Genomic DNA, 107,900 nt, shown 5'->3' on the forward strand with positions numbered 1-107,900 from the left:
GCGGCAACCCGGAGGACCTGGCAGGCTCGCTCGACGCCATCGGCGCCGACACCGTCGTCATCGCAGGCAACGACGTCACCTCGACGCAGTGGCTTCGCGAAGTCGGCTGGGACCTCGACCCGGACCGCCACTTCCTCATCGTCGCGCCAGGCCTGCTCGACGTGGGTGGCCCGCGCATCGTCACGCGCCCGGTCGCCGGCCTGCCGCTGCTGCACGTCGACTCCCCGAAGTTCACGCGCATGGGGCTCCTGCTCAAGCGCGCCTTCGATATCCTCGTCTCCGGCCTCCTCATCCTCGTCCTCTCGCCCCTCCTGGTCGGAACGGCGATCGCCGTGGCCGTCACCTCGCCTGGCGGCGTGTTCTTCAAGCAGGAGCGCGTTGGCTACAGCGGCGGCCGATTCACGATGTGGAAGTTCCGCAGCATGCGAGCCGACGCCGAAGAGGTGCTGAAGAAGCTGCAGAGCGAGCGCCGCGACGCGGGCAACGACATCCTCTTCAAGATGAAGGACGACCCTCGCATCACGAAGGTCGGCAAGTTCATCCGTCGCTACTCGATCGACGAGCTCCCGCAGCTGTTCAACGTCTTCGGCGGCTCCATGTCGCTGGTCGGCCCCCGTCCGCCGCTGGACCGAGAGGTCAAGCAGTACGAAGACCACGTGCACCGTCGCTTCATGGTGAAGCCCGGCATCACGGGCCTCTGGCAGGTGAGCGGACGCTCCAACCTGACCTGGGAGGAGACGGTGCGCCTCGACCTCTACTACGTCGAGAACTGGTCCATGGCCGGCGACTTCGTCATCCTCTTCCGCACGGCTCGTGCAGTCGTCGCCAGCGAGGGCGCCTACTAGGGCGAATCACGCACAGTGAGCAGCGGCGACCCACCAGGTGGGTCGCCGCTGCTTCTTTGTGTGCGCCGGTCTGTTGCACGCAGTGGATCTCAGCCGAACAGTAGGCTGGCAGGATGGATCAGGCGATAGGCGATCAGCGTCGTGAGAGCGGGCAGCTCTTCGAGGCCGTGATCACCCCGGCGCCTGCTCTGGCCCTCGTCCGCGACGATGAGAGCGGAGACCTGACCGTCCTGTCGCTCGTCGACACGAGCTGCAAGCCGCTGGTGCTCAGCGGGACGGCGGCCGTCATCTGGGACGAGCTCGACGGCGTCCGCTCGCTGAAGCTCATCGTGCGCGAGCTCTCGGCCGACTATGGGCTCGACGAGCAGGTCATCGGTGAGCAGGTGCTCGGCTTCGTGACGCAGCTGCTGGACGCCCACCTGCTGCAGATCCTCGACTCGCACACCTCCGCGTAGCAGTCGCGACGTACGCCGTCAGCATCGGGGTGGCCGACGCCGCTAGCGCTTGTCGAACGCCTTGAGATCGCGCCTGGCCTGCACAAGACCGTGCAGCCCTCGGCTCGCTCGCTTCCACCAGGCCCTGACGACGCTGATCGTGCCGTTGCGCAGCTCGGGGTCGATGGCCGCGAGATCCGCGCGAGAGGGGAAGAACGCGCGGGCCGCGATGCCCGGCTTCTCGAGGAGGGGAGCCCGCTGCAGCTTGAGCATCCAGCCCGTCATCGCGTGCTCAGCCTTGGCGTTGAGACGCCACAGGCGCAGCGCCTCGCTGGCGTTCGAGTTCGGGACGAGCGGGACATCGTGTCCGAGGTCCGTGAGGAAGCGTCGCGCGGTCTGCGTCGAGTCCGTTCCGACCGCGTCCTGCAGGATCTGCTCCGTGAGGGACGCGGTCGAGCGCGCGTCCGAGACGAACTGCGTGTCGGAGCCATCCATCTTCTTCAGCGCGCTGACGAGCTCGCTGTACTCGGTCATCTGGCGGGAGTCCGCTGAGACCTGGCCCTCCTCGCGGAGGGAGTGCAGCGCGAGGACGAGGGCGCTGCCCGCCCGATCGGGAGTGTCGATGGGGTGGCCGGCCACGGTGACCTGGATGTGGTGCGCCCACAGACGATCGAATGCCTCCTGCGGCCTGCCGAGGAAACCAGGCCAGTAGTGATGCACGTCGATGTCGTTCGGCCAGGACTCGTGGATGAGGGTGCGCGAGTGCTGCTCGAGCAGCTTCGGGAAGTCGGGCCAAGGGCGAGGGCGCCACCCGTACGCCTGGAGCGCTTCGATGAGGTCCTTCGCGCGGTCGGGCTCGACGATGATGTCGACGTCGGTGGAGTACCGGCGAGTGCGCAGTCCGAGATCGGCGGAGATCGGCCCCTTGATGACGAGCATGCGGATGCCCTGCTCGCGGGCGACATGCTGCGTGAGCGCCGTCGACAGCGCGACTCCATCGTTCACCGAGAACGCGATGGTCGCGGCGTCCGGGGACGCGGCTGCTGCGGTCACTGGGGTCCTTAGATCTGCGTCGCGAGCCGAGAGAACTCGCAAGAGCGAGCATATCGAGGTCTGCGAGTGTGTGGGCGTGCACTTCCGAGGCGTCGGACGGCACGTTCGGACCGCCTCGAAGGTGTGCTCGAAGCCTCCCTTTCGGGCGACAGCTCGAGGCGCGGGAATGGGGAGTGCTCCCCTGAGCCGTCCCAGGCCGCGCCTGCTTGGTACAGTTGCCAGCATGACGAGAACACTGCGCCTGAATCCACTTGGCGTAGACGTAGAACTTCGCCTCGATGAGAGCATCTCGGCGGAGTTCGAGGCGGATCTGCGGGAGTCCTGGGCCGACGTGACTGGCCAGCCCGGGGAAGGTGAGCCTGACGAATCACATCGTCTTGCGCTCGCTCCCTTGAGCGAACCCGAGGCGACCGACGTGGTGAGCGGTTCGGCAGCCGATCTGGCCTCGCAGATCTCGACCACGGTGACGCTCGACGCGATCGAGCACAACGGCGGTCGCCTCGTGATGCTCCACGCGGCGGGTGTCGCGCTCGAAGACGGTCGGGTCATCGCGTTCGTCGGTCCTTCTGGGCGCGGCAAGACGACCCTCGCGAAGACCCTCGGCCGCGAATTCGGCTATGTCACCGATGAGACCCTCGCCGTCGACTTCGACGGCACCGTCCTGCCGTACCGCAAGCCGCTCTCGGTCATCGTCGACTCGGCTCGGCCCAAGGCGCAGCTCTCACCCGCGAAGCTCGGGCTGCGCCCCCTCCCGCAGGCGCCGCTCAAGATCGCCGCGATCGTGCTCCTGCACCGTGTCGACGAGCACGAGCTCGTCGACGGCCCGCAGCTCTCGCCAGTGGCGACCGGCAGTGCGATCGGCTCGATGGTCCCGGAGCTGAGCTACCTGCCCGCCCTGCCGGATCCGCTGGTGCAGCTTGCGGAGCTCATCGACGCCACCGACGGCGTGCGACGGGTCACGTATTCAGAGGCCTCGCAGGTCGTTGCGCTGGTCCCCGAGATCCTCGCCGCTCAGGGCGACCTCCAGCCGTGGACATCGGGTCACAGCGTGGCAGACACGAGGACACCCTCGGCCACCGTCCGAGAGGACTCCTACCGACGCGCCTCTGGCGTCCACTGGCTGCTGTTCGAGAACGAGGCGGTCACGCTCGAATCGCGCATCGTCAGGCAACTGGCCGGCATCGCGCCTGGTCTGTGGGAGCTTCTCGGCGACTGGACGACCCTCACGAGCCTCACAGCTGCGCTCATCGAGCAGTACGGTGAGGTCCCGGACGCGCGTCACCTGGTGCAGGTGGCCCTCGAAGGTCTCGTGGAGGCGAATCTCGTCGAACGCGTGCAAGCCGCGGTCGTCGGCAATACGGCGGGTCAGTGAGCGACGGCGACCTCGCGGACGCCCCTGGCAGACGGGCGCCGCGATCGCGGTTGCGACGTGTGACGTCGCATCCGCTCTTCCATCTCGTCGCCGCGTTCGCGGTCCTCGCGCTCGTGCAGGCGTTCTTCGTGAAGGTGTACGCCATCCCGTCCGCCTCCATGGACGACACGCTCGCCGTCGGCGACCGCATCCTGGTCAATCGCCTCGCGTACCTGGGTGACGCCGAACCGATCACGGGTGACATCGTCGTGTTCGCGGCCTCTGACACGTGGGACGAGGCGCCGCCCGAGGCTCCCAGCGATCCGCTGCGATTCGCCGCACGCGTGGTGGGGGAGGTCTTCGGCATCGGCCAGGGCTTCTCGCACATCCTCGTGAAGCGCGTCATCGCGACCGGAGGTCAGACGATGGCGGTCGACCCGGCGACAGGTGGCATCGTCGTGGACGGAACCGCGCTCGACGAGAGCTCCTACGTCGACCTCGACTTCGAGTTCGTGCCAGGCACGCTCGACTGCTCCACGTCTCCGGCCTCGTTGCGCTGCTTCGACGAGTTCACCGTGCCGGAAGGCCAGATCGTGGTCCTCGGAGACAACCGCACCAACTCCTCCGATTCGCTCGCCGCGTGCCGCGGCGGAGGAGTGGACGCCTCCTGCCTGCGCACGGTCCGCGACGACGACGTCGTGGGCGAGGTCTTCTCCATCGTGTGGCCGCTTCCGCGGTTCGGCGCCGTCTGACCCGTCAGCGGCCCGGCGCGGTGGGCGCGGCATCTGCTGCCGTTTCGTGCCCCACTTGCGCCAGAATCTCCCTTTCGCGTGAGCGGTATCCGCGTTCGCAGCACAATGGACGTGCTGTCGCGATGCTGGCGCCTGGGGGCACCGGCCGCCGCTTCGCGGCGCAGGTCGGGTCTCGTGTCTGGGGAGACGCGTCCCGGCCCAGACGCTTCCAGCTCGGCCCCCTGCGCTGGAAGCACAGCGCCCGACCCGCCTCGTGCGGGTCGGGCGCTTCGTCGTCTCGTGCGCTGCCGGACGCTGCCGGGTCGGCGACCTAGCTGACGCGCTGCTGGATGGGGAAGAGCGCCCCTTCGACCTCCGGGCCCGCTGCCGCCTGACGGACGAGCCAGTCAGAGTGTCGCTGCGAGTAGATGCCGAGGCCGATGCCGATGGCGATGAAGGTCGGGAGGGTGATGAACACCTCTCCGAGGCGGAACGAGCAGAGCAGGATGACGATCGTCGCGGCCTCGACGATGCGGGCTTCAGGCGTCTGCTTGCCCTTCCCCAGGAACTGGAATCCAGCGAACGCGAGGAGCGCGAGGATGGCGAGCAGGAAGGCGTAGCCGCCCTCCGTGATGAGGCCCCAGTAGGAGTTGTGGAAGAACCAGACATCCCCGGCGACCTCGGTGGTCGCCTCTCCGAGTCCGTGGCCGTACCAGGGCGCAGCCAGTGTCTTCTCGAGCGATGCGGCATCGATTCGGTCGCGCAGCTCGTCCGATCCGGAACGTGCGGCGTAGGCGCCGACCTGCGAGAGGTTGTTCTCTGCATAGAAGAACCCGCCGAGCAGCACTCCGGCGAGGACGACGCGGAAGAACGGGCCGAGGAAGCGCGCGAGGACCAGCCAGATGATGGCTGCGGCAAGTGCGGCCATCGAGGTCCGAGAGTCGGTCAGCACCACTGCCCCCAGGCCGAGGCCGGTGAGGGCGATTCGGGTCCAGAGGCGCCTGTAGATCAGGAAGAGGAGCACGGTCATGATCGCGTACGTGAATCCGGCGACGTTCTTGTCGTTGAGGAAGCCGGTGAGGAGCCCGCCGTAGGTGTCCGGGGCGAGCCCTGCGTAGAAGAGCGGGATGTTGGCGAGCAGCCCGACCGAGAATCCCTTGAGGCCCGAGACGATGTCGATGCGTCCGCTGGCGATGAAGCCGGCCAGGAAGAACAGGATGAGGATTCGGCCGAGGCGGGTGATGTCTGCCTGACTCGGGCCCGTCGCGATCGCCACGATGACGAGGAACGTGACGAGGAGGACGCTGATCGCCGCGAACCAGGTCGTGCCGCTCAACTGCCTGGTGGGCCGACGGAAGGCGGCGACGGCGACGAGGAGCAGTCCGGCGACGTCGTTCACGGGGAGCCCGATGCCGGGTGTCGCGATGCGGACGACGAAGAACATCATCAGCACGGCATCGATGATGCGAGTGCTGCCGACGGCAAAGATGGAATCTCGAACGAAGTCCGGAGTTTTGCTGATGGCCCCTGCCAACGGAGAATGCTCTGTCACGTTCCGATGCTACGGTGTTTGCCGGTGCTGTCCAACAGCGCCGCTGCAGAGCGGTTCCGGGGGGAAGCGATTCTGCGGGATCGTTGCTCCTCGGCCACAGGGCTGAGCCGGCCTGCATAGAATGTGGGGAGTCGGGTTTCTGGAATTCCAGGATCCGCATTCGGGGAATCTGCATTTCACCTCCCATTGGTGGCCCATGAACGAAAACCGAGGTGGTGGAATGCGCGCGACTGGCTCTCCGCGTCCCCGCGTCGCGATCGCCCACGACTACATCACGCAGCGCGGAGGCGCCGAACGTGTTGTGCTCTCCCTCAGCCGAGCGTTCCCCGAGGCGCAGGTCTTCACGACGCTCTACGAGCCGGAGACGACGTTCCCCGAGTTCCGCGACATCGACATCGTCACGTCCCCGCTGAACAAGGTCGGGCCGCTCCGGAGAGACCACCGCAAGGCGCTGCCGCTCCTGGCGGCCGCGAGTTCCGGCATGCACATCGACGCCGACGTCGTCATCGCATCGACAACCGGGTGGGCGCACGGCTTTCGAACCACCGGAAGAACGATCGCGTACTGCCATTCGCCCGCCCGCTATCTCTACCTGAGCGACCAGTACCTCGGCGGCGCTGGCCGTCTCTCCCCTGCGCGAATGGGCCTGCGCATGCTCACGCCGTTCCTCAAGCGCTGGGACCAGAAGGCGGCAGCCAGCGTCGATACCTACCTCACGAACTCGTCCATCGTGCAGCAGCGAGTCTCCGATGTGTACGGGCGTTCGTCAGAGCTGCTCTTCCCACCGCACAGCGTCGACATCAGCGGGCCGAGAACCGCAATGCCAGAACTCGCTGACTTCGTCGGCGGCGGTGGGCACCTCCTGCTCGTGTCGCGCCTGCTTCCCTACAAGAACGTGGACGCCGCGATCCGAGCCGTGGCGGGCCTGCCGAACGAGCGCCTCGTCATCGTCGGCGACGGTCCCCAGCGGGCTGAGCTGTCGGCGATGCTGCCGGACAACGTCCGCCTCGTCTCCGGCATCAGCGACGAGCACCTTCGCTGGCTGTACGCCAGGAGCCGCGCGCTGATCGCGCCATCGCATGAAGACTTCGGACTGACCGTGATCGAGGCGGCGGCGTGGGGCAAGCCCAGCATCGCCCTCCGGGCCGGCGGGTACCTCGACACCGTGCGCGAAGGGGCCACTGGACGCTTCTTCGACGTGCCGACCGCCGCCGCGATCGCGGACGCCGTCGCGGCCTCGCGCTTCCAGGTCTGGGACGTCGCGGCCATCAAGGCCCACGCCCACGGATTCTCCGAACAGGCGTTCGCGCGGCGGCTGCACGAACTCGTCGACGAAGCGGCCACGCGCCGTGGGGAGAAGTGACATGCGCGTGTCGCGCGATGCCGCATCCCTGGACCGCATGAACGGCCAGCGGATGGCGTTCGGTGCGTCCAGTTGTTACTGTGAGTTGTCCTCGCGCACGGGTCTCATGCCCGTGCGCGGAATGTTGTGTCTAGGAGAGGCGTACGCGCTGTGACGGTACTCGATTTCTTGCGTCTCACCGGCAAGAGCTGGAAGATCCTCGCTATCGGGGTCATCGTCGGGCTGCTGGCCGCGTTCGGCTACACGCAGATCCAGCCGAAGGTCTACGAAGCCGACTCCGCAGGATTCGTCATCGCCGGCAGCTCCGGAGAGTTCTCGTCCATCGACGGCTCGGAGCAGGCGATCACCAAGGCGAACTCGTACCTTCCCCTCATCACGAGCCAGCCCGTGTACGCCAAGATCGCCGAGAACCCCAACTCCGGACTCGCCGCGGGCGAGACGCTGACCGGTCGCCTCTCCGCGACGGTCGCACCCAACAGCAACCTCATCCAGGTCAGCGCCAGTGCCAGCACGCCTTCATCGGCGGTCGCGCTGGCCAACGGGGCGCTGCAGGCGATGGCCGACGTCATCACGGAGATCGAGACGCAGGTCGGGGGCGGAACCTCCGGAGTCACCGTCGTTCCCCTCCAGAACGCCGTCGAGCCAACGTCGCCGGTCAGCCCCAACCTCCGCAACAATCTCATCATCGGTGGTGCCATCGGCCTCGTGCTCGCCTACGCCTTCGCGCTCCTGCGTCGCTCGCTCGACGTCAAGGTCCGCGACTCGAAGGACCTCGCAACGGCCTCCGGCGCCGGAACGCTCGGTCGCATCCCGAAGTCGCCGCAGCTCATGGGCAAGAACCGGGGCACGAACGACGCCGACGCCATCGCCGCCGAGTCCTTCCGGCGACTGCGCACGAATCTCCGCTTCGCGAGCGTCGACGAGGAGATCCGCTCCATCGTCGTGACCAGCGCCAACGCGGGTGAGGGCAAGTCGACCGTCGCGACCTCGCTCGCGCAGGTCCTGGCGCAGTCGAACACGCCGACGATCCTCATCGACGCGGACCTCCGTCGTCCGACCGTCGCGACCGTCCTCGGCATCGACGGCAAGATCGGTCTGAGCGAGGTGCTCAGCGGCCAGGTGTCGCTCGAGGATGCGCTCGTCGGCTCGAAGATCCCCGGGCTCTACGTACTTCCGTCCGGGCGCATCCCCCCGAACCCGTCGGAGATGCTCGGCTCGGAGGCGATGAAGTCCATCGTGAGCCTGCTCTCCAAGGACTACATCGTCGTCATCGACGCGCCCCCGCTGCTGCCCGTCACCGACGCCGCCGTGCTGTCCACGCGCGTCGACGGCGTCGTGCTCGTCGCCTCCGCGGGTCGTACCCGCCGGGAGGACGTGATGGCCGCGCGCGACATGCTCAAGCAGGTGCACAGCCGCATGCTCGGAACGGTGCTCAACATGGTGCCCCCGCGCGACAGCGCAGACGGCTACGAGTACCGCCGCAACCGCAGCTACTACGTCACCGCAGACAAGAAGGGCATGCCGAAGTTCAAGGCGGTCAAGGGGCACACCGACCCCTCGGAGCACTTCGGTGCCCAGCCTGACGTGGCCGCACCGCAGCGGGAGTCGCTGTCGCCCTCCCGCCCGGCCCAGCCGGCCGCCGAGCAGGCTGCTCCTGTGCAGCCGCAGGCGGGCCCCGTTCCGTCCTCGGCTCCGACTGCCGTCGCAACCGAGCAGCCACAGAGCCGTCGATCGCGCAGAGGCGCTTAGTGCCGAGCCTGCTCTTCGTCTGCCACGCGAACATCGCGCGCTCGGCCGCGGCCGAGTTCCTCGCGCGTGCGCAGCTCGGGCCTGAGAGCGACTGGCAGGTGTCGAGCGCTGGCGTCCGTGCTCTCGTCGGCGAGGACATCGACCCGACGATCTCGGCGGCCGTCCGTGAGCTGGGCGTCGAGCCGACGCCCCACGCGGCGCGGCAGGTCGACGTCTCCATGCTGAAGGAGGCAGACCTGGTGCTCGCGTTCGAGGGTGCGCACCGATCGTGGATGCTCAGCGAGTCGCCCAAGGCCGTCCGAAACACCTTCACGATCCGCAGCGCGGCACGGCTGCTCGAGACCATTCCCCGGCGCGCGGCGCCGCTGCCATTCCTCGCGCATGTCAAGACCCCGCCGGGCGGCGACCTCGACTTCGCGGATCCGTACGGCCGCGGCCCCGCGGTGGCCAAGCAGGCAGTCGCCGAGATCGACGCCCTCCTGGCGACCATCCTCCCGGGCATCGACGCGATCGCACGGACTCCCCGTCTGCAAACGACCTGACCTCGAGGGAATGAACGTGGACATGTCACGCTGGCGCCGCGCGAGTGCGGGTTGCGCGGGAGCTGGCGCATGCTGAAGCGCCTGCTCATCGTGAGTCCCGACTTCCACGGGTACTGGAAGGCGGTTGCCTCGGCGTTCGAGTCGATCGGCTATTCGGTGAGGGTGCACCGCTACGACAGTCACGCGACGTTCGCCGATCGGTTCCAGAACAAGCTGCTCCATGACCTCCCGGAGTCGATGCGGTCTCGTGCCGCGGCGGAGAAGGCCACCTCGCGCGCAGTAGAGCAGTTGCGCGCAGAGACCTTCGAGGCGGTCCTCGTCATCAAGGGCGACCAGCTCGGCGACGCCTGGTGGGAGGCCCTGAGCGCACAGTCGGTACCGTCCGTCGTCTGGCTGTACGACGAGATCCGCAGGACCAGGTACACGCCGGAGTTCCTGGCGTCGACCGGTCGCGTCGCGAGCTACAGCCACGACGACGTGCGCCTCCTTCGAGAACACGGCGCGGATGCCGTCTTCGTTCCCCTCGGCTTCGACTCGAGCCAGTCGTTCGCGCGCGTCGAGGTGCCGGCGGTGACGCTGGTCGGTGCCCGCTACCCGAATCGCGAGCAGCTGGTGCGCGGCATCCAGGGCTCTGGAGTTCCCGTGCGCGCGTACGGCCGCGACTGGTCACGGAAGCTCTCCGACGTCGTGAGGACGCGACGCTTCCGGTCGGCAGGCGTGCCTGCCAGCGGAGACCTGACGCGGGGCGCCGCGTACGGCGTGATGGCGGGAAGCCTCGCGACGTTGAACGTGCACGCGAATCAGGACGGCTTCACCATGCGCACCTTCGAGGCCGCAGGCGTCGGCGGGCTCGAGCTCGTGGACAGGCCCGATGTGAGCGAGTTCTACGACGTCGGCAAGGAGGTGCTGGTGTTCGAGAGCGTCGAGGAGATCGTGGAGTCGGCGCGTCGCGCGCAGCGCGAGCCCGCGTGGGCCGCCCAGGTGCGCGAGGCAGCTCGCAGACGGACGTTGGCCGAGCACACCCTCGAGCACCGCGCTCGAGCATTGGAGGCGCTGTGGGACTGAACATTCCGGAGGACCTCGAGGCGTGGCAGCGCTGGCAGAATTCGAGGTCCCTCAAACGCCAGATCATGACCCGTGTGCGGCGTCCCTCTGGGGAGCCGGAGTTCACGCTCATGGTCAACGGGCCCGAACCGCGTCTGCTTGTCCTCATCGATGTGCCCACCCCCAGTGCGGTCGCGGCCTACGCGGAGCCCTTGCGGTTCCTCGAAGGCGAACAGGTCGCCGTTCTCGCGCCGAAAGACCTCAGCGGGATGCTCGACGGCAGCTGGACGAGCCGTCGGCTCAAGGGGCTGGACCTCCCGGGGGAGCTCCGCGGCGTTCGTGCCGTCTTCGCAGCAGGTCACTTCCTTCCCGCTGGGGCCGTCGGCTACCGCTGGAGCAGGCAGCTCGGGGCACGGTTCGTCGTGGCCCAGCATGGCTTGACGACGCCGTTCGCGCCGCCGTTGGCTCGCGGCAGTCACCTGCTCGCGTTCTCCCAGGACGACGCCGAGTTCTGGAAGTCGGGACGAGGTGATGTCACGCATGAGGTCGTGGGTGCGCAGCTGCTCTGGCATGCCTCGCGTCGCAACCGCGGGCGTCCCGAAGGTCCCGGAGACGCGACTCCCGTCTTCCTCGGCCAGCTGCACGGTGCTGAGCTGTCTCGGTGGACGTCGGCGAGGACCGCCCGGACGTTCTGCACGACGACCGGTGCCGAGTATCGTCCGCACCCAGCGGAGACTGACCGCCTGTCGCGTCTGCAGCACCGCGCCTGGCAGCGGCGCGGAGTGCGTTTCGAGAGCTCGGGCCAGTCGCTCGCGACCCTCGACCGGCCGGTCGTCTCCGTCTTCTCCACGGGGGTCCTCGAGGCCGCCGCCGCCGGCCAGGATGCCTGGGTGACGTGCGTCGACCCGCCCGAGTGGGTGCGCGACTTCTGGACACGGTATGGTCTTTCGCAGTGGGGCAGCGATTCGACTCCTGCCCCTCCTGTTCCCCAGACAGAGCCAGCACAGTTGATAGCCGCGAGCATCTCGCGGATTCTGGAGGAAACAGTATGAGGATCTTGTGCGTCATCCCCGTGCGGGGAGGCTCCAAAGGCATCCCGGGCAAGAACAGGCGCCGAGTCGCCGGCAAGCCACTGGTCGCCTGGACCATCGAGCAGGCCCTCGCGGCGCGTCCCCAGATGGATGTCCTCGTCTCCACCGACGACGAGGCCCTCGCCGCCATCGCACGGGAAGCCGGCGCGCAGGTGCCGTGGCTGCGCCCCGCGCACCTCGCTGAAGACACGACGGCGACCGAGCCGGTGGTCGAGCACGCCATCGCCGAGTACACGGCCGCCGGGCGACGACCGGATGCCGTCATGCTCCTGCAGGCGACCTCGCCCGTGCGGCTTCCGGGCACCCTCGACCGTGCGATCTCGCAGTTCGCGGCGACGGGCGTCGATTCGATGGTGGGTGCCGTGCCCCAGACGCCGTTCCTCTGGCAGTACGGAGCGGCAGAGGGGGACCAGCCGAAGGCGCACTTCACGATCGGCGCGAGGCCCCGCCGCCAGGAGCTGCAGCGCACGCAGATGTTCTACCGCGAGACGGGCTCGCTCTACCTCACGAAGACCGAGATCTACGAGCGGGAGCACAACCGGCTCGGTGGCACGATCGGCATCTTCGAGATGGATGACCTCGAGGGCGTCGACATTGACACCGAGCTCGATCTCTCCATCGCAGACCACCAGCTCTCCCAGCTTCATCCTGACGCGGCCGCCGCTCCGTCAGCGCACACCGCAGCATCGACAGACAAGGACTCCGCTCAGTGATCTTCGAGCGCAACCTCACCCCGTACATCGTCTTCGCGGAGGACCCGATCGTCGTCGGTCTGCAGAAGATCAGCGCGAACCAGCAGCGCATCGTCTTCTGCGTCGACGAGCACGGTCGTCTGCGCGGCTCGCTCTCCGACGGTGACTTCCGTCGCTGGATCGTCGCGAACCCGACGGCCTCGCTCGACGTCACGTGCGTCGAAGTCGCCAACACGAGCACCCGCACCGCGCCGGCAACGTCGACGCCGTCCGAGCTGGCTCCGCTGCTCGGGCACGGCGGCATCACGCACCTGCCGCTCGTCGACGAGACGGGCCACCTGATCGCCGTCGCCATCGACCGCAATGATGTGCTGCGCATCGGTCGGCACGAGATCGGCGCCGGCCACCCCGCGTTTGTCATCGCGGAGATCGGCAACAACCACAACGGTGATGTCGACCTCGCGAAGCGACTTGTCGACCTCGCCGCCGACGCGGGCGCCGACGCCGTGAAGTTCCAGCTGCGGGACATGGACGCGCTGTACCGCCAGAGCGGCGGGTCGACGGCAGGCGAAGACCTCGGAGCGCAGTACACGCTGGATCTCCTCTCGCGCGTCTCGCTCCCCGCGGAGAAGCTGTTCACGGTCTTCGACCATGCGCGCGACCGCGGTGTCGACCTCATGTGCACGCCGTGGGACGGACCGAGCGTCCAGGCGCTCGTCGACTACGGCATCGAGGGGCTCAAGATCGCCTCCGCCGACCTCACCAACCACGAGCTGCTCCGCGATGCGGGCTCGCGTGGGCTCCCGCTCATCCTGTCGACCGGAATGTCCCGGGAGTCGGAGATCCTCGAGACCGTCGGGCTCATGCGCTCCCTGGGTTCCAGCTTCGCGCTGCTCCACTGCCAGTCGACATATCCGGCACCGTTCAAGGACATCAACCTCGCCTACCTCGACCGGCTCGCGGAGATCGGCGACAGCATCGTCGGCTACTCGGGCCACGAGCGCGGCTGGCACGTGCCCGTCGCTGCGGTCGCACGCGGGGCGCGCATCATCGAGAAGCACTTCACCGTCGATCGCGGCATGGAGGGCAATGACCACACGGTCTCGCTGCTCCCGGACGAGTTCGCGCAGATGGTCGAGCAGATCCGAGACATCGAGCTTTCGTTGGGGGACGCGGCACCGCGAGAGGTGTCCACGGGCGAGCTCATGAACCGGACGACGCTCGCGAAGTCGCTGGTCGCGGCGCGAGAGCTGCGCGAGGGCGAGGTGCTGCGAGCTGAGGACATCGCCGTGAAGAGCCCCGGTCGCGGACTGCAGCCGAACCGTCTCGACGAGCTCGTGGGTCGCGCGGTGAACCACGACATGGCGGAAGGCGAGTTCTTCTTCGAGAGCGACCTCACCGACACCGCTTCCGTCGGGCGAGAGTTCGAGTTCCGTCGCCCGTGGGGCCTCCCTGTTCGGTACCACGACTACAAGAAGCTCATCGAGAACTCGACTCCCGACTTCCTGGAGTTCCACTTCTCGTACAAGGACCTCGAGGTCGACATCGACAGCTTCTTCACGGAGCCCCTCGACATGGACTTCACGACGCACCTGCCAGACCTGTTCTCCGGCGACTTCCTCGTCGACCTCGCATCGACGGACGACGAGCACTGGGAACGGTCGATCCGCGAGGTGCAGCGGACCATCGACACGACCCGCAGCCTGAAGAAGTGGTTCACGCGCTCGAGCGAGCCGATCATGGTCGTCACGATGGGCGGCTTCACGAAGGACAAGCACGTCCCCGCTCAGGCGCGCACCGCCATGTACGCGCGGATTGCGGATGCAGTGCAGCGTCTCGACACGGACGGCGTGCGGATCGCGGCGCAGACGCTTCCGCCGTTCCCGTGGCTCATGGGAGGCCAGCAGTTCCACAACCTCTTCCTCGATCCTCATGACACTGCGGAGTTCTCGGCGACGACGGGGACGAAGCTCTGCTTCGACGTGTCTCACTCGAAGCTCGCGGCGAACTTCCTCGGGATGCAGTTCTCCGACTACACGGAGCTCGTCGCGCCGCACAGCATCCACCTGCACCTCGTCGACGCGACGGGGGTCGACGGCGAGGGTGTCCAGGTCGGCGATGGCGAGGTCGACTGGCCGCTGCTGGCGGGCCAGCTCGACGAGTTCGCGCCGGGTGCCCCGTTCATCCCTGAGATCTGGCAGGGTCACATCGACAACGGCCAGGGCTTCTGGACGGCGCTCGATCGGCTCGAGAAGTGGCTCTAGAGGCACGGGCAGCACCTGACGGAGGCCGCTCTTCGCGGCCGATCGCGCTCTGGGTGATTCCTGTTGCCGACCTGGGCGGGGTCGCGCGTCACGTCCTGGACGTGGTCGAGGCGGGCATTCCCGGCTTCGAGCTCGTCGTGCTCTGCCCGGAGGGGCCTCTCGTCGATCGTCTCCGTGCCGTCGGCGCACGCCTCGCCGTGGGCAGGGTCGGGCCAGACGCCGGCCTGAGCCGGTCGATCCGGACCCTCAGGTCGGCGGCGCGCCGCCTCCGGCCTGCTGTCGTGCACTCGCATCTCGCGTACGCGGATGTCGTCGTGGCCGCCACGCCCCTGCCACCTGGCACCGTGCGCGTCACGAGCGAGCACGGTATCGCCGGCGAGGACAGCGTCTATCACGGGTCCTCCTGGAAGTCGCAGCTCATGGCTCGGGTGCACGGAGTGCGGCTCCGTCGGTTCGAGGGCGTCATCGCCGTCTCCGAGGCGACCAAGCAGGCGATGCTCGCGAAGTGGGGCCCGAAGCAGCACGTGCACGTCGTGCACAACGGCGTCGACCGGCTGCCCCCGCACGCGGTGCGCGCCTCCGACTCCCTGCGCGTGCTCGCCCTCGCGCGGCTCTCTCCCGAGAAGCGCATCCCGCAGCTCATCGATGCGTTCGCTCGCGTGCACGCGCAGAGACCGGGCGCCAGGCTGACGATCGCCGGGGTCGGCGAGCTGGGCGCGGAGCTGCGGCGTCGGGTCAGCGACCTCGGCCTCGCCGACGCCGTCGACTTCCCAGGGTTCGTGGACCCCGACGCGGCCATGGCGGAAGCCGACGTGCTGGCGCAGCTGTCGGTCTGGGAGAACTGCTCCTACTCGCTGCTCGACGCGGCCAATCGTGGGATGCGCATCGTGGCCTCCAGAGTCGGCGGAAACCCGGAGATCGTCGCGGAGGCCGGACTCGTCGACGCCGAAGATGTCGCGCAGGTCGCGCGTGCGCTCCTGGACGCCGACGCCGTCACGACGCTCGACGACTGGCCGTCGGTCTCCGACATGACCTCAGCCATCGCCGGTGTCTATGCCGAGGCGGGAGTCACGTCCGACCTGCCGGGCGGCCTCCCGGACCACATCACCATCGCCACGAACAACGGCGACATCGGCGGGGGAGAGGTGATGCTCCTCAACATCGCCGCCGTGCTCGAGGAGCTCGGCGTCGACGTGACCATCGTCGGCCCCTCCGAACCGGGGGAGCTGGTCGCTGCGGCGCGGGGCGCCGGGCATCGCGTGGTGGAACTCGAGGCGGCCGGGCGGGGATCCTGGATGCTCGCGCTCCGCCGCTGGGATGCCGCACAGCGACGTGGAGTCCTCTGGTGCAACGGGCTCGTACCCGCCGCGGCGAGTGCAGGGCACCCTGGTCGAATCGTGCACCTCCACCAACGCCCATTGGGTGCGCTGCGCGTCCTCGAGCCCTTGGCGCGCTTCAAGGCGCTCACGACGCTCGTGCCATCCGCGTCGATGGCGGCCGCCGTCGGCAATGCAGCGGTGCTGCCGAACTGGAGCCAGAGCCCCGGCACACGCAACCGGGTGTCGAGCGGACCGCCGATCGTGCTCGGATTCCTGGGCAGGCCATCCATCGACAAGGGCGTGGACGTGCTGGCCGCCGCCGTGCAGGAGCTGGAGGCGCGCAAACCTGGGCGCTATCGGCTGCTGCTCGCCGGCGAGCCGCGATTCGTCTCGAAACAGGCTCAGCTGGCCGTGGAGAAGGCGTTGCAGCCCGTCGCGCACCTCACCGACCGGCCGGGCTGGGTGGCGCCAGCTGCGTTCTTCGATCGCATCGACCTGCTTGTGGTCCCTTCGGTGTGGCCCGAGCCGTTCGGACTCGTCGTGACCGAAGCGATGGCCGCGGGAGTCCCGGTGCTCGTCAGCGACGCTGGGGCCTTGCCGGAGATCGTTCCGCCGCAGAGCGGCGACGTGTTTCCTGCCGGCGACGCACTCGCACTCGCGGCAGCTATCGAGCGGAAAATCGAGCGTGGGCTTGACGGCAACGTGGACGCGAACGCGCGGCGTTGGCAGGACCACTACTCCCCGAGTGCCGGCGCGGCTTCGGTGAGTGAACTCCTGCGTCTGGTGCTGGTAGGTCAGCCGCTCGGGAAGTCGAGGTCAGCGTGAACGATGGCAATTGGCACTTCTACTGCGAAGATTCAGAGGTAGCAAGCGTTGCCCGGCACTGGAGACCGGACGAGGATCCCGAGAAGTTCGCATCGGGATTCGGGCACAACATCCTCGAGCTCTTCGCGCGTTTCCGTGATCGGGGGTACGACGTCACGCTCGGACCGGATGTGCCGGGCGGCACATCTCTTGTCGTCGCCTTCATCTCGGACTTCGTCAACCTCCGGACGGCGCTGGTGCTGTCGGGATTCCCGTGTCTGATGATCCGCAGTGATTCCGCGTTGCAATTCGACGCACCATTCCGGCCAGACCGTGTGATCGTGCCGAATCGTTCGGCGTACTGGACTCAGCGCTACGGTGCTGACGCCGAGTACCTTCCTGCGCTCCCGCAGAGGGGGCTGATACCCAGGGATCAGACGAGGACGGTCTTCGAGGCGATCACGCTGAAATGCAATCCGGAGCATGTGCCGAAGGTTCTCCTTGAGCCCGACATGGTTGCAGGCATCGTCGCAAGCGGCTTCAGCTTGCACATAGATTCTCCAAGCACGACAAACGGCAGCGATCAGACCTGGCATGACTTCAGCAACGCTGATCTCACCTTGTGCATCCGGGGCAGCATGGTCGACAACGCCGATGTGCGGAAGCCGCCCACGAAGCTCATCAACGCATGGAATGCCCGCACGGTGCCGATTATCAGCGGCGAGGCCTCGTATCTCGAGCTCGCGAGCCCGGGAGAGGACAGCCTGCTGATCAACGACGCTCGAGAGCTTCAAGCGACGCTCGCACGGTTGCGGGCTGAACCCGAGGCGTTCGAGCGCATCCGCCTCGGGGCGGCACGCCGCGCCGATGAGTACTCGCTTGTGAAGCTCGTCGACGAGTGGGCAGCCCTCTGTGGTCGAGTCGAGCGTCAGCGCATCGGCTCGCTGGAGCGGTGGCAGCGTGTGTTGCGCATCCTCTCCGTGAAGATCTCGAATCGACTCCAGCGGCGACGCTCGGCTTCCACGTCGAAGTGAGCTCTGCGTTTCATCGCCGTGCTGGTGAACATCGAATGTCGACACCCATCCTGTCCACCTCCTTCTCCAAGGAATGCCCGTGAGACTCTTCTACCTCAACGACAGCCCGCTTCGTGTGACTGCGGATGGCAAGCTCGGCATATTCGCGAAATCCATGACGGGCTTGGCCGAGTACGCGAAGAGGTGGCCGGGCAAGGTGCTCGTGTCCTCGCTCGAAGCTCCTCTTCTCGCCGAGGAAGACGACCCCCAGATGATGTGGGCCGATCACGATCTCGCCGCTGACCTCGAATTCATCCCGCAAGTTGACGCGCCCGCCCTCTCCCGACTCGGGGCTGACCTGGTCATGCATTCAGTGGTGGGACCGCTGAGTCAGTCGCTTCTCGGCCATCACTTCAAGGTCATCTTCACTGACGACTGGTCGCCCGCCGTTCGCCTTGAGGTTGGTCTCGTCACGGCCCGTGGAGCTGTCGACCGGGCCCGCATCAGAGTCGGCGCGCTTCGGCGCACGAGGCGTCTGGATGCCCTCGCGGCCCGAGCCGATGGTTTTCAGTGCAACGGTCACTCGGCAGCCGAGCACTACAAGGCCGTGAACCCCTCCACGCATATGTACTTCGATCACAGGATGCGTGCAGGTGACATGGCTGCCGCAAGCCGTCGGGAGCACTGGCACGGCGATCGGCCGTTGCGAATCGCGTACTCGGGCCGTCTGACCGAGATCAAGGGAGTGAAGTTGATCGAGCCGTTCATCGCGGAACTCGAACGGAGATCGATCAGCTTCGAGTTCACGATAATCGGATCAGGAAATCTGGAACCGGCGCTCCGCCGGCTCGAGTCGAAGAATGTGCGCTTCGCGGGATTCCTGGACTTCGAGAAGGACTGGAAGCCCTTTGTGCGGAGCGAGGTCGACCTCATGTTCCTGCCGCACGTTCAGGGGGATTCGGCGAGTACGTACTTCGAGGCGATGGGTTCGGGGGTTCCTGTCCTCGGCTTTCACAACAGGACGCTCACGCCGCTGCTGGCCGCTGGCGGTGGTGGCTGGGCCGTAGCAAGACCAGACGTGGTCGCGGCGGCAGCAGTGACTGAACGGCTCGCGACCGGGCCGATGGAGCTCGAGGTTCAGGCCCGCCGTGGACTCTCGTTCATGGAGGCGGTCCCCTTCGAGACCACCTTCGACGAGCGAGTGAACCACTTTCGAGCGATCGCTGGCGCGTCGTAGCTTCGCCTCCGAGGCGAACGGTCGCGAACTCCTAGGCGCGCGGAGCGCGGAGGAACCCTCGAACGCGATCTACTGCCGTTGCTCGAACCCCTGCACGAGCCAAGAGAACGTACACCCGTGCGGTGACCCGGTTCGGAGCTGAACGGAAAGAGGTCTTCAGGTAGTCGACGACTCGTGGCGTCGGTCCTTCGATGCGCCAGAGACGCAGAGCCAGCGTCCAGATGCGATTCTCCATCTCAGCGTCGAGTTCGGGCGTGATCCCGAGTTGTTTCGAGAATATCTGGAGATACGCCATGACGAAGCGGGGATTCGTGGTGTGGAACTGCTGGTGTCCAAGCGACGACCCGAGTTCGCGGAAAGCGACGAGAGGCTCGTCCACGCAGAGAAAGTCCGACTTCAGTGCGAGCCGGATCCACAGGTCGTGGTCTTCGAAGAAGAGATCGGGGTCGTAGCCTCCTGCTTCCTTCACCGATTGAGTCCGGAGCATGACCGAGGGCGCAGGCAACCAGTTGTACTCGCAGAGCTCACTGTAGACAGACCCGCTCAGTCGAGGAGGCCACGCGTACTCAGTCTTGAAGTCGCGCTCGAGCTGCTTTCCGTGCTCATCGACTCGGAGTGCGTTCGAGTAGACGACAGCGACATCTGCGGAGGCGCCGGCCATCGCTTCGAGTTGGCGCTCGAAGCGGGTCGGGAGCATCCAGTCGTCGGCAGAGATGTATGCGTAGAACTCTGTATCGATCGTCGACAGCGCGGAATTCAGGCTCGCGCAGAGCCCTCGATTGACCCGGTTGCGTTGAATGGACACGTGAAGAGGGTTCTCTTCGAGGTACACCTCGGCGGCGTCCGCGGTCTCTCCTGCTGGGTCGTCGTCGATGAGCAGTATCCGGCTGGGCAAGATCGTCTGCTGCTGGAGAGAGAGCAGCAGGTCTCCGACGTAGCGCTCGTGCTTGTAGCCCACGATGACGAGGGTCAGATCGTGCGCGATCATCCGAGAGCGCCTCTGTGCAGAGCGGTCACGGTCGCGGCAGTTTCAGCGAGTGCCTGTGTCCAGGACTCCTCGGTCTTCGGAGCCGCGCCCTCCTGCGCTGTCTCGCGCGTCGCGCGCTCGATGATCGCCTGCGACATCGCGGCCACGGTCGGTTCGACGAGCGTGATCATCTCGGAGTAGCGGTCGAGGTCGATCTTCGTCTCCCAGGAGGTTGTGATGACTGGCGTCCCGAGGCGGGAGAACTCGAGGGTCGGGTAGTTCGGGTGGGGTGCCAGCATCGGGGAGATGGCGAGGTCTGCGGTCAGCGTGAACTGCTGGTAGTCCTCGAACGACATCTTCCCCAGCCGCTGCAACTCGAGTCCGCTCTTGAGCCGCAGCGGGGGGATCGTGTGGGTTCCGCCGAGCCAGACATCCCAGTTGTCACGAAGCTCGGCGCTTTCCTCGAATGCCTGGTCGATGGCGAGCAGGCCGGTGTAGAAGAGGTTCCGATCAGTCTCTGGCCTGGCATAGAAGAAGAGGCGCTTCTTGCCAGGTCGCTCGACGAGCGTCGACTCTCGCTTGGGGACTCGCACCGCTGGCTCGAAGACAAGCGCCTCGGCCGCGACGCGATGGTGCGGAGTCGTCCGGAAGTAGTCGTGCAGGATCGAGCTGTTGAGGACGGGCACGAACTTCACTGACTCGTACGTCGACGAAGCCCAGAGCTGCTGGTCGCCGTTGTTGTAGAAGATCGGCTCGTAGTCCTGGATGAGGTACACATACGGGCGGTCGTGTGCCAGTCGATCCACCGCGAATGCGTCCCACCAGGCGCTGACCACCAGCAGATCGTCGGGGTGCAGGGGGAGCGAGGCGCCGGCGGCCCGGCGGTGAGCTGCGTTCACGAAGTGGATGCGCGAGGGGTCGACATCGATGCCCTGGTTCCTGAGGAAGCCGGCGACGTCCGGGTCACCGTCGAACGAGGTGGTGTGCACCAAGCGCAGGTCGTAGTCGAGGTGGTTGGCGACGGTCGCACTGAAATTGAGCAGGGTCGCGATGCCGCCGAAGAAGCCGCTGCTGTTGAAGAAGCCGAACACCGTGACCGACGGGCGCTGACCGGGCGCTGGCGGGGCTGCGTGGAGTGGGCGGAAGGCGGCGAAGCGACTCGCCAGCAATTCGTCCGGCGTGACGGAGGCTCCCGCACCCGCATCTATACGCCTGCTGAGGTGGGCCTCCACGTCCGCGAGTGCGCCGTGGACCTTGCCGAGCGCACCCTTCGCGAGGTGCGCGGCCTTCCTGGTCCCCAGAAGGGCCACCGTGCGTGGAGTCTTGGCGGTCATGCGTGCTCCGCTCGGATACGGGTCGACGGGTGCGACGGTTGGCTCGCCTGCTGCCTCGCTGTCCGGAGGAGGCCGAGTTCGTATCGCAGCGTCGCGCGCGCGTCGAGGTCACGTCCGGTCAGCTGCCGGGGGGCGTTCACCGCGAAGTTGACGAGGCTCGCCAGCGCCAGGGATGTCGTGAAGGCGACCGAACCGCCCCACTTGTTCACGTAGCGCTGCCGAGCAGTCAGAAGCCACTGCCGCCGCAGAGAAGTGTCCGACGATCCGCCACCGACGTGCGTGACGGTGACGGTATTCGCCACGTAGGAGGGAACGCCCCGTGCGAGGAGACGCCGCTGCAGATCGACTTCCTCGGACGTCATGAAGTACCGCTCGTCGAAACCTCCGACACTCCTGAAATCCCTGACGGGAAGGAGCATCGCGGCACCGATGACCCAGTCGACTCGGTCGCTGCCCCCTGGTGTGAGCGCAGTCACGTGCCCAACGGCACGCTGCAGTGCAGGAAGGTGGCGCCAGCGCGCGAGCGGGGAGAGCCACTCGACCACGTGGTGTCTGATGCGTGGGAATTGGCGAGCGGTCCACTCCGGCTCACCGTTCGACTTCACCACCTGAGGGCTGACGACCGCGGTAGGAAGTGGTCCAGCGGCATCGAGCAGGTCGCGGATGAACGTTGCGCCCACCTCCAGATCGCTGTTCAGGACCAGCATCAGGTCGGTCTCCACCAGTTCTGAGCCGGTGTTCACTGCGGCGCCGAACCCGCCGTTGGCCTCGCGGCGCACGAGTCGTACCCCCGGCTGCTGGGGGAAGGGGACGGGAGACGCGTCATCGGCGACGATGATCTCGGCGAGACCGTCCTGCCCGCGCAGCTGCTCGATGAGGTTGAGCGTGTCCGTCGGCTCCCCGTAGTAGGGAATGACCACCGTCACGGAGTCCCTGTCGATGGCTGCCTGTGGCTCGTCTTGGCCGTAGATTCTCTTCACTGTCTCCCTGAACCGTTCTTCGCCGTAGGTCGCCGAGAGTCTCCCGGCGAGGTCGTCGGCTCGGAGGTCGGCGCCTCGCTGGTCGCGCAGGACCCCGACGACGGCCCCCGCAAACGCTGCGGGGTTGTCCGTCACCGCCTCCAGCTCGTCGCTGTGCGCAATCCCCTCGGCGCCCACGGAGGTCGAGATCGTCGGCACACCGTGCGTCATCGCCTGGATGGTCTTGAACTTCACACCCGAGCCTGAGAGGAGCGGAACGACCACAGCAGCGGCTCGCGCGTAGACCGGCGACAGCTCGTCGACGAATCCCGTCGCGGTCACCTGGACCGCCCGCGAGACGAGAGGAGCCAGAGCCCCATCCGGGTCGAGGCCGACCAGCGTGAGCCGGGCGTGGGGAACCGCGGCGATGACCTCCGGCCAGACCTGATCGATGAACCAGGTCGCCGCATCGACGTTCACCTGCCGCGCGAAGTATCCGACGAACACGACCTCCGGGGAGGCGCTGTCCACGTCACGAGTCGGCAGTGCAACTGGGGAGAGAGGCGGGTCGATGACCTCGACCTCGGTCGCTCCGCGTCGCCTCAGCAGCTCCGCATCCTTCTCGTTCAGAGTCAGGACGCTGTCGAGGTGCCGGAGGGAGCGACGTTCCGCGGCGATGGCCACGGTCTCAGCGCGCCGCCACCGCCCGAGGCCTCCGTCGTCAGCGCGACGCGCGTAGAGCTGCGAGAGCACATCGTGGAAGGTGCCCACGATCCGTGCGCTCGGATTGAGACGTCGGATGTGCGGGGCGAGGCGAATGAACTCGAACCACTGCAGGTCGACGAGGTCGGCGCTCGCGACGGACTCGCGCACCCGCGGATCGAAGTAGAGGCTCACGAGGATGCCGAGTGGGGGAGCTGCAGGATCGACGCGCCTCCAGCCCCTCTCGACGATCCCGACGCCGCGTTGCAGCAGCCGCTGTCGTGAGCTGGAAGACGCCCATCGGCCGACCAGGTGCGCTGCGACGCGCGCGTCCACATGCTCGAGCGCCTTCTGGTTCGCGGTGTGGTCCGGAGCGATCACCTCGACCACACCGTGTTCCGACAACGACCGCGTCAGGTGGTGGACGTACAGGCCGCCCGCGTGGCGAACACCCGGGTACGGGACCGCGCCGCCGAGCATGACGACGCGCGTCTCAAGAGGTTGAGGCCGCGTCACGGAGTCACGGGATCGCTGTCGGTGACCTTCAGCAGGCCCAACTCGACTTGACGAGCGAAATCAGCGTTGCTGGAGCGCACTTCTTCGAAGGTGCCGTATCCGGCGACCTGCCCGTTCTTCATGTAGGCGAGCGCGTCTGCTTCGCGGACCGTGGACAACCGGTGAGCGACGATGACGACGGTCACCTCGCCCTTGAGCCCGTCGATGGTCTCGATGATCTTGTGTTCTGTCTCATTGTCGAGAGCTGAAGTCGCTTCATCCAGCACGAGAAGCGAAGGGCGCCGGTAGAGGGCACGAGCTATGCCCACGCGCTGCCTCTGACCGCCGGAAAGCCGTGAGCCTCGGTCGCCGACAGAGGAGTCGAGGCCTCCCTCCAGAGAATCGACAAGGTCCTGCAGCTGTGCTCGTTGCACGACCTCGGCGAGGAGTTCCTCATCGATCTCATCGGCCGTGGCGTCGAACGCGATGTTCTCCCGCAGGCTGGTGTCGAGGAGGAAGACCTCCTGCGGAACCATCGCGACGTGGTGCTGCCAGGCCTTGACGAGGTCGTCGCGCAGGTCCTGCCCGTCAACGGTGAGCGTGCCTGCGGTGGGGCGATGGAGCCCGAGGATGATGTCGACGAGTGTGCTCTTGCCTGCACCGCTTGATCCGACGAGCGCGAGCGTCGAACCTGCTGGGATGGTCAGGTTGATGTCGCTCAGGACATTCTCCGAGGCGTCTTCGTAGCGGAAGCCGAGATTCTTCGCCTCGAGAGTGTGAGAGAAGTCGAGCGTGCCGTCGTTGGCGGCCGCGAGGTTCGCGCTCGTCTCGTACTCTGTTGCGCGTTCGAGTTCGGTGCAGACCTCGTCGAGCGCGGGGGCTCCGACGCGCAGGTTCGAGATCGAGGCGAGGAGACGAGAGAGCGACGGGAGGAGCCTGAAGCCAGCGGCTCCGACGAGACCGATCGAGGTCACCGCTGCAATGCCTCCACCCGTGTTCAGCAGGAACATGATGAGCCCGCCCAGGCCCAGGATGAACAGCGCCTCCAGCAAGTACTTCGGAACCTCCGCGAGGAAGCCGACGAGGCGGAGAGCCTGCGCGTGCTGGAGCTCGACCTTCTCGTAGACGTTGACGAAGTGCGGCTGAGCGCTGCGGATCTTGATCTCCTTGACGCCGCCAAGGGCGTGCAGGGCCGCGCGATAGCCATGTGTTGCTGCATCCATCTTCATCCGGCCAGCCGCTTCCGCACGCGGACGGATGACTCGGGCGAAGACGAACATGGCAATGCCGAAGTAGACGAAGGCCATCAGCGTGGGCAGGGGCATGACGATGAGCATCGACACAAGAAGCGCCACGATCGTGATGCTGTCGGTAATGGCGTTCAGCGCCGCGATCACGCCGAGCGAATAGAGCTGGCCGACGGAGGTGCCCATCGTCCTCAGGAGATCAGCCGTGCCTCGACCGAGATGGAGGCTGTACGGCGCATGCAGGTAGTAGTTGAGGATTCGAGTGGCCGTTCGGGCCTGTTCGCGGTTGATGAAGCCCAGAATCCACCAGCGGAACGCGATCGAGAAGATGTCCTTCAGCACGAAGCCGACGACCACCCCTCCGAGCAGGTACATGATCAGTACTTCCGGCGTGGGGTTCCCGAAGAGCGTCGCGACGGTGCCCAGCATGCCCTCTGTCGTGGAGCCGCCGGCGAGGATGGCCAAGAGCGGACCGACGAGGAGCACCGACCCAGTCTCAGCGAGTGCGACGATCACCGAGCCGATCAGCCCGATGATCAACTTCCGGCGAGCCCCCTTGGAGAAGATGAGCTGCAGTTTAGATAGCAAGATCGTAGTCACCTCAAGTGGACTTCGGTGTGTGAAGAGCCGACAGCATCAGCTGGCCCCGAACGGAGGATATCACCCGCGAAATCACGTGCAATTTCCAGAAGTCGCGGTTTACATCCGGGCCCCGACTCGGGAGAGGAGCGCCGCGGCGTTCGGCAGATCGTCGCTGAGGCCGGCCTTGGTGCAGCTTGAGGCGCCGGCGAGAACGCGCCAAGGAGCAGGTCGGCCCGAGACTGGCGCCAACGGCCATGGCCAACGTGTTCACATGGCTCACGTCGCGGTCCTTCCTCGTCCGTCAGCCCGGCGCAGCAATGAACGTCGCAAAGCTGGCGTGATGCGGGTTTCGGCGAGCGAGTACAGGCCCCAGGCCAGAACGGTGACCACGAGCATCGCCACGAGCACCGCGAGGTCGCGTCCGATGAGCGGCCAGAGGAGATCGATCGTCGCGTAGCCGACGACGACGTGCACGATGTAGAGCGAGTAGCTGATCTTTCCGAGCCAGAGCAGGGGACTCAGCCGAAGCGGAGGAGTCGACGTGCGCAGCGCGACGAAAGCGAAGAAGACGCTGATGCCGGCAACGATCGCGGCGTAGCTCGGCGAGTGGAGCAGGGAGGCAGACACGACGACGGCGAGGAAGGCCGGGATCGTCAGCCACTCGAACCGCTGGTTCCTGCGGGCCATGAAGAGCAGCATTCCGAGGCAGAACAGCGGCCCGTACTCCGCGAGGGTGACGTTGACCATCGCGCGGACCAGAACTGGAGCGGCCGTGATGTCGATGCCAGGGGCAAGGACTGCCGCCACGACGGCCGAACCGACCGCGATGACGAGCCAGGCCGCCACCAACCATCGCAGGAGCACGTCCGTCAGCCTGCACTTGCTGAGCAAGAGCACGAGGAAGACGATGATGTAGAACTGCATCTCCACCGCCAGCGTCCAGAAGGCGCCGTTGACGTCAGGAACGAGCAGCAGCCGCTGGATCATCGTGAAGTTGAGGAGCGTCTGGAGCGGCGTCAGCTGCGTTCCCGGAACGTTCGCGAGCGCGCCCACGACGACCGAGATGACCACGGCTATCCAGTAGGCCGGGTAGAGACGGGCGAACCGTGAGATTGCGAAGTCGGAAGCGCGCTTGGCCCGATCAGCGGTCATGAGGATGACGAACCCGCTGATGAGGAAGAAGAGCTGAACTCCGAACTGGCCGTGATGCAGCTCGAAGGAGCTGGCCGCCGCCGTCGGGTAGTGAACGGAGAATGTGGTCGTGAAGTGACCTACGACGACCGCAGCAGCCGCAAGGCCGCGCAGCCCATCGAGTTCTCTGAATCGTGTCGATGAAATGGATCCCCCTCAAGAAGTACGCGCGCCTTCAGGGGGGTGGACGCGTTTGCGCACTCAGGCTAGCGCCTGGTGTGCAACAAGATGCGCCCGAGCATACAAGATGGGAGAAAATGGCCGCGGTGTCTCTAGGCTGAGGTTGTGAACAACAACATCACCATCCTGGGCCTCTTCGACCACGACGGGCTGCCCTCGATCCGTTCGGGGACTTCGCCCGGCGATCAGCTGCGAGGGCCCTACTGCGCTGAGCTGCTCGGCCAGTACGCCAACCTGGTCACGGTTCGCATGCCGAGCTCTCGGGTGCACCGAAAGGTCAAGGACGTCGTCGAGCACCGAACGGGTGTCCCCGCCGACCTCGCTATCCGGGGGCTGGCATCGGCGCGGCGGGCGGATGCTGTCCTGGCGATCCTCGAAGACAAGTCTGTGCTTCCGGCCGCGCTCAAGCGCCGGGGCCTGACCGCGTATGCCAAGACGCGACTCGCCGCCGTCTCCTGCTGGTGGGGGGAGGAGCTGAAGACCGGCTCGGCTGCGCGGCGCGAGGAGATCGCGCGAACGGTGGCGGGTGTGGATCGCATCTTCGTCTTCTCACGGAACCAAGTCGAGCTCTTCGCTCAGATCGGCGCCGGTGGGAAGGTCGCTCCCATCAACTTCGGGGTCGAGCACACGAAGTACGTGCCGGACTCCTCGGTCGAGCAGCGATTCCAGGTCTTCAGCGGAGGCCTCGATGCTGGCCGCGACTTCGAGACCCTCGTCGAGGCCGCACGGCTCCTCCCAAACGTCGACTTCCACCTCGTCTCGCACCTCCACCGATTCCAGCAGATGGACCTGCCGAAGAACGTCACGACGAGCGGCCCCACCGACGGGCAGACCCACCGGCAGAATCTCCTCGCGGCCCAGCTCGTCGTCACCCCGACCCATGACCTCGCCTACCCCACTGGCCAGAGCGTGCTGCTCGAGGCCATGTCGTCTGGCAAAGCCTGCGTCGTGACCGAGACGGAGGCGATGCGCGAGTACATCGACGAGGGCGTGAGCAACTTCGGTATGCCCCTCCATGACCCGCAGGGGGTTGCCGCGGTGATCGAGAGGGTTCTGGCCCGGCCAGCCGAGCTGCTCGAGGTGGGCCGCAGGGCGCGAGCTGCCGTCGAGGACCGGTACACCTTCGACCAGATGTGGAAGTCGATCGCCGAGCAGCTCGAGCGCGATCGGGTGGAGAACTCGCTGGGGGCCCGTCGCCGTTCCCCGGGAGCGGGGCGGAATGCGGCGTAGTCGCTTTGACTGGCTATCTGTCAGGACGATGCCCGGCCAGGGCTCGGCGAGGCCCTGAGCGGCTCGCTCCGATCGTCGACCGCGTCTTGGGCGGGTTGGGTTCAGGGGCCGCTCTTGTCCTGCTCCTCGGTGGTGCCCTTGTCGCCTGGGCCGCGCGCACGGCCCGAGAGGTCTAGAAGAGCATCGTGAAGGTCAGGCGCAGCGTCTCCTCCGTGAGGACTGCAGCCGACGAGAGTCCAGCGGATGCGAGCAGCGCACCGGGGTGCGCAAACCCGACGACCACGTGGCGCATCCTCGGGAACTCGGCGAGGAACGTGCTTGGCACACGCGAGCGCTCAGGGGATGGGTGCTCCCGCCATCCGCGGAGCTTGGCGAGGAACCAGGCGCAGCGAAGCAGGAAGACGAGCCAGATCGCCAGCACGACCGGGAGCATGAGGCCTGCGAAGAGCTGGATGCCCGAGTAGGTGATCTCGTCCTCGCGGTTCTCCGCCATGAGCTGCAGCAGCGTCGAGAGGCTCGCGCTCATGACCACCGAGATCGTCCATGCCGCGAACCCCACCACGAGCGTCACGAATCGGACGAAGAAATGACCGAAGACCGAGTCGTGCTCGTCGAGGTGGCTGCGAGGAGTGCGGAGGAGGAGAGCGACCGTCGCCGTCAGCGAGGGCAGCGATCCCACGACGACCACCGCCGCCCACACGGGCATCGGCCAGTCGGCGACCCAGCCCAGGATCGTCGCGGACGCCAGGACCACGAACCACGCCCAGCTCCAGCGCAACGGATGCTCGACGAGCGTGGCAGGAAGCCGCCGCTCGACAGCGCCGAGGAAGCGTCTTGGAGGCGGCTCCGCCGGGACATTCATGGGCCAATGCTATTGCCCTGCGCGATCGACGGAGCCGGTGCCCTGCCCCCGGTTCCCGCGTGACCGCACCTGCCCGGCGGCGACGTTCGGACGGGCGACCTGCTCGAAGCATCCACAGGGGAGTTCTGCCCATACCTGGACCGAGCCAATCCGGGTAGGGTCGGGGATTCGGGAGGTCGGAACTCGACGGGGGTCAGTCGCCGGCCGACCTGGTGCGCGGGAAACGCCCCGCGCACGAGAGCAAGGGGGAACGACGATGTCCACACACGAATCAGCTGCAGAGTCGGAGCGGGGCGCTGAACGGCGCAGCCTACTGGGCGCTGTCGCCTGGGCCACTCCGATCATCGCCATCGCCGTGGCGGCGCCAGCTCAGGCCGCGTCCACCCACGAGGTGCCGGGGTGAGGGTGTGCTCGGACCGCGCGCGGCAGTGAGACGCGGCGCGCGGCGGAGGCGGGTCCCGTCGCTCACGTAGCCTGTGCTGGTGAGCGGAAGCAGAACGGGGATGGCGAGACGGGTGGCGTCCATCGCAGGCGTGGCGCTTGCTCTGCTCGTCGTCGTCATCGCAGCCGGACTTCCCCTCTTCGTCTTCCCCTCCACGGACGAACCCCGAGAGATCGACGCCATCATCGTGCTCGGTCCGCCGCGTGAGGCACGCATCCAGGCCGCCCAGCAGCTGGCCGCCGACGGCTACAGCGACACGGTCGTCATCGCCGTCGACGACTACGGCATCGACTCCGCCATCAACATCCCTGCGTGCGAGGTCGGGGCGGACCACGCGTCCACCGCGCCCGTCACGCGGTGCCTCATCCCAGAACCCTTCACCACGGCAGGCGAAGCGCTCATGGTCAAGCGGTTGGCCGCCGCGGAAGGATGGGAGTCGGTCATGATCGTCACGAGCGTCACCCACATCTCCCGCGCCCGCATGATCTTCACCGACTGCCTTGGCGGGGGAGTGCTCGCCACGGACGACGGCGTCGGCATCGGCGACTCCAACTGGGCCTGGCAGTACCTGTATCAGTCCGGGGCATTCATCAAGGCGCTGGTCGCACCGACCTGCTGACGCGGACGGTGCGGTTCGGCCAATGCCAGGCAGGGCGACCCGACATGTCGGTCGTTCTCGATACGGTAGGCGCATGACGACACGTCGCAACGAGGGGGCAGCATGACCGCGCTTGACCACACCACCGTGCAATGGCGCAGGGTTTCCGCGAAGTACATCTGGTCTGAACTCCTCGGGGCGTTCTTCTGGGCGCTTGTGGCGCTCGCGGGAGTCATCGCTCTCCTCGTGATCCCGGACGTTTCGAACTGGATCGCGTTGGCCCCTGGTGCCATCCTCCTGCTGATCCTCATCTCCATCCCCTTCGAATGGCGACGCGTGCGCGCCATCGGCTACCAGCTGCGCCAGGACGACCTCGTCTTCCGCCGTGGTCTCTTCTGGAGCCGCATGGTCGCGATCCCGTACGGCCGTCTGCAGCTGGTCGACATCCAACGCGGTCCGGTCACCCGCATCTTCGGGCTCTCCTCGCTCAAGGTCGTCACCGCCGCCGCGATCACCAACGTGACCATTCCCGGCCTCGATTGGCGCGACGCCGAGAAGCTCCGGGACGACCTCGTCGCACTCGCCGAGACTCGTCGAGCAGGGCTCTGATGAGTGCCCACCTCCCGCCTCAGTCACCCGGCGCCCAGTTCGGGGGCCCGCCGTCTGGGGCGCCACAGGCGCAGCCTCCAGGGCCGGCGCTCGGCCAGGGCTCCGACCTGATCGACGGTGAGTGGCATCGACTCCACCCGCTCACACCGCTCCTCAAAGTCGGCGTGTTCGTCATCGCGATCGGCGCCTTCCTCATCAACCAGTCCTGGCAGACGATCACGAGCTTCATCTTCCCGCAGCTCGACGAGTACAGCGGCGCCGAGTACGACCCCACGAGAATGGTCTTCCAGAACCAGACCTGGCTGCTCTGGGCCGCGCTCGGGACGCTCCTCGTCATCATCCTCCTGGGACTCTTCAGCTACCTCTCGTGGCGCTTCGCGCAGTTCCGAGTCAGCGACACCACGATCGAGCTGCAGAGCGGCGTGCTGTTCCGGAAGAGCCGTCAGGCGCGACTCGATCGAGTGCAGGACATCAACATTCAGCGCCCGCTCGTCGCGAGAATCGTCGGGGCGTCCAAGATCGAGATCGGCGTCGCCGGCGAGAACGCGAACATCCAGCTCGTCTATGTCCGCACCCGCGACGCCGACGGCATTCGAGCCGGCATCCTGCAACGCGCATCGGGGGCGAAGCGCAACGAGCGCGCAGCCCACGGCCAGTCGTTCGAGGGCCCCGCTCAGCCCGGTTTCGCAGGTGCCAACGGCGGCATGCACATGCCGACGAGCGCAGGCCAGCCGCGCGGTGCCGGGGCAGTGGTGCAGGGAGCGGCCCAGCGCCCGCCGACCGCCGAGCAGCTGCGCACGAGAGCCTCCGAGTTCTTCGCGCAGCGAGTCGAGGAGCTCACAAGCCCCGAGCTTGCCCCCGGAGAGGCGGCGCCACAGTCGGTGGTGCGCCTCCCGCCGTGGCGCCTCGTCGTCGCCAACCTCGTCAACCCGTGGCTCGTCGTCGTCATCCTCACGCTCATCGCGGGGCTCATCATCACCTTCACCTTCGAGTTCTGGTGGCTGCTCTTCTCGATCCTGCCCCTCGGCGCGGTGTTCTTCGCCATCACGGCCGGTCAGATCCTGCCATCCCTCAACTACAGCATTGCCGCGACGCCCGACGGCGTGCGCGTCGGGCGAGGGCTCCTCACCACGAGCAACGACACGGTCCCGCCCGGCCGGATCCACGCCGTCCAGGTCTCCCAGCCCCTCTTCTGGCGCCCCTTCGACTGGTGGATGGTCCGCATCACCCGCGCAGGCACCGAGCAGGTCTCCTCCGACGGCTCGCAGAACCAGGCAGCGCTCACCCGCAACCTCGTGCTCCCTGTCGGCACGCGAGCTGAGACCGAGCGTGTGCTCGCGCTCCTCCTCCCGATGCTCGTCAACGACGAGGTGCGCCGTCTCATCGAGCTCGGCATGTACAGCAAGGGCGACGACGACTACTTCGTCACGGCCCCCAAGCGCGCGGCGTGGATGCGGCCCTTCTCGTGGCGGCGACACGGCTTCCGCCTCGACAGCCGCGCCCTCTACCTGCGCTTCGGCGCCTGGTCACGCAAGCTCACCATCGTGCCCGCTGAGCGGATGCAGTCCATCGGACTCGACCGCGGCCCAGTCGGCTACTTCGCGAACGTCGTCAACCTCCACGCCCACACCGTGCTCGGCATGGGCGTCACGACCCGCATCGGCATGGTCGACGGCGACATCGGCGTCCGACTCTTCGACGACGTCTCCGCCGTCGCCATTCGCGCCGCGAGCCTCGACACGTCCCACCGCTGGCGCGAGGCCGCCACGCTCAGCGCCATCGCAACCGCGCGCATGCGCGTTGCCGACGCGGAAAGCCGCGGGATCGCCGTCGACAGTCAGACGATCGCCGTGCTGCAGGCCGAACGCGAATACCAGCAGGCTCTCGCTCAGAGCGGCGTGGACGGCACCTCCGCACCGCCCGTCGCGGAACCGATCGCCGCCCAGCGGACCACGCCCGCGCCGGATCTCTCGAGGATCCCGGCGCAGTTCGGCTCAGCCAGCTCAGCAGGATCCATGACCTCAGCCGGCGTCGGCCCTTCGGCTCCTCCCGAGAGCGCGGGCCCACCTGCGACTGCTCCAGGTCCTTCAGCGTCTCCGTCTCCGTCTCCGGCTTTGGCTCCGGCGCCCTCGCCCACGTCCATCGGTCCCGTCCCAGGGGCGCCGGCGAACGGCGCCTGGGCCCCCGTCTCCTGGGAACCCGTCGCCGCGCCGCCTGCGTCGGTGGAGTCCGCGATCGACACGACCCCGACTCCCATCCAGTCGCCGGCCACGATCGCCCCCGCGCCGGCGCACCGCCTGCCAGTCGAGCGCGAGGCTGCCCCCACGGCGGCGCCGCAGATCGCGAGCGACCAGGCCCAAGAGTCTGCGGGTGCCGCCGACCAGGCGCAGCCACTGACCCGACGTCAGCTGCGGGAGCAGCGGGAGAACGGCACCGCGCCAGACCAGCAGCCGGGCCACGACAGCAGACAGGCTCCGGAGGGCAACGCATGAGCACACGGGAGGGACGGCTCGGCATAGGACTCGTGGGGGACTCGCCCACAGGCCTCATCGTCGCAACGGCACTCGCCGGAGCCGGGCACGCGCTGGTCGGCGTCGCCACCGAGTCCGTCGAAGCGACCGAGCGCGCATCCGCCATGCTGCCCGGGGCCCCAAACCTCACCCAGCGGCAGGCCATCGAGCGCAGTGAGCTCGTGATCCTCGCCTTCGACGAGGACGAGCTCGAAGCACGTGTCCTCGAGCTCTCCGAGACCAAAGCGTGGGTCGCGGGTCAGCTGGTCCTGCACACCGTCGCCGGGCGCGGGACTGCCGTGCTCGGCACGGCGCTCGACCGAGGCGTGATCCCGCTCGCCGTGCATCCCGCGATCGAGATCACCGGAACGAGCCTCGACCTGCACCGCCTCAAGGAAGCCTGGTGCGCAGTGACCGCGCCGCGGCCGGTGCTGCCCATCGCGCAGGCCCTCGTCGTCGAGATCGGCGCGGAGCCGGTCGTCATCGCCGAGCAGGACCGCCCGACCTACGCGGAAGCACTCCACACTGCGACGGAATTCACTCGCTCCATCGTCAAGCAGGCCACGGAGCTGCTCACCGGAATCGGTGTCGAGAACCCCGGCTTCATGCTCTCCAGCCTCGTGCGCTCGGCCGCAGACAACGCCCTCGCCGACGCCACCCCGCAACGCCTCGACCCGCTCGACGGTACGCTTCCTGAGGCGGACCCGCGCTCGTAGCGGCAGCCGCAGGTTCCGAGGAGGGCTCTTGCCACACGTTCTGACCACGATCGCCGAAGCCAAAGCAGTGCTCCGGGAAGTCGGGAAAACCGACACGATCGCCCTGGTGCCCACGATGGGCGCTCTCCACGAAGGCCATCTTTCGCTTGTCGACATCGCCAAGCGAAGCGCCTCGAAGACCGTGGTGTCCGTCTTCGTGAACCCGATGCAGTTCGCGCCCGGCGAGGACTTCGAGCGCTACCCTCGCACCTTCGAGGACGACCTCGCGAAGCTCGACGCGGCCGGCGTCGACTACGTGTTCGCGCCCGCGGTCAGCGACATGTACCCCAACGGCATCAAGCAGACGCGCCTCGTCGGCGGACCCGCCGCGGGCATCCTCGAGGCGGCACACCGGCTCGCGCACTTCGACGGTGTCCTCACGGTCGTCACGAAGCTCTTCAACATCATCCGCCCGAACGTGGCGGTCTTCGGCGAGAAGGATGCACAGCAGCTCTTCCTCGTGCGGAGCCTCGTCCGCGACCTCGACCTCGATATCGACGTGGTCGGCGCGCCGATCATCCGGGAAGAAGACGGCCTCGCGCGCTCCAGCCGCAACGTCTACCTCTCCGACGACGAGCGCAGCGCGGCCCTCAGCCTCGTGCGCGCGCTCTCGGCCGCCGCCGCCAACGGCGACCGCGGCATCCGCGAGATGATCTCGCAGGCCCAGGGCGCCCTCATGGATGAGAAGCTCGTGAAGATGGACTACGTCTCCATCGTCGATCCCGAGACGTTCGTGCTCGTCAATGAGGCGTACCGCGGGACGGCGCTCGTGCTCGTCGCCGCCCGCGTCGGCACCACACGCCTCATCGACAACATGCCGGCCTACGTCGGCGAGTACCGCTAAGGCGCTCGCGGGCGGCTCCGGCTTCAGCCGGACGCGCGCGAACAGCACGAGTGCCGCGTCCCGCTCGTCTCGTTGCTACGCTGAACGTTCCACGACCCCTGGGGGAACACACGCATGAGCTTTCGCATCCTGACGGTCTGCACGGGCAACATCTGCCGTTCGCCACTCGCCGAGCAGCTGCTTCGAGACGGACTCCGGGATCTGCCCGGCGTCACCGTCGAGAGCGCGGGGACAGGTGCCCTCGTCGGCAGCGGGATGCCGCAGCAGGCCCTCGCGCTCGCAGCCCAGTACGGGGTAACGGATGCGGAAGCGCACATCTCGAGGCAGCTCACGGAAGACATCGCCCGGGGAGCAGGCCTCGTGCTGGCGCTCTCCCGCGACCACCGCCAGCGCATCGTCGAGCTCGCCCCTTCCGTCGTCCGGCGCACGTTCACGCTGCGCGAGTTCGCGCACATCGCGAGCCAGGTAACCGCGGAAGACCTCGAGGAGTCCTACGAGGCGCCGGGCGCGAGCCACGGCTCGCGTCGCTCGCGCCGCGAAGCGCTCGAAGGTGCCACAGACGGCGCCGGCGCTGGTGCCTCAGAGCAGGACATCGTCACCGCCGCGCTCGCCGCGGCCGTTGCCGCCGCCGCCCCGCTGCGCGGCCTCGTCGCTCCGCTCGAGAACGCCGCCGACTACGACGTGGTCGACCCGTTCCGTCGCTCGGACGAGACCTACCAGCGCTCGGGCCGCGAGCTCGTGCCAGCGGCCGAGACGATCATCGCTTACCTCGAGGGCGTCGTCGACTGGGCGAAGGCCCGCACGGCGTAGCCTCCTCGAGGCTCGCCGGTTCGCGTGACGGCGCGAAGTGCACCAAACTGGGGGAGTGCGGTTCCGAGCGCCATTCGTCGCGCCCGGGACACGCATCCACACCCAGCCGCACGAAACGCAAGGAGCCCGAATGGCCGACGCGCCCATCCAAGACGCACTCTCCGAGGCCGAAGCCTCCGAGCAGAAGCAGGTGCGTCTCGAAAAGCGCGCGCGGATGCTGGAGTCGGGCATCGCGCCCTACCCCCTGACGCTCCCCATCACGCACACCATCGCGGAAGTGCGGGCAGCCCACACCGAACTGGAAGACGGCGCGTCGACCGGCGAGCGCGCGGGCGTCGCGGGGCGCATCGTGCACCTTCGCAACACCGGCAAGCTCTGCTTCGCGAGCCTCCAGGCGGGCGATGGGTCGCGCATCCAGATCATGCTGTCGCTCGCCGTCGTCGGCCAGGAGCAGCTCGATCTGTGGAAGGAATACGTCGACCTCGGCGACCACGTCTTCGCTGCCGGTGAGATCATCTCGTCTCGCCGCGGCGAGCTCAGCATCATGGCCGACGAATGGCGGATGGCGTCCAAGGCCGTCCGGCCGCTCCCGAACCTCCACGCCGAACTGAGCGACGAGACGCGCGTCCGCCAGCGCTACCTCGATCTCATCCAGCGACCCGTCGCCCGGGAGGTGGTGGTCGCTCGTGCCAAGACCAACGCCTCGCTGCGCCAGACCTTCGCGAACCACGAGTTCCTCGAAGTCGAGACGCCCATGCTGCAGACCATGCACGGCGGCGCCGCGGCCCGCCCGTTCGTGACGCACTCCAACGCGTTCGACACCGAGCTGTTCCTGCGCATCGCACCCGAGCTGTACCTGAAGCGCGCCGTCGTCGGCGGCCTCGACCGGGTCTTCGAGATCAACCGCAACTTCCGCAACGAAGGTGCTGACTCGACCCACAGCCCCGAGTTCGCGATGCTCGAGGCCTACCAGGCCTACGGCGACTACACCTCGATCGCCGACCTCACCCAGGAGCTTGTGCAGAACGCGGCCCAGGCCGTCGCCGGCTCGCACGTCGTGACCTGGGTGGATGGCACCGAGTTCGATCTCGGCGGTGACTGGGACCGAGTGTCCATGTACCCGTCGCTGTCGGAGGCGGCAGGCGTCGAGATCACGCCGTCGACGTCGCTCGCCGAGCTCGAGGCGCTCGCGGCGAAGGTCGAGGTCGAGGTCGACCACCCCACGCACGGCAAGCTCGTCGAAGAGCTGTGGGAGCACTTCGTGAAGGAGGGCCTCACGCGCCCGACGTTCGTCATGGACTTCCCCGTCGAGACGTCGCCGCTCACCGCATCCCACCGCTCGATCCCCGGGGTCGTCGAGAAGTGGGACCTCTACGTTCGCGGCTTCGAGCTCGCGACCGGATACTCGGAGCTCATCGACCCCGTCGAGCAGCGCGCCCGCTTCGTCGAGCAGGCGGCGCTCGGGGCGCGGGGAGACGCCGAGGCGATGCGCGTCGACGAGGACTTCCTCGCTGCGCTGGAGCACGCCATGCCTCCTTCCGGCGGCATGGGCATGGGCATCGACCGCCTGCTCATGGCCATCACCGGCCTCGGCATCCGCGAGACGGTGCTGTTCCCCCTCGTCAAGTAGGGCCCGCGTGAGGTAGCTCCCCGCCCCCAGTCTTCCCAAAGATGACTTGTGGTCGTCAAACCTCGAGTTTGACGACCACAAGTCATCTTTGGAGCGTGGGATCGCGCCGGGCGGCGCGAGGGCGGGCTGGGGATGGCGCGCGGGATGGCGCGTGGGCAGGGCAGTCTGCAGGCACGTCGGGCGTCGAGAGTGCCGTCTCCACAGGCGGGGAGATGCGCGGGGCGCAGCCGCGCGCATCCATCTACCGTTCCTGCATGCGACCCAAGACGCCGCTCCCACCCGAGTTCGCCGACACGACGTTCCGCTACTCCGATGCTCTCGAGAACGGGATCACGCGGGGTCAGGTCAGAGCGTCGACGACGACCGGCCCGCACCGCGGCATCAGAACCACCCGCGAGATCACGTCACCGCGAGACGCCGACCTCGCCTACGCGAGAGCCTCACCGCGGGACGTCGCGCTGGCCAGCGTCTCCGCCTGCCGGGTCTGGGGAATCCCGCTCCCGCTTGCGATCGAATCGCGCAGACACACGTTCGTCGCCGTGCGGAGTCCACGGCACGTCCCAACGGGAGTCGCGGTCACGGGCATCCGGCTGGCTCCGCACCTGTTCAGCGACCGCGAGTTCGAGGGTGTCCGACTGCTGTCGCCCTGCGTCGCCTGGGCGCAGCTCGCCGCTCAGGTCAGCCCGCGCGAAACCCTCGTGCAGGCGGATGCACTTCTCACACGCGCAGACAACTACCCCGGACGGCGCCACGGCGGCTCGCTGGCCACGCTGGACGAGCTCCGTGCAGTCGCAGACGCCTGGGCGAAGCGTGCTGGAGTCGCCCAGCTCCGTGCTGCCGTCGAACTCGCCAGACCGCAGGTCGAATCGCCCGGAGAATCCCGGCTTCGCCACGCCCTCGTCTCGGCCCGCTTCCCGGAACCCGTCCTGCAGCACCGCGTCTTCGACGGGCGGCGGTTCGTGGCGCGGATCGAACTCGCCTACCCCTCGCTGAAGATCGCGCTCGAATACGACGGCGCATACCATTTCACCGTGGCGAAGGCCGTGGAGGACATCGAACGACGACGTGAGCTCGAGAGCCTCGGCTGGAGGGTCATCCAGATCACCCGACGCGACATCCAGGACCCGACGCGCCTCTTCGCCCGACTCCGCGCGGCGATGCGTCCACGCTGAGGCCCTCGCCCAGAGCTGACTTGTGGTCGTTCTCGCGCGAGGTTGACGACCACAAGTCAGCTCTGCGCGATGGGGGCGAGCGGCGGGGGCGAGGGGCGAGGGCGGGGAGCGGGGCGCGCGGGCGGGGAACTGGGGGTCGCGCCTACGCCGTGGAGGCCGTGGTCTTCTGGCTCTCCACGCGGTACTCGATCTCGGCGACGATCTTCCTGAGCGCGTAGATCGTGACGGAACGGCGTTGCGCTGGCGGATCCCACCCCGTGTGATCCTCGAACTCCAGCCGCTGCAGGTCGTCGAGGGCCGAGGAAGCGGCGGTGAGGCGTGCGTGCAGATCTGCTTCGCTCTGGTCCCAGGCGCGCAGCAGCTGCCCGAGCTGCTCTCCCGAGGCCTGCAGCGCACGCCCGGACTCGGGCTTCGCCTCGCTCCAGGACACTTCGAGGAACGGATCCTGGAGCTCGGCGATGTGTCGAGTGATGCGGCTGAGGCTGTCCAGCTCCGCCTGGACGGAGGAGCTGTCGAACTTCGCGCGAAGACCTCTGGCGTTGCCACGGAGGTTCTCCTGCACCTCGGCGACGAGCGTCTTCGCGTCGGCGAGTTCGCCGTCGAGGCGCAGCAGCGAGCTTCGCCAGTCCTTGAGGTCGTCCTCCGGAGCATCGCCGGCTGGTAGCTCCGTCGCTCGCTGGATGGTGTCGGCGATCGTGGTCTTGAGGGCGCTCATCGCCTCCATGGCCTGCTTCCGGCCGGTGGCGGGAGGCACGATGAGGTTCAGCCCGACGCCGATGGCCGCGCCGACAGCCATCTGCACGACGTAGCCGATGGAGAATCCGTCGGGATTCGCGCCGCCGACCACGAAGACGAAGAGGGCTGAGATGGGAATGTAGTCGCGGCCCGCGCCGAAGACCGGAATCCCTGCGAGCAGGGTGCCGACACCGACCGCGACGGGGACTGCCAGCGCCACGGGGGTGCCGAGGGTCACGAGCGCCCCGGAGGCGAGCACGCCCAGGAGTACACCGACCACGACCTGGACGCTCGATCGCACGGATCCGGCCACGGTCGGGACGCTTGCGACCAGTGCACCGAGGGGAGCGTAGTAGGCGTAGGCGTTCGCCTCTCCCGGGACGAGGTGTCCGGCGTACCAGGCGAGCGTTGCGGCGGCGGCTGTCTTGGCCACGTGGAGGAGTCGGGAAGGCGTGAGCGCGGGGAGGAGGGCGCCGGCGAGTTTCTGCATCCATTCCAGGGTGGGGCTTCGCGGTCAATGCTCGCTGAGGGTTGACATCCGGGGAGAGGGAGGACGGGGCGTGAGGTGCTGGCAGTGAGACAGGCAGGGGCCGGATGCGTGTGCATCCGGCCCCTGCCTGGCTCGAGACCGACCCGCTCGGCGGTCAGCCGTTCTTGGGCTCGTCAGCCTGCGCCACGACCGCGACCTGGCTCGTCTGCGGGCCCGCAACGGGCACGTTCATGACGTTCGCCTTCCGCAGCCACGGGAACATCTTGCCGGGTGCTCGCTCGACGGGCTCGTCCACTTCGAGGCCGTAGAAGTCGCCGATGTGGCCGACCAGGGCGGCGCGGCTGGCCCGGTCGTAGGCACGTTTCTCTCGCGCGAACGCGAGGGCCGTCGCCCAGCAGGACAGGAGCAGGACGATCGAGAAGGGCAGCGCGATGCTGATCGCGGCCGTCTGCAGGGCGTTCAAACCGCCGGCGAGCAGGAGCGCGACCGCGAGCAGCGAGGTGATGATCGCGAAGAACGCGCGCACCCAGTGCTTCGGCTCGGCCTGGCCGCCGGTCGCGAGCATGCCCATGACAAGCGCGCCGGAGTCCGCGGAGGTGATGAAGAAGATCGCGATGAGGATGATCGCGCCGATGGTCAGCACAGCACCGCCGGGGAGCTGGGCCAGCATCTGGAAGAGGGCCCCTTCGACGTCGACCGAGCCGTCGCCCTGGACGAAGTCGGTGATGCCGTTCAGCTGCATGTAGAGGGCCGTGCCGCCGAGGACGGAGAACCAGAGGAAGGTCACGAGCGTCGGCACGAGCATGACGCCCGTCACGAATTCACGGACGGTGCGACCGCGGGAGATGCGGGCGATGAAGACACCCACGAACGGCGCCCACGACATCCACCAGCCCCAGTAGAACGTGGTCCACGCCGACTGCCAGTCGACGCCCGCCTCGCCGGAGAATGCGCTCGTCGAGAAGGTGAGGCTGACGAAGTTCTGCAGGTAGTTGCCGAGCGACTGGACGAAGTCGCGCAGCAGGAACTGCGTCGGTCCGACGATGAGGATGAAGATGAGCAGCGCGCCCGCCAGCATGAGGTTGATGTTCGAGAGCCACTTCATGCCCTTGCCGACGCCGGAGATCACCGAGAAGAGCACGAACGCGGTGATGACGGCGATGATGGCGATGGACGAGGTCGTGGAGGACTCGAGGATGCCTGCGGCTTCCAGGCCCGAGCCGATCTGCAGCACACCGAGGCCGAGCGAGGTCGCGACTCCGAAGATGGTGCCGACCAGCGCGACGACGTCGATGAGGTTGCCCCAGCCTCCGCGAACGCGACGGCCGAGGAGCGGCTCCAGCGCCCAGCGCACGCTGACCGGTCGTCCGCGACGGTGGATGGCGTAGGCGAGCGCGAGGCCGAGCACGATGTAGATGGACCACGCGTGCACGCCCCAGTGCAGGTAGGTCTGCGAGAGGGCCTGCTGGGCGAGCTGGCTCTCGGTGCCGGAGACGCCGGGCTTCGGTTCGATAAAGTGGCTGAGCGGCTCGCTCACCCCGTAGAAGACGAGGCCGATTCCCATGCCGGCGGCGAAGAGCAGCGACAGCCAGCTGAGGTTCGAGAACTCGGGCTTGTCGTCGTCCTTGCCGAGCTTGATGTCGCCGTACTTGCCAAAGCCCATCACGAGGCTGAAGATCACGAAGAACGCCGCGATGAGCACGTAGTACCAGTTGAAGTTGCGCACGATCGACGACTGGACGGCGCCGAATGCGGTGTCAGCCGCGCTCGGGGCGAGGATCGAGAAGCCGGCGAAGCCGATGACGATGATCGCGGCGGGCCAGAAGACCCACCGTTTGATCGTGGGTGGGCCCTTCTTCTTCGGCGTATCGGGAGCGGCTGCTGAGCTGGAGGAGCTGGAAGTCACTGCGCCAATGGTACGCGAGCTGCGGCAGATCGCTAGTTCGCCTAGCAATCAGGGTTGAGCGGGCGGGTCCGACTCAGCTCTCGCCAGCAGGCCGGACGAGTTCGTGCACGCCGGAGATGATCTCGTCGGGGCGGAACGGGTAGCGCTCGATCTCGCGCTGATCGCTGATGCCCGTGAGCACCAGCACGGTGTGCAGTCCCGCTTCCATGCCCGCCACGATGTCGGTGTCCATCCGGTCGCCGATCATGGCCGTGTTGTGGGAGTGCGCGCCGATCTTGTTGAGCGCAGACCGGAACATCATGGGGTTCGGCTTGCCGACCACGTAGGGTTCGCGGCCGGTCGCCTTCGTGATGAGGGCAGCGATGGCACCCGTCGCGGGCATGGGGCCATCGGCGCTCGGGCCGGTCGCGTCGGGGTTCGTGACGATGAAGCGCGCGCCGTTGCCGATGAGGCGGATGGCCTTCGTGATGGCGTCGAACGAGTAGTTGCGGGTCTCGCCGACGACGACGAAGTCGGGGTCGGTCTCCGTCATGATGTAGCCCGCGTCGTGCAGCGCCGTGAGCAGTCCCGCCTCGCCGATGACGAACGCCGACCCGCCTGGCAGCTGCTGGCGCAGGAAGTCCGCCGTCGCGAGCGCCGAGGTCCAGAGCCGATCTTCCGGTACGTTGATGCCGCTCGAGCGCAGGCGGGCCGCGAGATCGCGCGCCGTGAAGATGGAGTTGTTCGTGAGCACGAGGTACGGGGTATCGTCCCGCTGCCACTGCGCGAGCAGCTCGACAGCACCGGGGAGCGCGGCCTGCTCGTGCACGAGCACGCCGTCCATGTCAGTGAGCCAGCATTCGACGTTCGAGCGATCGACCATGTGCACAGCCTAGGCGGATGCGCCGACACCGATTCGGATGTGCACAGACTCGCCGGTGCGCGAACGGCTTCGCGTAGACTCCCTCCATCATGGACTTCTTCCTCAACGCGCTCTGGTCGCTCATCCCGACCGTGATCATCGGGGCTGCGTTCTTCTGGATCCTCACCTCGATCCTCTCCGGCGATCGTCGCGAGCGCGCCATGGCCGACAAGATCGAGCGCGAAGAACGCGCTCGCCTCGGCCTCCCGCAGCTCGACGCGAACAGCTAGCGCGCCACCTCACCTTCCCTGCTCCGTCTCGACCCCCTCACCGAAGAGGGGGTCAGTTCTCGTCGTCTGGAACCGACCCATGTCACTCCTGCTCAACTGGGCGTCCCCGAAGCCGCTCGGCACGCCATTCCGATTCCTCCTCTCCTCGTCACTGTTCTCGAACCTCGCCGACGGCATCCTGATCGCGGCGGGCCCCCTGCTCGTCGCGAGCCTCACCAGGGACCCGCTGCTCGTGTCGCTGGCCCTGGTCGTGCAGCAGCTTCCGTGGCTCGTGTTCGGCCTCTTCGCGGGCGTGGTCGCCGACCGCCTGCCCCGCGTCGCGATCATCGTGACGGGGGCGCTCAGTCGCGTCCTGATGCTGGCGGTCATCGGCGCCCTCGTGCTCACCGACACCATCAACCTGCCGATCCTCTACATCGCGCTGTTCCTCGTGGGGTCGGCGGAGGTCTTCACCGACAACGCCTGGACCTCGATCGTGCCCGACCTCGTCCCGTCGAAAGAGCTCGGCATCGGGAACTCGCGACTCATCGCCAGCCAGACCGTCATGAACCAGCTCGCCGGTCCCGCGATCGGCGGTGCCATCTTCGCGGTCGGGCATGCGATCCCGTACGGCGTGACCGTCGTCTCCCTGCTCTTCGCTGTGGTGCTCGTGTCCCGGATCACGTCACCGCCCGTCTCGACGGCGACGACCGGGCCGATCGAGACGGTGCGCTCGGTGGCCCGCGTGCGTCGGGACATCGCGAGGGGATTCGCCTGGCTCTGGCAGAACCCGCCGGTCCGGACGCTCGCCATCATCCTGTTCGCGTTCAACATCACGTACGGCATGACCTACGGGGTGCTCGTGCTCTATGCGAAGCAGCGTCTCGGACTGGACGATGCCGGCTACGGGCTGCTGCTCGCGGTCTCGGCACTCGGTGGGCTTGTCGGCACAGCGCTCTACGGACGCCTGGAGCGCCGCTTCTCCTACACGAGCCTCATGCGCACCTGTCTCGCGCTCGAGACGGTGCTGCACCTGGTTCTCGCGGCGACTGCGAACGTCATCGTCGCTGGCCTCACGATGTTCGTCTTCGGCATGTACACGGTCATCTGGGCGACGCTCGCGAGCACCATCCGCGGGCGAGCCGTCCCGAGCCGCATGCGCGGACGGGTCTCGAGCGTCTACTTCCTCGGGATGATCGGCGGCATGGCCGTCGGCACCTTCGCAGGGGGTCTCATCGGCCAGGGCTTCGGCATCGTCACCACGATCTGGGTCGCGTTCGGTGCGAGCATCCTCATCCTCGCGCTCGTCTGGCGTTCCCTGGTGCACGTCGGCAGGGCTGGTGAGGTCAGAGCAGACGGCGAAGCAGCCGGTTCTCCGGCGGCGAGTTGAACCTCGGTGGGGCACGGCGGGGCTCGCTCTGGGGGAGTCCTCAGATACCTCCGGGGAGCGACGCGTAACCTGATCGTCGTCGTGCTGGATCGAGGACGCGGAGGAGGGTGCTGACGATGCCGCGTTCTGCCCTGCCCGTCTTCATTGCGGCCGTCATGATGACGATGCTCGCCGGATGCGCTTCCGGGCCGTTCCCGTCCGTGCAGACCGCGCTCGAGTCGTTCAATCAGACCCTCCGATCACTTCCCGGCGTCGAGGCGTCGAGCCTCGACCGCCCGCCGGTGGATGGGGCCGTCAAGGTCGACCTCGTCGTCACGCTGGCCGAGGAGGTGACCGAGGAGGAGCTCGCGGACATCGGCGACTACGCCTCCACCTTCCCGACCGTCCAGCTCGACAAGGGCCAGTGGGCCGGGACGGTCGAGCTCAGGCTTGCGGGGTCCGCATACTCGTACTTCGATCTCACGACTCCGGAGTCGCTCCACGCCCAGCTCGGCTACTGGCGAGAGCTGGCGGCAGTGGGGTTCGAATCGATCTCCACACGGACGTACTCGGCGCCGGTGTCGGCTGGCATGTTCGAGGTGACCGATCAGGCATCCGGTGCAGCAGCGGACGGTCTCACCTCGCAGGAGACCGAAGCACAGCCGTCCGAGACGCAGGCTCCCGGCGACCCGGCGCCCGCGACTGTCTCGCCGACGGAGTCCAGCGCACCCTCTTTGTCTGCGGCGGCTCGTGGGCGACTGATTGTGGTCGAGCTCTCGAGCGAGGAGCGCGGCGATAGCGAGCGCACGACGCAGCTCCTCGAGACCGCCCGCGCGATCCACGACCCAGGCGCTGCCACGGGGGAGTGGGACCTCATGGGTCTCGCTCCGTTCACGACCGGCCAGTTCGTGCAGAGCGAGCTCCCCACCGCCGAGCAGGTCGAGTTCGTCCGGGAGACGAGCGCGGTGTTCGACGAGTCGGAGCAGCTCGCGAGCGTCCACGTGCGCGTGGATGATTCGGCCCTCGGCGGGACCCAGGTCAACGTCACCGCCTTCGACGACACAATGCAGGGAATCAAGGCGGGCGAGGCGGCCAAGGCGTTCCGGGAGACCGTGGAGTGGCAGGAGCTGCGTGACCTCGTCCCGGAGCTGCAGCGCACGAATAGGGACTTCAGCGTCAATTTCGTGGGGAACAACCTCACGGGCCTCGGCGTCTTCGAGTTGAAGTTCGGTGTGCGTGACTGTGAATTCTGGTCGGGGTCGCAGTGGCCGGATCTGACGCGCGAGCTCCAGCTCACCTGGGGCTCGAGCCTTGATGGCGCCGGCGCGCTCACCATGGCCGAGCAAGTTTGCGCTGATCAGCGCTAGATTGCAGGTCGATTCTCCCTCGGGAAGAGCATTCGATGAGTGTCGATTCGCCCGTCCCGCGCCCGCCAGAAAGTGGTAAACCTCTGGTGTGGTATGGCATGATCCCCGGTGAATCCCCGGTCACCCGGATCTCGTCAAAGCTGGATCAGCGAGTTAGAGTCATGACCATCCATTTGGTAGGTGAGTATTCATGGACTTGAGCTGGGGTGAATTCAGTGCACGCAACCACGCGAGAACTACTGGTGAGGCAGCGCCTCCTCCGGGCGCTCGACGATGATTCGACGCGCATCACCCTGCTCCACGCGCCGAGCGGATACGGCAAGACGACGCTCCTGCGGATGTGGGCCGAATCCGGTCGCCACACGGGCCGCCTGCTCTGGGTGACCTTCAGCACCGCCACGACCACCCGCAACAGCGTCTGGGAGCAGATCGCGCGCGCGGCCCTCCGCGAGGGCCTCCTCACCAGCCTCGAATACGACGACCTCGTGACGCTCATCAACAGCGATGACTTCGAGAAGCGCGACCTCGTCGTGGCCATGCGCAGTGAGGTTCCCTTCACGATCATCCTCGACGGCTACGAGCGGCTCGGCGACCTCGTGCCGATTGTCGACCAGGACCTCCTCAGAGGCGCCGAGAGCGTCCCGAACATGCGGGTCATCATCGCCGCGAGGGGCCGCACCACGCTCGACCAGTCGAGGCTCCAGCTGCAGGGCCGAGTTCGTGTCGTGACCAACATCGACCTGGAGTTCACGGAGGCCGAGGTCGCGGCCTTCTTCGAGCTCGTCGTGGGGCAGACCCATATCGCGACGCCAGCGGAGGTGTACGAGGCGACCGGTGGCTACGCCATCGCCGTCCGCGCGGCCATCCTCGAGCTCTCCCGGTCAGGTCCGCGCGCATTCCACTGGCGCGAGAATGCGCTCAACTCGACGAACCTCTCCGGTCAGCTGCCCAACGCCGAGCTCGCCAGGTTCGCGAGGATCACCAGCGTCGTGCCGTACTTCGACGCCTCGCTCGCGCGGATGCTCGTGCCCGACCTGGATCCGGACGCGGCGATCGAGATGCTCGAAGCGGACGGCTTCGGCAGGCACATCTCGTTCACCCGCAGCAGTAAGGCCTTCCAATACGTCACGGCGCTCCGCGAGGCGCTGCACGAGGAGCTGCGGGCCGATTCCCCGGCCGAGTATCGACGCGCAGCCTCTCTCGCCGCGGCGTGGTTGAGCGCAAACGGCGACCCGGAAGGGGCTCTCGAGCTGGCGCTCGAGGTCGACGACTTCGACCTCGCGTCACGCATCTGCGCACGCCTGCTGCTCACGGTCGTCGAGGCCTACACGACGGATCGCTATGTATCGCGGCTGCAGCACCTCCCGCAGGACGTGCTCGTCGCGTACCCCGTGCTCGCGTTCGTGCTCGGCCTCGCCCGTCTCGCCAATCCAGTGCTGCGCAGCGGTGCGAAGCCGCTCCTGCAGATCGCGGCCGGGATGCGCATCCCGAGCGACCTCTCGGTCGCACGTCGCTGCGAGTACCTCTGCTTCAAGGTCTTCGCGCTGCGCACCCTCGGGAGGTACCTCGAGTCGGCTGAGCTCGCGCGGGAAGCGCTCGGTCTCGCCGCTGCCCAGTCCCGGGTGGGGGCGTCGCCTACGCTGTCTCCGGTCTTCACTCGCGGGGCGGCGCTCTCGCTGTTCCTCGTCGGCGACATGACGGGGGCGCACGCCGCACTCGAGGAGACCTTCGTGGTGCCGCAGTCGAACAGCTCCCGCAACCTGTCGTTCTGGGACGCGGCGGGCTACAAGGCCATCGATGGTGACATGCCCGCCTCGGAGGCGATGCTCGCGCAGGTCGAAGATGGTGCGTGGATGACGACAAGCTCGCGCGGACACCTCGGCACCTTCGGGCATATCGCGAAGTCCTACGGGTATCTCGAGCGCGGTGAGTGGATGCAGGCGCAGGCGGCTCTCGAGGATATCGAGCGCTTCACCGTCACGTCCGACCTCTGGCCCTACCTGCAGGAGCCCGTCATGCTTGCTCGGCTGGCGCAGGGCGAGGCGCTCGCGGAGGCCAGGCGGGTCGAGGAGATGCTCGAGGGCCCGCTTGCCGCCTCTGGGGTCGGCGAGAGTCTCGGCCTGTTCCGCGTGAAGTCCCTTCTCGTCGTCCTCTGGCTCGCCGCCGGTCGCCCGGCACGCGCACGCAAGCTGCTGGAGGGGTACGCCGTCGACGACTTCCGGACGCTGCCGGCAAGGTCGCTGCTCGCTCTTGTCGACGGCGACACGGATCAGTCGATGCAGTGGGTCTCGCGGTCGCTGGACTTCGTGACGACGCCGAGGATGCGCATGGCGATGCACCTCATCGGCGCGGCCGGTGCGCTGCGCGATGGCGACCGCGACGTCGCCCGGAGCATGGTCGGCCTCGCTGCCGGGCTCTCGCTCCAATATGGGCTCGTCTCGCCCCTGCTCATGCTGCCCGATCGCGACCGCAACGCGCTGGCTGAGCTCAGCCGAGAATCCGGCGGCGCGGATGACATCGCGATGTTCGACTCGCTCGACGTGGTGACGAACTTCCAGGAAGTGAGCGCCATGCCGCAGTTCACGGAGCGCGAACGAGTCGTGGTTCACGCGCTCGCAAGGCACACCTCGCCGACGCGGATCGCCGAGGAGCTGTTCGTCTCGCCAAACACCGTGAAGACCCAGTTGCGCTCTGCCTACAAGAAGCTCGGTGTCCACACGCGGCCAGAGGCCCTGCGTCGCGCCGAATCTCTGGGCCTGCTCCGGGATCGCAACGGCGAGTAGTTCGTCGCTCTTCTGTTCCGCAAGCCACTCCGGGGTGAAGCCCGGGGTGGTTTCGTCGTTGGTGCCCGGGGAAATTGGTGGGCCGTTTAATTGTAGATACAACTTAGGGTGAAGTCTGGGGTGACTTCACGAGAACGGATTCGAAACCGGGGTGCTATTGAGCCGCTCGGTACCTCCGAACTGGATGCACCGGCGAACCACGCGCCCACCGGCGCGGAAGCAACTTCCCCCGATCTGCTCCGAAGAGGTTCCCCCTTGTCAGAAACCCCCAGCTCCTCATCCGCCCCAGTCACCACCGACGAGAAGGGCGGCACCACTCGCCGCTCCGTGCTGCGCGCCGCCGCGTGGACAACCCCCGTCATCGCCCTCGCAACCGCCGCGCCAGCGCAGGCGGCCTCCCGATGCGTCATCAAGACCAACTACAACGCGCTCAAGACGGGCACCAAGCCCACGAGCATCCCCTTCCCCGGCACCGGCGTCACCGCGACCCTGAGCTACCTCGGCTACGGAGGCTTCACGGGCTCGTCGACCAACGGGACCGTCCAGGACGGACCACAGGGTGGCAACCCGCAGTCGCTCAAGTGGATCAAGATCGAGAACGGGACCGCCCGCTCCGGCAGCGGCGTCGACGTCAAGATCGTCTTCAGCGAACCGGTCACGAAGCTCTCGTTCACGATCTTCGACCTCGACTGGGCGCCGGGCAACCACCGCGACGCCGTCATCGCCACGACCACGCCGACCTCGTCCACGCGAGCATCCGCGCTCGAAGGCAGCGGCACGCTCGCAAGCCCGTGGCGCAAGGCCACCGAAGGCGAGATCCCCAGCACGTCCCTCAACGGCAACGTGCAGCTCTTCTACACGGGTCCCATCAGCGAGGTCACCTTCCGCTACTACCAGGACCTCAAGAAGCTGGACGCCAACCACAACCAGCTCATCGGGCTGAGCGACCTCGCCTTCGAGAAGTGCCTCTAGCGCTCGGAAGCTGAACAAGGGATGCGCCGTCGCGCGGTCGAAGAGACCAGCGGCGGCGCATTCGCGTACCTGGGCGACGCATCCGCACGCCCAGGGCGAACAGGGGAGGGAAACGGAGGTTGACGCCGTTACTCTCTCTGTACACGGCCCCCGACCCTGTAGCCAGGTGTCGAGGTCAGGGAGTCGAAGGAGAAACGGATGTTCGAGAGATTTACCGACCGCGCCCGTCGCGTGATCGTCCTCGCCCAAGAAGAGGCGAAGATGCTCAACCACAACTACATCGGGACCGAGCACATCCTCCTCGGCCTCATCCACGAGGGTGAAGGGGTCGCCGCCAAGGCGCTCGAATCCCTCGACATCTCGCTGCCTGCCGTACGTGAGCAGGTCCAGGAGATCATCGGCCAGGGCCAGCAGCGTCCGACGGGGCACATCCCGTTCACGCCGCGAGCCAAGAAGGTGCTTGAGCTGTCGCTCCGCGAAGCGCTGCAGCTCGGCCACAACTACATCGGCACGGAGCACATCCTCCTCGGCCTCATCCGCGAGGGCGAGGGGGTCGCAGCTCAGGTGCTCGTGAAGCTCGGCGCCGACCTCAACCGGGTGCGCCAGCAGGTCATCCAGCTGCTGAGCGGATTCCAGGGCAAGGAGCAGGTCGTCGCGGGAGCGGACCAGCCGCAGCAGGCAGCCCAGGGCTCCGCCGTGCTCGACCAGTTCGGCCGCAACCTCACGCAGGCCGCTCGCGAAGGCAAGCTCGACCCCGTTATCGGGCGCGAGAAGCAGATCGAGCGCGTCATGCAGATCCTGTCGCGCCGCTCGAAGAACAACCCCGTCCTCATCGGCGAGCCGGGCGTCGGCAAGACCGCCGTCGTCGAGGGCCTCGCCCAGGCGATCGTCACGGGGCAGGTTCCCGAGACGCTCAAGGACAAGCAGCTCTACTCACTCGACCTCGGCTCGCTCATCGCCGGGTCCCGCTACCGCGGTGACTTCGAAGAGCGCCTCAAGAAGGTCACCAAGGAGATCCGCACACGCGGCGACATCATCGTCTTCATCGACGAGATCCACACCCTCGTTGGTGCGGGTGCCGCCGAGGGCGCGATCGACGCCGCGAGCATCCTGAAGCCGCTCCTCGCGCGAGGTGAGCTGCAGACGATCGGCGCCACCACGATCGACGAGTACAAGAAGCACTTCGAGAAGGATGCGGCGCTCGAGCGACGCTTCCAGCCCATCCAGGTCGAGGAGCCGTCGATCGCGCACACGATCAACATCCTCAAGGGGCTCCGCGACAAGTACGAGGCGTTCCACAAGGTGTCCATCACCGACGACGCCATCGTCGCCGCGGCAACCCTCGCCGACCGCTACGTCTCCGACCGGTTCCTGCCGGACAAGGCGATCGACCTCCTCGACGAGGCAGGCGCCCGCCTCCGCCTCTCGGTGCTGTCCTCGCCCCCCGAGCTGCGCGAACTCGACGAGAAGATCGCGATCGTCCGCGCCGACAAGGAGCAGGCCATCGAGCTGCAGGACTTCGAAGGCGCCGCGTCACTGCGCGACGACGAGAAGAACCTCCTCGGCGAGCGCCTCCGCCTCGAGAAGCAGTGGAAGTCGGGCGACGTCAAGTCCACCGGCACCGTCGACGAGGGCCTGATCGCCGAGGTCCTCTCGCAGGCCACCGGCATCCCCGTCTTCAAGCTCACCGAGGAAGAGACCGCGCGTCTCGTGTTCATGGAGGATGCCCTGCACCAGCGGGTCATCGGCCAGAACGAGGCCATCGCAGCCCTGTCCAAGACCATCCGCCGCACCCGCGCCGGACTCAAGGACCCGAACCGTCCGTCCGGTTCGTTCATCTTCGCCGGCCCGACGGGCGTCGGAAAGACGGAGCTCGCCAAGGCGCTTGCGGAGTTCCTCTTCGACGACGAGTCGGCGCTCATCTCGCTCGACATGTCCGAGTTCGGCGAGAAGCACACGGTCTCGCGGCTCTTCGGTGCCCCTCCAGGGTTCGTCGGCTTCGAAGAGGGCGGCCAGCTCACCGAGAAGGTGCGCCGCAAGCCGTTCTCCGTCGTCCTGTTCGACGAGATCGAGAAGGCTCACCCCGACATCTTCAACTCGCTCCTCCAGGTGCTTGAAGAAGGTCGTCTCACCGACGGCCAGGGTCGCGTCGTGGACTTCAAGAACACGGTCATCATCATGACGACCAACCTCGGCACGAAGGGCATCTCCGGCGGCCCCGTCGGCTTCCAGCTCGAAGGCGACGCCTCGGTGTCGTACGACAACATGAAGTCGAAGGTCAACGAAGAGCTCAAGAAGCACTTCAAGCCCGAGTTCCTGAACCGCGTCGACGACACGATCGTGTTCCCGCAGCTCTCCACCAACGAGCTGCTGCAGATCGTGGACCTCTTCATCGGTCGCCTCAGTGAGCGCATGCTCGACCGCGACATGACCGTCGAGATCACCGAGCTCGCGAAGCGCAAGCTCATCAAGGTCGGCTTCGACCCGACACTCGGTGCTCGCCCGCTGCGCCGAGCCGTGCAGCACGAGGTGGAAGACCTTCTCTCCGAGAAGATCCTCCGCGGCGAGCTCAAGGCCGGCGACCACGTCGAGGTCGACTACCCGGTAGACGAGTTCGTGTTCAACGTCTCCAAGCGCCTCGTCCCCGAGACGGTCGCGGCAGGTGGAGTCACCTCGCAGGCTGAGGGCATCATCGCCGACGCCGGTGAGGGTGACGCGCCGACCGCGTAACCTCCGCACGCGCATACGACGAAGCCCCCGCATCTACGTGATGCGGGGGCTTCGTCGTGCGCGCCCCGTCGCCCGCTAGCGGGTTGCCTTGCGGAAACCGTCCCAGATGTCCCAGACGCTGGTGGCGAGGACTCCGAAGGCGATCATCACGGTCACGATGGTGGTCACCGTCGCCGCGCTGTCCGCGCTTGGGATGACCGTGGCGAAGAAGTCCGGATTCAGCAGCAGGCCGCGACCCAGGGTGGTCAGGATCAGCGACATGAACAGGACCGCGAGGACCGCGTTGGCCCAGGCGAGGGGCAGCGTGACGCGACCCGTCCGGTAGAGCGCCACGCTGTAGGCCGCTTCGAGTACGAAGAGGACCAGAAGCGCGAGGGCCCACCACGGCCAGAGGTCGTGGCCGAAGAACGACAGTCCCGGCTGCGTCGGCACGAAGCCGATGAAGCGGTCCCAGACGACGGCGCCGGTCCCGAGTGCGAGGAACACGAGCGAGGCGATGAGCTCGGATCTGCCGGCCCCGGTCTGGCGGATCTCCGGCAGGTCGGCGACGCTCCACTGCTCCGGCTTGGACTGGCCGCCGGAGCGCTCGAGCACCACGAACACCAGGGTCGTCCAGAACGTGACGTGGATGATGACGCTGAAGGTGACTGCCGCGACCTCGCCGATGATCTCGCCGATGGTGCTGCCGATGAGCGTCTGCGCGATCGCGACACCGAAGGCCGCACACACCGGCACGATCCACAGCAGGGTCTTCAGGAGCCGCCACCACATGAGGTAGTAGCGGGGCCCCACGAGGAACAGTCGGCGGTCGGTGTAGCTGGCGGCGAGCAGCTCAGGGTCGCCGAGCTCGGTGAGCACGGCCACCTCGGCGGCATCGCCCGCCTCGCCGGATTCGACTCGCGCATCGACGAGGTCGCGGATGGAGGCGCGCAGCTCTGCTTCGAGGTCGGCGCGCTGGTCGTCTGGCACCGTGCGCATGGCGGCGCTCACGTAGCGCTCGGTCAGGGTGTCGGTGATGGTCGTCATGTCAGGCCCCTTCTGGGAGGTGCTCGATCGCCTGGGCGAGGGAGCGGAAGTCGGTGGTCATCGCGGCGGCGAGTGCGGCACCGGATGGGCTGGCGCGGTAGAACTTGCGAGGTCGCGCCTCGTCGGTGTTCCACTCGCTCGTGAGGTGACCCTGCTTCTCCAGGCGGCGAAGGAGCGGGTAGAGGGTGTTGGCGTCGGTGTCGAAGCCTCGGGATTGCAGTGCCTCGAGGAGTCCGTAGCCGTAGCCCGGCTCGGCGAGGAGGCGAAGGCATGCGAGCACGACGGTGCCCCTGCGGAGCTCCTGCAGGTGGATGTCGTACGTCTCTTCTGGGCCCATGACTCACACCATAGTGTGCGTCACACAGTGTCGTCAATGACACTGCAAGAGCGCGCAGCGAGCGCGCAGCGAGCGTGCAGTGCCGGCGGCCCTGTCCGGCGCGCGACCGGACGGGCTTACGCTGGAACGCGTGCCTGCATCCCCGTCACCCTCGTCACACGGCAAGCCGAAGAAGGAAGCCACGCTCGCGCAGGTGACTCTGCTGGCGCTCCTGCCGTCGTTCGTGTTCGCGATCGGCGAGGGAGCGATCATCCCGATCATCCCGACCGTGGCGGTCTCGCTGGGAGCCGGCATCGAGCTGGCCGGGTTCATCGCCGGGTCGCTCATGATCGGCCAGATGATCGGCGATCTTCCCGCCGGTGCCGTCGTGCAGCGCCTGGGGGAGAAGCGGGCCATGCTCGCGGCCCTCGGGGTGAGCCTCGTCGGCATCCTGCTCTGCGCGTCCGCAGTCGCGCCGTGGATGCTGCTCGTCGGGGTCGTCATCATCGGCATCTCCGCCGCCAACTTCAACCTCGCGAGGCACGCGTTCCTCACGACCTACGTGCCGCTGCGCTACCGGGCGCGAGTGCTCTCGACGCTCGGCGGGGTGTTCCGCGCCGGCTTCTTCGTCGGGCCGTTCATCATCGCGGGAATCCTCGTTCTGTTCGATGCTCCCCAGTACGGGTTCTGGGTCTTCGTCGTGTGCGGCGCGGTGGCCGCGCTCATCCTGCTGTTCGCGCCGGACCCCGAGACGGTCGCACGCCCGTCGCATTCCGCGAAGGTGCCGGTCTCAGCGGGGGATGGGGGTGCGGGGGCTGGCGTGCCCGAACGCCTCGGCGTGTTCGCGACGATCCGCGCCAACGCCGGCGTGCTGGTCCGGCTCGGGACCGGTGCGGGCATCATGGCAGCGCTGCGGGCGGCGCGCAACGTGATGCTGCCGCTGTGGGCGCTGTCGATCGGCATGGACACCGCTTCGGCGGTGCTTGTCATCGGTGTGAGCGCCGGCGTCGACTTCGCGCTCTTCTTCGTGTCCGGCTGGGTCATGGACCGCTTCGGTCGAGTGTGGGGCGCCGTGCCGGCGCTGCTCGGCCTCGGCGCGGGCTTCCTGACACTCGCCTTCACCCACGACCTCGTCGGGGACGCCGCTCAGCAGTGGTTCACGGTGCTCGCGATCTGGCTGGGCTTCGCGAACGGCATCGGCTCCGGCATCCTCATGACGCTCGGCGCCGACCTCGCGCCGCGCCAGGATCCGGCCCCGTTCCTCGGGGCCTGGAGGCTCATCACCGACTCGTCGGCAGCATCCGTGCCCGTCATCGTGGCGGTGGCGACGGCGGTCGTGTCGATCTCGTTCACGTCCGGGATGCTCGGGGTGCTTGGGTTCGTGGGGGCGGCCCTCATGGGGTGGCAGATCCCGAAGCACGTCCCGCGACAGCGGCGGTGACGCCGGGCGCTCAGTGCGGGAGGCGGTCCAGGTAGTCGAGGAGGACCCCCTCGCGCATGGCCCACGGGGACACGTCGAGCTGCTTGATGTCGAAGACGTGCATGACCTCGGAGAGGACGACGCCGCCGGCGACGATCTGCAGGGCCCGGTCGGTGGTGATGCCAGGGAGCGCGGGGCGCGCCTCGGAGTGCAGCTTCGCGAGGCGGGGCACCCAGTCGTCGAGCTGCCACTTCTGCAGGGTGGTCCGCTGCCCCGCGCCGATGCCGTCGATGGACGAGCCGGCGAGGCGGGCGAGGGAGCGGATGGTCTTGGACGAGCCCACGAACTGGTCGGGTCGCGCCCCGCCCTCGAAGGTCTCCGCTGCTTCCTTGATGAGCTTTCGTGCGTACTTGCGCAGCTCCTCGACCTGATCGTCGGTCGGCGGGTCGTTGTGCAGGAAGTTGACGGTGCTGCGACCCGCTCCGAGCGGCACCGAGATGGCGTGCTCGGAGAGCTCGTCGTCGCCGACCGCCAGCTCGAGGGAGCCGCCGCCGATGTCGACGAGCATGATGCGTCCGGCGGCCCAGCCGAACCAGCGGCGGACCGCGAGGAACGTCGTGCGCGCCTCCTCTTCGCCGCTCATGACCTGCAGGTCGATGCCGGTCTCGCGGTGGATGCGCTTCAGCAGCTCCGGCCCGTTCTTGGCTTCGCGGATGGCGCTGGTGGCGAGGGGCATGAAGTGGTCGAGCTTGCTCTTCTTCACCGCATCGGCGGCGCGGTGCATGGCTTCCATGATCTTCGCGACGCCTTCGTCGGAGATGGAGCGGTCGGCCTGCAGGTAGCGCATGAGGCGCAGCACGCTCTTCTGGGACGTCTCGGGGACGGGTTTCGCGCCGGGGTGGGCGTCGACCACGATGAGGTGGACGGTGTTGGATCCGACGTCGAGAACTCCAAGGCGCATGACCGTGATGTTACCCGTGCTGTCGTCCTGAGCGTCCTGCTCTCGTGCCCGCGCGTACGCTGGTCGGATGCAGGAGATCACCATCAGACGGGCCACCACGCACGACATCGTGGGCATTAGCGAGCTCATCCAGCCGCTCGTCGACCGAAACGTGCTCCTGCGAAAGGAGCTCGTGACGCTCTACGAGGCGGTGCAGGAGTTCCGGGTGGCGGTCGATGAGCGTGGGCAGCTGGTCGGCTGCGGCGCCTTGCATGTGCTCTGGCGCGACCTCGGCGAGGTGCGCACCATCGCGACGGCGGACTCGGTTCGCGGCACCGGTGTCGGGCACGTGATCCTCGATCGGCTGATGGCGGACGCCCGTCAGCTGGGCCTCGAGCGCCTCTTCTGCCTCACCTTTGAGACGGGGTTCTTCGAGCGGCACGGCTTCGTCTCGGTCGGCGAGCAGATCGTGGATGCGGAGACCTACGAGATGATGCGCCGCTCGCCGGACGAAGGCGTTGCGGAGTTCCTCGACCTCGCCCACGTCAAGCCCAACACGCTTGGCAACACGCGCATGCTGAAGGTGCTCTAAGAGCCAGTCTCCGCCGCCGCGACGGGCTCTTCGGGCGCGTCGCAGTGGTCGCACGGTGCGCCTCACGGGAGTCCCAAGGACGGGTCCGTACCCTTGGCGAGTGAGTTCGACCCGCAGACCAAGCAAGGCCGTCTACCGCCGTCGGCGGCTGGCGCTCCTCCTCGTCTGCGTGCTTGTCATCGGGGCGCTCATCTGGGGAATCGCGAGCCTCTTCGGGGCGGGTTCCGGCGAACCCGGCGAAGCCTCCGCATCCGGTGCGCCGACGGCGTCGTCCGCCGCGACGGCGTCAAGCGACGGTGGTGGGGCGGCCGAGGCGACACCGACGCCCACTCCGACTCCGACGGGGCCCGCCGAGTGCGCAGCCCCTGAGCTTGTCGTCTCGGCGATGCTCGATGCGACGAGCTACGCGCCCGACGCGCAGCCTCAGCTGTCGCTCTCGATCGCCAACACGGGCGGCGAAGCGTGTGTCATGAACGTCGGCACGGCCGTGCAGGTCTACACGATCTCGAGCGGCGCCGACGTGATCTGGGTGTCGTCGCACTGCCAGACCGACCCAGCTGACGAGATCGTCACGATCGGTGCCGGGCAGTCGGTGACAGCCCCTCCCATCACCTGGGTGCGCGAGCGTTCCTCGCTCGACACGTGCGGGACCGACCGGGCGGATGCGGTGGCCGGGGGTGCCTACTACCAGCTCGTCGTGAGCGTCAACGGCATCGCGTCGCAGCCGGCGACGTTCGTTCTCGACTGACTCGCGCGGGGTGCCCGGGGGCTTTCGCGAAAATCTCCTGAACGTTAACCTTGAAGACAGTGTGAGCTGAGAGCATCCTCACGTTCCGCACGATTCCGTCCGTTCGTCGATCGCCAGGAGACTCATGACGACGCCCACTCGCAAGCGCGCCACCGCTGCCGCTGCCGTTCTCGGCACGGCAGCTCTTGTGTCTGCCTTCGCGGCACCAGCTCAAGCAGCCGTCCTCTCGCCGAGCTTCATCACGCCCACCGACGGCGCGAAGCAGATCAACCTCATCGGCTTCAACGACTTCCACGGTCGGATCCTCAACGGCGAGAAGTTCGCCGCCTCCGTCTTCGAGGCGCAGAAGGAGTTCGGCGAGGACAGCAGCCTCGTCATCTCCAACGGCGATGCTGTCGGCGCGAGCCTCTTCGAGTCCTCGATCCAGCAGGACCAGCCGACGATCGACCTGCTCAACGCGATCGGCGTGGACGCGTGGACGCAGGGCAACCACGAGTTCGACAAGGGCATCGACGACGCCACCGGCCGGCTCGCCTCGGCGACCAACGGCCCCGATCTCGCCGCGAACGTCACGCTCGCGGACGGCAGCCACCCCTTCGACACGCACGCCATCTTCGATGTCGGCGGCGTCAGGGTCGCCGTCATCGGGGCCGTGACGGAGGAGACCTCGGCACTCGTCTCGCCCGACGGCATCACGGGCGTCACCTTCGGCGACCCCGTCGAGGCGGTCAACGAGGTGGCTGCCGAGATCACGGCGGCGAAGTCGGCCGACGTCATCATCGCCTCCTACCACGAGGGCGCGCCGAAGTCCGACGCTCCTCTCGATGAGAACCAGGAGAGCAGCACCTTCCGTTCCATCGCCGAGGACACGGCCCCCGAGGTCGACGCGATCTTCAACGCGCACACGCACCAGACCTACGCCTACGACGCCCCGAACGGTGCATCGACCCGTCCCATCGTGCAGGCCGGGCAGTACGCGGAGAACCTCGCGCAGGTCGTGCTCACGGTCGACGCCGCGGGCAACGTGACCGCCTCGGACAGCTCCATCGTGCCCGTCTACGACTCGATTGACCCGGCGACGCTGAAGCCCGACGCTGCCCCGCCGAAGAACCCGGCGCCCATCGAGTACGTCAACGACAAGCGCATCATCGACATCAAGGCGAAGCTCGACGCAGCCATCGCGACGGCCGACGTGCTTGGGGCTGAGGTCATCGGCACCCAGCAGGGTGACATCTCCAGGGCGAAGACGTTCGTCCCCGACTCCATCGAGATGGCCGAGGATGGCTCCACCACCGGTGTGGTCGCCGAGGGCGGACAGGACAACCGTGCGGAGGAGTCGTCGCTGGGTGGCATCGTCGCGCAGTCGATGCTCGAGTCGATCAGTGACACGGGCCGCTTCGACGTCGACGCGGCGATCATCAACCCGGGTGGTCTCCGTGCTGACCTGCTGGACAACGACGGTCAGATCACGTACAAGGAAGCCGCGACGGTCCTTCCCTTCGCGAACAACCTGTCGGTCGTCAGCATCTCCGGCGCGGAGCTGAAGAACGTGCTCGAGGAGCAGTGGCAGCTCACCGCTGGCGGCGAGGTGCCGTCGCGCGACTACCTGCAGCTCGGGCTGAGCGACAACTTCACGTACGCGTTCGACAGCTCGCGGCCTCGCATGGAGCGCATCGTGTCGCTCTCCATCAACGGTGAGCCCGTCTCGAGCGGCCAGGTCTACAACGTGGCGATGCCGACGTTCCTCGCGGCGGGTGGCGACAACTTCCACTCGCTGAACAACGCCGAGAGCGTCAAGGACACGGGCCTCATCGATCTCGACGCGTTCGTCAACTGGGTTCGCGCGAAGACTGCCGCGGGTTCGACTGGTGTCGTCCCGGATGTTCAGCGCAACGGCTTCGAGGTCGTCGGCCTGCCCACGGACAACAAGTTCCAGGCAGGTGAGAGCTACTCGCTGAAGGTCGCGAAGTTCAACCTGCAGTCGGTGGGATTCATCCAGAGCTCTTCGGTCACGGTGTGGCTCGGCGATGAGCAGATCGGCATCGGGTCTGTCGACGTCGCTGCTGACGCGAACCTCGTCGATGTGAGCTTCACCGTTCCCGTCGACTCGACGGTGGGGGATGGCACGCTGACGTTCCTCGCGGACCTGTCTGCGGCATCCGTCGCCGTGCCGGTCTCGGTTCAGGCGGCCGCTGAGACGCCGACCGCGACGCCGGGACCGACGGTCTCCGTCACCCCGACCGCGACCGTCGAGCCGACGGCAAGCGCCACGGCTGCGCCGGTTCCGACGGCGGACGCCGGAGACGGTGCCCTCGCCACGACCGGAGCTGACGAGAACGCCATGTTCGCGGCTATCGCGGGCGCGCTTGCGCTCCTCGTCGCCGGTGGCGCCGCGATCCTGCTCCGCCGACGCGCGGGCAGCGACGCGTAGCACGCGCACGCAGCACTGAGTCGGCCAGCGGTCGATGAGCAGTAGGCCCGGAGCATCGCTCCGGGCCTACTCGCGTTTCTGGACTCCTCGAGCCTTCGGGTGGCTCGCGTTCCGGGTGAGAGGTCTGCGGTCAGTTGCCGAGCGCGGCTGTGAGGGCGCGGTCGATGCTGCCGATGGAGGGGTCGACGACGTGGGCGAGGCCCATGCGCTTTGCCTCGGCCGCGCGGAGGTTGGCGGATGCGACACGGCGGATCTCTCCGGCGAGGCTCACCTCGCCGAAGACGACGGTGCCGTCGCGCACGGGCCGGTTGCGGATGGAGGAGGCGATGGCGATGGCGATGGCGAGGTCGGCCGCGGGTTCTTGCAGCTTGACCCCGCCGACGGTCGACACGTAGACGTCGTACTCGGAGAGCTTGTGCTTGGTGCGTCGTTCGAGCACGGCGAGCAGCATGGCGACACGGCTCGTGTCGACGCCGTTGGTGACGCGGCGCGGGTTCGGGGCGTTGGTCTTCTGCACGAGCGCCTGGATCTCGACGGGGAGGGCGCGTCGCCCCTCGAGCGCGACGGTCACGCACGTGCCGCTGACCGGCTCGGGGCGTTCGCTGAGGAAGAGTCCTGAGGGGTCTGGCACCTCCGTCATTCCCTCGCCGGTCATCTCGAAGCAGCCGACCTCGTCCGTGGGGCCGAAGCGGTTCTTGATGGTGCGCACGAAGCGAAGCGCCGTGTGGCGGTCGCCCTCGATGTGGGCGACGACGTCGACCAGGTGCTCGAGCAGTCGGGGCCCCGCGATCGTGCCGTCTTTCGTGACGTGGCCGACGATGATGACGGGCACGCCCCTGGTCTTCGCGACTCGGATGAGGGCGGATGCGACCTCGCGCACCTGGCTGGGCTGGCCGGCGAGCGAGTCGACGGTATCGCTCGCGACGGTCTGCACGGAGTCGACGATGATGAGGCCCGGGTCGAGGCGCTCGATCTGGCCGAGGACGGTCGAGAGGTCGGTCTCGCTCGCGAGGTACAGGGTGTCGTGGAGCGCGTTGGTGCGCTGGGCGCGCATCCGCACCTGGTTCACGGACTCCTCTGCCGATGCGTACAGCACGGTCGTGCCCTTCGCGGCGACGCGTGACGCGAGCTCGAGGAGGATCGTGGACTTGCCAACGCCGGGCTCGCCGCTCAGCAGGATGGCGGCGCCCGGCACCAGTCCACCGCCGAGCACGCGGTCGAACTCGCCGATGCCCGTCGGGCGGTGGGCGACGTTGTCGATAGGCGCCTCGGTGATCGGACGTGCGGCGCGTGACTCGCTGATCGTGGCCGCCTGGATGCGGCCAGCGGTCTGCGATTCGAAGCGGTCGACGAGGGTGCCCCAGGCCTGGCACTCGGGGCATTGCCCGAACCACTTCAGCGACGATGCGCCGCATTCGGTGCACTTGAACGCTGGTTGCTGCTTGGTCTTGGGAGGCATGTGCCAAGGCTAGGCGGCACCACCGACACTGGCGCGTCAGCGGGCCCGTGGCGGCGCGATTCTCGGGCGCTGGACTGCGGGGTGAGGTCGCGCGGGGACCGGGTACGTGCAGAATGAGCACGTGCGAGCGCAGAGAGTCCTGTACGTGGTGAACCCGGCGGCTGGGCTGGGCGCATCCGCGCACCTCGGCAGGCGCCTCGCCGGGGGAGCTGCCGCCTCCTCCTCGTCGGATCTCGAGGTCGTGCTCGTGGCGGCCGACTCGTTCGAGGAGCTGCGACGGCAGGCTGCGGCCGAGCTCGGTGGGGAGCGTCGCCCCGATGCGCTCATCGTGCAGGGCGGGGACGGCATGGTGTCGATGGGGGCCGGCCTCGTCGCGGGCACCGAGGTCCCTCTCGGGGTCGTGCCATCTGGCACAGGCAATGACTTCGCTCGAGCCGCCGGGATCGAACGCGGCGTGCCAGCAGTCGGCATCGAGCGGATGCTCACCGCGCTGCGCACCGGCACCGCGAGCACCCGGAGCGTCGACGCGATGCGACTGGTGCTCGACGGCGCCGAGCATGTGGCCATCAACTCGGTCAACGTCGGCTTCGACGCCGTCGTGAATCGGCGCGCCAACGAGCTGCGGCGTCTGCCGGGAACGGCCCGCTACGTCGCCGCCCTGCTGGAGTCCGTGCGGCACTTCGAGCCGCTCGAGTTCGGTGTTCGGATCGATGGCGGCCCTGCCGAGTCGGTCACCGCCGAGATGCTCACGGTGCTGAACGGCTCGTCGATCGGCGGCGGCATCGCAGTCGCGCCGCACGCGGTCATCGACGACGGGCTCCTCGACCTGTTCGTCGTCGGCGGGCTCCCGAGGATCGGCCTGCTCACGCTCTTCCCACTTGCCATGGCTGGCCTGCACACGCGCCTCCCGGCCGTCACCTTCGAGCGCCTGACGGGCATCAGCGTGCTGGTGCCGAAGGGCGTGCTCGTCTACGCCGACGGCGAGGAGCTCCGCGGCCTGGGCCGGGCCGCCTGCACGCTTGATCTCCGCATCGACGCGGGGGCTGTGCGCCTGATCGAGACCGGAACGCGTCGGTAGACCGGTCGAGGCCGCATACGTTTTGTGACGTCGAAATGCAAGGGGCAACGCGAATCCTCTCGCGCGTGCGATTATCCACCTGGCCGAGCCGATTCCCCATCTGCCGACTCGTCCATCCCCCTGCGTGCTTCCCCCTCTCGAACAGGATCCTCGTGTCTGCTGACAGCACTTCCCGTCGTACCCTTCTGGCCGGCGCAGCCTGGTCCGTCCCGGCCGTGGCCATCACGGTCGCGGCGCCGATCGCGGTGGCGTCGACGCCCGTTCCCCTCGCGAACACCTGGTACACGGGTGGGTCCACGAGCGTCGTGAGCGGGAACGTCGCCCGGTTCACGCTCACGGGCGATGACGGAGACGGCAACGACTCCGTGCTCCCCGACAACTCCACCGTGGTCATCACTCCGGATGCCGGCGTCACGATCGTGAACACGGCCATCACGGGTGGTGTCCTCACGGACAACGGAGACGGCAGCTTCACCGCCACCGTCGACTCCGGCGTCACCACACTGGTCGCGAACTTCCGGGTCACCGGACTGTCAGGGGCCAACGTCTCCTACGTGTCGACGGTGGCGCTGCCGCCCTTCACCGAGACGTTCCAGATCCCGATCGTCTAAGAGTCCGCCCCGGCTGGCCTCTCGAGAACACGCCTGGGCGGCTCGATTTGCGGCGCACCCCTGGTCTCGGTATAAGATTCCTCACGGTGACGTGTCCGAGCGGCCGAAGGTGCAACACTCGAAATGTTGTGTAGGGGCGACTCTACCGTGGGTTCAAATCCCACCGTCACCGCCATCTGAAAGGCCCCGACTTCCCTGCAATAGCAAGGGAGTCGGGGCCTTTCTCCTACGTAGTGCGCCGCGGAAAATAACGCAGCAGTAACGAGTTTCGGCGGACTCCCCGACAGATTGATGCACCGGTGCGCACGTGCCTGATCATTGCGAGCATGAACTTCTCCACGCCCCTCCACGCCATCCGGTCGACTTACCCCGACTTGCATGGCTGGCAGGCCAGAGGGCAGCGCATGCCGCCAGATGAGCCGGAGCAAAACAGTGAGCTCGCGCGGGACGACTCCTACTTCCGTTGGCACCGCATCAGCGAAGTCGCTGCCGTGCGCTCCGGCGGCGAGCTCGTTGTCACCAAACTGGACCGGCTCGCGAGATCGACTCGGGACGCCAGTGCGATCGCCGACGAGCTGCTCGCCAAAGGTGTCGCCCTCAACATCGGCGGTTCGATCCATGATCCGAGCGACCCGATGGGCAAGCTCTTGTTCAACGTGCTCGCGATGGATGCGGAGTTCGAAGCAGACCTGATCAGGATGCGCACGCGCGAGGGCGTGAAAGTCGCGAAGGCCAAGGGCAAGCTGCGAGGCAGGAAGCCCAAGCTCTCGCCCACGCAGGAGAAGCACCTCGTGGAGCTCTGTCAGCAAGGCGCGCTCACCACTGCCGAACTCTGCGCGGAGTTCTCCATCGGACGCGCCACGCTCTACCGGGCGATCGATCGCGCCAAGACCGCGCGTCTCGAGGCCCGCGCATGACCTCGATCGCGGCGCTGTTTGCGGCCGGTGACGCGACCCACGTCGGCGCTGTACCGTGGGGTCACGCCTTGCCTGAAGCAATGGCCGTTCCGGGGCTGTACATCGTCGCCACGACAGCTGATGCTCGGGCGGAGCACACCGAGACTTCTGGACCGACAATCAACAGCACGGCGATTGCCGAGCTGCTGCAGCGCCACCCGAGTGCAGCCATCGACGCTCGACCAGCCGACCCGTCAAGCATGGCGCAGCGTCTCGAGCAGATGCGACCTGCTGGCGAGCCAGCGCTCTACATCGGCCGAGCCAACAGCTCGGTGCTCAGGAGGATGGCCCAGTTCTACTCGACCGAGATCGGTGCGCGTCAGCCGCATGGCGGCGGGTGGCCGATCAAGATGCTCGGCGAGGACACGCTCTGGGTTCACTACGGCACGGCCAGTGATCCGAAAACGGCAGAGGTAAAGATGGTCGAGCACTTCATCGACTCATTGCCGGCCGATGCCCGATCAGCGCTCATCGACCCTGCGCTCCCGCTCCCATTCGCGAACCTGGAGTTTCCAAAGGATGCACCGAGTGCCCGGCGCGGACAGGTCAAGAAGCACGGGCTCAGATACGTGAAAGACGGAAAGACAGTCGCTGCATCATCTCGTAACGCGGTGCCTCATTTGCCGGCGGTTCGCGTCGATTCCCCGACGCCTGGACGCGAACCTGGATCGGTCAGCACACAGAACGTCACAGCAGTAGATCTCCGGACTGGACAGCTCCGTTTCGCGCGGGCCGCCAAGCGGCTGTTCCCAAGCGCCAGAGCCGCTGTGACCGTGCGTCTCGGAAATGAGTGCATCACCGCCTCATGGAACCCGCGGTCAGATGAGACGCGAGAACGCTCTGGAGTACTGCGTCTCCGTTCCGAACTCCTCACCCGTCACTGCGCGGCAGGCCGTCCCGTGCGGGTAAGTCTGCTCGAAGACCAGACCTACAGGGTTCACGACCTAGGTGGCAACGGCTAGGCACTGACCGTCAGCTCGTGGAGCCGTCGACGTGTTCTTCATGAAGCGTCAGGCTGTCGAGGATGTCCCTCAGGTGAGGAAGGCGTCCGGCGCAGACGGCGATCATGAATTCACGCACGTAGACGGCCCGCTGATCAAGATAGGCGTCGTAGTCAGGTTGCACGACTTGGCGGAGTTCAGGTCCGGCGGCTTGCACATACGGGCCCGCTTGAGCCAGCGTGGCGTAAGGCACCAGGTGCGATTCGAGTCGCTCTGTGATCTCTCGAGGATCCAGCGCGTTCTCGGCGCGCTTCTTTAAGTAGGTGATGGGATCGAGGCGACCTATGGACCGATTCGTCTTCCACGTGATGAGCACGCAGTTCAGTGCCTTCATCGGATCTAGGTCTGCCTCGTCGAGCAGTTTGTTCGGGAACACATGGTGATACTCGCGGCGTGCCACGTTCTCGGCGGACAGCGCCGTGTCGTCAGCGAAGTCCCGGGCTCCGAAGTAGTTCGTTGCAGCGAGAATCGCGCGGGCAAGTGACCCCTGGCCCTTGGGCCACTTCGCGGTCCTGAGCTCGCTGTCAGTCGGCAGCGGAAAGAGGTCTTCATTGAAGACCGGCACGACCGCGTTCTCGTCACCACTCAGCCGCTGAGCCAGACCCTTGTGGTCTGCGGCTGCTCGTGAGGCCGCCGTCGACTCATACCTGCCGGTGAAGAATGCGCGCCACGCATAGCGGCGCATTATCTGATCGACCTGACCTCGCCGATCGCCAGTCGCCGGTTCATCAGCGAGCAGGGCCGCGATGACGGGTATCGGGATCGCCGTGGGCAGACGCTCACCGTCGTAGATGCGCAGGGACTCGATCGTCTCGACCGCGCGGCGCAACCCCTGCGTCATCCTGGACCAGTTCTCGACGAACACCGTGTAGTCCATATCGAAGTACCCGCGCTGGTTCGGAGCCTTACCCTGAAGCAGGGCCTGCGTCTGCAGGACCGCGTTGTCGAGGGCCAGATAACGCGCCAACCGAGGAATCTCTGCATTGAGTTTGGCTTCCATCTCCTTGAGACGCTCGCCTGTTGCGGCTTCGAGCTCAGCGACCACGATGTCGTACGCGCTCAGGGGCTTCGCGTTGGTGTTCATGTTCACGAACACACTGAGTGCGATCTCCTTGCTTGTCGTCGCAGGAAGTCGGAGAAAGGGGAGGTTGAAGTAGCTAACGATCTCGCGCTTCGCGTTGATCAGCTTCTTGAGATTCTCACGGGATGTGCTGAGTTCCGCCGAGAGGGCCTTGTATTCGGCAATATCAGTGATCTCCTCACCGGGCTCGAGGTGTGCTGTTGCGGCCTCGACCCAGGTCGCCGATTCGTCATTCGCTGGATCGAGGAGGCGCACGGGCACGAGGCCTCGACGGAGGCACTCGGCCGGGGAGTCCACCCACAGCGGATAGGCCACTTCACGGATCTGCCAACGGCGGTACCAGGCGACGCTCTCGTCTTCATCGTCGTTGCGCGGGTCCTCGTCCAGCTCTGGGAAATGAACGAAGTAGGTGATCGACGGGTCGTTGTCACGGAGCGCGCGGTAGAGAGCTGTGAGGCGCTGCTGCCCATCGAGAAGGTGCTCACGAGGGAGCTCGTTGGTATCCGGCGCAGAGACCAGGGGGCGAGAGACGAACTGCTCCTCGTCGCCGACGTTCAAGACAAGAGCAACACCGAGCGGCAGGTCATGAATGATCGTGTTCAGCATCGATGCAACACGCTTGGCGTCCCAGGCGACGCCGCGCTGAAAGCTCGGGAGTCGGAGCTGTCCCCAGTCGATGCTGGTGAGCCAGTCCTTGACGGTCCGGTTCTGTGCTTCGCTGCCTGCGCCCACGGCGACCCCTTGCGTTCGTCTTTGATCGAACCCTGATCCTATTCCCGCTCATCGGCTCGGGTAGACCTGGGTGATCTGGAGACTCATCAGGCCCGACGCGGGCGGACCTTCATTCGGCCGCCGTGCGCACCAAGTCGACAGCTCGCGTGGTCACGGGGCTGCCGAGGCTGATTCATAGCCGCGAACTATGCAGAATCAGAGTCTCCTTGGTTGAAGCCGGCTGTTCCGCCCGCGACGGCAACGACCACTGCGACCGCTACGACAGCCGTACCCAAAATGGCTTTCCCGAACATCGCAACCTTGGCGTTTCTGTTCTCGGCAACCATTCTGACCTCAGCAGACACCGCTTCGGCCATCATCTGGAGAAACCAGCGCTCGTCTTCTCGCGTCAGATCCGGCTGATCCAGTCGCTTGGACAGTGCGCTCACCAACGCTCCGTAGTGGTCGTGAACTGGCTTCGCGTCCCCATCGATCGAGTCCAGGGCTGCCTTATAGGACTTCTCCATCGAGCTGACGGCTTCCGTCGCCAGCTTGCGGAACTCGGGTAACTGCTGAATCAGCTTGATCTGGGCTTCGGCAGACATGTGCTGAACAGTGATGGCGAACCGTCCGAAGTTCTTCGCGGCAAGTTTCTGAAGCGCCTCAATCTTGCGTGGGGAAAGACCGTCTTCGCACGTGGGCTTGGGCATCGCTACTCCGGTCTGCTCAGCACATCCACCCAGGAGGTGGCTAATGGTTCGATCCTATCGTTGGCGCTGCACGGGTCAGCGCCTGGCGCTGGGTGGTCCGAGGTTATCGGCTGCAGCCCATCAGTGGGAAACACACTGAAGAGCAAAGCGACGCTGCGCCAGCAGTTCGACTGCCACGCCTTCGGAAACGCCTTCGCTGGGACTTGGAACCTCGAACGGTTCCGCCAGAACCGCACCAACTCCTGGGACGCTGGCGTTGGTGTACACCACTGCAACTGGAGCCTGAGTCGAGATGCAACGTATGGTCGCAAGATGAAAAACCTCGTAGCTGGCTACGAATGCTCCTTTATAGCGAAATCGCCAGCGGCGCAGCGGCGCTCCTCATAGCGTGCTTGGCTTGGATCTTGTTTGAAGAAATCGAGCATCCCGGCGACGTGCCCAACGCGTGGAATTACGCGTGGAGTGCAGTCGCGCTTGCCGTGCTGTCGGCTGTGCTTCTTGCGGTCTACCTCACTCGGCGCGCTGCACGGCGTGCTCAGTTGAAGCAAGCAAAGGGGCACGATCCACTCTTGTGATCTGACCACCCCGGGATGAGACGAGCGGAAAAAGGCAATGATCCGAGGCGAAACTTGCCTCGGGTCATTGCTCTTTGATCAGCTTCGCGTGAAGCAATGGCAATGGCAATGGCAATTGCAAGGGATTCGGGGCCTTTTCGCGGTCCAGGGCGGAGGCGCTCTGTCTACGCTCAGGTCTTCGACGAGCTGAAATTGGTTGGACCAGAACGGTCGTGCTGACCTCCTACTGCTGTGGGCGCGTCGCGTGAGCATCCTCGCTCCGAGCCTGCTCGATCACGTCCCGGATCTCCGAGAGGTGGATGCGCATGGCGTACTCGGCCGCTTCCGAGTCGCGAGCGGAGAGGGCGGCGAAGATGCGCGAGTGGCCCTCGTGGGAGACCCTGCGTCCTTCCCCCTCGAGGTGCGAGAGCACGCGTGCCTCGACGGTCCAGGACGCCGTCAGCTCGCCGAGCGTCGCGAGCAGGGGGTTCGCGGTGGCCTGGGCGATGGCCGTGTGGAAGGCGATGTCCAGTCTGGCGGAGAGGTCGGCATCCGTCTCGTCGGCCGAGCGCGCGAGCAGCTCTCCGAGCGTCGTCAGCTGCTCCCGGTCGATGCGCTCGGCCGCGAGCCGCGCGATGCGCGGTTCCACGAGGGCGCGGAACTCCGCCGAGTGGTCGTAGTCCGCCTGCACCGCCTGGAGCCTGCCGGCAAGCGTGGCGGTGAGGGGGATAGCGCGGCTGACGCGATTGGCGCTCCCGTGGCGGCGCTCGAGCAGGCCCAGGCCCTCGAGTCGCGTCAGGGCTTCCCTGAGCGCGTTGCGCGAGACACCGAGCTCGAGCGCCAGGGTCCGCTCCGCGGGCAGCGGTGCCCCCGGCTCGAGATCGCCCCCGACGATCAGGCGTTCCAAGTGGAGCACGATGTCGTCCGCGATGAGCGCCCGCGTGCGGGGAAGCGGGCCGAGGGCTCGGTCGGTCGTGTCAGTCACGGGGCCACCTGTTCTCGCGTGAGCGGTGTGGCGACCGTCACCACATCCTCAGTGTGGCACGCACTTGAGGCCCATTCGCGGCGGGAGGCGGCCGCTCCTGTAAAGAGCGTGTTACGGCCTGAGGCGCCACGTGAACAGCGTGTAACGGTCCTACCAATTCGCTGAGATGCGGCTTCTGGCGGCCCTAGCTTGGGTCGCACCGACGCAGCTCTGCGCCGCTCACCGTCAGTCGCCCGGAGGACACCGTGAAGAGAACCCTGAAGAACCCCGCCCTCCAGATCGGGTCCGCTGCCATCCTCGGCATCGTGTTCGGTCTGCTCGTGGGCGAGTGGGCGGCGAACCTCAAGTTCGTCGGCGACCTCTTCATCCGGCTCATCCAGATGGCCATCGTGCCGCTCGTCATGACCTCGGTCATCGTCGCGACCGGGGCCATGAGCGGCTCGGGCATGGGTCGGATGGCCGCCCGCACCTTCACGTGGATGATCGGCTTCTCCGTCGTCGCCGCGATCCTCGCCTGGTGCATCAGCGCCGTGCTCCAGCCCGGAGCCGGCATCGACTTCTCCGCCGCGGTCGACCCAGCGCTGCAGGAGTCCGCGGCCGAGGCCACGGGCTGGCAGGAGACGGTCGTGAACTTCGTCTCCACGAACATCTTCGCGGCCATGTCGACGGCCACGATGGTGCCGATCATCATCTTCTCGCTGCTGTTCGGCGTCGCGCTCAACGCCTTCATCGCCAAGACCGGCAACCGCCTGGTGCTGGACTTCTTCGACCAGATCCAGCAGATCGTCCTCACGATGATCCGCTTCGTCATGCTCATCGCGCCGATCGGCGTCTTCTGTCTCCTCGCGAACCTCGCGGGCACCGTCGGGTTCGCCGTCGTGACGAGCGGACTCAAGTACCTGGGCTCGACGCTCATCGGGGTGCTCGTCCTGCTCGTGCTCTTCGTGGTCGTCGTGTGGCTGCGAACTGGGCTCAACCCCGCGCGGCTTCCCGCCAAGCTCAGCGATCAGACGATGATCGCCATCACGACGACCAGCTCGGCCGTCACCTACCCGACGGTGCTGAAGACGGCGATCGAGAAGGTCGGCGTCAGCCAGCCCGTCGCCAACTTCACGCTCTCCGTCGGCCTCACGATGGGGTCATACGGCGCCGTGCTCAACTACATGATCGTCGTCATGTTCCTCGCGCAGTCGGGCGGCATCACCCTCGACTTCGGGACGATCGTGCTCGGCATGGCCCTCGCCATCCTCCTGAACATGGGCACCATCACCGTGCCGGGCGGCTTCCCCGTCGTCGCCATGTTCCTGGCCACCTCGCTCGGCCTCCCGTTCGAGGCCGTCGGCCTCCTCATCGCCGTCGACTGGTTCGCGGGCATCTTCCGCACCTTCCTCAACGTCAACGGCGACACCTTCGTCGCCATGCTCGTCGCCAACGCCACCAACGAGATCGACCGGGACGTCTACGACGACAAGAAGCAGGTCACCACGGATGCTCTGGACCTCGACGAGCTCAAGGGGAAGTTCGAGAAAGCTGACGCCGTCGACTAGGGAACACGGGCCAGGCCCGTCGTGGCTGGCCCCTCGATCCGCGTCCCGTCCGCCTCGAAGCGTGAAGCGTGCAGGGGGCAGTCCCACGAGCAGGACTCGTCGTTCCACACGACGACGCCTCCCAGGTGCGGGCACACGGCCGAGACGGTGCGCGTGGTCCCGCCGAGGGTGCTCGTCGCGACCGGATGCACTCCGTCCCGACCGACGCGCCCCTCGCCCTCCGCGGGTGGCGCGTCGTCGGTGTGACTCAGCGCCTTGCCCCATTCGCTCGTCAGCCTGGCCGCGGTGTGTGCGCCGCGCTCAGCGAGCCCCAGGGTGCCCTTCGCGCTGGGGGCACGATCGAAGAGGGTCTTCATCCACTCGGCCCGTCCTCCGAGGATGCGTGCAGCGAGGTCGTGGGCGGCCGCGACGCCGTTGGTCATGCCCCACTTCGCGAACCCGGTCACGGCGAGGATGCGGTCGTCGCGCGGGTCGATGGGGCCGGACAGCGGCGTCGCGTCGACGTTCGTGTAGTCCTGGGCCGCCCACCGATGGGTCTCGCTGAGGCCGGGGAAGCGCTCGTGGGCCTGGGCGATGAGGGCGTCGACGAGCGCTCGTGACGAGATGGAAGCCCCGACCTGGTGTCCTGCCCCGCCGACGAGCAGGTAGTCGTCACCGCCGCGACGGAACTGTCGGTACGAGTGGCCGCCCGAGTCCATCGACAGGTACATGCCAGTCGGCACCTCGCGTTCCGATCTGAATGACACGAGGTGCGAGCGGTGGGCGGTGAGGCGCGCGAAGTGCAGGCCGCGGTCGAGCGCGGGGAAGCCGGTGGCGAGGATGAGGTGCGATGCGGAGAACGAGACGAGGTCGGCGTTCGGTGCCTTCGTCGCCTGCACCTCGACGTGCGCCTTGTGCTGGGACGCGGCGGTGACGGTCAGGCCCTCCACGACCTTCGCGCCTGCCCGGCGAGCCCTGGCGACGAGCGCGATCGACAGCTCGTACGGGTCGAGCTGCCCGTTGCCGGGAACCGCGAAGAAGTTCTCGACCGTGAAGGGCAGCCCGTGGTGTCCGCCGGTCTCGACGGGCAGCCCGAGCTCTTCGGCGACTGCACGCTCCTCGTCGACCTTTCTCGCCCCGGACCTCGTCGTGGCGAAGTTCACGGCCGGCCTCGTCTGCCAGCCCACGCCCTCCTCGGCGCAGAACGCTGCCGTCCAGTCGAGTCCGAGCCTGTTTGCCTCGACATAGGCCGCCGCGATCTCGTGGCCGCGCTTCTGTCGCACGCTGGAGAGCTGCGATCCCTGCAACAGCGAGAACTTCGCGGTGGTGTTCCCCGTCGCGAGCGCTGCGATGGTGCGCGCCTCGACGAGGGTGACCTTCAGCCCGGCCTCGCTGAGGAGGACCGCCGCGGTCAGTCCCGCGATGCCGGCGCCCGCGACGATGACGTCGCTTCTGCTCGGCAACTCGTCGGAGGGGTCCGTGATGGGGCGAGCGGTGGTGTCGTGCCAGATCGAAGTCATGTGGGCTCCCGGTGTGTTCCGGTTGAGCGTCGCAGGCGCCCCTGGAGTTTCCAGACCCCTTGACTTCAGCTCGCGATGAGGGTCCGCGCCGTCAGTCGCGAGGCGCACCTGCGGGCAGCCGCGGAACCGCGGGCGGAGTGACTCGTCCGCGGATGAAGATGATCGCCACGAGGCCGAAGAGGATGACCGGGATGTTCCCGAATCCGGCGAACGTCGCAAGAGGTCCGTCCCCCGGGTGCGTGGTCAGCAGGAAGATGCTCGGGTCGGTGCTCGCGTGCAAGAGGATCGGCCAGATGAGGTGCCCCGTGACCCGCAGCGTGAGGTACATGCAGATGCCGAACGCGAACGTGTAGACGACCTGGATGCCCGTCGCCAGGAGGCTCTGCCCGCCGAGCAGGTTCCCCGAGTGCAGTCCCGCGAACAGCGCGGCCGAGACGAGCGCGGTCGCGAGCTCCGAGTGGCCGGCCTTGCGCATGAGATTCACGACGTAGCCGCGTGTCAGCACCTCCTCGGCGAAGCCGATGCAGAGGCCGGCGACCAGCCAGGCAGCTACGACATCGAGCCCGGCCGCCGCGTAGTCGAGCGACGCGAAGCGGAGCACGTTGAAGACCAGGACGACGGCGACGCCGATCCACATCCACCCCCTGCCGTTGATCGGCTGCCGCGCGAACAGCTCTCGCAGCCAGCCCAGCGAGAGCGCGAAGGCGACGAGCAGCGCACCGCCGAACGCGATCGGCAGGATGTAGTCGAAGAGCAGCGCGGAGGCGGAGCCGGGTGCAGGGTCGCCCCTGAAGGGCACGAAGAGGAAGCCCCCGAGCTGGTAGAGCGCGTAGTAGACGACGACGAGCAGCGTCGCCTTCCACCAGCCGCCGCGCTCCCAGAAACGCTTCCAGGGGGAGATCGACGTCGACGTCGAGGGGTCTTCGCTTCGGCCGCTCATGGGCGCGCTCCAAGTCGTCGGGGGAGTCGGGGATCAGGGGAGTCGGGGAGGGGCCGCCTCGGGCGTTGCTCGGCCTGTCACGAGATCCTAGCCAGTCGGTGGGCCCGCGATGGAGGCGAGGGGACTGCGCGCCCGCGCCGTGCGAGGCTCACCAGCCGTGCGTGTTCATCCACTCTCGGCGTCGGTCGGCCTCTTCGCGTGACTCATCGCCGCGCCACGAGTCGTGTGCCGACAGGGCACCGTCGTCGAGCGTGACGAATGCGAAGCAGACGCCGCACAGAGCTCGGCCGTTGGGGTAGCCGTCCGGGAGTCTCGGCGCCGGAACCGCGGCCGACCCACTCGCCGGGCACCGGGGTGCGTCCGCGTCGATATCGCTCCAGAGGATGCTCGACCCCGTCCGGTTGTGGAGGCCGGCGTGGCCCGCTCGACGCGTGCAGAGCTCGCCGCTGCGGCGGCTGAGGCAGAGCATCCGGGCGGCACCTGGCAGCTGGGCGATGGGGCGGTTGCTCACGATGCTCCGATCAGGTTCAGCTGCGTGCCGTCGAAGTGCCTCGAGGGGAGATTGGGAACCGCACGATCACGCATGCACCCAGCCTAGGCAAGCTGCGTCGGTAGACTCGCGGCATGGCAGACCCGCGAGGATCCGAGGACGAAGAGCAGTTCGCGGTCACCTCGCTCGGGCTCGCGGTCCGTGCCGGCCGCAAGCGCCTCGACCTCTCCGTGCACGCGCTCGCGAAGCAGGCGGGGGTGAGCCTCGGGCTCATCAGCCAGCTCGAGCGCGGCATCGGCAATCCGTCGCTCGGCTCGATCCAGCGACTGGCGACCGCGCTCGGCGTGCCCATCACGCAGCTCCTGGAACCGCCGGCACCCGACTTCGCCGTGGTCACCCACGACCGACGGCTGCGATTGCCGACTCCCACCGATGTCCCGGAGGACGAGCGCGCGGTCCGTGAGCTGCTGACGCCCCGCAGCGAGTCGACGCTGCAGCTCATCCGGTCCGTGCTGCCGCCGCGCTTCACGAACGCGGGCCGCCCGTTCCGGCATATCGGAACGGAGAGCGTCACCGTGCTCTCGGGTCGCCTCATGGTGGTGCACGGCGAGGAGCGGGTTGTCCTCGAGGCGGGGGACACCGCGACCTACGCCTGCTCGACCGCCCACTGGTGGTCGAACGAGCACGACGGCGAGACGGTCGTGATCGGAGCCGTGAGCCCCTTCGAGCGCTAGGCCTGCGTCGAGCCCTCGCCCCTGCGGGAGCTCTCCGGCTCGGCGTCGACGGACGAGCTCGAGACCAGCGCCTCATGAAGGTCGTGGATGCGCAGCTCGAGCAGGCGGTCGAGCTCGTCGACCGGGTGGGTGTGGTCGTCGACGCGCAGGTCGACCGCGAGCTCCGGCGGGTGGATGCGACGTTCCTGACTGGTGGCGACGAGGATCGCCGCGCTTTGCCGGCCTCGCGCGTCCCCGCCTGCGCTCTGGCCGGCGTGCAGCGCGACGAGCAGTCGTCTCGCGAACACGGCGATCGCGGTCGTCTGCTCGAGCTCGGGGGACCCGGGTTCCGGGGCGCTGCGCTCAAAGGAGTCGGCGATGGCGTCGAGCACTTCTGGCCCGGTGAGCAGGTTGCCGACGGTCACGTAGCCTGCGCCGTGGCGCTGCCCCGTCCAGGGGCTCGTGAGGTCGCCCACCCACGCGCCCGTGCGTCCGCTCAGGTCGAGTGCCGCCGTCTGTCGGTATTGGGGAGCCTCGTCCCATTCGGCGATGCGGCCGACGACGGCGTCGGGCGATTCGCCGGCCGCCAGGGCGTCGAGCATGCGGCCGCGCAGGGCTCTGTTGGTCCACGCCTGGCTGGCGACGACCCCCACGGTCGGATCGATGGCGAGCACGGCGTTGCCCACCGCGAGGGATCGGCTTGCGGTCACGGCGCCGAGGAGGCCCGCCGTGCGATCGCGTGCCAGCAGTGTGAAGGTCATGCTCGTCCTCGTCTCAGCAGCGCGCCTCGAGGGGGGAACCCCGGGCACTGGAATCGTTTGTGACGATCCTGTTTCGGCCGCCCTGCGGCCTTGTACCTCGCCCAAGCGTGCCACATACTGATGAAACATTCACGAAAATGAACGAAGTGGAGTGCATCATGCAACGACGAAGTGCAGGGATCGGAGCCGCGGCCATCGGCGCGCTCCTCGTCTTGAGCGGATGCTCGGCCGGCGAGAGCGTCGACCTCGGTGGCGGAGACGCCGTCGAAGGCGAAGTGCTCCACGCGGCCATCGGCGGGGAACCCGACCAGCTCGACCCCCACAAGACGTCCTCCTACTTCTCGTTCCAGGTGCTCGAGAACGTCTACGACACCCTCGTCGAACCCGACGAGAACCTCGAGATGCAGCCCGCGCTCGCGGAGTCCTGGGAGACCAGCGACGACCAGCTGACCTGGACCTTCACGCTGCGCGACGGCGTCACCTTCCACGACGGCTCCGACTTCACGAGCGAGGACGTCGTCTACTCGTATAACCGCATCATCGACGACGAGCTCGCCAACGCGTGGAAGTTCGACGCCGTCACGAACGTCGAGGCGCCCGACGACTCGACGGTCGTCATCACCGTCTCGCAGCCGACCCCGAACCTGCTCTCCAACCTCGGCGGGTTCAAGGGCATGGCGATCGTCGAGCAGTCCAACGTCGAATCCGGCGAGATCGCGAACGCGCCCGTCGGCACCGGCCCCTTCTCCCTCGCGAGCTACACGAGCGGCGACCGTATCGAGCTCGCCGCCAACCCCGACTACTGGGACGGTGCCCCGAGCATCGGCGGCGTCGAGTTCCAGTTCATCTCGGAGCCCTCGACGGCGCTCGCCGCACTCAAGAGCGGTGAGATCCAGTGGACCGACGTCGTCCCCGCGCAGCAGGTCGAGGAACTCAGCGGCGACGAGTCCATCGAGCTGGGGCAGAACCCGTCGAGCGACTACTGGTACCTGGCACTCAACGAGGGCAAGGAGCAGTGGCAGGACCCACGCGTCCGCCAGGCCATCGCCTACGCCATCGACCGCGACGCCATCGTGCAGGCGGTCAGCTACGGCACCGCCGAGGCCAACCAGCTCGCCATCCCGCAGGACAGCATCTGGTACACGGAGTACGACAAGTACTCGACCGACATCGAGGAGTCGAAGCGGCTCCTCAGCGAGGCCGGCTTCACCGGCGGAACGCTCGACCTGCTCGCGACGAGCGAGTACCCCGAGACCGTCACGGCCGCGCAGATCATCGCATCCAACCTCGAGCCGCTCGGCATCACCGTCGAGATCAGGCAGCCCGACTTCTCGACCTGGCTCGACGAGCAGAACTCCGGCAACTTCGACATGCTCATGATGGGCTGGCTCGGCAACATCGACCCGGACGACTTCTACTACTCGCAGCACCACAGCGACGGCGGCAGCAACGCCCAGAAGTACTCCAACCCGGAGGTCGACGCGCTGCTCGACTCGGCCCGCACGGAGACCGACCAGGCTGCGCGCAAGGAGCTGTACGCGCAGGCCGCGACGATCATCGCCGACGACGCCAGCTACATCTACCTGTACAACCCGTCGGTGATCCAGGTGTGGAGCCCGACCCTCGGCGACTACGAGGCGCGCGCTGACCGGGCGACGCGGTTCCGCGACGCCACGCTGACCCCGTAGCCCGCCCCGCCCAGCAACCGGGCGAGACGGCAACACAGCAAGACAACAACCCAGGACACAGGGTCCACGAGGGGAAAACCCAATGAGAATGTCGTTCGGCTCCATCGCCGCGTTCCTCGGCTGGCGCCTGCTCTACTCGGCGATCGTGCTGCTCGGAGTGCTCGTCGTCGTCTTCTCCCTCGTGCACTTCGTGCCGGGCGACCCAGTTCGGCTGGCGCTCGGCACGAGGTACACGCAGGAGGCGTACGACGCGCTCCGGGCGGCGTCCGGACTCGACCGGCCCATCCTCGAGCAGTTCTTCTCCTACGTCGGCAACGCGCTCACGGGCAACCTCGGCGTGAGCTTCCGCAACGGCGACGCCGTGACGACGACGCTGCTCGAGCGCCTGCCGGCGACGCTCTCGCTGGCCGGCGTCGGGCTCGTGATCGCGCTCCTCATCTCCGTGCCCGCCGGCATCTGGTCGGCGCTGCGGGAAGGGCGCGTGAGCGACGGCGTCATCCGCGTCACGAGCCAGTTCGGCGTCTCGATTCCGGACTTCTGGATGGGCATGCTGCTCATCGGGCTGTTCTCGTCGACGCTCGGCTGGCTCCCCTCGAGCGGCTACTCGTCGATCGGCGATGACCCTGGCGACTGGGCCAGGCACGTGCTCCTGCCCGGCCTCACCGTCGGCCTCGTCGCTGGCGCCATCATGACCCGCTACATCCGCTCGGCCGTGCTCGAGGTGGCGTCCATGGGGTACGTCCGCACCGCGAAGTCCAAGGGACTCTCGGCGTGGACGGTGACGATGCGCCACATCGTCAGGAACGCGCTCGTGCCCGTCCTCACGATCGCCGGCATCCAGCTCGCGACGATCCTCGGCGGCGTCATCGTCGTCGAGGTCGTCTTCGCCTGGCCAGGGCTCGGACGCCTCGTCTACGACGCCGTCTCCTCCCGCGATTACCCGCTCATCCAGGGCTCCGTGTTGCTCATCGCCGTGATGTTCCTCGCCGTGAACTTCATCGTGGATGTGCTCTACGCGCTCGTCGACCCGAGGATCCGGCTCTCATGACCGCACAGAACCCAGAAGCCACGCGGCAGGCGGAATCCGGCCCGCCCGCACCGGAGGAACGCACCCGCGTCGCCGCCTGGCGCCTCCTCCTCAGCAACCCCGTGACGGTCGTCAGCGCGGTGCTCCTCTTCATCGTCGTGTTCGTCGCCCTGCTCGGTCCCTGGATCGCGCCATACGGCGTCAACGACGTCGACGTCGCGAACCAGCTCCAGCCGCCGAGCGCCGCGCACTGGTTCGGCACCGACGACCTCGGACGGGACGTGCTGAGCCGCGTGATGATCGCGTCGGGCGTCTCCCTGCAGGTGGCGTTCGTGTCCGTCGCATTTGCGTTCGTCGTCGGCGTGCTGGTCGGCGTCATCTCCGGCTACGCGGGTGGACTCCTCGACACCGTGCTCATGCGCCTCGTCGACGTCATGTTCGCGTTCCCCGTGCTCCTGCTCGCGCTCGCCATCGTCGCGATCCTCGCGCCAGGACTCGCGACGACCATGCTCGCGATCGGCATCGTCTACACGCCGATCTTCGCGAGGGTCGCCCGAGCGAGCACGCTCTCCGTCCGTGTCGAGCCGTACGTCCAGGTCTCCCGCACGATGGGCACGCCATGGGCGAGCATCCTCGGCCGCCACGTGCTGCCCAACATCACCGGCCCGATCATCGTGCAGACCTCGCTCTCCCTGGCCTTCGCGATCCTCGCCGAATCGGCCCTCTCCTTCCTCGGCCTCGGCATCCAGCCGCCGGCCCCCTCCTGGGGTGGCATGCTCTTCGCCGCGCAGGGCTTCATCAGCCAGGCCTGGTGGATGAGCCTCTTCCCCGGCGTCGCGATCTTCATCACGGCGCTCTCCTTCAACCTGCTCGGCGACGGGATGCGCGACGTCCTCGACCCCAAGCAGCGCACCCTCATCGAGTCAAGGAGGAAGCGATGACCGCTCCAGCGCTCCGCGTCGCCGACCTGCGGGTCTCCATCGGCCGCAAGGACATCGTCCGCGGGATCGACTTCTCGATCGAGCCGGGCGGAACGCTCGGCATCGTGGGGGAGTCCGGATCGGGGAAGTCGATGACCGTCCTCGCCGCCACCGGACTCCTCGACGCGCCAGGCGCCCGCGTCACGGGCACCAGCACGCTCAACGACCAGAAGCTCGGGCAGGTTGAGCTGATCGGCGCATCCGCTCGAACCCTGCGGAGCGTGCACGGCAACGGGATCGGCTTCGTCTTCCAGGACCCGAGCACCTCGCTCAACCCGCTGCTCACCCTCGGCCGGCAGCTGACCGAGTCGCTCGAGACGCACCGACGCCTCTCGCGCCGCGCCGCGCGCACGAAAGCCATCGAGCTCCTCGAATCCGTCGGCATCCCAGAGCCCGAAGCTCGCTTCGACGCCTACCCGCACGAGCTCTCCGGCGGGCAGCGGCAGCGCGTCATGATCGCCATCGCGCTCTCCTGCGACCCCGGCCTGCTCGTCGCCGACGAGCCGACCACCGCCCTCGATGTGACCACGCAGGCGCAGATCATCGATCTCGTCCGCACGCTCCAGCATGAGCACGGCACCGCCGTCATCTGGATCAGCCACGACATGGGAGTCATCTCGCAGGTCGCGGACGAGGTGCTCGTGATGCGCCACGGCGAGGCCGTCGAACGGCGCAGCGCCATCGACCTCGTCACGGCCCCACGGCATCCGTACACCAGGGAGCTGCTCGCAGCGAGGCCCCGGCTCGGCAAGGCGAAGCCCACCCCAGCGAGGCCGGACGCGACGACGATCCTCCGGGTCTCCGAGCTCGACGTGCGCTTCCCCATCCAGACCCCCAAGGGCCGCAGCCACGTGCACGCCGTCGACGGCGTCTCGTTCGAGCTGCGCCAGGGGACGACGCTCGGCATCGTCGGCGAGTCTGGCTCCGGGAAGTCGACCATCGCGAACGCGCTCACCGGCCTCGTCAAGCCGACGGGCGGCACAGCGACGCTCGAGGGCCTCGATGTGCTCAAGGCCGACAACCAGCTGCGGCGCCGCATCGCGATGGTCTTCCAGGACCCGTTCTCCTCGCTCGACCCCCGCATGTCCGTCGGCCAGTCGGTCGCCGAGCCGTTGCGCGTCCACCGCCTCCCCGCTGGCGGTTCGCGTTCCGTGCGCATCGACGAGCTCTTCGACCTCGTCGAGCTGCCGCGGGACTTCATCGGCCGGTATCCGCACGAGCTCTCCGGCGGGCAGCGGCAGCGGGTCTCGATCGCCAGGGCACTCGCGCTCGAGCCCGACATCGTCATCCTCGACGAGTCGACGGCGTCTCTGGATGTGTCCATCCAGTCCCGCGTCCTCGAGCTGCTGCGCAGGCTGCAGGACGAGCTCTCGCTCAGCTACCTCTTCATCGCGCACGACCTCGCGATCGTCGAGGAGATGAGTCACGATGTGCTCGTCATGCAGCGCGGGCGAATCGTCGAGCATGCCCCTGCCGACGAGATCTTCGGCGCCCCGAAGGAGGAGTACACGAAGCAGCTCCTCGCGGCGATCCCGCCGGAGCTCCCGAGAAGCCTGAACGCGCATCCGTCCTGACCTCCCTGCTCTCGCACACCGCGGGTAAGCTCTGTCTGCCGCGTTCCGCGCTGCACCAGAACACCAAGGAGAACACCGTGCCCGTTGGACTGCTCGCCGTCGTCGACGACATCCTCACCGCTGCGCTGAAGGCCTCGGCGAAGTCGGCGGGAGTCGTCATCGACGACGCCGCCGTCACGCCGCAGTACGTGCAGGGCATCACGCCAGCACGGGAGCTGCCGGTGGTGTGGAACATCGCCAAGGGCAGCCTCTTCAACAAGTTCGTGATCATCATCCCGATCGCGCTGCTGCTGACGGCCTTCGCGCCCTGGGTGCTGCCCTACCTCCTCATCGTCGGCGGCGTGTACCTGTGCTTCGAGGGCGCGGAGAAGGTCACCGAGTGGTTCGGCCACCATCACGCGCTCGACGAGGACCATCCGCGTGACGAGAAGAAGCTCGTCTCGGGAGCGGTGCGCACCGACCTGATCCTCTCGACCGAGATCATGCTCATCTCGCTGTCGAACCTCGACCCCGAGCTGGGGTTCTGGATGCGCTTGGCGGCCCTCGTCGTCATCGCGCTCGCCATGACGGCCCTCGTCTACGGCGCCGTGGCGCTGCTCGTCAAGATCGACGACGTCGGCCTGCACATGGCGACCCGCCGCGACCGCCGCACCCGCCACCTCGGCGTGCGCATCGTGCGCTCCATGCCCGCCGTCTTCCGGGTCATCAGCATCGTCGGAACCGTCGCGATGCTCTGGGTGGGCGGCCACCTCGTCATCATCAACGTCGGCGAGGTCGGCTGGCACGCGCCTGCAGACCTGCTGCACGAGATCGAGCACGCCCTCATGAACGCCGGTGCCGTCGTCGTCTGGCTCGTCGACACGCTCATCTCCGCCATCGTCGGTCTCGTCGTCGGCCTGGTCGTCGTCGGCATCACGCTGCTCGTCGGACGCATCCTGCCGAAGAAGCCCAAGGCGGCCGCGACCGCAGAAGCTCCCGGCGTCGAGAAGCACTAACGACGCATTGCGGGGCCGGATGGTCGGCTCAGTCCGGCACGCCGGGTTCCGTCGCGGCGCCTGCCGCGACGAGCTCCGAGAACGCGGTGCCAAGCGCATCCCTGACGAGACGCACGCTGTCTCGATCGCGGAGCGCCCCACGCGTCGCCGTGAAGATATCCCGGTGGGGCCGCCCCGGGAGGTCCAGGAAGCGCAGCCCGCCGCCAGATGCGGCACCCACGAGCTCGGAGACGAGGCCAACCGCGTGACCCGCGGCGATGAGGCGCAGGTGCGTGTGCAGGTCACTGGCCACGTACCGCACTTCCGGTTCGAATCCCGCCGCCCTGCACTGCTGCTCCGCCCAGTCACGCGCGGCGGTGCCCGGGGGCTCCATCACCCAGGGGCTACCGCGGAAGTCGGCGATCGAGGTGGCTCCAGACGTTCCGGCGGTCGCGAGCGAGATCGCGTCGAACCCGAGGACCTCACGCTCGATGCCCTCCGCGTGGGGCCTGGTGTGGCCTGGATACTCCTCGGCGACCACGAGGTCGTACCGGTGCGCCTCGAGTTCGAAGAGCCCCTCCTCAGGTGAGACGGCGTCCACTTCGACCCGGATGTCCGGACGGGTCTGCTCCAGGAGCGTCAGGGCCCGGGGGAGCAGCGCGCGGACGACGGATTCCAGTGCGGCCACCCGCACCCGCTCGGTGCCCGTGCGCATCGCTGCGAGCTCATCGCGAGCGCGGGTCTCCAGGTCGAGCACACGCGCGGCGTGCTCGGCGAGTGTCACCCCCTGCGGCGTCAGCCGCACGCGCCTGCCATCCTGCACGAGCAGGGGAACGCCCACCTCGCGCTGCAGCTGTGCCAGCTGGTGCGAGACGGTCGACGCGCTGAAGTTGAGCGAGGCCGCGACGGCGGTGATGGTGCCACGCAGCTGCAGCTCACGCAGCAGGCGGAGGCGGCGGAGGTCCCACATCTTGCACCACCTTTCGATTTCATCGATGAGTTCGTTTCGACTATCTTCGCTATTCGTCCGCAATCACGCCAGCAACACTGGAAAGGACGCGTATCCACCGGGGTCGACGCGTCGCTTCCAGAAGGAGTCAATGCCGATGTCCGATCTGACCTTCCAGCTCATCGCCCTCGCGATCTACTTCGCGGCGATGGTGGGCATTGGGCTCTACGCGTTCCGCCAGACCAAGGACCACGAGGATTACATGCTCGGCGGCCGCAACCTCAGCCCGGGCACCGCGGCGCTCAGCGCCGGGGCCTCCGACATGTCCGGCTGGCTCATGATGGGACTCCCCGGAGCCATCTACATCTCCGGACTCATCGAGGCCTGGATCGCCATCGGCCTCACGATCGGCGCCTACCTCAACTGGCGCTTCGTCGCCCCGCGCCTCCGCGCCTACACGGAGGTGGCGAAGAACTCCATCACCATCCCGAGCTTCTTCGAGAACCGCCTGCGCGACCGCTCGCGCCTCCTCCGCATCGTCAGCGGCGTCGTGATCCTCATCTTCTTCACCTTCTACATCTCGTCCGGCATGGTCGCCGGCGGCGTGTTCTTCGAGGGATCATTCGGCGGCGACTACCTGGTCGGGATGCTCCTCGTCACGGGCGTCACGCTGCTCTACACCCTCTTCGGCGGGTTCCTCGGGGCGTCATTCACCGACGTCGTGCAGGGGCTCATGATGATGCTCGCGCTTGTCCTGATCCCCGTCGTCGCCATCTTCACGCTCGGGGGCTTCGGCGGCGTCTCCGAGGCCATCGTCGCGTCCGGCATCGAGCACACGGGGCTCATCCCCGGCGACGGACTCGACTGGGTGACCACGCTCGCCATCGTCTCGGCACTCGCCTGGGGCCTCGGCTACTTCGGCCAGCCGCACATCATCGTCCGGTTCATGGCGATGCGCGACCCGGGCTCGGCGAAGGCGGGACGCCGGATCGGCATGTCCTGGATGACGCTCTCCATGGTCGGAGCCGTCACGGCAGGAATCGTGGGCGTCGCCTACATCCAGCGCAACGGCATCGAGCTGAGCGACCCCGAGGCGGTCACGCTGGTCATGGCGCAGGTCATGTTCCACCCCATCGTGAGCGGCTTCATCCTCGCCGCTGTCCTCGCCGCCATCATGAGCACGATGTCGAGCCAGCTCATCGTGTGCTCGTCGGCGCTCGTCGAGGACCTGTACATGGTCATCGCGAAGAGGCAGCCCTCCGCTCGGAAGCTCGTGATCCTCGGTCGCACGTGCGTGTTCGCCGTCGCGGTCGTCGCGGGCGTCCTGGCCTTCGACCGGACCGGCACCATCCTCAGCCTCGTCGGCTTCGCCTGGGCCGGCTTCGGTGCGGCCTTCGGCCCCGCCGTCATCCTCAGCCTCTACTGGCGCAAGCTCACCAACTGGGGAGCGCTCGCGGGCATGGTCGCGGGCACGATCACCGTGTTCGCCTGGTCCGCCCTCGGGACCGACCTCTACGAGATCGTTCCTGGCGTCGTCGTCAGCCTCATCGCCTCGGTCGTCGTCAGCCTCCTCACGTACAAGCGCGACCCCGAGATCGATGCCGAGTTCGATCAGGCCAAGACGCTGGTCGTGAAGAAGGCCGACGCCGTCGAGGACGAGAAGGTCGAGGCGTAGCGACCGCGAGCCGCGCCCTGCCGCCACCCTGTCGCACGAAGTTGTGGCCCGGTGCGCTTCCCGGATTCGGGAGGCGCACCGGGCCACAACTCTGTCGGGACCGAGGCGCGGCGAGGCGTCAGAGCCGCGGCGTGCGCGGCGGCTCCGTGCGGCGTTCGCCCGTCGCCTCGAAGGCTGCGGCGAGGCGGAGGAGTGCCGTGTCGTCGTAGGCCCTCCCCGCGAAGGTGAGCCCAACGGGCATCCCGATGTCCGCCATCGTGCCCATCGGCACGGTCACGGTGGGGATGCCCAGGTGGCGGATGGCGAGGTTCCCGTTCGCGACCCAGACGCCGTTGCGCCAGCCCAGGTCGGCTGAGGCCACGTCGACGTCCATGTCGGCTGGGCCCACGTCGGCCACCGCCGGGAAGGCGACAGCGTCGAGGCGCTGGGCGAGCATCCACTCCTCGAGGTCGACCCGCCGAGTCTCCTCGAGGCCGCGCACGCCGGCGGCGAGCTCCGGGATGTCGGCGAACGAGGCGACCGGATGCTCGCGCACGTGGTCCGGGTAGGTGGCGATGTCGTCGTCGAAGCCCGTGTAGCGGTCAGGGAGTGCCCCCTCGGGGTGCGGGAAGATGCGCGAGCCGTCGACCTGGGTCAGGGAGTTGAGCTGCGGGTCGGCATTCGCCGCGAGGAAGTCCTCCCATCCCCATGCCGACAGGTCGACGATCTCGCGCTTGAGGTACTCAGGGGAGACGAGCCCGCGCGTGTGGATCTTCGGAGCTCCCGGCCGGTCGCCCTCGTAGTTCGACACGACAGGGAAGTCGACCTCGACGACGGTCGCGCCCGCCGCCTCGAGGTCGGCCCGCGCCGCCTCCCAGAGCTCGACGATGGATCGACGCGTGTCGATCTTCTGGCCGGTCGGACCGCCGATACCCGGCTCGGACGACGTTCCCGCGTCCGGGTCGGCGTTGATGTACATGCGGGGCACGCCGATGCGGGTGCTCGCGAGGCCGGCACGCGCATCCGCCTGGTTCGACGGGAGGAGGGCGACATACGAGGCGGGACGCACCTCCGAGACGGGAGGGATGCGCACCCACGGCTGCGCGCGCCAGAAGTCGCCTCGCGTCTGCGCATCGTCGGCCACCACCACGTCGAGCACCTCGAGGAGGTCGGCCATGGAGCGGGCGTGGGGGACGACGACGTCCATCGTCGGGACGAGCGGCCAGTTGCCGCGCACCGAGATCACGCCCCGTGATGGCGTGTACGCGCAGAGCGCGTTGTTCGAAGCCGGGGCCCGACCGCTCGACCACGTCTCCTCGCCGAGACCGAACGCCGCGAAGCTCGCCGCCGTCGCGGTTCCCGAGCCGTTCGAGGAGCCGGAGCCGAACGCGCTCGTCAGGAACGCGGCGTTGTACGGGCTCTCGGCGCGGCCGTACACGCCGCGCTGCATGCCGCCATTCGCCATCGGCGGCATGTTCGTGAGCCCGAGGCAGATCGCACCCCCAGCGCGGAGGCGCTCGATCGTGAACGCGTCGCGCTGCGCGACGAGGCCCGCGAAGGCGGGGCTCCCGGACGCCGCGGTCAGGCCCTCGACGAGGTAGCTATCCTTCACCGTGTAGGGGATGCCGTCGAGCGGGCCGAGCAGGCGCCCCGCCGCGCGGCGCCGGTCCGAGGCGCGAGCCTCCTCGAGCGCATCCGGGTTCTGGACGACGACCGCGTTGAGCTTCGGACCGCTCGCGTCGTAGGCCGCGATCCTCTCCAGGTAGGCCTCGACCAGGCCGGCGCTCGTCGCGCACCCGTCCTCGAGCGCGGCCCGCAGCTGCGCGATCGGCGCCTCGACCACGTCGAAGCTCACCGTGCACCCCCGAGCGTGGGCTGCTGCTGGGTGATGCAGTGGATGCCGCCCCCGCGCGCGAACAGCTCACGGGCATCCACCGACACGACCGTGCGGCCGGGGTAGACCGACTCGAGCACCTCGCGCGCCCGCGCATCCGCCGCCTCGTCGTCGAAGCCGCACGCGACGACGCCATCGTTCGTGACGAGGTGGTTGACGTAGCTCCAGTCGACGAAGCCCTCCTCATCGCGGAGCGTGCTCGGCGCCGGGATGCCGACGATCTCGAGTTCCCGCCCCGCGGCATCCCGCTGGCCCGCGAGGTGCTCGCGCAGGCCGGCGACCACCTCGTGGTCCGGATGCTCGGGGTCGAGCTGCTCGTGCAGGAGGAGCGTGCCAGGTGCGGTGAGGGTCGCGACGATGTCGACGTGCCCGTTCGTGCCGAACTCGTCGTAGTCGCGGGTGAGCCCCCGCGGCAGCCAGATGGTGTGCGTCGCGCCGAGCGTCCTCGCGAACTCGGCCTCGACGCGCGACTTGTCGGCGAGCGGGTTGCGTCGCGGATCGAGCTGCACGGTCTCCGTCGCGAGCAGCGTGCCCTCGCCGTCGACATGGATGCCGCCGCCCTCGTTGACGAGCAGCGAGCTCACGAGCTCAGCACCGCTAGCCTCTGCGACGAAGCGGCCGATCCCCGCCGACTTCTGCCACTCGGCCCACGCCGGCGCGCCCCAGCCGTTGAAGATCCAGTCGACGGCGCCGAGGACGCCGGGCCGTTCGTCGTCGGTGACGAAGGTCGGGCCGATGTCGCGCATCCAGAACTCGTCGAGGGGTGCCTCGAGGATCTCGATCTCCTCGCCGAGCATCCGGCGGGCGCGATGCAGCTCGCTGGGATCGACGACCATCGTGACGGGTTCGAAGCGCGCGACGGCGTGCGCGACCGCGGTCCAGGCCGCGTAGCCGGCCTCGCGCTGCGCGGCCGTGTCGCCGAGCGTGATCCCCTCGCGGGGGAAGGCCATCCACGTGCGATCGTGCGGTGCCGTCTCGGCGGGCATCTTCCAGGCCATATCCGGTCCTCCAGAACTCGAAGCGAGCATTGTTGATCATGTGATCAACAAGTGCTCGAAGAGTACGTAGACTCGGGACATCGTGTCAAGAGCCATCAGGAAGCCAGCAGCAGAGCGCCGCGCCGACATCACCGCGGCCGCGATCGACCTCGCCCTCGAAGAGGGGCTCGCCGGTATCACCATGCGCGCCGTCGCCACGCGAATCGGCGTCGCCCCAGCCCTCGTCGCACACTACGAGCCCAACATGGACGAGCTCGTCACCTCCACGTTCAGGGCCATCGTGGGAGGTGAGCTCGACGAGCTCGAAGTGCAGCTCGCGCCCGTCTCGTCGGCATCCAAGAAGCTGGACCTGCTCGTGGGCACCCTCCTCGACGGCAGCCGCGATGCCGTGACGCACGTGTGGGTCGACGGATGGTCGCTCGGGCGGCGCAACGAGATCCTCGCCGAGGGGGTGCGTGCCGAGATGGACAGATGGCACGCCGCCATCACGCGCATCCTCGTCGACGGAAGCGCGACGGGGGAGTTCCGGGTGCGCGAGGCGGACGCTGTCGCCTGGCAGATCCTCGGCATGATCGACGGCCTCAACGCCCACGCGCTCGTGCGCTGGGGGCGCGATGCAGACCGCGCTGATCTTCTTCGCTCAGTGCTTGATGCGATACTCAGAAGTGAAACTGCCCAAATTCCTACAGAAACGACTAGTCTAAAGCGTGACTTCTAGCAATTCTTCCGTTCAGACCGAGGCCGAGGCTCCCTCCGAAGAGGCCCAGGCCCTGCCTACATTCGCCGATCTCGGTCTTGACGGGCCCGTACTCAAGGTCCTCAGCGACGTCGGGTACGAGACCCCCTCCGCCATTCAGGCCGCGACCATCCCCACCCTCCTCGAAGGCCGCGACGTCGTCGGCCTCGCGCAGACGGGAACCGGCAAGACGGCCGCGTTCGCGCTGCCCATCCTCTCCCAGCTCGACGTCGACCAGAAGACGCCTCAGGCGCTTGTGCTGGCACCGACCCGCGAACTCGCACTCCAGGTGTGCGAGGCGTTCGAGAAGTACGCGGCCCGCATGCGCGGTGTCCACGTGCTGCCCATCTACGGCGGCCAGGGCTACGGCGTCCAGCTCTCCGCGCTGCGTCGCGGCGTGCACATCGTCGTCGGCACCCCGGGTCGCATCATGGACCACCTCTCGAAGGGCACGCTCGACCTCAGCGAGCTCAAGTTCCTCGTCCTCGACGAGGCCGACGAGATGCTCAAGATGGGCTTCGCGGAAGACGTCGAGACGATCCTCGCCGACACCCCGGACACCAAGCAGGTCGCGCTGTTCTCGGCGACCATGCCGTCGCAGATCCGCCGCATCTCGAAGAAGTACCTCAACGACCCCGCCGAGATCACGGTCAAGACGAAGACCACCACCTCGTCGACGATCACGCAGCGCTACCTCATCGTGAGCTACGCGCAGAAGGTCGACGCGCTCACGCGCATCCTCGAGGTCGAGAACTTCGAAGGCATGATCATCTTCGTTCGCACGAAGAACGAGACGGAGGGCCTCGCCGAGAAGCTCCGCGCACGCGGCTACTCGGCAGCCGCCATCAACGGCGACGTCGCTCAGGTGCAGCGCGAGCGCACCGTCAACCAGCTGAAGTCGGGCAAGCTCGACATCCTCGTCGCGACCGACGTCGCTGCCCGCGGTCTCGACGTGGAGCGCATCAGCCACGTTGTGAACTTCGACATCCCGACCGACACCGAGTCGTACGTGCACCGCATCGGCCGCACGGGCCGTGCCGGTCGCACCGGCGACGCGATCAGCTTCATCACGCCCCGCGAACGCTACCTGCTCGGCCAGATCGAGAAGGCGACCAAGCAGGAGCTCACGCAGATGCAGCTCCCCAGCGTCGACGACGTCAACACGACGCGCCTCACGCGCTTCGACGACGCCATCAGCGAGGCGCTCACGCAGTCCGACCGTGTCGAGAAGTTCCGCGACATCATCGAGCACTACGTGCGCCACCACGACGTGCCGGAAGCCGACGTCGCTGCTGCCCTCGCGATCGTGGCCCAGGGCGAGACGCCTCTGCTCCTCGACGCGGAAGCAGAGCGCAAGGAGCGCTTCGAGCGCAACCAGCGCGAGCAGGCGGAGCGCAAGGAGCGCCGCGACCGCGAAGGCGGCGGCGACAGCCGTGGCTCGCGCGGGGGCGACCGCCGTGAGAGCGGCGGAGAGCGTGCACCCCGCCGCCCGCGCTCGAACGGCAAGCCCATGGCCATGTACCGCCTCGCCGTCGGCAAGCGCCACAAGGTCGAGCCCCGCCAGATCGTTGGCGCGCTCGCGAACGAGGGCGGCCTGAGCCGCGACGACTTCGGTGCGATCGACATCCGCCCCGGCTTCTCGCTCGTCGAGCTGCCCGCCGACCTGTCGAACGACGTGCTCGACAAGCTGACCGGCACGCGCATCTCGGGCAAGCTCATCGAGCTGACCCCAGACCGCGGACCGTCGCGCGACTCGGGCGACCGCCCCTACAAGAAGCGCTACGACAGCTGAGTCGCGACTCCGTGAGATGCCCCTCGCCCATGCGGCGAGGGGCATCTCTGCTTCGTCCACGTTGTCGCTCGCTCGTATCGAGGTGTTTGCTTCCCCTCTGGCGGTCCCTGTCTCTGTGCAGGCGAAAAGGCGGGCCACTCGTGAGAGTGACCCGCCTTTCCTGCTTGGATTCCTCAGCGGAGACTAGTCGCGCGCGGTGCGCCGCCGCTTCAGCAGGAAGAGCGCGCCGCCGGACAGGGTGACGAGGGCCGCAGCCGGAATCAGCCAGGTCGGCATCTCTCCTCCCGTCGTGGCGAGGCTTCCGCCGCTCTGCGGCGTAGGTGGCGCGGACTTGCCCGGCTGCGTCGTCGGCGTGTCTGGGGTCGTCGGCGGCTGGGCAGGAACTGCGGGCTCAGTCGCGGTGGGCGTGGGTGTCGGTGTCGCGGTCGGTTCAGGCGTCGGGGTCGGCGCAGGCGTTCCGGTCGGCGTGGGCTTCGGAGTCGGCGTTGGCGTGGGCGTGGGCGTGGGCGTCGGTGTTGGTGTCGAGGTGGGCCCTGGCGTCGCGGTTGGCGTCGGCGTCGGCGTTGGTTCCGGTGTTGCGGTCGGCTCGGGCGTCGATGTCGGCGTAGCTGTGGGCTCGGGCGTCACGGTTGGCGTTGGCGTCGGTTCTAGTGTTGCGGTCGGCGTAGGCGTAGGCGTAGGCGTAGCGGTCGGCGTCGGTTCCGGCGTTGCGGTCGGCGTCGGCGTCGGTTCCGGTGTTGAGGTCGGCGTTGGCGTGTTCGTGACCGCGATCACTCCGCAGGCGTTCGACTTCGTGAGGTCGACCGAATACGGCCCGGATACAACCGATGTGTAACCGGCGACGGCTTCCTCTTCGATCGTGTACGTGACAGGCTCGCCCGGGGTGAGCTGCGTCGGCAGATTCCGCCACACGTAGTGCTGAGTACCGGGCTCCAGAGTCACCGTCTGGTCCGCTAGGAGAGCACCGTCGAGGCCGACGGCGGGTGCGCCGTTCGCTAGGAGCTTGAATGTCGCGGCAGGCACGTCGAGCGGGCCCGCGGGCGGCGCCGCAGGGCAGGTTCCTGTTCCGGCGCTCACGCCGGCCTCGGACTTGCCCGCCCACTCCTTCTTGAGCATGAGAGAGGTCGTGGGCTGCTCGGCGAACTCGGTCTCGCCCCAACCTGAGGCGTTCACGAACTTGAACCAACCGCCGTCGACGACCTCGCCCTCGATCTCGGTGGAAGTGATGCTCGCGGAGTTCTTGATCTCGGCGTTCATCTTCGGGAGCACCGTGCGGTAGGAGAGCGCATACTGGGCCTTGTCGCTCGGCTTCACACCCTGCGACGCGAGGTAGTCGCTGATGCGCAGCTCGAGTGTCGTCGAACCGTCCGGGTCAGCGGCGAAGGTGAGGAACTCACTGTCGGCAAGGCCGGAGAACGACTGCGTTGTGCCGCCGTCGCGGACGTTGAGCGTGAGGAAGTCCTTCAGGTACGGGCCAGCGAGCAGGCCGTCGAGCTCGGCCGCGGTGAGCGTCCGTCGTCCGTCGTCCGGGTCCTGCTTGATCTCGGGCGCGAAGCCACCGAGGTTCTGCAGCTTGTCTTTCAGGATGATGTTCTGGCCCAGGGCCGTGGGCTCGCCAGACTGCCAGTTGTTCAGCTCCACGAACCACTGCGCGAAGATCTGGCCGCTGTTCGCCGGCTGGATCCACGCGAAGTCGTACGCGAAGGAATCGAGCTTCAGCTTCTGCTGGAGGTTGACCGAGTCGCTGCTGTTCCCCGACCACTTGGTGATCATCATGGGGTTCTCGCCGGGAGCGGCTCCGAACTTGACGACGGGGAAGTACACCGTCTCGCCACCGATGATGACCTGGTTGTCGACGGGGGTGCCCTCATCTGGGATCTTCACGTAGGTGATGACGTACTCGAAGCCACCCGAGAGGCTGGCGGCACCGGCAGCGTCGTCGGTGAAGGTCACCGTGACCTTTCCGGTGCCGTTCGGGACAGCAGTGGCGATCTGGCCGAGCGCCACGCTTTCGGTCGATGCCACGGCGAAGCCGTCTGGCAGCGTCACATCGAACGAATCGCCCGGTTCGACGCCGGTTGGCATGTTGAAGCTGAAGCCCAGTTTGTAGGGCTGGTTCGGCGAAACCGTGTCGACGGCCTCGCCAGCTGCGTTGGTCAACGTGACGCCGCTTGTCGTCGGCTGCACGGTTGCTGCCGCCGCGCTCTGTGCTGCGAACGTCAGGCCCGCGACTGCGAGTGCTCCGACGAGCAGCGTCTTGAGAGCCGCCCCCGCGGTGTCTCGGAATGTGCGTTTCACTTCTCGTCTTTCCCCCGTCTGCTGGCCCCTTGGCGCAGCACGAAGAACCAGACTATAGCCCGGTCCAATCTGCCGACGGATTGAGATCATGTAAACAAGCATTCCCTGCCGCTGACTGCTCGTTCTGTCGATTGCAGACATCTCACCGTCGCTTGGGGGTGGTCTCCTCCGTGAACAGCGGGCAGTGGTGAACGCCACGGCCGCCGTCCACCGCTTCGCTAGAGTTGGCGTGCGCGACGACGCGCGTCCCACTCAGCCAAGGAGTATCGTGCCTGAACCAACCGCGGCATCTTCCCCTCGAGTCTTCTCGGACGATTTCGTCTGGGGCTCTGCGACCGCCTCCTACCAGATCGAAGGCGGTGCGGCAGAAGGCGGGAGGACCCCGTCGATCTGGGACACGTTCTCGCACACGCCTGGCAAGGTCGAGGGCGGCGACACCGGCGACGTGGCCATCGACCACTTCCACCGGTGGCGCGACGACGTCGAGACCATCAGGGAGATGGGACTGGATGCGTACCGCTTCTCGATCTCCTGGTCGCGAGTGCAGCCCGGCGGCTCCGGCGAGTTCAATGAGGAGGGCATCCGCTTCTACTCCGAGCTCCTTGACGCGCTCGTGGCGGCCGGTGTGAAGCCCGTGGCGACCCTCTACCACTGGGACCTGCCGCAGGAGCTCGAAGACGAGGGCGGATGGGCGAACCGCAACACCGCGTACGCCTTCGCGGAGTACGCGGCCCGCATGGCGGCCGAGTTCGGCGACCGCGTGCACACGTGGTCCACCCTCAACGAGCCGTTCTGCACGGCCTACCTCGGCTACGCCTCCGGTGTCCACGCACCTGGGCGCACCGAGCCAGCCGCGGCGCTCGCAGCCTGCCACCACCTCAACCTCGCGCACGGCCTCGCCACACGGGCCATTCGCGCGGCGGTCGGCGAAGACGCCGTGGTCTCGGTCACCCTGAACTTCCACGTCATCCGCCCGGACGACCCCGAGTCCGCCGCCGACCGAGACGCCGTCCGCCAGATCGACGCACTTGCGAACCGAGTGTTCCTCGGCCCCATGCTCTCGGGGCACTACGACGAGGACCTCATCCACGACACGCGCCACGTGACCGACTGGGCGTTCGTGCTGCCGGGCGACACCCAGCTCATCCACCAGCGCATCGACGTGCTCGGCGTGAACTACTACACGACGTTCCGCGTCAAGAAGTACCTGGGCGCGGGGGAGCGCTCGCGCAACGACGGCCACGGAGAGTCCGCGGCGAGCCCCTGGGTGGGGGTCACCGACATCGACTTCGTCGACCAGGGGGCGCCGTACACGTCGATGGGGTGGAGCATCTTCCCTGACGGCCTCACCGAGCTCCTCATGTCGCTCAGCGAGCGCTACCCGGGGCAGGCGCTCATGGTCACCGAGAACGGCGCGGCCTTCCCCGACGTCGTCAGCGAGGACGGGCTCGTGCACGACCCGGAGCGTGTCGCCTACTACCGTGACCACATCGCCGCCATCGCGGACGCCATCGACGCCGGGGCGGACGTCCGCGGCTACTTCGCCTGGTCGCTGTTCGACAACTTCGAGTGGGCGTTCGGCTACAACATGCGCTTCGGCATCCTCCGCGTCGACTACGACACGCTCGAGCGCACCTGGAAGGACTCGGGGCGCTGGTACCAGCAGCTCATCGCCACGCGCACCCTCCCAGGGGCAGGTGCATGAGCCCGGTCGAACTCGTCATCTTCGACTGCGACGGGGTGCTCGTCGACAGTGAGGTGCTCGCGGTGCGGATCGAGCGGGAGATGCTCGCCGAGCTCGGCTGGCAGCTCACACAGGATGAGCACGTCGCCCGATTCCTCGGCACGTCGCAGGCGACCTTCGAGCGGAAGCTGCAGGAAGGGCTGGGGCGCCCCGTGCCGGAGGGGTGGTTCGCGCTGCAGCGCGAGACGCTCTTCCGTGCCTTCGATACCGAGCTGACGGCGGTCGACGGCCTGCCGGAGGCGCTTGCCGTCATCCAGGATGAGCTGGGGCTCGCGAGCTGCGTCGCCTCGAGCGGAGACCACGCGAAGCTCAGCAAGACGCTGGGGCACACCGGGCTTCACCCGCGCTTCGAGGGGCGCATCTACAGCGCCACCGAAGTCGAGAACGGGAAGCCGGCACCCGACCTGTTCCTCCACGCCGCCGACCGCATGGGCGTCGACCCCGCCACGTGCGTCGTCGTCGAGGACAGCGCGTACGGTGTGCAGGCAGCGGTGGCAGCCGGGATGCACGCCTACGGCTTCGCGGGCGGCCTCACGCCGCGAGCGTGGCTCGAAGATGCCGGTGCCCAGACGTTCGAGCGCATGGCCGAGCTCCCGGCGCTCATCCGGGACCGCCAGCAGCGCCCGTGAAGGGTGCTGGCTCCGCTTCGAGCCAGCATCCTGCATATCGCCGAGAACGCAGACGAGCCCACCCCGACAGATCGGGGTGGGCTCGTGTGGTTCGCGGGCTCCGCGAGACCGGAGTGCGGGCTACGCCGTGAGCGAGTCCACGTACTCCTGGTTCTCGGAGATCCACTGCTCGACGATCGGCGCGTAGTCGTCCGTCTCGTTCTCGTTGAACATCAGGTTCTCGAGCGAGTAGAGCTGCTCGGAGTCCATCTTGAAGTTCTGGATCCAAGCAGCCGCGGTCGGGTGCGTCTCCACGATGTCGGCCTTGCCGTACGAGTGGATGCCCTCGGCGTCGCCCAGGAGACCCTTCGGGTCCTCGAGGTCACGCACGGGGAACGCGTCGTAGGCCCAGTGCGGGCGCCACAGCGTGACGACGATGTTCTCGCCGTTGTTCGTCGCCGTCTGCAGCTCGGTGAGCATCGCAGCGGTGGACGAGGTCTGGTAGTTCATCCCCTCGAGGCCGTAGCCGGGAATGACGTCCTCCTGCGTGACGCGCGTGAGGCCAGCACCCGGCTCGATGCCGATGATGGTGTTGCCGAACTGGTCGGCCGAGCCGGCGAGCTCCTCCAGCGAGGTGATCGGGGAGTCCTCGTTGACCGCGATGGTCAGCGACGCCTCGTCGTTCCACGCGCCCAGGTCGACGATGTCGTCGCCGTACTCGGCGACGTAGTCGGAGTGCGTGACCGGCAGCCACGTGTCGAGGGTCAGGTCGTAGTCGCCCGTGGAGAGGCCGGAGTAGACCGGAGCCGGGTCCGCGTACTCGAGCTCGACGTCGTAGCCCTGCTCGGTGAGGATCGCCTTCCACAGCTCGGACGCGGCGATGCCCTCGTCCCAGCCGTTGAACACGGCGATCGTGATGTCCTTCTGGTCGCCGTTCTCGAGCGTCTCAGCGGCGGTGTCGCCGGAGCATGCGGTGAGGGCGAGCGCCGCGGCGGAAGCCGCCGCGATCCCGGTGATGATTCGTTTCTTGGTACGCATGCGCGTCCTTTCGTTTCTGGTTGGGGGAGTTGAGGTCTGTGGGTCAGGCAGTGCCGGCCGCGACCGGCGCCTGAGTCGGGGTGGAGCTCGTGTCGACCTGCTCGAGATCTCCGGCCGCCTCGCGCTTCTGGGTGCGCTTGGAGCGGAGGAACGACGGCACACGACGCTTCTGCCCGGCGAATGCGGCGGTCACCCGGTCGAGGAACATCGCGAGGATGACGACGGAGATGCCCGCCTCGAAGCCGAGGGCCACGTCGATCCGGTTGAGGCTCTGCACGACCTGCGCGCCGAGACCGCCAGCGCCGACCATTCCGGCGATGACGACCATCGACAGGGCGAGCATGATGACCTGGTTGACGCCGGCCATGATGGACGGCATCGCGAGCGGCAGCTGGATCTGACGCAGGATGCGGCCAGGGGTCGCGCCGAACGCGCGGCCGGCCTCGACCACTTCCTTGTCGACTCCGCGGATGCCCAGCTCGGTCATGCGCACGCCGGGTGCCATGGCGAAGATGATCGTCGCCACGATGCCGGGGACGACGCCAACGCGGAACAGGATGAGCGCGGGAATCAGGTACACGAAGGCTGGCATGGTCTGCATGAAGTCGAGCACCGGCTTGATGGCGCTCGATGCAGCATCCGACTTCGCAGCCCAGATGCCGAGCGGGATGCTGAAGAGGATCGCGAGCGCACTTGCGACGAGCACGAGCGCGAGCGTCGCCATGGCGTTCTCCCACTGGTTGACGCCGACGATGACGAGGAAGCCGAGCAGGCTGCCGACAGCGAGCTTCCAGCCCTTCGCGAAGTACGCGATCGCGACGACCAGGATGAGGATCGCCCAGAACGGCGGCGTCTCGAGTACCCAGTAGACGCCCTCGTACATGCCCTGGAAGAGCGAGCGGATGACGGTGAAGACGCCGGAGAGTGCGTTCGTCAGCCAGTCGACGACCGCCTCCGCCCCGTCACCGAGAGGAAGCCGGAACGTGGCCGGCAGGGTCGTGAGTGCGGTGGCCGCGATCATGCGTGGCTCCCTTCGAGAGTCTCTGCGATGTCCGCCGGGCTGACGCTCGTGACGGGGTCGATGATCGGGAGCAGGCCCGTGGTGCTCGGCACGTTGGCGAGCGAGGCGAGGATCGTGACGCGGGGAACCACACCGAGGAGGCGCTGGTTCTCGTCGACGACCGCGATCGGCAGGGTCGAGTCGACCGACAGCTCGAATAGGTCGGAGAGCGGCGTCTCGGGGGAGACCATCGCAATGTCGCGCTTGATGGCGCTCGCGAGGTCGGGCTGGCCGTCCTTCACGAGGCGCATGACGTGGCGGTCGATGACGGCGCCCTCGAGCTTGCGGCCCGTTGACGTGATGAACGCTCCGCCGGTCTGCGTGTCGCGCATGACGCGAAGCGCACCGCGTGGTCCCGCGCTCTGCGGGACGACGGCGCGCGCGGGTTCCATGACGCTGCCAGCCGTGAGCACACGAGCCCGGTCCACATCCTGGACGAACTGCGCGACGTAGTCGTTGGCCGGGTCCGTGAGGATCTCCTCCGGCGTCCCGATCTGCACGATCGCGCCGTCCCGCATGACTGCGATCCGGTCGCCGAGGAACATGGCCTCGTTGAGGTCGTGCGTGATGAAGATGATGGTCTTGCCGAGCTCGGCCTGCAGCTCGACGAGCTCTTCCTGCATTTCGCGACGGATGAGCGGGTCGAGGGCGCTGAACGCCTCGTCCATGAGCAGGATGTCGGTCTCGGCCGTCAGAGCGCGGGCGATGCCGACGCGCTGCTGCATTCCGCCGGACAGCTCGGACGGCAGCGAGTCGGCCCACTGCCCGAGGCTCACGCGCTCGAGCACCTTGCGGGCTCGCTCGTTCCGCTCTGCGCGGGGGACACCCTGGACCTCGAGGCCGAAGGCGGCGTTCTCGAGCACCGTGCGGTGCGGGAAGAGCGCGAAGTGCTGGAACACCATGGAGACGTGGTTCTGTCGCACGCTGCGGACCTCGGCGGCGTCGGCCGTCGCGAGGTCGGTGCCGTGGATCACGATGCTGCCGGCGGTGGGCTCCAGCAGGCCGTTGAGGGTCCGGATGAGGGTGGACTTGCCCGAGCCGGAGAGGCCCATGACGACGAAGATCTCGCCTTGCTTGACGTCGAAGGTGGCGTCGATGACTGCCGCGGTGACTCCAGGGCCGAGTTCAGATCTCGGCGTTCCGGAGCTCAGTCGCTTCGCGGCTTCCTTGGGCTTGCGCCCGAAGACCTTGGTGAGGCCTTTCACAGACACAGCTGTGTCGTTCACGCGTTCTCCCTGCGGTAGATGGATCGGACGCGAAAGCTCGCAGCACTTCTCGACGGTGCCTCGATGGGGGAGGTCGTCGCGGTGGCGGCGGAGTACCAGGCGGATCAGCGCCAGAATGTCGATTGGGCGCGGATGTCGCCCCAGGCGCGCGCTGCCGATCAAAATTGCCTAACTGAGGCAGCGGATAAAGCGCTCTGGGTTGGTCTTTCGCGGGGAATCGCGGCGCCGAACCGGTGTGGCGGCGATTGCTCCGAGAGTCAACGGTAGCAAGGTGGGTTCCCCGGGTATCGCCTGAGAGGCCTGATTTTCCGCCAAAGTCGGTGCATTCGCCGGGTGTCAATCTGGCGTCTCGCCTACGCTCATGCGGATCGCGGCGCGAACCGGGATAGTTACCGGAGCGTTACATCGTTGGGCCCATCTGGGCCAATCATCCGCCCAAGTTGGCCTGCGAGGATGGGTGGATGAGCGAACGAGCGCAGGATCCGCCCGTCACTGGCACCCCCGAACAAGCGCCCCCGCGCACCCGACTCCTGCACCTCGTCGCCGCCCTGCTGGTGGTCTGCAGCGCAACCGTCCTCTTCGCCCTGGAGAACGACCTCGGCTACCTTCCGCTCGCCGCAGGGGTGGCCCTCGGGTTCGTCGCGGACCGGAGCCTCGGGCGCGATCTGCTGCTCGTCGGAATCGGCATGGGCATCATCAGCCTCCACTCGATGAAGGCCGACATCTCGTGGGGCAACATCTTCGTCATGGGCACCGTGCTGTCGCTCGCCGTCGCCGTCCCCTACGCGATCTCGAGGTGGGTCTACAAGGACCACGCTGTGCGGTTCCCGCTGCGTCGAGGGACTCCGTGGTCGCGACCAGAGAAGATCTGGCTCTGCCTCGTGCTGGTCCTGGGCTGGCTCATCCTGCCGTTCTACTTCATCACCTCCGGCGTGTACCAGAACTGGCCAGCCGTCACGACGGCATCCGAGATCGGGCGGCTCTTCGTCGGCGTCGGGTTCGTCGGCATCTGGGACGAGCTCTTCTTCATCTGCACGGTCTTCACGCTCCTGCTCCGCCACTTCCCGTTCTGGGTCGCCAACGCGCTGCAGTCGATCGTGTTCGTGTCGTTCCTGTGGGAGCTCGGCTACCAGTCATGGGGTCCGCTCCTGACGCTGCCGTTCGCGCTCATCCAGGGCTGGATCTTCACGAAGACGAAGTCGCTCACGTACGTCATCTGCGTGCACCTGCTCTTCGACCTCGTCGTGTTCCTCGTGATCGTCCACGCCCATCACCCCGCCTGGCTCCCGATCTTCCTGTACTAGCTCCCGCCCCTCTCGTACATCGCTGCCCGGCGTTTCGCCCTCTGCGGGTGCGCGGTGGACGGCTCCACCGACTCCCGAGGCGGCGGGGTTGTGGAGAGACGCTCGTCCACAGTCGGAGACGCAGCTGACGGTCGGAGCGCCGTGCGCTTCTATCTTCTCGGCATGCCGTTGCCTTGCCCGTTGCCCGATGACCTCACGAGGGATGAGGGGGTCTCCGTATCAGCCGCGATGGCGCTCACTGTGCCGAGGAAACGGCTCGAAGCCAGCGACCTCGTCGCCACGCACCACGGCGTCCGGGTATCGGCTCGGACCCTCGCGCCACGTGACCTCGATCTGAGCTTCGTTCGAGCGTGCCTCGGGCCCGGCCAAGTGCTTGCCGAAGCCTCGGGTGCTCGCTGCTGGGGGCTTCCGCTGCCCTGGAAGCTGATTCGCGGATATCGCCTGGATTCCAAGCGGTTCGTGCTGGCAGGCCCGTCGGGCATCCCGTCCCTCGCGCCCGCGACCCTCCTGGCGCAGCTTGCCCCGCGCCTCACCCTCACGCAGGCGGTGGTGTTCGCGGATACACTCCGCACGTCGTTCGAGCACTACCCGGGTCGAACCCGGCTCTTCGCGATGCACACGCTCGAGGAGCTCACCATGACCGCGCGACAGTGGAAGGGTCGCCTCGGGGCGGCGACTCTCCGTTCCGCGCTCGAGCTTTCGAGGTCAGGATCGGAGTTCCCGAAGGAAACACAGCTCAGGCTGCTCATCATCGGCGGCGGGTTCTCCGAGCCGGTCATGCAGCACAGGCTCGTCGTGCCCGGACATGGGCAAGCTCGCCTCGATCTCGCCGACGTGCGCGAGAAGATCGCCATCGAGTTCGAGGGTGAGGGGCACTTCACGGACGCGGCCTCAGCGCGAATGGATCTGGCGCGCACGGAGGCACTGCAGCGGGCCGGATGGCGCGTCATCAGGGTGACGGAAGCCGACCTGAAGTCGCCTCGACGCCTGCTCGAGAGCATCCGCCTCGCCCTCGCGGAGCGAGGTCTTCGCCCATGATCGCTGCCAGCCGAATCCCCCTCTGGAGGACCCACTGGAGGGCGAAACGCCGGGCGGCGATCGGCGAGGCGCGGGGGCGCGGGCCGCTGAGAGAACGACGACGCCGCCTGCAGGAGCAGACGGCGTCGTCGTTCGTGGATGCGCGGCTCGCGTCAGTCGAGACCGGCGTCGAGCACTGCGTGGTCGACGGAGATCGTCGGGATCGAGGCTGTGATGACGGACCCGTCCTCGCGGATCGAGCCCTCGATGTCGCTCAGCGTCGGGTAGCCGGCGAGCTCCTCAACGGCACCCAGCTTGACGGTCGTCGGTTCACCCGGGGCGACCGCGACGCGGCGTCCGCGCACGGACACCTCGGCGCCCGAGCCGGTCTCCGCCGTGAACGTCATGGAGTCCTGCTCGAGATCGACGCGGATGCGCGAATCCCGCAGGGTGATGCGGAACTCGAGGTGCGGCCAGTCGGCGGGGAGGCGCGGGTCGAAGGTGATCTTGCCCCCGTGGTCGCGCATGCCGCCGAAGCCGTAGACGAGCGCGCTCCAGATGCCGCCCGTTGACGCGATGTGGATGCCGTCGCTCGTGTTGTGGTGCAGGTTCGCGATGTCGACGAACAGCGCCGTCGAGAAGTAGTGCTCGGCGAGGTCCGCGTACCCGACCTCGGCCGCGATGATCGACTGGACGACCGCGGAGAGCGACGAGTCTCCCGTGGTGAGGGCGTCGTAGTACTCGAAGTCCTTGCGCTTCTGCTCCGGCGTGAACTCGTTGCCCTGCAGGAGCAGCGCCAGCACCACGTCGGCCTGCTTGAGGACCTGGAAGCGGTAGATGACGAGCGGGTGGAAGTGCAGCAGCAGCGGGCGCTGCGATGAGGGCGTGTTCTCGAGGTCCCACAGCTCCTTCTCGAGGAACTGCGCGTCCTGCGGGTGGATGCCGAGCTTCTCGTCGAAGGGGAGGAACATCGCCTCGGCGGCGGCAGCCCACTCGACGAGCTCCTCCTCTGCAAGGTGGAGGCGCATCGTGAGGCGCTCGAACGAGGCGGGGTCGGTCTCGCGGAGACGCTCGCACGCGTCGTACGCCGCCCGCAGGTTCGCCTTGGCCATGACGTTCGTGTACAGGTTGTCGTTGACGACGGTCGTGTACTCGTCTGGGCCGGTGACGCCGTGGATGTGGAAGTGGTCGTCGCCTCCCGTGCGCCAGAAGCCGAGGTCGGCCCAGAGACGCGCGGTCTCGACGAGGATGTCGATGGCACCCTGCGCGAGCAGCTCGTCGTCACCGGTTGCCGCCACGTACTGCACGAGCGCGTGGGAGATGTCGGCGTCGATGTGGTACTGCGCCGTGCCTGCGGCGTAGTAGGCGGAGGACTCCTGGCCGTTGATGGTGCGCCACGGGAAGAGGGCGCCCTTCTGGTTCATCTCGTGCGCGCGCTGGCGTGCCGCGTCGAGCATCTGGTGACGGAAGCGGAGCGCGTTGCGGGCGACGTTCGGCGCCGTGTAGCTGAGGAACGGGAGGACGTAGACCTCGGTGTCCCAGAAGTAGTGCCCGCCGTATCCGGAGCCCGAGACGCCCTTCGCTGCGACACCGCCGCCGTCGGTGCGGGCCGTTGCCTGGGCGAGCTGGAACAGGTTCCAGCGCGTCGCCTGCTGGTACACGGGGTGGCCGTGGATGACGATGTCGCTGCGGTCCCAGAAGTCGTCGAGCCATTCGCGCTGCCAGCGGTACACGTCCTCGACGGGCACTTCGCGCATGCGGTCGAGGGTGCGGTCGGCGCGGTCCGCGAGTTCGCGGGTGGGGACGCTCTTGGACGTGTGGTAGGCCACGTGCTTGATGATGCGCACGGGGACACCGGGCTCGGCGCGAACGCGGAAGGCGGTCTCGGCGAAGTCGGCGTCGACGCGCGTGGTGGCGTCCCACTCGTTGTCGGTGATGATGTCGTGGTCGGCCGCGACGGCGATCGTCATGCCCGAATGGGTGGTGCGGTAGGCGAGCATCGAGCGCAGGCCCTCTTCGCGCGCGATGCGGGACTGGAGCACCCGGTCGGTGAACGACTCCGCCTTGCGCGGGTCGAAGGCGACCTCGGTCTCCTTCTTGCCGCGCTGGAACTCGTCGCCGCCGTCCTGGCGGTTGATGATCTGGCTCGAGAGGAGGATGGATGCGCCGCGGTCGACCATCTCGACCTCGTAGTCGAGGAGGACGTAGTGGCGGTCCGTGAAGGAGACGAGGCGGTGCGAGCGGATGCGCACGTGCTTGCCGGAGGGCGTGCGCCAGTCGAGCTCGCGCGTCAGGATGCCGTCCTTGAAGCTGAGGACGCGCGAGTAGGAGAGCAGGTCTGCCTCGCTGATGACGAGGGGCTCGTCGTCGACGAAGAGGCGGATGATCTTCGCGTCCGGCACGTTGACGATCGTCTGGCCGACCTGGGCGAACCCGAACGCGTCCTCCGCGTGGCGGATGGGCCACGTCTCGTGGAAGCCGTTGATGAAGGTCCCGTACATATACCCGTCGCGGCTCTCCTCGAGGTTGCCGCGCATGCCGAGGTAGCCGTTGCCGGTCGCGAAGAGCGTCTCGACGAGGCCCTGCGAGTTGGCGTCGAATTCGTGCTCGACCAGCGCCCACTCGTCGAGCGGGAACCGGTGGCGGTCCAGGGGGTCTTCCGTGGAGAGGTTCATGCGTGATCTTCCTTGAGGTCTGAGTGCGGGAACACCGGCACGAGTTCGGCGAGGTCGTCGACGACGGTGTCCGCGCCTGAGGACATGAGCTCTTCGTGGCTCGCTTCTCGGGAGACGCCGATGACGAGGCCGAAGTCGCCGTCGCGGCCGGCTTGGACGCCGGAGTGGGCGTCTTCGACGACCACGCATTCGGCGGCGGTGAGTCCGAGGAGCTGCGCTGCGTACAGGTAGGTGTCTGGGGCCGGCTTGCCGGCGATGCCGTTCTCGGCGGCGACGAGGCCGTCGACGACGGTCTCGAAGCGGTCGAGCAGCCCGGCCGCGGTGAGCACGGGGACGGCGTTGCGGGAGCTGGAGACGACGGCGACGCGGAGGCCGTGCCGGACGGCGGCGTCGAGGAACTCGAGCGACCCCGGGTAGGCCTGTACGCCGGTCTCTGCGAGCTCCGCGTTGAAGGTGTCGTTCTTGCGGTTTCCGAGGCCGCAGACGGTCTCGAGCTCCGGGGAGTCCTCGGGCGTGCCGTCCTCGAGCGTGATGCCGCGGGAGGCGAGGAACGAGCGGACTCCGTCGTAGCGGGGCTTGCCGTCGACGTAGCGGAGGTAGTCGTCGTCGGTGTATGCGGGACCGGCGCCCTTGGCTGCGAGGTAGTCGGTGAAGAGCCGCGCCCATGCGCGCATGTGCACCTCGGCGGTTGGCGTTATGACGCCGTCGAGGTCGAAGAGTATGGCCTTTGAACTGGTGAGCTGTGTCACGTCTCGGAGACGAGGAGCGATCATTGCATCCAACCTTGCATCGTTGGGTGGCGCCGTGACGCCGTTCTATGGTGCACGGCGGAATTCCCCGGTGCGCTCCGCCCTCGATACGCACCGCAGAGCCCCACCGCGATGTTCAATATCGTAGGGGTTCCCGGGTATTCGGTGCGCCGATATTCGGACGATCCGTTCAGCCGGCTTCGTGGATGTGGCTGCGCTCGGCCTGCCGGCTGAAGAGCGAGAGGATCTCGAGCGTCGTGTCGCCGTCGTTGGTCATGGAGTGGGGGCGCGTCGTGTCGAATTCCGCGGCTTCGCCTGGTTCGAGGATCGTGACGTCGTCGTCGAGCTGCAGGCGCAGTCTTCCGGCGAGGACGTAGCACCATTCGGTGCCTTCGTGCACGCGCAGGGTGACCGGCTTGTCTCGTTCTGAGGGCTTCTGCGGCGCGACGAGCACCTTGAAGGCCTGCATGCCGTCCGTGGCGCGGGAGAGCGCGAGGTAGACGCGATCGCCGCGCTTCACGGGCTTGGGGTGGATGCGCGGGTCGCCGGTCGAGGGTGCGCCCACGAGGTCGTCGAGCGGCACGCGGTAGCAGCGCGCGAGCGGCAGGAGCACGTCGAGGGAGGGGCGTCTGCCGCCTGATTCGAGCCGCGAGAGGGTGCTGACGCTGAGGCTCGTCTCCTCGGCGACTTCGCTGAGCGTCATGCCGCGGGCCTGTCTGATCTCTCGGAGTCGGGGCGCGACGCGGCTGAGCGCCTCGGTGATTCCGGTGGTCGGGTCGTCAAGGCTGTCTGGATCGCTTGTCGCTGCATCCGTCGTTGCTGCATCCGTCATGTTGCGAAACTAGCAAACTCGGTTGCGAAACACGAGAGTCCCGCCGGAGACTCGACCCATGACACAACTGGATGCGCCGCAGCACGCGGCAGAGAACGAGAACCTGCTCTGGGACACGATCGTGATCGGCGCCGGCCCCGCCGGTCTGAGCACTGCGCTCATGCTCACGCGGGGGCGCAGGCGGGTGCTCGTGCTGGACCACGGAGTTCCCCGCAATCGATTCACCGACCACATGCACGGCGTCCTCGGCCACGAGGGTCTCGCGCCCGGTGAGCTGCGGCGGTTGGGTCGCGCCGAGGTCGAAGCCCACGAGGGTGTCTTCGCCGAGGCTGAAGTGGCGAGCGTCACCTCTGTCGGGGGCGAGGATGGCGCACGCGTGCAGGTGATGATCAAGGATGGACGGGGCTTCCGGGCACGAGCGGTCGTCGTGGCGACGGGCCTCCGTGACGAGCTGCCCAACGTGCCGGGACTCCGCGCCCTCTGGGGGCGAGGCGTCTACGCCTGCCCCTTCTGTGACGGCTACGAGCACCGCGATCGACCCATCGCCGTTCTTGCCAACGGCGAGCACTCGGATCTGAAGGCGCACATGCTTCGGCAGTGGAGCGGCGACCTCGTGCTCCTCGTGAACGGCTCCTTCGCGCTCGGTGAGGCGGAGGCGCGCTCACTCGTCGCCCGCGGAGTGAGGATCGAGCGCTCCGGGGTCGACGAGGTGCTCGCAGGTGTCGACGGACGGCTTCGCGGAGTCCGTCTCGCTGACGGCAGAGAGCTCGAGCTCGAGGCGATCTTCACGAACCCGAGCTTCGTGCCGCTGACCGGGATGCTCGACGGTGTGGATGTCCGCGGCCCAGAGCATCCCGAGTCCAGGGTCTGGGTCGTCGGCAACGCGGGGGACCCTCGCGCCAACGTGCCGGTCTCGATTGGCCAGGGTGCAGCGGCCGGCGGTGACATCGCCCTCGCTCTGCTCATGGACGAGATCGCAGGAGCAGGCAGGGTCTAGGCCGTCTCGGGCACCTCGCTCGTGTGAGCTCGCGACGTCCCCCGGTGGTGGTCGCGGACCGCCTGCTCGATCACGCTGCTCGGCGCCCCGATCTCGAGGAGGGAGAGGAGGTGGTCGTGCTCGGCGATCGTGGCGGGCGTGATGCGGATGTCGGATTCCGGCGCCGAGGATCTCAGGCGGTCGAGGTGTCGCCAGGTTCGCTCGACGAGGTCCACGAGATACGTGTTCGGGCTCCGTCGGAAGAGGAGGTGGTGGAATCTCGAATGCAGCCACGTCGGGTCGTCGGGATCGACGAGCATCCGACCCATCTCGGCGTTCGCGCTGCGGGCCTCGCTGAGCACGTCCTCCGTGAGGTGACGGGCGGCGCTCGCGGTCGCGTAGCCGTCGAGGATGGCAAGTGATTCCAGGGCCTGCCAGTAGCGCTCCGGCTCGAGTCCGGTCACGTGCGCGCCGACGTAGCGCTCGTAGGTGACTGCGCCTTCCGCCTCCAGCATTCGGAGAGCCTCGCGCACAGGGAGCGTGCTGACGCCGATCTTGCCTGCGATCGCGCCGAGGACAAGTCGGTGGCCCGGGGCGAAGGTGCCGTCCGAGATCCGCTGCTCGATGAACTCGTAGGCCAATTGGGTCTTGCCGGAGGGGCTCGGGTCAAGGGTCTCCGCCACGCCTGTCATGCTCGGCCTCTCGGTGTCTCGGGTGGGCTATTCGGGTGGGGGATACGGGCGACGATATACGGTTTCGCGTGCATCTGCTGGCCACCGACAAGTGAACCGCGAAACGTGATCATTCTGCGCGGGGAGGGGTGCCTGAGTTGACGCGCCATGGCATTTTTGGCACGATCATCGAACTTCATTCGATTGCATGGAACGCCGCCCTTGGCCCCGCGTTGCCCGCCGTTGCACTCGACCACAAGCTGCGCCGCCTCGGGGATGCCGTGTTCCCCCGGGGCGGCGCTTTTTCTTGCGACTAGAGTTCATGTAAACGCATTGAAATGGATGGAGCTGCCATGACCGGCACGATCGAGTTCGGCCTCAACACCTTCGGAGACGCGACCAACGACCTCGACGGCACCCCGCGCTCGCACGCGCAGGTCATCCGCGACGTCGTCGAGGAAGGCGTCCTGGCTGAACAGGTCGGCATCGACGCCTTCGCCGTCGGCGAGCACCACCGAGACGACTTCGCGATCTCCACGCCAGAGACCGTGCTCGCCGCGATCGCGGCCCGCACCGAGCGCATCCGTCTTGGCAGCGCGGTCACGGTCCTCAGCTCCGATGACCCCGTGCGGGTCTTCCAGCGGTTCTCCACCGTCGACGCCATCTCGAGCGGGCGTGCAGAGGTCATGCTCGGGCGGGGCTCGTTCACCGAGTCGTTCCCGCTCTTCGGGCTGAACCTCCAGGACTACGAGGTGCTCTTCGACGAGAAGCTCGACCTCTTCATGAAGATCGCGGCGGGTGGGCCCGTCAGCTGGAGCGGAACCGTCCGGGGTGCGCTCAACGACGTCACCGTGCATCCGCAGCTCGAGGAGGGCCGCCTGCGCACGTGGGCCGCCGTCGGGGGCACGCCCCAGTCCGTCGTGCGGGCCGCTCAGTACTCGATGCCGCTCATGCTCGCGATCATCGGCGGCGAATCAGCGCGCTTCGCGCCGTTCGCGAAGCTCTACCGGCAGGCCAACGAGCAGTTCGGCCACCCGAACGGCCCGATCGGCGCGCACTCGCCTGGCCACATCGCGGACACCGACGAGCAGGCGCGTGAAGAGCACTGGCTGAACTACCGCACCATGATGATGCGCATCGGCAAGGAGCGCGGCTGGTCGCCCATGCAGTACGCGCAGTACGAGCAGGAAGCCGGCGAGCGCGGGGCGCTCTACGTCGGCTCGCCAGAGACCGTCGCGCGCAAGATCGCCGCCACGGTCAAGGTGCTCGGCCTGCAGCGCTTCGACCTCAAGTACAGCGCAGGCACGCTGCCTCACGAGCACAGCATGAGGGCGATCGAGCTGTACGGCACGAAGGTCATCCCGATGGTCAGGGACCTGCTGGCCTGATTGTGCGGATGCACTACCTCGGCTCCCCGGGCTGGGCGAAATGCTCGTGAAGCGCCCAGCCCGCCCGAGTAGCGTTGGAGCATCCATCGCCACCGCGCCCGAGACTCGGGGCCCGGGAAGCGCGAGCTCGCCAACAACCGAGGAGTTTGCACAATGACGTACCCCAACGAAGCGGAACTGCTTGCGAAGGTCCCCGGCCAGCTGTTCATCGGCGGCGAGTGGGTCGACGGCGCGGATGAGCCGTTCGCGGTCAACGACCCGTCGACGGGCAAGCCGCTCAAGCACATCGCCAACGCGAACCCAGAGCAGGGCATCCAGGCGCTCGACGCCGCCGTCGCCGCGCAGGAGGACTTCGCCCGGATGGCACCGCGCGAGCGCGGGGAGATACTCCGACGCGCGTTCGACATCCTGCAGGAGCGCCGCGACGAGATGGCGCTCATCATGACCCTCGAGATGGGCAAGCCCCTTGCTGAGGCGCAGGGCGAGGTCACCTACGGCGGCGAATTCCTGCGCTGGTTCAGCGAGGAGGCCGTCCGCGTGCACGGCCGCTACGGCACGCAGCCAGAGGGAACGGGACGCATGATCGTCTCGAAGCACCCCGTCGGTCCCGCGTTCCTCATCACGCCGTGGAACTTCCCCCTCGCCATGGCGACTCGCAAGATCGCGCCCGCGATCGCCGCAGGCTGCACCTCGGTCGTGAAGCCGGCGTCGCTCACGCCGCTCACGACCCTCTACTTCGTGAAGATCCTCGAAGAGGCTGGCCTGCCCAAGGGCGTCGTCAACGTCATCACGACCCGCAGCACCGCCGCGGTCTCCTCCCCGATCATCGCCGACTCGCGCCTGCGCAAGATCTCGTTCACCGGGTCGACCGGCGTCGGCCAGGGCCTCATGAAGGAGGCCACGAAGAACGTGCTCCGCACATCCATGGAGCTCGGCGGAAACGCCCCGTTCGTCGTGTTCGAGGACGCTGACCTCGACAAGGCCGTCGAGGGTGTCATCGCGGCGAAGTTCCGCAACATCGGACAGGCCTGCACGGCTGCGAACCGCATCCTCGTGCACACGGATGTCGCGGACGAGTTCGCGCGTCGGGTCACCGAGAAGGTCGCCGCGTTCAAGATCGGCCGCGGCACCGAAGACGGCGTCATCATCGGCCCACTGGTCGAGGACAAGGCCGTCGACAAGGTCGCCTCGCTGGTCGACTCCGCAGTGGCGGCGGGGGCTGAGCTCCTGCACGGAGGCAAGCGCGTGGAGGGCGACGGCTCCTTCTACGAGCCGACCGTGCTCAACCGCACCCCATCGTCGAGCGACATCTTCCGCGAGGAGATCTTCGGACCGGTGCTCTCCATCACGACGTTCGCCGACGAGGAAGAGGCGATCCGCCTCGCCAACGACACCGAGTACGGCCTCGTCTCCTACGTCTTCACGGAGGACCTCAAGCGCGGCCAGCGCCTCATCGACCGCATCGAGACGGGCATGATGGGCCTCAACATCGGCGTGCTCTCCAACGCGGCGGCGCCGTTCGGCGGCGTCAAGATGTCCGGCATCGGACGCGAGGGCGGCTTCGAGGGCATCGAGGAGTACCTGTACACGAAGTACACGCTCACGCCGAACCCCTACGCGTAAGCAGCACGCAGCACGCAGCACGCAGATCCCGTCGCCAGCCCAGAGCTGGCGGCGGGATCTTCGTCTGCCGTCTGCCGTCTGCCGTCTGCCCCACCCCCGCGCTCACCCAAACAACGCGCTCGTCAGCGTCCTCGTCAGCGCTCTCGTCGGCGCCCTCGTCAAAGGAGACGGACTTGTCCACATTCCTACTG

The 107,900-nt window shown here is 67.5% G+C and carries 88 protein-coding genes and 1 tRNA gene (1 of these 89 only partly in view); 56 read left to right on the top strand and 33 right to left on the bottom strand.

The window, feature by feature from the left end; genetic code table 11:
* Nucleotides 1-845, top strand: partial view of a sugar transferase gene (locus C5E06_RS02465; protein WP_258063751.1) — the 3' portion only. 772 nt of this gene lie to the left of the window's left edge; 845 of the gene's 1,617 nt are visible here — the last part of the coding sequence; its start codon lies off the left edge, out of view; the stop codon is at nt 843-845.
* Between the two features lie 113 nt (nt 846-958).
* Nucleotides 959-1,300 (top strand): PqqD family protein, encoded by a 342-nt coding sequence (locus C5E06_RS02470; RefSeq protein WP_104305887.1) that lies wholly within the window; start codon nt 959-961, stop codon nt 1,298-1,300.
* A 42-nt stretch (nt 1,301-1,342) separates the two neighbouring features.
* Here C5E06_RS02470 and C5E06_RS19145 read toward each other — a convergent pair whose 3' ends face one another.
* Nucleotides 1,343-2,332, bottom strand: a complete 990-nt coding sequence (locus C5E06_RS19145) for a nucleotidyltransferase family protein (RefSeq protein WP_181057729.1) — start codon at nt 2,330-2,332, stop codon at nt 1,343-1,345.
* Nucleotides 2,333-2,555: 223 nt separating this feature from the next.
* Between C5E06_RS19145 and C5E06_RS02480 the strand changes: the two genes are divergently transcribed.
* Together C5E06_RS02480 and lepB are read left to right on the top strand one after the other, a co-directional pair.
* Nucleotides 2,556-3,704: a hypothetical protein gene (locus tag C5E06_RS02480; RefSeq protein WP_181062868.1), complete on the top strand. Its 1,149-nt coding sequence runs from the start codon at nt 2,556-2,558 to the stop codon at nt 3,702-3,704.
* Nucleotides 3,705-3,763: 59 nt separating this feature from the next.
* Complete coding sequence (gene lepB / locus C5E06_RS02485; RefSeq protein ID WP_181059671.1) at nt 3,764-4,435, top strand: signal peptidase I; 672 nt, start codon at nt 3,764-3,766, stop codon at nt 4,433-4,435.
* Nucleotides 4,436-4,745: 310 nt separating this feature from the next.
* On the opposite strand, the gene C5E06_RS02490 is transcribed toward lepB, so the two are convergent.
* The gene (locus C5E06_RS02490) at nt 4,746-5,966 is read right to left on the bottom strand and encodes an O-antigen ligase family protein (protein ID WP_146081280.1); all 1,221 of its coding nucleotides are present in this window, start codon (nt 5,964-5,966) and stop codon (nt 4,746-4,748) included.
* A gap of 220 nt (nt 5,967-6,186) precedes the next feature.
* Here C5E06_RS02490 and C5E06_RS02495 point away from each other — a divergent pair, with 220 nt between their 5' ends.
* The 10 genes from C5E06_RS02495 (at nt 6,187) to C5E06_RS02540 (ending at nt 19,084) form a co-directional block, all read left to right on the top strand.
* Entirely contained in the window at nt 6,187-7,329 is a 1,143-nt protein-coding gene (locus tag C5E06_RS02495) for a glycosyltransferase (RefSeq protein WP_104240360.1), read from the top strand.
* Between the two features lie 150 nt (nt 7,330-7,479).
* Nucleotides 7,480-9,078 carry a polysaccharide biosynthesis tyrosine autokinase gene (locus tag C5E06_RS02500; RefSeq protein ID WP_104240361.1) on the top strand — a complete coding sequence of 533 codons (1,599 nt, stop codon included), beginning with the start codon at nt 7,480-7,482 and terminating at the stop codon, nt 9,076-9,078.
* Complete coding sequence (locus C5E06_RS02505; protein WP_181059669.1) at nt 9,078-9,620, top strand: hypothetical protein; 543 nt, start codon at nt 9,078-9,080, stop codon at nt 9,618-9,620. The genes C5E06_RS02500 and C5E06_RS02505 overlap by 1 nt, the downstream gene beginning before the upstream one ends.
* Before the next feature lie 69 nt (nt 9,621-9,689).
* Nucleotides 9,690-10,685, top strand: coding sequence for a glycosyltransferase (locus tag C5E06_RS02510; protein WP_104240363.1), 996 nt, complete (start codon nt 9,690-9,692; stop codon nt 10,683-10,685).
* A complete protein-coding gene (locus tag C5E06_RS02515) occupies nt 10,676-11,716 on the top strand; it encodes an RNA-binding protein (protein WP_104305890.1) in 1,041 nt (346 codons plus the stop codon). Before C5E06_RS02510 ends, C5E06_RS02515 begins: the two co-directional genes overlap by 10 nt.
* A complete protein-coding gene (locus C5E06_RS02520; protein ID WP_104240365.1) occupies nt 11,713-12,468 on the top strand; it encodes a cytidylyltransferase domain-containing protein in 756 nt (251 codons plus the stop codon). Before C5E06_RS02515 ends, C5E06_RS02520 begins: the two co-directional genes overlap by 4 nt.
* Nucleotides 12,465-14,711 carry an N-acetylneuraminate synthase family protein gene (locus tag C5E06_RS02525; RefSeq protein WP_104298296.1) on the top strand — a complete coding sequence of 749 codons (2,247 nt, stop codon included), beginning with the start codon at nt 12,465-12,467 and terminating at the stop codon, nt 14,709-14,711. Before C5E06_RS02520 ends, C5E06_RS02525 begins: the two co-directional genes overlap by 4 nt.
* The gene (locus C5E06_RS02530) at nt 14,702-16,855 is read left to right on the top strand and encodes a glycosyltransferase (protein ID WP_104305891.1); all 2,154 of its coding nucleotides are present in this window, start codon (nt 14,702-14,704) and stop codon (nt 16,853-16,855) included. The genes C5E06_RS02525 and C5E06_RS02530 overlap by 10 nt, the downstream gene beginning before the upstream one ends.
* Nucleotides 16,856-17,025: 170 nt before the next feature.
* The gene (locus C5E06_RS02535; protein WP_146081281.1) at nt 17,026-17,868 is read left to right on the top strand and encodes a glycosyltransferase; all 843 of its coding nucleotides are present in this window, start codon (nt 17,026-17,028) and stop codon (nt 17,866-17,868) included.
* Nucleotides 17,869-17,983: 115 nt separating this feature from the next.
* A complete protein-coding gene (locus C5E06_RS02540; RefSeq protein ID WP_219820176.1) occupies nt 17,984-19,084 on the top strand; it encodes a glycosyltransferase in 1,101 nt (366 codons plus the stop codon).
* 31 nt (nt 19,085-19,115) lie between these two features.
* Here the strand turns inward: C5E06_RS02540 and C5E06_RS02545 are convergent, their stop codons facing one another.
* From C5E06_RS02545 to C5E06_RS02565, 5 genes are all read right to left on the bottom strand, one after another.
* The gene (locus C5E06_RS02545; protein WP_104240370.1) at nt 19,116-20,072 is read right to left on the bottom strand and encodes a glycosyltransferase; all 957 of its coding nucleotides are present in this window, start codon (nt 20,070-20,072) and stop codon (nt 19,116-19,118) included.
* Nucleotides 20,069-21,385 (bottom strand): glycosyltransferase family 1 protein, encoded by a 1,317-nt coding sequence (locus C5E06_RS02550; protein WP_104305894.1) that lies wholly within the window; start codon nt 21,383-21,385, stop codon nt 20,069-20,071. The genes C5E06_RS02545 and C5E06_RS02550 overlap by 4 nt, the downstream gene beginning before the upstream one ends.
* Entirely contained in the window at nt 21,382-23,562 is a 2,181-nt protein-coding gene (locus tag C5E06_RS02555; RefSeq protein ID WP_146081282.1) for a glycosyltransferase, read from the bottom strand. The genes C5E06_RS02550 and C5E06_RS02555 overlap by 4 nt, the downstream gene beginning before the upstream one ends.
* Nucleotides 23,559-25,388, bottom strand: a complete 1,830-nt coding sequence (locus tag C5E06_RS02560) for an ABC transporter ATP-binding protein (RefSeq protein WP_146080475.1) — start codon at nt 25,386-25,388, stop codon at nt 23,559-23,561. The genes C5E06_RS02555 and C5E06_RS02560 overlap by 4 nt, the downstream gene beginning before the upstream one ends.
* Nucleotides 25,389-25,646: 258 nt before the next feature.
* Entirely contained in the window at nt 25,647-26,708 is a 1,062-nt protein-coding gene (locus tag C5E06_RS02565; RefSeq protein WP_104305896.1) for an acyltransferase, read from the bottom strand.
* A 138-nt stretch (nt 26,709-26,846) separates the two neighbouring features.
* On the opposite strand from C5E06_RS02565, the gene C5E06_RS02570 reads away from it, so the two are divergent.
* On the top strand, nt 26,847-27,971 hold the full coding sequence (locus tag C5E06_RS02570; RefSeq protein ID WP_104305897.1) for a glycosyltransferase family 4 protein: 1,125 nt from the start codon (nt 26,847-26,849) through the stop codon (nt 27,969-27,971).
* 172 nt (nt 27,972-28,143) lie between these two features.
* On the opposite strand, the gene C5E06_RS02575 is transcribed toward C5E06_RS02570, so the two are convergent.
* A complete protein-coding gene (locus C5E06_RS02575) occupies nt 28,144-28,833 on the bottom strand; it encodes a hypothetical protein (RefSeq protein WP_104240376.1) in 690 nt (229 codons plus the stop codon).
* Between the two features lie 256 nt (nt 28,834-29,089).
* Between C5E06_RS02575 and C5E06_RS19150 the strand changes: the two genes are divergently transcribed.
* The 9 genes from C5E06_RS19150 to C5E06_RS02615 all read left to right on the top strand — a co-directional run bounded on the left by C5E06_RS19150 (nt 29,090) and on the right by C5E06_RS02615 (nt 38,203).
* A complete protein-coding gene (locus C5E06_RS19150) occupies nt 29,090-29,236 on the top strand; it encodes a hypothetical protein (RefSeq protein WP_181057739.1) in 147 nt (48 codons plus the stop codon).
* 79 nt (nt 29,237-29,315) lie between these two features.
* Nucleotides 29,316-29,894 (top strand): YdcF family protein, encoded by a 579-nt coding sequence (locus C5E06_RS02580; protein WP_146081283.1) that lies wholly within the window; start codon nt 29,316-29,318, stop codon nt 29,892-29,894.
* A gap of 102 nt (nt 29,895-29,996) precedes the next feature.
* Entirely contained in the window at nt 29,997-30,482 is a 486-nt protein-coding gene (locus tag C5E06_RS02585) for a PH domain-containing protein (RefSeq protein ID WP_104240378.1), read from the top strand.
* Nucleotides 30,482-32,974 (top strand): PH domain-containing protein, encoded by a 2,493-nt coding sequence (locus tag C5E06_RS02590; RefSeq protein ID WP_104305899.1) that lies wholly within the window; start codon nt 30,482-30,484, stop codon nt 32,972-32,974. Before C5E06_RS02585 ends, C5E06_RS02590 begins: the two co-directional genes overlap by 1 nt.
* Nucleotides 32,971-33,708 carry a DUF2520 domain-containing protein gene (locus C5E06_RS02595; protein ID WP_104240380.1) on the top strand — a complete coding sequence of 246 codons (738 nt, stop codon included), beginning with the start codon at nt 32,971-32,973 and terminating at the stop codon, nt 33,706-33,708. The genes C5E06_RS02590 and C5E06_RS02595 overlap by 4 nt, the downstream gene beginning before the upstream one ends.
* Nucleotides 33,709-33,736: 28 nt before the next feature.
* On the top strand, nt 33,737-34,591 hold the full coding sequence (panC, locus tag C5E06_RS02600) for a pantoate--beta-alanine ligase (RefSeq protein ID WP_104240381.1): 855 nt from the start codon (nt 33,737-33,739) through the stop codon (nt 34,589-34,591).
* A 114-nt stretch (nt 34,592-34,705) separates the two neighbouring features.
* Nucleotides 34,706-35,401, top strand: coding sequence for a low molecular weight phosphatase family protein (locus C5E06_RS02605; RefSeq protein ID WP_104240382.1), 696 nt, complete (start codon nt 34,706-34,708; stop codon nt 35,399-35,401).
* Between the two features lie 130 nt (nt 35,402-35,531).
* A complete protein-coding gene (gene lysS / locus C5E06_RS02610) occupies nt 35,532-37,031 on the top strand; it encodes a lysine--tRNA ligase (RefSeq protein WP_104298307.1) in 1,500 nt (499 codons plus the stop codon).
* A gap of 254 nt (nt 37,032-37,285) precedes the next feature.
* Entirely contained in the window at nt 37,286-38,203 is a 918-nt protein-coding gene (locus tag C5E06_RS02615) for an endonuclease domain-containing protein (RefSeq protein ID WP_146081284.1), read from the top strand.
* Nucleotides 38,204-38,345: 142 nt separating this feature from the next.
* On the opposite strand, the gene C5E06_RS02620 is transcribed toward C5E06_RS02615, so the two are convergent.
* The 3 genes from C5E06_RS02620 to C5E06_RS02630 all read right to left on the bottom strand — a co-directional run bounded on the left by C5E06_RS02620 (nt 38,346) and on the right by C5E06_RS02630 (nt 42,196).
* The gene (locus tag C5E06_RS02620; RefSeq protein WP_104305901.1) at nt 38,346-39,428 is read right to left on the bottom strand and encodes a hypothetical protein; all 1,083 of its coding nucleotides are present in this window, start codon (nt 39,426-39,428) and stop codon (nt 38,346-38,348) included.
* Between the two features lie 154 nt (nt 39,429-39,582).
* A complete protein-coding gene (locus C5E06_RS02625; RefSeq protein WP_104305902.1) occupies nt 39,583-41,334 on the bottom strand; it encodes a BCCT family transporter in 1,752 nt (583 codons plus the stop codon).
* 73 nt (nt 41,335-41,407) lie between these two features.
* Complete coding sequence (locus tag C5E06_RS02630) at nt 41,408-42,196, bottom strand: HAD-IIA family hydrolase (protein ID WP_104242929.1); 789 nt, start codon at nt 42,194-42,196, stop codon at nt 41,408-41,410.
* 89 nt (nt 42,197-42,285) lie between these two features.
* Here C5E06_RS02630 and C5E06_RS02635 point away from each other — a divergent pair, with 89 nt between their 5' ends.
* The 6 genes from C5E06_RS02635 (at nt 42,286) to C5E06_RS02660 (ending at nt 51,665) form a co-directional block, all read left to right on the top strand.
* The gene (locus tag C5E06_RS02635; RefSeq protein ID WP_068477200.1) at nt 42,286-42,465 is read left to right on the top strand and encodes a hypothetical protein; all 180 of its coding nucleotides are present in this window, start codon (nt 42,286-42,288) and stop codon (nt 42,463-42,465) included.
* Nucleotides 42,466-42,544: 79 nt separating this feature from the next.
* Complete coding sequence (locus C5E06_RS02640; RefSeq protein WP_104299635.1) at nt 42,545-43,834, top strand: MFS transporter; 1,290 nt, start codon at nt 42,545-42,547, stop codon at nt 43,832-43,834.
* A 116-nt stretch (nt 43,835-43,950) separates the two neighbouring features.
* Nucleotides 43,951-45,180, top strand: coding sequence for a hypothetical protein (locus C5E06_RS02645; RefSeq protein ID WP_146081188.1), 1,230 nt, complete (start codon nt 43,951-43,953; stop codon nt 45,178-45,180).
* A gap of 242 nt (nt 45,181-45,422) precedes the next feature.
* Nucleotides 45,423-47,963, top strand: coding sequence for a LuxR C-terminal-related transcriptional regulator (locus C5E06_RS02650; protein WP_104305903.1), 2,541 nt, complete (start codon nt 45,423-45,425; stop codon nt 47,961-47,963).
* A gap of 255 nt (nt 47,964-48,218) precedes the next feature.
* Nucleotides 48,219-48,935 carry a hypothetical protein gene (locus C5E06_RS02655; RefSeq protein ID WP_146081187.1) on the top strand — a complete coding sequence of 239 codons (717 nt, stop codon included), beginning with the start codon at nt 48,219-48,221 and terminating at the stop codon, nt 48,933-48,935.
* 198 nt (nt 48,936-49,133) lie between these two features.
* Complete coding sequence (locus C5E06_RS02660) at nt 49,134-51,665, top strand: ATP-dependent Clp protease ATP-binding subunit (RefSeq protein ID WP_104305904.1); 2,532 nt, start codon at nt 49,134-49,136, stop codon at nt 51,663-51,665.
* 75 nt (nt 51,666-51,740) lie between these two features.
* Here C5E06_RS02660 and C5E06_RS02665 read toward each other — a convergent pair whose 3' ends face one another.
* Together C5E06_RS02665 and C5E06_RS02670 are read right to left on the bottom strand one after the other, a co-directional pair.
* Entirely contained in the window at nt 51,741-52,691 is a 951-nt protein-coding gene (locus tag C5E06_RS02665) for a permease prefix domain 1-containing protein (protein WP_104305905.1), read from the bottom strand.
* A 1-nt stretch (nt 52,692) separates the two neighbouring features.
* Nucleotides 52,693-53,028: a PadR family transcriptional regulator gene (locus C5E06_RS02670; protein WP_104305906.1), complete on the bottom strand. Its 336-nt coding sequence runs from the start codon at nt 53,026-53,028 to the stop codon at nt 52,693-52,695.
* 130 nt (nt 53,029-53,158) lie between these two features.
* Between C5E06_RS02670 and C5E06_RS02675 the strand changes: the two genes are divergently transcribed.
* On the top strand, nt 53,159-54,448 hold the full coding sequence (locus C5E06_RS02675; protein ID WP_104305907.1) for an MFS transporter: 1,290 nt from the start codon (nt 53,159-53,161) through the stop codon (nt 54,446-54,448).
* A 10-nt stretch (nt 54,449-54,458) separates the two neighbouring features.
* Here the strand turns inward: C5E06_RS02675 and C5E06_RS02680 are convergent, their stop codons facing one another.
* On the bottom strand, nt 54,459-55,388 hold the full coding sequence (locus tag C5E06_RS02680) for a Ppx/GppA phosphatase family protein (protein WP_104242939.1): 930 nt from the start codon (nt 55,386-55,388) through the stop codon (nt 54,459-54,461).
* Between the two features lie 67 nt (nt 55,389-55,455).
* Here C5E06_RS02680 and C5E06_RS02685 point away from each other — a divergent pair, with 67 nt between their 5' ends.
* From C5E06_RS02685 to C5E06_RS02695, 3 genes are all read left to right on the top strand, one after another.
* Nucleotides 55,456-55,959, top strand: a complete 504-nt coding sequence (locus tag C5E06_RS02685; protein WP_104242911.1) for an amino-acid N-acetyltransferase — start codon at nt 55,456-55,458, stop codon at nt 55,957-55,959.
* 100 nt (nt 55,960-56,059) lie between these two features.
* On the top strand, nt 56,060-56,707 hold the full coding sequence (locus tag C5E06_RS02690) for a hypothetical protein (RefSeq protein ID WP_104305908.1): 648 nt from the start codon (nt 56,060-56,062) through the stop codon (nt 56,705-56,707).
* A 124-nt stretch (nt 56,708-56,831) separates the two neighbouring features.
* Nucleotides 56,832-59,138, top strand: a complete 2,307-nt coding sequence (locus tag C5E06_RS02695; protein WP_104305909.1) for a 5'-nucleotidase C-terminal domain-containing protein — start codon at nt 56,832-56,834, stop codon at nt 59,136-59,138.
* A 130-nt stretch (nt 59,139-59,268) separates the two neighbouring features.
* Here the strand turns inward: C5E06_RS02695 and radA are convergent, their stop codons facing one another.
* The gene (gene radA / locus C5E06_RS02700) at nt 59,269-60,597 is read right to left on the bottom strand and encodes a DNA repair protein RadA (protein ID WP_104305910.1); all 1,329 of its coding nucleotides are present in this window, start codon (nt 60,595-60,597) and stop codon (nt 59,269-59,271) included.
* Between the two features lie 121 nt (nt 60,598-60,718).
* Between radA and C5E06_RS02705 the strand changes: the two genes are divergently transcribed.
* The 5 genes from C5E06_RS02705 to C5E06_RS18910 all read left to right on the top strand — a co-directional run bounded on the left by C5E06_RS02705 (nt 60,719) and on the right by C5E06_RS18910 (nt 64,204).
* On the top strand, nt 60,719-61,675 hold the full coding sequence (locus C5E06_RS02705; RefSeq protein ID WP_181062870.1) for a diacylglycerol kinase family protein: 957 nt from the start codon (nt 60,719-60,721) through the stop codon (nt 61,673-61,675).
* Nucleotides 61,676-61,827: 152 nt separating this feature from the next.
* Complete coding sequence (locus C5E06_RS02710) at nt 61,828-62,286, top strand: hypothetical protein (RefSeq protein WP_104305912.1); 459 nt, start codon at nt 61,828-61,830, stop codon at nt 62,284-62,286.
* 85 nt (nt 62,287-62,371) lie between these two features.
* Nucleotides 62,372-62,461 (top strand) — tRNA-Ser (locus C5E06_RS02715).
* A 151-nt stretch (nt 62,462-62,612) separates the two neighbouring features.
* Nucleotides 62,613-63,203 carry a recombinase family protein gene (locus tag C5E06_RS02720; RefSeq protein ID WP_104305937.1) on the top strand — a complete coding sequence of 197 codons (591 nt, stop codon included), beginning with the start codon at nt 62,613-62,615 and terminating at the stop codon, nt 63,201-63,203.
* Nucleotides 63,200-64,204, top strand: coding sequence for a hypothetical protein (locus tag C5E06_RS18910; RefSeq protein WP_146081285.1), 1,005 nt, complete (start codon nt 63,200-63,202; stop codon nt 64,202-64,204). The genes C5E06_RS02720 and C5E06_RS18910 overlap by 4 nt, the downstream gene beginning before the upstream one ends.
* A gap of 10 nt (nt 64,205-64,214) precedes the next feature.
* On the opposite strand, the gene C5E06_RS02725 is transcribed toward C5E06_RS18910, so the two are convergent.
* From C5E06_RS02725 to C5E06_RS02740, 3 genes are all read right to left on the bottom strand, one after another.
* Nucleotides 64,215-66,056 (bottom strand): DUF262 domain-containing protein, encoded by a 1,842-nt coding sequence (locus C5E06_RS02725; RefSeq protein WP_181062871.1) that lies wholly within the window; start codon nt 66,054-66,056, stop codon nt 64,215-64,217.
* Nucleotides 66,057-66,241: 185 nt separating this feature from the next.
* A complete protein-coding gene (locus tag C5E06_RS02730; RefSeq protein ID WP_104305914.1) occupies nt 66,242-66,745 on the bottom strand; it encodes a hypothetical protein in 504 nt (167 codons plus the stop codon).
* A gap of 798 nt (nt 66,746-67,543) precedes the next feature.
* Nucleotides 67,544-68,284, bottom strand: coding sequence for a FadR/GntR family transcriptional regulator (locus tag C5E06_RS02740; RefSeq protein ID WP_104305916.1), 741 nt, complete (start codon nt 68,282-68,284; stop codon nt 67,544-67,546).
* 245 nt (nt 68,285-68,529) lie between these two features.
* Here C5E06_RS02740 and C5E06_RS02745 point away from each other — a divergent pair, with 245 nt between their 5' ends.
* Complete coding sequence (locus tag C5E06_RS02745; protein WP_104305917.1) at nt 68,530-69,831, top strand: dicarboxylate/amino acid:cation symporter; 1,302 nt, start codon at nt 68,530-68,532, stop codon at nt 69,829-69,831.
* On the opposite strand, the gene C5E06_RS19155 is transcribed toward C5E06_RS02745, so the two are convergent.
* From C5E06_RS19155 to C5E06_RS02760, 3 genes are all read right to left on the bottom strand, one after another.
* Nucleotides 69,828-71,330 (bottom strand): FAD-dependent oxidoreductase, encoded by a 1,503-nt coding sequence (locus tag C5E06_RS19155; protein ID WP_181062872.1) that lies wholly within the window; start codon nt 71,328-71,330, stop codon nt 69,828-69,830. The genes C5E06_RS02745 and C5E06_RS19155 overlap by 4 nt on opposite strands.
* A 91-nt stretch (nt 71,331-71,421) precedes the next feature.
* The gene (locus C5E06_RS02755) at nt 71,422-72,270 is read right to left on the bottom strand and encodes a CPBP family intramembrane glutamic endopeptidase (RefSeq protein ID WP_104305918.1); all 849 of its coding nucleotides are present in this window, start codon (nt 72,268-72,270) and stop codon (nt 71,422-71,424) included.
* Nucleotides 72,271-72,418: 148 nt separating this feature from the next.
* Nucleotides 72,419-72,781 carry a hypothetical protein gene (locus tag C5E06_RS02760; protein ID WP_258063343.1) on the bottom strand — a complete coding sequence of 121 codons (363 nt, stop codon included), beginning with the start codon at nt 72,779-72,781 and terminating at the stop codon, nt 72,419-72,421.
* A 113-nt stretch (nt 72,782-72,894) separates the two neighbouring features.
* Here C5E06_RS02760 and C5E06_RS02765 point away from each other — a divergent pair, with 113 nt between their 5' ends.
* Nucleotides 72,895-73,494: a helix-turn-helix domain-containing protein gene (locus C5E06_RS02765; protein WP_104242870.1), complete on the top strand. Its 600-nt coding sequence runs from the start codon at nt 72,895-72,897 to the stop codon at nt 73,492-73,494.
* On the opposite strand, the gene C5E06_RS02770 is transcribed toward C5E06_RS02765, so the two are convergent.
* On the bottom strand, nt 73,491-74,234 hold the full coding sequence (locus tag C5E06_RS02770; RefSeq protein WP_104299619.1) for a DUF1028 domain-containing protein: 744 nt from the start codon (nt 74,232-74,234) through the stop codon (nt 73,491-73,493). The genes C5E06_RS02765 and C5E06_RS02770 overlap by 4 nt on opposite strands.
* Nucleotides 74,235-74,392: 158 nt before the next feature.
* On the opposite strand from C5E06_RS02770, the gene C5E06_RS02775 reads away from it, so the two are divergent.
* The 5 genes from C5E06_RS02775 to C5E06_RS02795 all read left to right on the top strand — a co-directional run bounded on the left by C5E06_RS02775 (nt 74,393) and on the right by C5E06_RS02795 (nt 80,498).
* Nucleotides 74,393-75,922, top strand: coding sequence for an ABC transporter substrate-binding protein (locus C5E06_RS02775; RefSeq protein WP_104305939.1), 1,530 nt, complete (start codon nt 74,393-74,395; stop codon nt 75,920-75,922).
* Nucleotides 75,923-76,004: 82 nt separating this feature from the next.
* Nucleotides 76,005-76,970, top strand: coding sequence for an ABC transporter permease (locus C5E06_RS02780; RefSeq protein WP_104305919.1), 966 nt, complete (start codon nt 76,005-76,007; stop codon nt 76,968-76,970).
* Nucleotides 76,967-77,890 carry an ABC transporter permease gene (locus tag C5E06_RS02785; RefSeq protein WP_104305920.1) on the top strand — a complete coding sequence of 308 codons (924 nt, stop codon included), beginning with the start codon at nt 76,967-76,969 and terminating at the stop codon, nt 77,888-77,890. Before C5E06_RS02780 ends, C5E06_RS02785 begins: the two co-directional genes overlap by 4 nt.
* On the top strand, nt 77,887-79,503 hold the full coding sequence (locus C5E06_RS02790) for an ABC transporter ATP-binding protein (protein ID WP_104305921.1): 1,617 nt from the start codon (nt 77,887-77,889) through the stop codon (nt 79,501-79,503). The genes C5E06_RS02785 and C5E06_RS02790 overlap by 4 nt, the downstream gene beginning before the upstream one ends.
* A 77-nt stretch (nt 79,504-79,580) precedes the next feature.
* The gene (locus C5E06_RS02795; protein WP_104242861.1) at nt 79,581-80,498 is read left to right on the top strand and encodes a DUF808 domain-containing protein; all 918 of its coding nucleotides are present in this window, start codon (nt 79,581-79,583) and stop codon (nt 80,496-80,498) included.
* A 28-nt stretch (nt 80,499-80,526) separates the two neighbouring features.
* Here the strand turns inward: C5E06_RS02795 and C5E06_RS02800 are convergent, their stop codons facing one another.
* On the bottom strand, nt 80,527-81,447 hold the full coding sequence (locus tag C5E06_RS02800; protein ID WP_104242859.1) for a LysR substrate-binding domain-containing protein: 921 nt from the start codon (nt 81,445-81,447) through the stop codon (nt 80,527-80,529).
* Nucleotides 81,448-81,583: 136 nt separating this feature from the next.
* Here C5E06_RS02800 and putP point away from each other — a divergent pair, with 136 nt between their 5' ends.
* Complete coding sequence (putP, locus tag C5E06_RS02805; protein WP_104242857.1) at nt 81,584-83,101, top strand: sodium/proline symporter PutP; 1,518 nt, start codon at nt 81,584-81,586, stop codon at nt 83,099-83,101.
* Between the two features lie 118 nt (nt 83,102-83,219).
* Here the strand turns inward: putP and C5E06_RS02810 are convergent, their stop codons facing one another.
* Both C5E06_RS02810 and C5E06_RS02815 read right to left on the bottom strand, forming a co-directional pair.
* Nucleotides 83,220-84,935, bottom strand: coding sequence for an amidase (locus tag C5E06_RS02810; RefSeq protein ID WP_104305922.1), 1,716 nt, complete (start codon nt 84,933-84,935; stop codon nt 83,220-83,222).
* Nucleotides 84,932-85,972 carry an agmatine/peptidylarginine deiminase gene (locus C5E06_RS02815; RefSeq protein WP_104305923.1) on the bottom strand — a complete coding sequence of 347 codons (1,041 nt, stop codon included), beginning with the start codon at nt 85,970-85,972 and terminating at the stop codon, nt 84,932-84,934. The genes C5E06_RS02810 and C5E06_RS02815 overlap by 4 nt, the downstream gene beginning before the upstream one ends.
* An 82-nt stretch (nt 85,973-86,054) precedes the next feature.
* Here C5E06_RS02815 and C5E06_RS02820 point away from each other — a divergent pair, with 82 nt between their 5' ends.
* Together C5E06_RS02820 and C5E06_RS02825 are read left to right on the top strand one after the other, a co-directional pair.
* Nucleotides 86,055-86,690: a TetR/AcrR family transcriptional regulator gene (locus C5E06_RS02820; RefSeq protein WP_104299611.1), complete on the top strand. Its 636-nt coding sequence runs from the start codon at nt 86,055-86,057 to the stop codon at nt 86,688-86,690.
* Nucleotides 86,680-88,500: a DEAD/DEAH box helicase gene (locus C5E06_RS02825; RefSeq protein WP_104242849.1), complete on the top strand. Its 1,821-nt coding sequence runs from the start codon at nt 86,680-86,682 to the stop codon at nt 88,498-88,500. Before C5E06_RS02820 ends, C5E06_RS02825 begins: the two co-directional genes overlap by 11 nt.
* A gap of 183 nt (nt 88,501-88,683) precedes the next feature.
* Here C5E06_RS02825 and C5E06_RS02830 read toward each other — a convergent pair whose 3' ends face one another.
* Nucleotides 88,684-90,798 (bottom strand): Ig-like domain-containing protein, encoded by a 2,115-nt coding sequence (locus tag C5E06_RS02830; protein WP_104305924.1) that lies wholly within the window; start codon nt 90,796-90,798, stop codon nt 88,684-88,686.
* A gap of 268 nt (nt 90,799-91,066) precedes the next feature.
* On the opposite strand from C5E06_RS02830, the gene C5E06_RS02835 reads away from it, so the two are divergent.
* The gene (locus tag C5E06_RS02835) at nt 91,067-92,503 is read left to right on the top strand and encodes a GH1 family beta-glucosidase (RefSeq protein ID WP_104305925.1); all 1,437 of its coding nucleotides are present in this window, start codon (nt 91,067-91,069) and stop codon (nt 92,501-92,503) included.
* Nucleotides 92,500-93,171, top strand: coding sequence for an HAD family phosphatase (locus C5E06_RS02840; protein ID WP_104242844.1), 672 nt, complete (start codon nt 92,500-92,502; stop codon nt 93,169-93,171). The genes C5E06_RS02835 and C5E06_RS02840 overlap by 4 nt, the downstream gene beginning before the upstream one ends.
* A 120-nt stretch (nt 93,172-93,291) precedes the next feature.
* On the opposite strand, the gene C5E06_RS02845 is transcribed toward C5E06_RS02840, so the two are convergent.
* Genes C5E06_RS02845 through C5E06_RS02855 form a run of 3 tightly spaced genes read right to left on the bottom strand, consistent with a single transcriptional unit; the run spans nt 93,292 to nt 96,474 of the window.
* Nucleotides 93,292-94,188 carry a glycine betaine ABC transporter substrate-binding protein gene (locus C5E06_RS02845; protein WP_104242842.1) on the bottom strand — a complete coding sequence of 299 codons (897 nt, stop codon included), beginning with the start codon at nt 94,186-94,188 and terminating at the stop codon, nt 93,292-93,294.
* 43 nt (nt 94,189-94,231) lie between these two features.
* Nucleotides 94,232-95,209 carry a proline/glycine betaine ABC transporter permease gene (locus C5E06_RS02850; RefSeq protein ID WP_104242840.1) on the bottom strand — a complete coding sequence of 326 codons (978 nt, stop codon included), beginning with the start codon at nt 95,207-95,209 and terminating at the stop codon, nt 94,232-94,234.
* Entirely contained in the window at nt 95,206-96,474 is a 1,269-nt protein-coding gene (locus C5E06_RS02855; RefSeq protein ID WP_104242839.1) for a glycine betaine/L-proline ABC transporter ATP-binding protein, read from the bottom strand. Before C5E06_RS02855 ends, C5E06_RS02850 begins: the two co-directional genes overlap by 4 nt.
* 461 nt (nt 96,475-96,935) lie before the next feature.
* On the opposite strand from C5E06_RS02855, the gene C5E06_RS02860 reads away from it, so the two are divergent.
* Nucleotides 96,936-97,778, top strand: coding sequence for a CPBP family intramembrane glutamic endopeptidase (locus tag C5E06_RS02860; protein ID WP_104242837.1), 843 nt, complete (start codon nt 96,936-96,938; stop codon nt 97,776-97,778).
* Nucleotides 97,779-98,006: 228 nt separating this feature from the next.
* On the top strand, nt 98,007-98,816 hold the full coding sequence (locus C5E06_RS02865; protein ID WP_104305926.1) for an endonuclease domain-containing protein: 810 nt from the start codon (nt 98,007-98,009) through the stop codon (nt 98,814-98,816).
* Nucleotides 98,817-98,968: 152 nt separating this feature from the next.
* Here C5E06_RS02865 and C5E06_RS02870 read toward each other — a convergent pair whose 3' ends face one another.
* From C5E06_RS02870 to C5E06_RS02880, 3 genes are all read right to left on the bottom strand, one after another.
* A complete protein-coding gene (locus tag C5E06_RS02870) occupies nt 98,969-101,470 on the bottom strand; it encodes a glycoside hydrolase family 65 protein (protein ID WP_104305927.1) in 2,502 nt (833 codons plus the stop codon).
* A complete protein-coding gene (locus C5E06_RS02875) occupies nt 101,467-102,243 on the bottom strand; it encodes an HAD family phosphatase (protein WP_104242832.1) in 777 nt (258 codons plus the stop codon). The genes C5E06_RS02870 and C5E06_RS02875 overlap by 4 nt, the downstream gene beginning before the upstream one ends.
* A gap of 166 nt (nt 102,244-102,409) precedes the next feature.
* Nucleotides 102,410-103,051 (bottom strand): helix-turn-helix domain-containing protein, encoded by a 642-nt coding sequence (locus C5E06_RS02880; protein WP_104305928.1) that lies wholly within the window; start codon nt 103,049-103,051, stop codon nt 102,410-102,412.
* Nucleotides 103,052-103,109: 58 nt separating this feature from the next.
* Between C5E06_RS02880 and C5E06_RS02885 the strand changes: the two genes are divergently transcribed.
* The gene (locus C5E06_RS02885) at nt 103,110-104,048 is read left to right on the top strand and encodes an NAD(P)/FAD-dependent oxidoreductase (protein WP_104305929.1); all 939 of its coding nucleotides are present in this window, start codon (nt 103,110-103,112) and stop codon (nt 104,046-104,048) included.
* On the opposite strand, the gene C5E06_RS02890 is transcribed toward C5E06_RS02885, so the two are convergent.
* Complete coding sequence (locus C5E06_RS02890) at nt 104,045-104,710, bottom strand: GntR family transcriptional regulator (protein WP_181059744.1); 666 nt, start codon at nt 104,708-104,710, stop codon at nt 104,045-104,047. The genes C5E06_RS02885 and C5E06_RS02890 overlap by 4 nt on opposite strands.
* A gap of 341 nt (nt 104,711-105,051) precedes the next feature.
* Between C5E06_RS02890 and C5E06_RS02895 the strand changes: the two genes are divergently transcribed.
* On the top strand, nt 105,052-106,086 hold the full coding sequence (locus C5E06_RS02895; protein ID WP_104305930.1) for an LLM class flavin-dependent oxidoreductase: 1,035 nt from the start codon (nt 105,052-105,054) through the stop codon (nt 106,084-106,086).
* A 153-nt stretch (nt 106,087-106,239) separates the two neighbouring features.
* Complete coding sequence (locus tag C5E06_RS02900; protein WP_104242822.1) at nt 106,240-107,709, top strand: NAD-dependent succinate-semialdehyde dehydrogenase; 1,470 nt, start codon at nt 106,240-106,242, stop codon at nt 107,707-107,709.
* Nucleotides 107,710-107,900: the final 191 nt, after the last annotated feature.

This window comes from Pseudoclavibacter sp. RFBI5 (assembly GCF_002931395.1).
GTDB lineage: Bacteria > Actinomycetota > Actinomycetes > Actinomycetales > Microbacteriaceae > Pseudoclavibacter.

What these genes read in the sequence shown, in the direction of transcription:
- C5E06_RS02470 (WP_104305887.1), top strand. Translation starts at nt 959, where the DNA reads ATGGATCAGGCGATAGGCGATCAGCGTCGTGAGAGCGGGCAGCTCTTC.
- C5E06_RS02480 (WP_181062868.1), top strand. Translation starts at nt 2,556, where the DNA reads ATGACGAGAACACTGCGCCTGAATCCACTTGGCGTAGACGTAGAACTT.
- C5E06_RS02495 (WP_104240360.1), top strand. Translation starts at nt 6,187, where the DNA reads ATGCGCGCGACTGGCTCTCCGCGTCCCCGCGTCGCGATCGCCCACGAC.
- C5E06_RS02510 (WP_104240363.1), top strand. Translation starts at nt 9,690, where the DNA reads ATGCTGAAGCGCCTGCTCATCGTGAGTCCCGACTTCCACGGGTACTGG.
- C5E06_RS02520 (WP_104240365.1), top strand. Translation starts at nt 11,713, where the DNA reads ATGAGGATCTTGTGCGTCATCCCCGTGCGGGGAGGCTCCAAAGGCATC.
- C5E06_RS02545 (WP_104240370.1), bottom strand. Translation starts at nt 20,072, where the DNA reads ATGATCGCGCACGATCTGACCCTCGTCATCGTGGGCTACAAGCACGAG.
- C5E06_RS02550 (WP_104305894.1), bottom strand. Translation starts at nt 21,385, where the DNA reads ATGACCGCCAAGACTCCACGCACGGTGGCCCTTCTGGGGACCAGGAAG.
- C5E06_RS02575 (WP_104240376.1), bottom strand. Translation starts at nt 28,833, where the DNA reads ATGAATGTCCCGGCGGAGCCGCCTCCAAGACGCTTCCTCGGCGCTGTC.
- C5E06_RS19150 (WP_181057739.1), top strand. Translation starts at nt 29,090, where the DNA reads ATGTCCACACACGAATCAGCTGCAGAGTCGGAGCGGGGCGCTGAACGG.
- C5E06_RS02585 (WP_104240378.1), top strand. Translation starts at nt 29,997, where the DNA reads ATGACCGCGCTTGACCACACCACCGTGCAATGGCGCAGGGTTTCCGCG.
- C5E06_RS02590 (WP_104305899.1), top strand. Translation starts at nt 30,482, where the DNA reads ATGAGTGCCCACCTCCCGCCTCAGTCACCCGGCGCCCAGTTCGGGGGC.
- C5E06_RS02595 (WP_104240380.1), top strand. Translation starts at nt 32,971, where the DNA reads ATGAGCACACGGGAGGGACGGCTCGGCATAGGACTCGTGGGGGACTCG.
- C5E06_RS02605 (WP_104240382.1), top strand. Translation starts at nt 34,706, where the DNA reads ATGAGCTTTCGCATCCTGACGGTCTGCACGGGCAACATCTGCCGTTCG.
- lysS (WP_104298307.1), top strand. Translation starts at nt 35,532, where the DNA reads ATGGCCGACGCGCCCATCCAAGACGCACTCTCCGAGGCCGAAGCCTCC.
- C5E06_RS02615 (WP_146081284.1), top strand. Translation starts at nt 37,286, where the DNA reads ATGCGACCCAAGACGCCGCTCCCACCCGAGTTCGCCGACACGACGTTC.
- C5E06_RS02620 (WP_104305901.1), bottom strand. Translation starts at nt 39,428, where the DNA reads ATGCAGAAACTCGCCGGCGCCCTCCTCCCCGCGCTCACGCCTTCCCGA.
- C5E06_RS02630 (WP_104242929.1), bottom strand. Translation starts at nt 42,196, where the DNA reads ATGGTCGATCGCTCGAACGTCGAATGCTGGCTCACTGACATGGACGGC.
- C5E06_RS02635 (WP_068477200.1), top strand. Translation starts at nt 42,286, where the DNA reads ATGGACTTCTTCCTCAACGCGCTCTGGTCGCTCATCCCGACCGTGATC.
- C5E06_RS02640 (WP_104299635.1), top strand. Translation starts at nt 42,545, where the DNA reads ATGTCACTCCTGCTCAACTGGGCGTCCCCGAAGCCGCTCGGCACGCCA.
- C5E06_RS02645 (WP_146081188.1), top strand. Translation starts at nt 43,951, where the DNA reads ATGCCGCGTTCTGCCCTGCCCGTCTTCATTGCGGCCGTCATGATGACG.
- C5E06_RS02660 (WP_104305904.1), top strand. Translation starts at nt 49,134, where the DNA reads ATGTTCGAGAGATTTACCGACCGCGCCCGTCGCGTGATCGTCCTCGCC.
- C5E06_RS02665 (WP_104305905.1), bottom strand. Translation starts at nt 52,691, where the DNA reads ATGACGACCATCACCGACACCCTGACCGAGCGCTACGTGAGCGCCGCC.
- C5E06_RS02670 (WP_104305906.1), bottom strand. Translation starts at nt 53,028, where the DNA reads ATGGGCCCAGAAGAGACGTACGACATCCACCTGCAGGAGCTCCGCAGG.
- C5E06_RS02680 (WP_104242939.1), bottom strand. Translation starts at nt 55,388, where the DNA reads ATGCGCCTTGGAGTTCTCGACGTCGGATCCAACACCGTCCACCTCATC.
- C5E06_RS02685 (WP_104242911.1), top strand. Translation starts at nt 55,456, where the DNA reads ATGCAGGAGATCACCATCAGACGGGCCACCACGCACGACATCGTGGGC.
- C5E06_RS02695 (WP_104305909.1), top strand. Translation starts at nt 56,832, where the DNA reads ATGACGACGCCCACTCGCAAGCGCGCCACCGCTGCCGCTGCCGTTCTC.
- radA (WP_104305910.1), bottom strand. Translation starts at nt 60,597, where the DNA reads ATGCCTCCCAAGACCAAGCAGCAACCAGCGTTCAAGTGCACCGAATGC.
- C5E06_RS02720 (WP_104305937.1), top strand. Translation starts at nt 62,613, where the DNA reads ATGAACTTCTCCACGCCCCTCCACGCCATCCGGTCGACTTACCCCGAC.
- C5E06_RS18910 (WP_146081285.1), top strand. Translation starts at nt 63,200, where the DNA reads ATGACCTCGATCGCGGCGCTGTTTGCGGCCGGTGACGCGACCCACGTC.
- C5E06_RS02730 (WP_104305914.1), bottom strand. Translation starts at nt 66,745, where the DNA reads ATGCCCAAGCCCACGTGCGAAGACGGTCTTTCCCCACGCAAGATTGAG.
- C5E06_RS19155 (WP_181062872.1), bottom strand. Translation starts at nt 71,330, where the DNA reads ATGACTTCGATCTGGCACGACACCACCGCTCGCCCCATCACGGACCCC.
- C5E06_RS02755 (WP_104305918.1), bottom strand. Translation starts at nt 72,270, where the DNA reads ATGAGCGGCCGAAGCGAAGACCCCTCGACGTCGACGTCGATCTCCCCC.
- C5E06_RS02765 (WP_104242870.1), top strand. Translation starts at nt 72,895, where the DNA reads ATGGCAGACCCGCGAGGATCCGAGGACGAAGAGCAGTTCGCGGTCACC.
- C5E06_RS02770 (WP_104299619.1), bottom strand. Translation starts at nt 74,234, where the DNA reads ATGACCTTCACACTGCTGGCACGCGATCGCACGGCGGGCCTCCTCGGC.
- C5E06_RS02775 (WP_104305939.1), top strand. Translation starts at nt 74,393, where the DNA reads ATGCAACGACGAAGTGCAGGGATCGGAGCCGCGGCCATCGGCGCGCTC.
- C5E06_RS02780 (WP_104305919.1), top strand. Translation starts at nt 76,005, where the DNA reads ATGAGAATGTCGTTCGGCTCCATCGCCGCGTTCCTCGGCTGGCGCCTG.
- C5E06_RS02785 (WP_104305920.1), top strand. Translation starts at nt 76,967, where the DNA reads ATGACCGCACAGAACCCAGAAGCCACGCGGCAGGCGGAATCCGGCCCG.
- C5E06_RS02790 (WP_104305921.1), top strand. Translation starts at nt 77,887, where the DNA reads ATGACCGCTCCAGCGCTCCGCGTCGCCGACCTGCGGGTCTCCATCGGC.
- C5E06_RS02800 (WP_104242859.1), bottom strand. Translation starts at nt 81,447, where the DNA reads ATGTGGGACCTCCGCCGCCTCCGCCTGCTGCGTGAGCTGCAGCTGCGT.
- putP (WP_104242857.1), top strand. Translation starts at nt 81,584, where the DNA reads ATGTCCGATCTGACCTTCCAGCTCATCGCCCTCGCGATCTACTTCGCG.
- C5E06_RS02815 (WP_104305923.1), bottom strand. Translation starts at nt 85,972, where the DNA reads ATGGCCTGGAAGATGCCCGCCGAGACGGCACCGCACGATCGCACGTGG.
- C5E06_RS02840 (WP_104242844.1), top strand. Translation starts at nt 92,500, where the DNA reads ATGAGCCCGGTCGAACTCGTCATCTTCGACTGCGACGGGGTGCTCGTC.
- C5E06_RS02845 (WP_104242842.1), bottom strand. Translation starts at nt 94,188, where the DNA reads ATGCGTACCAAGAAACGAATCATCACCGGGATCGCGGCGGCTTCCGCC.
- C5E06_RS02850 (WP_104242840.1), bottom strand. Translation starts at nt 95,209, where the DNA reads ATGATCGCGGCCACCGCACTCACGACCCTGCCGGCCACGTTCCGGCTT.
- C5E06_RS02860 (WP_104242837.1), top strand. Translation starts at nt 96,936, where the DNA reads ATGAGCGAACGAGCGCAGGATCCGCCCGTCACTGGCACCCCCGAACAA.
- C5E06_RS02865 (WP_104305926.1), top strand. Translation starts at nt 98,007, where the DNA reads ATGGCGCTCACTGTGCCGAGGAAACGGCTCGAAGCCAGCGACCTCGTC.
- C5E06_RS02870 (WP_104305927.1), bottom strand. Translation starts at nt 101,470, where the DNA reads ATGAACCTCTCCACGGAAGACCCCCTGGACCGCCACCGGTTCCCGCTC.
- C5E06_RS02875 (WP_104242832.1), bottom strand. Translation starts at nt 102,243, where the DNA reads ATGATCGCTCCTCGTCTCCGAGACGTGACACAGCTCACCAGTTCAAAG.
- C5E06_RS02880 (WP_104305928.1), bottom strand. Translation starts at nt 103,051, where the DNA reads ATGACGGATGCAGCAACGACGGATGCAGCGACAAGCGATCCAGACAGC.
- C5E06_RS02885 (WP_104305929.1), top strand. Translation starts at nt 103,110, where the DNA reads ATGACACAACTGGATGCGCCGCAGCACGCGGCAGAGAACGAGAACCTG.
- C5E06_RS02895 (WP_104305930.1), top strand. Translation starts at nt 105,052, where the DNA reads ATGACCGGCACGATCGAGTTCGGCCTCAACACCTTCGGAGACGCGACC.
- C5E06_RS02900 (WP_104242822.1), top strand. Translation starts at nt 106,240, where the DNA reads ATGACGTACCCCAACGAAGCGGAACTGCTTGCGAAGGTCCCCGGCCAG.